We start from the raw sequence: 89,415 nt of genomic DNA, 5'->3' as shown, positions 1-89,415 counted from the left end.
AAGGGCGGCGACGTCCTCAGCCGAGCCGCACTAATCGCCCGAGCTCTTCCGGAACCGCACCTCGCGGCCCGCGGGACTGAGCGCTCATGCGCGGTCCGGGCACGAGGATGCCCCCGAGTCACCTCCCCTATGCGCCATGCGGCCCCCAGGGCACGTGAGAGAGACACCGGACACCGTAACGGTGGGCGCCGCCCACCGGTCAGCGGCCAGAGCATGGGGGGCACGCCCGGTCCCGTTCCGAACCCGGAAGCTAAGCCCCATCGCGCCGAGAGTACTGCGGGGTCAGCCCGTGGGAGGCCAGGGCGCCGCTGACCGGTGGACGGCACCGAGCCGTACGCTTGAACTGAGAAGGGGGAGGCCTCGCGGCCTCCCCTTTTTTGCGTTTACGGGCTTTTGTCTCACATAGTAGCTGTGTTTTATAACCCTCGTTTGTCGCATCTTCTGCGAACGGGCTACAATAACTTAGTCTGTGCGATATGGAGGTGAACATGGCTGAAGCTGGTATCGGCGTTGATATCGTCGAGATTTCCCGCATGAAATCAATTCTTGAAAAGACGCCGTCGTTTGCTCGGCGTGTGTTTACCGAAGAAGAGCGTGCGTATTGCGATGCATCATCGCGTCCCGCTGCTCACTATGCGAGCCGCTTTGCTTCGCGCGAGGCGGTACTTAAAGCTCTCGGCACGGGTTTTAGTCAAGGCGTGGGTCGCAAGGATGTTTCGGTTACGCGTGATAAACTCGGCAAACCGAAGGCGCTGCTTTCGGGCCGTGCTCTCGAGATCGCTCAAGAACTGGGTGTTGTTGAAGTCGCTCTTTCCATTACGCTTACAGGAGATTTGGCCGTTGCGAATGCCATCGCGATTACCGAAGATGCTCGGCCTAAGCCAAAAGAGGAAAAGGTGAGCACCAAGAAACGCGTAGCGCAGACATTTAAAGAGGCTCGCTCTGTTTTAGATGAGCTTGAGCAGCTGCAGAATTCAGCATTGACGGAGCACCTGGGCGATGCTTCGCAAGATACGCTAGGAGCATAGATGAAACCGGTTTTGAGTACCGAAGAAGTCGTTCGTCTCGAGGATATCATCGAACGCGAAGGGACTTCGAAGGCCGAGCTTATGGAGCTAGCGGGTGAGTTTGCCGCCAACGAGGTCTTGAAGCTCAATCCCGATCGGGTTCTCGTTCTGGTCGGTTTTGGTAATAATGGCGGCGACGGTTGGGTTGCCGCCGATATCCTGAGCCATAAGGGTGTGGACGTGGATATCGTTTCTCCGGTTGAGCCGGATGAGATTCCTGCTGCTCTGGCACGTCATGTTGCTCGTCGTACTGCCGGCCGCGATGTGCACGTTTGCGTCGGCCCCTCGCGTGACGAACTCGAGGTTTTGATCGATAAGGCCGATGTTGTTGTCGATGCCATTTTTGGTACCGGTTTCCACGGAAATCTGCGTGCGCCGTTCTCCATCTGGATTCCTACGGTCAATGAATGCGCCGATTGTGTCGTATCCATTGATGTTCCCTCGGGCCTGAATGCCGAGACGGGCGTTGTTGATGACGACTGCATTCGTGCCGAGCATACGGTGACGATGATTGCGCCCAAGATTGGTCTGTATAGCGCTGATGGTCCTGAGTATGCTGGCGATTTGATCTGCGGCAATCTTTACGACCGTCTTGACGAGGTCATCGATGATGTCGACCACGCCGCCGAGATTGTCGAGCCCGGTGACTTAGTTGATTACTTTGCCCCACTACCTACGAATATCGATAAGTATTCCCGTGGCTCTGTGCTTATTGTCGCCGGATCTGCGCAATATCCTGGTGCTGCCATTATGGCGGCCAAGTCTGCAGCTCGCGCGGGTGCTGGTTACGTGGCAGTCGCGGCTCCTGACGCCTGCGCCAATCTTATTCGCATGGCACTTCCTTCGATTCCCGTCTTTGCTATTCCGTCTGATTCCCGCGGCTCCTTTGGCGCCGCTGCGCGCATGACGGTGTGCGAGATTGCAAAGAAGTACAGCTGTGTACTGTGCGGTCCCGGTATGACGACATCTGCCGGCGCTATGCAGGTGGTTTCGGGCTTGCTCGAGCTTGATGTGCCGCTTATCTTGGACGCCGATGCACTCAACTGCCTTGCTAAGATTGCCATTGACGGTATTGATAGTAATCCCGAGATGTATCGTCGCGAGCAGCCGTTGGTTATGACGCCGCACTATCGTGAGCTTTCGCGTCTGGTTGCCGGTGACGAGGTGAACGACCTTGGTACCGCGATTGCGGCCGCGCAGAAGGTTGTCTGGGCTGCAGGCTCCGACAATCTGGTGGTCATTGCCAAGGGGCCGACGACGGCTATCTGTGGCGTTGAGCGTGTGCTGCTGCCGCTCTCGGGTCCGGCTTCTCTGGCAACTGCCGGTTCGGGTGATGTTCTCGCGGGTATTTTGGCCGGCACGCTTGCCACCATGCGCGACGAGATGGATCGTTGGGAGTTGCTGTATTCGTACGCCGTCGCACTTCACAGCTACGCCGGTTTTGCCGCGGCGACGGAGTATGGTGAGAAGAGCGTCATCGCGACCGATCTTATCGACTTGATCGGTCCTGCCATGGAACTGGCGGCAAAGGATGCGCTCGAAGATCTGGGAATCATGGACGAAGGGTCGGATGACTAATCATGAATAAAGCCGATTTGACGCGCTGGTCCTGGGTCGAGATCGACCGCGGGGCGCTCCGTCGCAACACGAGGGCCTATAAGAACTTGCTGAATCCACGTCAGCGCCTGTGCTGCGTGGTCAAGGCCGATGCTTATGGTCATGGAGCTGTTGAGTGCGCCAAGATCATGTATTCGGTCGGTGCCGACATGTTTGCCGTGGCGACGGTTAACGAGGGCGTTGAGCTCCGACAGGGCGGGATTACGAAACCCATCCTCATCCTAAGCGAGCCGCCTATCGAGGCCATTCCGACGTTGCTCGAGTTTGATATCATGCCCTCGGTCTATACGTCTGACTTTGCTCTTGCGTATGGCGAATGTGCCGTCGCGGCGGGCAAAGTGGGCAAGTATCATCTCGCCATCGAGACGGGCATGAATCGTATCGGCGTTCACTACACGCAGGTGCTCGACTTTGTCCGCGGTATAAATTTCCATCGCGGTATTCAGTGCGACGGCGTATTTACGCACTTCGCCACGGCCGATGAACCTTCGGGCTGGGACTACAAGCTGCAGTGTCAGCGCTTTACCGAGGCCGTTCAGGCCATTAAGGATGCGGGTTTTGAGTGCGGTATCGTGCACTGCGCCAACACGCCGTCCTCGATGCTCGACCCCTCGATGCATTTTGATATGATCCGCGCCGGCGTTGGCTTGTATGGCATGCAGCCGTGCGAGCTGAGTGGCCGCGTGATGCAGCTTGATCCCGTTATGAGCGTCCATGCGCGTGTGACGCGCGTGGCACACCCTGCGATGGGTGAGGGCGTGGGCTACGGTTTTACCTACCGCGTACCGCGTACGCGCGTTCAGATCTGCACGCTGCCGATCGGTTATGCCGATGGCCTATCGCGTACGCTTTCCAATCGTATGGATGTGCTGTATCGCGGCGAGCGCGTGCATCAGGTTGGCAATATCTGCATGGACCAGTTTATGGTCGCCATTCAGTCCAACCCGGCACACGAGATTCCCGAGGCCGAGTATGGTGACGAGATGATCATTGTCGGCCGCGATGGCGATGCCGAGATCACTATGGACGAGATGGCCCGACTGCGCGGAACGATTAACTACGAGGTCGCCTGCGGCTTTGGCATGCGTCTCGACAAGGTCTACGTGTAGGAGCCGCTATGGGCGTCATGCACATCCCCGGCCATACCCATCAGGCACCACGTGAGGTCGCACTCGAGGAAATTGAGGCCGTTCTGGGCGATTGCCACCTCTGCCAGCTCTACCAGTCGCGTCACAATATCGTGTTTGGCGTGGGAAACCCCCGCGCTCGCGTGATGTTTATTGGTGAGGCGCCGGGCCGCAATGAGGATTTGCAGGGCGAGCCCTTTGTGGGGGCGGCAGGCGAGGACCTCAACGGCATTTTGTCGCTGGCGGGCCTCAAACGCGAAGACGTCTACATTGCCAACGTGCTTAAGTGCCGCCCGCCGGGAAACCGCAATCCGCGTCCCGAGGAAGTGCTGGCTTGCTCGCCGTTTTTGCGTGAGCAGATTCGAAGCATCTGGCCCGATATTATCGTGACGCTCGGCAACCCCGCGACGCACTTTGTGCTTAAGACCGAGATTGGCATTACTAAGCTGCGCGGCAGGTTCCACCAGATGGGGCATTTTGTAGTAATGCCCACGTTCCATCCGGCAGCAGCGCTGCGCAATCCGGCGTGGCAGGAGCTGCTGGAGGAAGACTTTAAGATGCTGGGCGACTATCTGGAGCGACATCCCGCACCAGAGGACGCCTCGGAATAATAAGGAGCATATATGTCCCTGGAGCGCCTGGGGGTAGGTACTTACAAAACGACTTGCGCTGCCGATACGGAGTACTTTGGCAAGCTAATTGCACCGTGCCTTGAGGACGGCGATGTGCTCATCCTGACCGGTGGCCTGGGAGTGGGCAAAACTCACTTTACCAAGGGCGTCTCGCGCGGGCTGGGCGATGGGCATATGGTTACGAGCCCTACGTTTGCGCTCATGGCCGTTCACGATCAAGGTCGTATTCCGCTGTTTCATTTTGATCTATACCGCCTGGAGCATGCCTACGAGCTCGAGGATACGGGCATTTTCGATGTGCTGGGCTATGAGGGTGCTTGCCTGCTGGAATGGGGCGAACAATTCCAGGACGAGCTGACGGATGAGTATCTTTCGGTGACGCTCAAGCGTGATGAGGGCGACAGCGATGTGCGAACGATAACGCTCGAGGCGCACGGTGACCGCGCAATGGAGCTTTCCCATTTGATTGATAAGGCTGTACAAGATGAGCTTGCATAACGACAATGCGCTGGTGGTGGCGCTCGATACTTCGACCGACATGCTTGCCTGCGCGGCAAGCTGGATTGATGGGCAGACGGGCGAGACGAAGCTCGTGAGCGGCGACCACATGTGTCGCCGTCACGCCAACGTTGAGCTCGTGAATACCGTTGATGGCGTGCTGGCTCAAGCCGGTCTGGATCGCAGCGATGTTGGTTACTACGTGGTCGGCCGCGGCCCGGGGTCGTTTACGGGTGTGCGTATCGGCATCTCCACTGCCAAGGGCCTCGCGCGCGGTGCCAATGTTCCACTGCTGGGCGTGTCGACGCTCGACGCTTGCGCTTGGACGGCGTGGAAGGCTGGCGTGCGCGGCAAGCTTGGTATCTTGGCCGATGCCATGCGCGGTGAGGTATATCCGGCACTATATATGCTGGGCGATGAGGGTCCCGAGCGTCAATTTGAGCGCGAACACGTGGTCAAGGCCGCCGTGGCGCTCGATGAGTGGCGCCGAGCAGCGGACTGGGACCAGGTTCAGCTGACCGGTGACGGTCTCGTACGCTATGGCAAGCTGCTGGGTGAGGACGAGACCGCCCGCTGCGTGGAGCGCGACCTGTGGTGGCCTTCGGGCGAGGGCTTGCTGCTCGCGCACGCTGCGGGTGACGGCGATCCGGCTCGCGTCCTGCCGATTTACACGCGCCTTTCGGATGCCGAGGAAAACGAGCGCAAGCGTCTTGGTCTTGCCGAGAGTGCGCAGAGCGAAATTACGGGCGTTGCCGATGAGCTCGCCGGTCGTCATCTGCAGTTCCGTCCCATGGGCGCGGCGGATGCCGAGGGCGCGAGCGCGCTAGAGGCTGCCTGCTTTGAAGGTGCCGGACACGAGGCGTGGACGCCGGGCATGTTCCTGTCCGAACTGGGCGAGGACGTCGCTGCGCCGCGCAGTTGGTGGGTGGCACACGACGACGGCAAGCTGCTGGGCCTTGCCGGCGGTATGGTCGTGGACGGTGATGTGCAGATTCTGGATGTCGCCGTCGACCCGGCACATCGCCGTGAGGGCATTGCCCGCAAGCTGCTGTCGCACGTGAGCTATGATGCCCAGATGCTCGGCTGCACCACGGCTTCGCTCGAGGTCGAGGACGGCAACGAGGGAGCGATTGCGCTCTATAACGCTCTGGGCTTTACCGAGGCTGGCCGTCGCCGCGGCTACTATGGTGCCGGCAAGGACGCCATCGTCATGACGGCCCCGCTGCCCCTGGTACTTCCGGTCGACAATGCTTCGCCCGAGCCGACGGCAGCCGAGCAACGCGTATGGCCGCTGCCTGCGCCTGGGCGCTCCGAGGGGGAGCGCGCCGAAATTGAGCGCCGCCGCCTGGTGCTCGCTATCGAGAGTTCCTGCGACGAGACGGCCGTGGCGATTATCGATGCGGATGGCAATATGCTGGCCAACCAGGTGTCGACGCAGATTGATTTTCACGCCCGCTTTGGCGGCGTGGTGCCCGAGATCGCCTCGCGCAAACACGTCGAGGTGATTGTGAGTGTCGTGGATGCGGCGCTCGAGGATGCCGCAGCATCGCTTGGTCTTGAGGATGGAGCCATTGCCCCCAGCGAGCTTGCCGCCGTGGGCGTGACACAGGGCCCGGGCCTGGTGGGCGCGCTCGTGGTTGGCGTCGCCTTCGCCAAGGGCTTTGCCTACGCTGCTGGCAAGCCGCTCGTATGCGTCAACCATCTGGAGGGGCACCTGTTTGCCAACTTGCTGGCGCAGCCCGACCTCAAGCCGCCGTTCATCTTCACGCTTGTCTCGGGCGGGCACACCATGCTCGTGCACGTAAAGGCATGGGGCGACTACGAGGTGCTCGGTGAGACGCTCGACGACGCTGTGGGCGAGGCCTTCGACAAGGTAGCCAAGGCATTGGGTCTGGGCTATCCCGGTGGCCCCATCATTTCCAGGCTGGCCGAGACGGGCAACCCCAAGGCGATCGATTTCCCCCGTGCGCTTAACAGCAGAGGAGACTATCGCTTCTCGCTTTCGGGCCTTAAAACCGCTGTGACGCTCTACATTGAACAGGAGACCAAGGCCGGGCGCACGATTCACCTGCCCGATCTGGCAGCTTCGTTTGAGGCAGCTGTCTTTGACGTGCAGTACAAGAAGGCCAAAAACGCATTGCACGCTACCGGATGCAAGGAATACTGCATCGGTGGCGGCGTCTCGGCCAACCCGCATCTGCGCGAGATGATGATCAAGAAGCTTGGGCGTCAGGGGATTCGCGTAACGGTGCCGCCCTTGTCTGCCTGTACCGATAACGCAGCCATGATTGCGGAGGTCGCTCGCCGTAAATTCGACCGAGGTGAAATCTCGCCGTTCGACGTCGACGCCGATCCAAACATGACGCTGTAGCTGGTACGGCGCGGTCCCCGGACGGAGGGGCCGGATATAAGGTTTCCTGCTCTACAGTCCTGCGCAAGACGAAGGCCACATTAAGTGGCCTTCTTTGCGTGCGGAACTCGCGATAAAGTTCATATGCGCCGCCCGGCTCCCGCGGCTCTCAGGGGCATCTCTCATGCAAAAACTGTCGTGGGGTAAAGTCCGAGGTCAGTGGCGTTTTATACCGAGAAATTCAAAAAAAGTTGAAAATTCATTACATGTTTGCGTTGACTTTAGGTAACTAAAGTTTCATACTCCTTTTCAACCACTGGGGGATGTGAACACGCACGGATCGTTCACATCATGATTGAAGAGGATTTCTTAGACATGTTCACGCATCAGCTAAACATTATCAGCGTAGTAATTATCTGATGCGGGTTAGCACATACAGCTAGCCCGTACGATAACGGGCGGCTGATGAAGATGAGGGCCGTCGAGCGCAACCGACGGCCCTCATTTTTTATGTCTGGGAAGTTCTTTTTAGAGGAGGAAATGTAATGAACGGAGTTTTGCTCATGGTTGTGGCCGCGGCGGTGCTCGCTTGCGGCTATCTGGGCTATGGCCGATGGCTGGCCAACAAGTGGGGCGTTGACAAAGAGGCCCTCACGCCGGCCAAGCGCATGAAGGACGGCAACAGCTTCTCGCCCGTCTCCGCCTTTACCGCGTTCTCGCACCAGTTCAGCTCGATCTGCGGTGCCGGCCCTGTCACGGGTACGATCGTCGCCATGGCCTTCGGCTGGCTTCCCGTCGTGCTCTGGGTCCTCGTCGGCGGCATCTTCTTTGGCGCCGTCCACGACTTTGGCGCCCTGTACGCCTCGATGAAGAACAACGGCAAGTCCCTGGCCCAGCTCATCGAGAAGTACATCGGCAAGACCGGCCGTCGCCTGTTCCTGCTGTTCTGCTGGCTGTTCTGCATCATCGTCATCGCCGCTTTCACCGACATGGTCTGCAAGACGTTCATGTTCACCCCGGCCGTTGACGCTTCTGGTGCTGCTACCGGTGCCATCGACTTCACCAAGTCCTATGCCGCCGGCTGCGCTGGTACCATCTCCATCCTGTTCACCTTCGTCGCTATCGCCTTTGGTTGGGCCCAGAAGAAGTTCAACCTCACCGGCGCTGCCGAGTTCGTCACCGGCGTGGTCCTCATGGTTCTCATGTTCGCCGTCGGTATGCAGTTCCCGGTCTACCTGGACAAGTTCCAGTGGTTCGCCGTCGTCATGGTCTACCTGGTCTTCGCTGGCGCTATGCCCATCCAGATGCTCAAGACCCCGCGTGACTACCTCACTTCCATCATGATGATCGTCATGATCGTCTGCGCTGTCCTCGGCATCGTCGTCCTGGGCGTCAACGGTCAGGCCACTATCACCGCTCCGGTCTTCACCGGCTTCTCCACTGCTTCCGGCATGATGTTCCCGGTCCTGTTCGTCTCCGTCGCTTGCGGTGCTCTCTCCGGTTTCCACAGCCTCGTTTCTTCCGGCACCTCCTCCAAGCAGGTCGAGAAGGAGCAGGACGCCGTCAAGGTCGGTTACGGCGCCATGATCGTCGAGTCCTTCGTCGGCATCCTTGCCATCATCGTCGCCGGCATCATGTTCTCCGACATGAACACCGCCGGTACCGGCGCCCTTAACGCCGGCGTCGCTTCCACCCCGTTCCAGATCTTCGCCGCCGGCATCTCCCGCGGTATGCAGGCTTTCGGCGTTGACGGCACGCTCGCAACCGTCTTCATGACTATGAACGTTTCTGCTCTGGCCCTGACCTCGCTCGATGCCGTCGCCCGCATCGCTCGTACCTCGTTCTCCGAGTTCTTTGCCCAGACCAACGACGCCCTAGCCATCGAGTCCAAGGCCGGCTACATGAAGGTCCTCGGCAATCCCTGGTTCGCCACGGTCGTTACCCTGCTTCCTGGTCTCGCCCTCGCCTTTGGCGGCTATGCCAACATCTGGCCGCTCTTTGGTGCTTCTAACCAGCTGCTCGGCGGTATGACCATGATCACCCTCGCCGTGTTCTGCAAGTGCACCGGCCGCAAGGGTTGGATGCTCTACGTGCCCGTCGTCTTCCTGCTCTGCTGCACCTTCACCTCGCTGGTCCAGAGCGCCATGGGCTGCATGGCCGCTGTCCAGGCTTACGGCTTCTTCGGCACCATCCCGGCTACCGCCACCACGGCCGCCGTCTCCGTCGCCGCCACCAAGGGCCTGCAGCTTGTCTTCGCCGTTCTGCTGATGGTCCTGGGCCTCATCGTCGCCGTCAACTGCCTCAAGGAGCTCTTCGGCAAGGAGGCCGGTTCCATGCCCGACGAGGAGCCCGAGTGGTCCGAGATGGGCAAGGCCGAGTACGGCCGCGCCGCTGCCGCTGAGGCTCCTGCCGACGCCGAGGCCGCCAGGGCTTAGTCGACCTGACGAGTTGAACGTCACATCTATATGACTCGGAAAGACCGGGTCCGCGACTTCGCGGGCTCGGTCCTTTTTTCATGCAAAAGCGGGTGACGCTCGAGTGTTCTCGCAGATGTTTTGCGTGGATAAGGGCGCGCGTTGTACCATATAGACGTATATGTGTACATATGAAAGGGGCCCCGTGGCCAAGACGGTATATTCCGATAACCAAAATAATGTCGATGCCCTGGCTGAACGTCTGAGCAGCCAGACGTCGCTTTCTGCCGAGCGTGCCAAGCTGGTTGCCTACGACCTGCTCTGCCGCAAGGCGCTCAAGATTAAGTCGAGTGCGCTGGCGCAGATTTTCCGCTCCGTCGATAAGGAATGTGACACCAAGGCGATGCGCGATGAGCTTATCGCGGCAAATATCGTGACAAAGATCGAGGGTAGCGGCATTAACGGGCGCCCGGCGTTCTATACCATCAATGCCGAGATCCGCGATGTCCAGGAGCAGCCTGCCGAGTCCGTCGAAGATTTTGTCGTCGAGGATTCCGCTGACGTGCCTGCTGTGGAAGAAGTTGCTCCGCGTGAGCATGTCGATACCGATGAGTTGCTCGATGAGAACGTCGTGCGTGCCTTTACGGCCAAGGCAGGACGCGGCGGTTTTGGCGGGGGTGGCAAGCACGATGCGCAGCGCCGCGCCCAGCAGGAGCGCTTCCGTCGCGCCGTTGCTCAAAAGGGTGAGACGGATGCTGAGGCCGTCGAGGAAAAGTCCGTCGGGATGCAGGAGCCGACTCGCACTCAAGAGCATGCTGAGATCCAGGAGCCCAAGCGTCGCCGCGGTGCCCACTTTAAGGCCGAGCAGCGAGGTATTGCATGCGAGGTCCAGGATTCCGTCGAGGCTGCTGACGCGTCCGATGAACCGGTCAAGAAGGCTCCGGGTTCATGCCGTCCCGGACGTGGTTTTGCGGGGCGCGCGTATCCCGTAAGGCGTCAGGAGAAGAGCGAACCGGCTTCGACCACTCAGGGCGAGAAGGACGAGAAGGCCGTTGAGCCGGTGGCTCGCGAGCAAAAGCCTGTTGAGCCGCAGCTTGAGGTTGATGCCGAGGCCAAGGGCCAGCAGCCTACTGATGAGCAGACGGAGCAGGGCGCGTCGAGCAAGCCTCGCCGCCGTCGCCATCGTGGGGGCCGCAGTTCCCATGCCGAGACTGCGGCCGAGAAGACCACGCCGCAGAACGAGGATGCGAAGGCCGAGGTTTCTTCGGGGCAGCCTAAGCGCCAGCCGGCGAAGGAGAGCAAGTCCGTTCGTCCGCAGAAGCAGGCGTCTATGCCGAAGCGCGAGCGCAATTCCCAAGGCGATTCTAAGCGCAAGTCTCAGAGGAAGCCGGAGTCTGCCGCAGCAGATACTGCTGCCCAGCAGCCCAAGTCGGCCGTTCACGGCGAGGCCTCGGCGTTTGCCCTTGCCCGCGTTTTAGGCAGGCAGCTGCTCAAAGTTGTCCCTACGCCCACGGCGCTCTCTAAGATCAAGGAGCAGCAGACACAGATCGTAAAGGTCGAGGGCAAGGACGGCAAAAAGGCTCCGCAGCGCACTCAGCACAACGAGATGTCCAACCGCAAGATTGCCGAGGAAATCGCAATCATCCAGGCTTGGATCGAGCAGAACCGAGGTGCCGATACGCCGGTTGCCTCGCGCCGCCAGCGTGCCTACCAGATCTTTAACGACGAGAAGGCTTTTGACGGCAAGCACGGTGAGCGCTTGATCAGGCGTATGACCGAAAAGGGCATCAGCATGCAGGCGATCAAGGTCGCCCCCAATCGCCCCGTGCACTTTACGGGCTTCTTTACGCTGGGCGCCGACAAGCCGTTCATTATGGTCGAGAACCTGGACACCTACGACGAGATCGTCAAGCTGCTGCGTGGCCGCAAGCACGCCAAGCTCTTTGGCATCAAGGTGGGCGGCGTGATTTTTGGCGGCGGATGCAAGGCGAGCGTCTCGCATGCCCTGGACGATTATCTGGCTGAGATTGGCTATCGCTTTAACTACGTCTACTACGTAGGCGATATCGATCGCGAGGGCGCGCGCATCGTCGAACAGGCTCGCAATGCCAATGTGGTTGAGATTCGCCTGCATGCCGGCATGTACCGCGCCATGCTCGCCGAGCATAAGCGTCGCGTGAAGGCCGGCGGCGAGTGCGAGCCCGCGGCTGCCAACCAGGGCGTGCCGCAGAACCTGGCAGCGACGATCAAGGATCTGCCCATGGTTACGCGCGTGCAGTTCCGCAACGTGCTACGTGAAGGCGGGCGCATTCCGCAGGAGATCCTGATGACCGCCGACTATCGGGATGGCGACTCGGGAAGCTTCGACCGCATGCTCAACAACTAGGGCGTTCGGCCCCGGGAGAGTGGGGACACCGGCTTAGGTTTCCTGCTCTACAGTCCTGCTCACGACGGAGGCCACATTAAGTGGCCTCCTGTTCGTGCGGAACTCGCGATAAACCTAAGCCGGTGTCCCCGCTCTCCCGGGGCCTGTGGCTACTTGGTTGTCGCAAGCGGCTCGCTTTTCGGAACTGGGCTGATAGGCGTGCCTCAAAAAATCTACCCCAGTCGCTGTGTAGGGTGTCTATAAAGAGCCGTGGCCAAAAAACATCAAATATGAGTACTGATATTCTTTTAGTAGCAGTAATTTTGACCACATTTAAGGTGATTTGACGTGTCGATCGAGCAGATAAGCTGCCGTATCTCCTCAAGTGTTCATTAAAGGAAGACCTTGATGCGAATAAATCTCATTAAGATCTTCTTTTATTAACGAAAATAATGTAGCTACAACGGTAACAGTACTCATATTTGCCGTTTTTTGGCCACAGTCCTTCGGAGGGTCCTCGAAAATAGTCCCGAGCCGGCACTTTAGGAACGTCCCTAAGTGCCGACACCGCGTCTGCCTGCGGTGGCCGCGCGCCGCTGCGTCGCTCCGCATCCTTGCGGGTTCGGATCCCTCCGCTTGGCGGCGTTGGCTCGATTTGCTTGACGTGAGGGGCTCTTGGCTGGTGTGGGACGGAGGGATTCCGCGTCCGCCTGGTCGGCGGCCGCGCCCCGCTGCGTCGCTTCGCTCCTTGCGTGCTGCGCTGGAAAACGCTTCGCGTTTCCTCAGCTCCGCACCCTTGCGGGTTCGAATCCCTCCGCTTGTCCACAAGAAAGCGCCCAGGGCCGTTATGGGCTCAGGGCGCTCAATTTTAATGGCTGGGACGGAGGGATTCGAACCCCCAACAGCCGGCACCAAAAACCGGAGTTCTACCGTTGAACTACGTCCCAATGTGTGGCGTTGCCCAAAAGCAACTCGTTTAGTTTACCTAATCTGCGAGGGCATCGCAAACGCCATCGAGCAGGCGTACGGCGAGTGTCTGCGCGTCGCTGGCCGTGAAGGTGCCGTTGTAGCGCGTCATGCCCGTGAGCTCAATGCGAATGCGAGCCGGCTTCTGCTGCGCGGCGACATTGGCAGTGCGGATGCGCTGGGCCAGGTTGTGGCACTCGGCGAGGGCAATCGTGGCGCGCGGTGCGGCGTCGGCGGGCAGCTCATCGCTTGCGATCTCGAGCACCAGGTCAACGTCGGTTGGGACCTCGGAGTCGCAGAGCATCATGCCGCTGTTGTCGGTCGTTGCCGTGGCGATATTCCACATGCGCGACGCAACGCTGCGTGCGATGGGGTCCTCGCCGATAACGGCAATCTGGAAGCGCTCGAGCACGTTGGCGGCGCGGGCAAAACCGATGCGCGACTCGGCCTCGGTAACCGAGGGCTTGCCCTCCCACACGTGATGCAAGCGGTTGATATAGGCGTAGGTATCCTGGAACGCCATGCCATCGGCAAACAGGCCAACATTTTCCTGGAACTGCTGCAGAGCGGCCTCGGTGTGCGGGCCAAAATAGCCGTCGTCCTCACCGCAGGCAAAGCCCAAAACGTTGAGCGCTCGCTGCAGGGCCTGAACGTCGGCGCCATGGAAATTGGGCATGCGCAGATAGAGCGTGCGGTCGCCCAGCTTATACGAGGCGTCTACCAGGGCGCTCCAACAGGGGATATCGACGGCACAGCCAGCGGCAAGGCCGCTATCGAGCCTAAAGGTGCCAACAGCCTGCTCGGTGGTGGTGCCAAAGCGCTTGTCGGAGACCTCTGCGTCATCGATTGTATAGCCGAGCTGCAGAAGGCGGGACTGGACGTCCTCGACGGCTGCTCCCTGCATGCCCGTTGTAATAGGTTCCATGAACGAACCCCTTTCGGCGTACCATTCGTACTATTTGAGCGTGTGTCGGATAGACAACGCAAAGGGATGCATAAACATGCACTCAACAGTGTAGCAAGTTGTACCCAAATACGCTGCTGACAGGTTTTATTACCCCCGCTAGTTAAGGCGCTCCACAAAGAAATCTGCCATGGAGAGGAACAGCTCGCGTGCGTGCGGATCAAGCTCAACGTTCTCGATGGCCGCTTTGGCCTTAGCGGTCAGGTCGAGCGCGTAAGTGTGGGCGTAATCGATGGAGCCGGTCTCCTGGAAGATCTCCACGGCGCGTGCGAGCTGCGCGGGATCATCGGTGCCCGAGGAAAGAATCGCCTCGACCTCGTCGTGGTGGCGCTCATCAGAGAGGGCGTGTACGGCGACAAGCGTGCGCTTGCCCTCGGTGATGTCGGTGCGGAAGTCCTTGTTGGCGGCTTCCTTAGTGCCGACAAGGTTGAGCAGGTCGTCCTGAATCTGAAAGGCGAGGCCTGTGTGTAGGCCAAAGGCGCGCAGCGCTTCGATTTGCTCATCGCTGCCGCCGCCGATAATGGCTCCGGCGGCAAGCGGCGTGGCTCCGCTGTAAAACGCGGTCTTGTGCGTCGCCATGTCCAGGTAGTCATCAACCGAGATATCAAAGCGCCCGTCACGGACCCAACCCAGGTCGAGCGCTTGACCCTCGATGGTGCGGACGATCATCTCGGTAAGCTCGTGGAGCACGCGCAGCTTCACGTCGGACTCCAGCGTGGGGTCGTCGAGAACCGTCTTGGTGACCATGGTGAGCGCCAGGTCGCCGCAATTGATGGCAAGGCCCGTGCCCTCGGTAAGGTGCATGCAGGGCTTGCCTCGACGAAGCTGTCCGTTGTCGGCGATGTCGTCGTGGATCAGCGCGCCCGACTGGAAATGCTCGATGGCTGCCGCGGCGCTGCGGGCGCTCTCAAAGCTACCGCCCACTGCGGTTGCGGCGAGCATACAGATAAGCGGGCGGTGGCGCTTGCCGGCGTTGGCCGTAAAAGCCGAGAGCGGCGCATACAGGTAGCGCTCGATATCGGCAGAGGTCGCCTGTCCGTCAAAGAACGTGGCCAGATAGTCGTTAATCTGGTCAAAGTGCTGGGCTAAAAAGCTGGTAAACGGACTGGACACGGGTTCTCGCATTCTTTCTGAGGTTGCGTTGATGCAATATGCAGACAACATATTGCCACATTAGGGCGTTTGGCGCGGCAGTTTTGGCGATTTGGGACCACGGGCGTGCGTTTGATGGAGCGCGCCTAAATCAGCCCAAAATGCTCGAGCGCCGCAACGACACCGTCGTGATCGACGGTGTCGGTCACGTAATCGACCTTATCCTTTAGATAGTCCGGCGCATTGCCCATGGCGATACCGACATCGACGGCGTTCATCAGCGAGACGTCATTGCTGGCGTCGCCGATGCCGTATACGGTTCCGTGGTGGGGATCGAGGGCGTCGAGTACAGACTGGATGCCCCCGCGCTTCGTGCATTCGCGGGGCGAGATTTCGGTTACCTCGAGTTCGAGCTCGTTAAAGCACAGCAGCGGCTCAAGTGCCTTATCTTGAGCGATGTGGTTGGCGAGTGATGTAGACATCAAGATCTTGTAGACACTGTAATGTTGCAGCTGCGTGACTGCGTCGCCCAGGGTGCGCGCGTATCCGGGAGCATCGGGCGCATCGGCACTCATGCGCACGACGCCGTTGAGGCCCTCAAAGCGGATGACCTCGCCCGATTGCTCAAGGTAGGGGGCAAGACGCTGCAGCATACTGGGCGTCATCGACAGATCGCGAATTGCGTGTCCGTTGATCTCGGCGTAACCGCCCGCAAGACAGACGATGCCGGTCCAAGGCAGCTCAAGAAGTTTGGGGTGGATGCAGCTCAGGGTGCGTCCCGTGCAGATAAAGGCCATGTTGCCGTTGGCGACAAACTCGCGGATTGCCTGCGAAACCGCCTCGTTGGGATAGGGGGAGAGGTCCCGCTCGTCTTCGGGAAGGTCTTGGGCGAGCCTGGGGTCTTGCCAGGCGAGCGTTCCGTCGATATCGAAGAAGCAAATATCGCCGCGCTTATGGGCTGCGCTGGCGGCAGGGGAGGCCGAGGTGGCGGGCACAAATTCCGGCTCGAGGCCCATGATCTGGTCAAAATGCTCTTTAACGCGGGGAACGGAGATGCCGATGATCACCTGGGCGGTCTTGCCCGTAATGATGAGGCCCTTGGCGCCCACCGCGACAAACGACGCGTTATCTGCAACGATGGAAGGGTCTGCGACCTCGACGCGCAGGCGCGTGGCGCAGTTGGTTGCGCCCACGATATTGCCAACGCCACCTAAAAGCTGAATTACCCGCTCAGCGAGGACGTGATCTTGATCGGATCGACTATTGACCTCGTCATTGGGAGATTGCTCTTTGGCAAAGTCGCTTCCCGTTAAACAATCGATTGCCGCGCGATTGGCGACATGATCCTCGCGGCCCGGAGTCTTAAGGTCATAGACCAAGATGAGTGCTCGAAAACTAACAAAAAAGATGAGGCTAAAGGCAAGGCCGATACCGAGCGCCAAAAGATAGGCACCGGCATGCGTGCGCATGAGCGGAATAAAGTTGAAGGCTGCCATCTCCATCAGGCCGCCCGAGAAGATGCCGACGATGCCAAAGAGATTCATGGTTGTGGCAAGGCAAGACGATAAGACGGCGTAGAGCAAAAAGAGCCCGGGGTGGGTGAACATAAAGAGAAATTCGAGTGGCTCGGTAACGCCGCAAACCACCGAGGCGACGATGGCGGGCAAAAGGATGACCTTAAGGCCGGCGCGGCGCTCGGGTTTTGCGGTGGAGTAGAACGCAGCTGCGATGGCAGGAAGGCCAAAGAGCTTGACCCAGCCGGTGGCGGTAAAACCGGCCCACGGCGCAAGCTCATTAAGGGGGCGCGTGCTATGGGAGAGGATGGGGAGCAAGCTGCTCCACGTGGCGTAGATGCCGTCGTTAATGACCAGGTTGTCGTAGTAGATCGGCATGTAGAGCAGGTGGTGCAGGCCAAAGGGCTCGAGTGCTCGTTCTAAAAAGACAAAGATGCCCACGCCAAAGGGACCGACGCCTGCAAGCGCGTGACGCAGCGTATCGGTTACATCGTATACGTAGGGCACGATGGCGGCCGAGATAGCGGCAAGGGCAAACACGGCAAAAAAGCTGATGAGGTAGACCAGTGAGGAGCCCGAGAAGGTACCGAGCCAATCGGGAACCTTGGCATCGTAGAAGCGGTCATGGATGGCGACGACGGTTGCCGATACCGCCAGCGGGCCGATAATGCCGGTGTCGAGCGTCTTGATGCCGTCGATGATGGTGATGCCGCTAGCGGAGGTCAAAGACGACGGGTACTTAAGTCCAAGATTGTCTCCGCTCAGCTTAATGATTTCGCTCAAAAAGAAGCAATAGGCAAAATAGGCCACGAGTGCCTCGAGGCAGCAACGTGCCGGTTGCTTTTGGGCAAGGCCGATGGGCAGCGCTACAGCAAAAAGGAGCGGAAGGCGCTTAAAGACCGTCCACGAGCCGCGCTGGATGATGGTCCAAAAAACATACCAAGGGGTTCCGTATACGGCGAGATCGCCGACGATGTCCGCAGTCGTTGCGAGAGCGGAGACGCCGACCATGAGGCCTGATATAGAAAACAGCATGGCGGGCGCGAACATTGCCCCGCCAAAGCGTTGGATTTTTTGCAGCATGTTCTGCCTCCCGAATATCGAGGTGCGTTGCGGGTGGTGAAACGTTTAAACAATGGATTCATTGTAGAGGACCGGACGATTGTCGTGCCGGCAGTTTTGAGTGAAACCGATTTGGGCATGACAGAAGCCGTTAACGGTTAAATACTGTCGCTTTGCCGATAATCGGTTTAAACAACTTTAAGAAATGCTATCGTTCCTAGCCATACATATTCATTAGAGGTGAAGTCATGCCAAAAGCGATTTACGAAGGAATCTACCGCGAGATCCGTTCGCGCATCATTAACGGGACCTATGCGTTTCAGGAGATGCTGCCAACCGAAGCCGAGCTGACCGCGGAATTTGGCTGCACGCGCAATACCGTCCGCCGCGCTTTGAGCATGCTGGCCGACGGGATGTTTGTGCAGCCCATACACGGCAAGGGCGTGCGCGTTATTTGGCTTAAGGGCGAAACCGACATGTTGGGCGCACTCGAAGAGGTTGAGTCGTTTGGCGAGTTTGCAAAGCGCAACAATGCCGTTGCATCGACGGACGTTAAGTCTTTTGAACATCTGGTCTGCACCGAGCAACTCTCTCGTCGCCTGGGCTTTAAGGTGGGCGAGAAGTTGATTCGCGTGGTGCGCGTCCGTAGCCTTAACGGTAACGCTCGCCAGGTGGACCACGGCTATTTTCTGGAGTCGATCGCCAAAGGCCTGACACCCGAGATCGCCGCAAGGTCAATTTACGACTATCTGGAGCACAAGCGCGGCGTCAAAGTGATGGCGAGTCGTCGTACGGTGAGTGTCGAGCTCGCCAACGATGAGGACTGCAGCTACTTGGACCTTGGTAAGTACAACTGCGTCGCCGTTATGGAGAGCCAATCGTACACCTCGGACGGCATCTTGTTCGAGGTCACGCACGCCCGTACGCACCCCGAGATCTTCCACTACCGCGTCAACTCCAAGCGATAGCCGGCTAGCTCGCAGCCTGACGAGACTCATGCCCTCAAAGCGAAAACGCCCGGTCAAACCGACGATGCATCGGCTTGACCGGGCGTTTTCTCTATATTCGATAACAAATAATTGTTTATACAAAACTTGTCAAGTATCAAGTTGAAATTACCGTTCACCGGTGTTTTTCTACCGCTCTAGTAATACTTGTTCAAACAACTAGCCAAATAGCGTATTGTACAAATCAGCAAAAGGGGCAAAGTCCCCGAGCCAATCTCCGAAGGCGGCGGCAAAGGGTGCCGCCACGGTGTGAAAGGGTGGATTGTAATGAAGAACGAAATGAGCAGAAGGCAGCTCCTGGGCTTTGCTGGTTCCGCGGCTGCGGTGCTTGGTCTGGGTCTCGTGGGCTGCGGTGGTTCTGCCGGCTCCGGCTCCTCTGCTTCTGGTGACGCTGCCGAGGTCTACTTCCTCCAATTCAAGCCCGAGGTCGACAAGGAGTGGAAGGAGATCGCCAAGGCCTATAAGAAGGAGAAGGGCGTCGAGGTCAAGATCGTGACCGCCGCCTCCAACACTTACGAGGAGAAGCTCAAGTCCGAGATGTCCAAGAGCTCCGCTCCGACCCTGTTCCAGGTCAACGGCCCCACCGGTCTTAAGAACTGGAAGGATTACTGCGCCGACCTGTCCGATACCAAGCTCCGCGGTGAGCTCATTGACGACTCCCTGGCTCTGCAGTCCGATGGCAAGGATCTGGGTATCGACTGGGTCCAGGAGAGCTACGGCATCATCTACAACAAGCAGCTGCTCGAGAAGGCTGGCTACAAGGCCGAGGACATCAACTCCTTCGACAAGCTGAAGGCTTGTGCCGACGACATCCAGGCCCGCAAGGACGAGCTCGGCATTGAGGGCGCCTTCACTTCTGCTGGCATGGATGACTCCTCCAGCTGGCGCTACACCACCCACCTCGCCAACCTCCCGCTCTACTACGAGTTCGAGAAGGAGCACAACCAGGAGGACGACGAGATCAAGGGCGAGTATCTCGACAACTTCAAGCAGATTTTCGACCTGTATATCACCGACTCCACCTGCGATCCTTCGCAGCTTGCTTCCAAGACTGGCGACGACGCCACCAACGAGTTCGCAACCGGCAAGGCCGTCTTCTATCAGAACGGCTCCTGGGCTTACGCTGACCTCACCAAGGCCGGCATGACCGACGATCAGATTGGCATGATGCCCATCTACATCGGTGTCGACGGCGAGGAGAACCAGGGCCTGTGCTCCGGCGGCGAGAACTACTGGTGCGTCAGCTCCCAGGCTTCCGAGGATGCCCAGAAGGCCACCGAGGACTTCATGTATTGGTGCGTCACTTCTGACACCGCCACCAGCATCATCGCTGACAAGATGGGTCTGACCGCCCCGTTCAAGAGCGCCAAGGAAACCACCAACGTCTTCTCGCAGCAGGCCGTTGCCATGGCCAAGGACGGCAAGAAGACCGTCGCTTGGGACTTCGTCTACATCCCCTCTGAGGAGTGGAAGAAGAACCTCAAGCAGGCTCTGATTGCCTATGCTGCCGACAACAGCAAGTGGGACGGCGTCAAGAACGCCTTCGTCGATGGCTGGAAGACCGAGAAGGCTGCTTCCGAGTAAGTAGTTGCTGCCCAAGCTATCTGATTAGCGACAGGGGGCGGGCAGACGTTGGTTTGCCCGCCCCCTGCATATTGAAAGGACCCTTCTATGGGCAAAGCACTCAAGCGCTGGTGGCCGCTCTTTATGCTGCCCACGTGCCTGGCGTTTATGATCGGGTTCGTGATTCCCTTTATCCAGGGCTTCTATCTCTCGTTCTGCCAGTTTATTACCATCAACAATACGCACTTTGTCGGTATCGAGAACTACGTGCGCGCACTGTCCGATCCGCAGTTTGCCACGTCGTTCTTCTTTACGGTGGCGTTTGCCTTCCTGTCGACGGTGCTCATCAACGTGATTGCCCTCGCCATCGCGCAGGCGCTCACCCGCAAAGCGCTCAAGGGCACCAACATCTTCCGTACGATCTTCTTTATGCCTAACCTGATCGGCGGCATCGTGCTGGGCTACATTTGGCAGATTCTGATCAACTGCCTGCTCTCCAACGTGGGCGCCCAGCTCATCGCCCTTAACTCTGCTGCTGGCTTCTGGGGCCTTATCATCCTGACCCTGTGGCAGCAGGTCGGCTACATGATGATCATCTACATCGCTGGTCTGCAGTCTATTCCGTCCGACTACATCGAGGCCGCCAAGGTCGACGGTGCCACGGCATGGCAGACGTTTTGGAAGGTTAAGATCCCTAACCTGATGCCGACGATCACCATCTGCCTGTTCCTGTCCATCACCAACGGCTTTAAGCTGTTCGACCAGAACCTCGCCCTTACCGGCGGCGCCCCCGCGCACTCCACCGAGATGCTCGCCCTGAACATCTACAACACGTTCTATTCGCGTGCCGGTATCGCATGGCAGGGCATTGGTCAGGCCAAGGCGGTTATCTTCTGCATCCTGGTCGTGGCCATCTCCATGATCCAGCTTAAGGCCACGAGGTCCAAGGAGGTGCAGCAGTAATGAAACGCGATAAGGTTATCAACCGCGCGCTCTCGATTTTCTTTACGATCCTGTCGCTCGCGTGGATCTACCCCGTGTTCATGATTGCGCTTAATTCTTTTAAGAAAGCGACCGCAATCAGCACCACCACGGCATTCGATCTGCTCACGCCCGAGACGTTCAACGGCCTCGCAAACTACATGCACGCCCTTAACGAGCAGGGCTTTGCCTCGGCATTTATGTACTCGCTCATCATCACGGTCACGTCGGTCGTGCTGATCTTGGTGTGCTGCTCCATGTGCGCTTGGTACGTGGTTCGTGTCAACAACAAGATCTCGAACTTCTTCTATTACCTGTTCGTGTTCTCGATGGTCGTGCCGTTCCAGATGCTCATGTTCACGCTGTCCAATTTGGCGGACCGCATCGGCTTTAACACGCCGTTCAACATCTGCTTTATCTATCTGGGCTTTGGCGCGGGCCTGGCGGTCTTTATGTTCGCCGGTTTTGTAAAGAACATCCCGCTCGAGATCGAGGAGGCGGCCATGATTGATGGCTGCAACCCGGTCCAGGTGTTCTTTAAGATCGTCCTTCCCATCATGAAGCCCACCTATCTTTCGGTCGGCATCCTCGAGACCATGTGGGTCTGGAACGACTATCTGCTGCCCTACCTTACGCTCGACTCCACCAAGTACAAGACCATTCCTATCTTGATCCAGTACTTCCGCGGCGGCTACGGCCACGTCGAGCTCGGCCCCATGATGGCCTGCATCATGATGGTCGTTATCCCCATCGTCATCATGTACATCCTCTGCCAGAAGTACATCATCGACGGTGTGGTGGCAGGTGCCGTCAAGGGCTGATGCCGTAACTGTTTTGCAAGTTTCTGCGGCGCCCTCAACATGGCGCCGCATATCGAAAGGTAAAGACATGGCCGAGATCGTTCTCAAGCATGTTCAGAAGGTGTATCCCAACACCGAGTCCAAAAAGAAGGGCTTCTTTGGCAAAAAGAAGAAGACCGAGGAGAAGAAGCACAACCTCAAGGTTACCGAGGACGGTGTGCTCGCTGTAGAGGACTTCAACCTCACCGTTCACGACCAGGAGTTCGTCGTTCTCGTTGGCCCCTCTGGCTGCGGCAAGTCCACGACGATGCGCATGGTCGCCGGCCTGGAGGACATCACCTCGGGCGATGTGCTCATCGATGGCAAGCGCGTCAACGACGTGGCACCCAAGGACCGCGACATCGCCATGGTGTTCCAGAGCTATGCTCTGTACCCCAATATGACGGTGTACGAGAACATGGCGTTTACGCTCGAGCTCAAGAAGGTTCCCAAGGACGAGATCGACCGCAAGGTTCGCTCTGCTGCCGAGATTCTGGGCATTACCGAGTACCTCGACCGTAAGCCCAAGGCGCTCTCCGGCGGCCAGCGCCAGCGTGTCGCTATCGGCCGCGCCATCGTGCGTGACCCCAAGGTCTTCCTGATGGACGAGCCGCTGTCCAACCTGGACGCCAAGCTTCGTAACCAGATGCGTGCCGAGCTCATTAAGCTGCGCCACGAGATCAAGGGTACGTTCATTTATGTTACTCACGACCAGACCGAGGCTATGACCCTCGGTGACCGTATCGTGGTCATGAAGGACGGCGTCGTCCAGCAGATCGCCACCCCGCAGGAGGTCTTCAATCATCCCGCGAACATCTTCGTTGCCGGCTTTATCGGCGTGCCGCAGATGAACTTCTTCGATGCCCAGCTGGTGCGCTCGGGCAACGGCTTTACCGTCAAGACCGAGGATATGAACGTGGCGCTCGCTCCCGAGACCTGCGCTCAGCTTGCTCTCAACTGGGACGGCGGCGACGTGAAGGAGATCACGGCCGGCGTGCGCCCCGAGCAGATTCTGCTTGCCGACAAGGACGAGGAGGGCGCGCTCCAGGGTACCGTCGAGGTGACCGAGCTCATGGGTTCGACCGAGCATGTCCACGTGACCGCTCCCGATGGCCAGTTCGTCCTGATCATTCCCGTTGTCGACCTCGAGGCCAAGGGCGCGCTCAAGGCGGGCGACCCCATCTGGTTCAAGTTCGAGAAGAACGCGACCCACCTCTTCGATAAGGTCTCTGGCAAGAACCTTATCTAGGCCTGGTGCATCCGGGCCCTCCCTTTGGGCGACTGCGGTATTGCCATCCTTTTGCCGCGGTCACATATAAGGCTCCCCTCCCGTCCACTGGGCGAGAGGGGAGCCTTTCTTTGTGCTGGGATTGTCTGACCGGTCGTTTGTCTCGATCTGTAACGGGTAGGGCCGATTTCGGACGTTAGATGTTACAGATTGAGATAAACCCAAGGGGAGGGGCCGGTATGTCTCAATCTGTAACAGCTGGGGCCGTTTTTACCGAGTAGCTGTTACAGATCGAGATTCTTCGGTCGAGTCGGGTCACAGGATAACGTGCGGGCACAAAAAACGGAGCCGTGTTGCCACGACTCCGTTTCTCAAGAGGATGGGTAAGGGAAGCGAAATTAGTTCAGGTGCCAGATCTCGTCGTTGTACTGGGAGATGGTGCGGTCGGACGAGAAGGTGCCGGCGTTGGCGATATTGATGAGCGCCTTGCGCATCCAAGCGTCCTGGTCCTCGTAGTCGGCCAGCACGTGCTCCTTGGTCTGGATGTACTCCTCGATGTCGAGCAGGGCCATAAACCAGTCCTTGCCCTTAATGTCATCGTGCAGGCGCTGCAGGCGCTCGGCGTTGCCGGTCGCCATAAAGGCCGGGTTGGTGATGAGGTCCACCAGCAGTTTAATACCGGGCTTGCGGTAGAGCACACCGGCGTTGTAGGTGCCGTCGGCGTAGAGCTGCTCGACCTGTTCGGAAGAGGCACCAAAGGTATAGATGTTCTCGTCGCCCACGAGCTCGGCAATCTCCACGTTGGCACCGTCGAGCGTGCACAGGGTTAGGGCGCCGTTGAGCATGAACTTCATGTTGGAGGTGCCGCTCGCCTCCTTGGAGGCCAGACTGATCTGCTCGGAGATGTCGGCGGCGGGGATCACGCGCTCGGCGGCGGTGACGTTGTAGTTCTCGATCATGACAACCTGCAGGTAGGGAGCTACGTCGGGGTCGTTTGCAATCCACTGCGACAGCGTCAAGATCAGATGGATGATGTCCTGCGCGATAGTGTAGGCAGGCGCCGCCTTGCCGCCAAAGATGATGGTGACGGGGTGCTTAGGTCTGTTGCCGTTCTTGATATCGAGGTACTTCCAGATGATGTAGAGCGCGAGCATCTGCTGGCGCTTGTACTCGTGGATGCGCTTGACCTGGACGTCGATGATGGCGTTGGAGGGAATGGTCACGCCCTGCTCGAGCGCCATGAACTGGCGCATGATGGCCTTGGCCTCGACCTTGGTGGCGGCCAGGCGCTCAAGAACGTCCTTGTCGTCGGCGAACTTGGCGAGTTTGCTCAGATCGCCGGTGCTGCGCCAGTCGGTGCCGATCACATCGTCGAGCAGGCTGGCGAGCGCGGGGTTGGCCCCATGGATCCAGCGGCGGAAGGTGATGCCGTTGGTCTTGTTGGAGAACTTCTCGGGATAGATCTCGTAGAACGGATGAAGCTCGGTGTCCTCCAGGATCTTGGTGTGGAGGGCGGCTACGCCGTTGATGGAGAAGCCAAAGTGGATGTCCATGTGGGCCATGTGGACGGTATCGTGTTCGTCGATGATGGCGACGCGCGGGTCATCGTGCTCGGCCTTCGCGATCTCATCGAGCTTGACGATAATGTCGGCGATGGCAGGGGAGACCTTCTGTAGGCTGGCGAGCGGCCACTTCTCGAGCGCCTCGGCAAGAATCGTGTGGTTAGTGTAGGCGACCATGGAGCGTACGATGGTCACGGCCTCGTCAAACTCGATGCCATGCTCGGTGGTGAGCAAGCGAATGAGCTCGGGAATGACCATGGTGGGGTGCGTGTCGTTGATCTGGACAACGGCGTAATCGGCCAGATCGTGCAGGTTGCTGCCGCGCTCGACGGCCTCGTCGATCAGGAGCTGGGCGGCGTTGCTCACCATGAAGTACTCCTGATAGATGCGAAGTAGGCGGCCCTGCTCGTCGGAATCGTCGGGGTAGAGGAACAAGGTGAGGTTCTTGGCGATCTCGGTCTTGTCGAAGTCGATGGAGCTGCCGGGGACCAGGCCGTCGTCGACGCTCGCCAGGTCGAACAAACGCAGGCGGTTCTTGGTGGGCTGGCCGTAACCGGGCACATCGATGTTGACGAGCTTGGAGGTAACGGCAAAATCGCCGAACTCGACGGTGTAGGTGCGGTCATCGTCGACTAGGATGTCCTGCTCACCGAGCCACTCGTCGGGGACGGCCTTCTGCTGGTTGTCGACAAAGCGCTGACGGAACAGACCGTAGTGATAGTTGAGGCCCACGCCATCGCCGGTCAAGCCCAGCGTGGCGATGGAATCCAGGAAGCATGCGGCCAAGCGGCCCAGGCCGCCGTTGCCGAGTGACGGCTCGACCTCGAACTCCTCGATCTTGTTGAGGTCGTGGCCTGCGGCGGTGAGCTGGTCCTTAACCTCGTCGTAGATGCCGAGGTCGATCATGTTGTTGATGAGCAGCTTGCCGATCAAAAATTCGGCGGAAATGTAATAGAGCTTTTTCTTGCCGTTGTTGAGCGGGCGGGCGGCGGAGCGCTCCTGCACGAGTTTGACCAGCAGCTTGTAAATGCGACGGTCGTCGAGCTGCTCGAGCGAGGCGCCAAAAGACTGCTCGGCGAGTTCCATGAGGTTAATTTGGGGCATGTTTTCTCCTGTGATGGGTTGTTTCATGTCTGCAATTCATAAGAAGCCCGCGCGAGGGGATTGGGGTGGCCTCGCGCGGGAAAAGCAAGCGCGTCCGCACGGTGGGGAGGGGTCGGGCGCGGTAGCTCCTATTGAGGAAGCTCGATTTCGGCTTCCGACGGGATACGGAAGTAGGTCTCGGTCCAGTCGGTGAGCTTGTGCTCGAGCTCGCGGGTGATGGCGCCGTCGAGCATGCGCCAGGTCCAGTTGCCGCCCAGCGTGGCAGGGGTGTTGATGCGCGCCTCGTTGCCCAAGTTGAGCAAATCCTGCATGGTGTAGATGCACGTGTCGCTCACGCTGGCGGCGATGGTGCGATTGAGTGCATCTGTCATGGGTTCGCCGGCCTGCTGATGGGTGTACAGGGCTGCCTGCTCGCGCTGACGCGGGGTAGCCGTTCCCTCAAACCAACCGCGCGCCGTCTCGTTGTCGTGGGTGCCCACATAGGCGACGGTGTTGGCGATGTAGTTATGCGGCAGGTAGTACGAGTTGGTGCCCTCAAAGGCAAACTGCAGGATCTTCATGCCGGGGAAGCCCGAGTTGTCGCGCATGTCGATGACGCCGGGGGTGAGGAAGCCCAGGTCCTCGGCGATGATGGGCAGCGTGCCGAGCTTTTCCTCGAGCGTCTTGAAGAACTTGAGGCCGGGACCCTGCGTCCACGAACCGTAGGACGAATCGGGCGAGGAGAACGGCACCTCCCAATAGGCCTCGAAGCCGCGGAAGTGATCCAGGCGGATGACGTCGTACATGTCGAGGGCGGCGCGAATGCGGCCCTCCCACCAGGAGAAGCCGTCGGACTCCATGGCGTCCCAGTCGTAGATGGGGTTGCCCCAGTACTGGCCGGTGGCCGAGAACTGGTCGGGCGGCGTGCCGGCGACGCTCACCGGATTTCCGGCGGCGTCGATCTTAAAGAGCTCAGGCGTCGCCCACATCTCGACGGAGTCACGCGAGACATAGATGGGCAGGTCGCCGATGATGAGAATGTCGCGCTCGTTGGCATAGGCCTTGAGGCGGCTCCACTGGCGATCGAAGAAGTACTGCGTCATCTGGTGGTAGAGCATACGCGCCGGATGGTCGGCGCAGACCTTGGCGGAAGCCTCGCCGCGGGTACGGAGCTCCGCGGGCCACTCCCAAAACGCCTTGAGACCGCACTCCTCTTTGACGGTCATAAACTCACAGTAGGGGATGAGCCAGTCCTCGTTGGCCTGGATAAAGTCATCGAAATCGGCCGGCTTGTCGGCAGCAAAGCGCTCAGCGGCTCGGTCGAGAATCTGACGGCGGCCGCCAAAGATAGCACCGTAGTCGACATTGCTGGGGTCGGATCCCAGATACACGCCATCGATATCGCGCTGCTCCAGATACCCTGCCTCGATAAGCTCGGCAAAGTCGATAAAGTTGGGGTTGCCTGCGCGGGCCGAGAACGACTGATAGGGCGAATCGCCATAGCTGGTCGTCGTAAGGGGCAGAATCTGCCAGTAATGTTGTTTGCACGAGGCGAGAAAATCGACGAAGTCGTAGGCATTCCAACCAAAGCCGCCGATTCCGTATGGTCCGGGCAGAGATGAGACGGGCATGAGGACGCCGCTTGCACGCTCCATGAATGCGCTCACCAACCTTCTTGTTGTGGGGTCGGCCTGCCGATGGGTGTGCAGTCCGCCTCCGATGTTCTGATTCGATACGCCTATTGTAAAACATGTTGTTTAAACATGTACAGGCAAGATAAAAAAGTTGGTCGATTTTCGGCGAATGGTTACATGCCATGAAAAAGCCCCGACCTCACAACGTGAGATCGGGGCAAGAGCGGTATGTAGGTTTTTGCTACTCGGCGTCGGCGAAGCCGTTGGGGTTGTGGCTCTGCCAGTTCCAGCTATCGCGGCACATGTCCGCGATGTCGTATTGGGCCTTCCAGCCCATCATGCGCTCGGCCTTGGAGGCATCGCACCAGTTGGCAGCGATGTCGCCGGCGCGGCGCTCGCGGATCACGTAGGGCAGCTCCTTGCCACAAGCCTTGGAGAAGGCGGCGACGACCTCGAGTACCGAGGTGCCGGTGCCGGTGCCCAAGTTAAAGATCTCGACGCCGGTCTTGCCGTTCATCCAGTTAAGGGCGGCAACGTGACCAGAGGCCAGATCGCACACGTGGATGTAGTCGCGCACGCCGGTGCCGTCGGGGGTGGGGTAGTCGTTGCCAAAGACCTGAACGGCCTCGAGCTTGCCCACGGCGACCTGGGCGACATAGGGCACCAAGTTGTTGGGGATGCCCTTGGGGTCCTCGCCGATCAGGCCCGACGGATGAGCGCCAATGGGGTTGAAGTAACGGAGCAGCACGACGTCCCACTCGGGGTCGGCGGTGTGGACGTCCATAAGGATCTGCTCGATCATCCACTTGGTCCAACCATAGGGGTTGGTCGCGGGCTTCTTAGGATCCTCCTCGGTGACGGGCGGGTTGTCCGGGTCGCCGTAGACGGTCGAGGAGCTCGAGAAGATGATGGACTTGCAGCCATGGTTGCGCATGACGTCGATGAGCACCAGGGTGTTCTCGATGTTGTTGTGGTAGTACTCGACGGGCTTGCTCACTGACTCGCCGACGGCCTTAAAGCCGGCAAAGTGGATGACGCGGTCGATCTGATGGGTATCGAAGATCTTGTTCATCGCATCGCGGTCGAGCACGTTGGCCTCGTAGAAGGTGAGGTTCTTGGCGGCCTCGTCGCCCACGATGGTCTTGACGCGGTCGACGGCGACGGCGCTGGAGTTGGAGAGATCATCGACGATGACGACCTGGTAGCCACCCTCGAGCAGCTGAACGACGGTGTGCGAGCCGATAAAGCCGGCGCCACCGGTAACGAGGACGCAGGTGTCTTTGGGGTCGAGTGCTTTGGACATGTAGTCTCCTATCGAATCAGGAACACTTCTAGAGGGGAGTATAGCGCAGGCGGGGACGCCCAAATGGTGCACTGTAGGAAAAGCAGAGGATTATGTTAACGTACTCATATAAGAGCTTGCTCAATTGTTACCTCAAATTTGACAATTGCTTACGAGCCGCCGACCTTGTAGTTTCCTGCCGTTCGTGGAAATCGTTGGGACGCGCCATATGTACGCTAATATGTATGAGTTGAGCGACATATAAATAAGCATGTAACGGAGTACATATGTCACCAAACAGCGATTCCATCCTTTCCCAGGAGCTCTCGCGCCGCACTGCCCTTAAGGCCCTGTTCGGCGCCGCTTCTGCGGCAGTTCTTTTTGGCCTGCCCACTCGCGCCCATGCGGCGGAGGCTTCCAAAGAAACCACCGATAAATTGAATGCCGCCCAGGCCCAGCTCGACGAGGTTCAGGCCCAGCTCGACAGCATCGCAAATGAGTATGCGGCGCTGGCCAACAAGAATGCCCAGACCCTCAACGACATCGAGAATGTCCAGGGCAAGATTGACGACACGCAGGCCCAGATCGATGAAAAGAAGGCCGAGCTCAAGAAGAAGCGCAACGACCTTTCCGATCGCGTGGCCGCCAGCTACAAGTCCGGCGGCACGAACATTCTGTCGCTGCTGCTGGCCTCTGGCTCGTTTGAGGAACTCGTCGCCAATGCGCACTATGTTGAGAAGATCAACAAGAGCGACCGCGACGCCATCGAGGACATTCAGACTATCCAGGAAGAGCTCGATGCGCAAAAGACCGAGCTCGAGTCGCAGAAGGCCGACTTAGAGAAGCTCAAGGACCAGCAGACTGCTCAGATGCAGGATATGCAGGCCAAGCAGCAAGAAGTCCAGACTGTGCTGAACGGTCTTTCCGACGACGTCAAGGAGCTCATGGCTCAGCGCGATTCCGAGATCCTCGCTGCCGCCCAGGCCGAGGAGGCTGCTAGGAAGGCTGCCGCTGCCGCGGCTGCCGCGAACAAGAACAATTCCTACTCGGGTGGTTCAAGCTCGGGTGGCGGATCGTATGCGCCCGGAACCCCGCAACAGAATGCCGGCTCGGGCAAACAGCAGGCCGTCGTCAACGCGTGCTACTCCACGCCTTCGCCGGGTCAGAACTGGTGCGCGGCGTGGGTTACCAATGTCTTCCGTAACGCCGGCGTTGGCTACTTTGGCGGTAACGCGTGCGATATGTTTAACGCATGGTGCTATAGCTCCGACCGCTCGGCGCTGCAGGTGGGCATGATCGTGGCCGACTCATCGCATAGCGGCACGGGTGCTCCGGGCCTTATCTACGGTCATGTGGGTATCTACGTTGGCGGCGGCATCGTTATGAGCAACGAGGGTGCCATTACGTCTAAGTCGCTTGATTCGTTTATTAGCTTCTATGGCACTGGCTCTGGCGTGCGTTGGGGCTGGCTTGGCGGTATTGCGCTGTCGTAACTGCGGCTTGGTCCGGGACAGCCCGAGAGGCATAAGGTTGCCTGCTCGGGCAGTCCTGCTCGCACGGAGAGCACATTAAGTGCTCTCCGGCTCGTGCGGAACTCGCGATCAACCTTATGCCTCTCGGGCTGTCCCGGCCCTCTCGGGTCCTGAGCGCGACACACCGGACTGGGTTATCTGAATAAATATGGTGAAGGCCCCTTTCGGGGCCTTCTTTTTTTAGAGGAATTCGCCGACTCGGTGGACTTCGGGTTCTAGGTCTACGTTGAATTGGTCTTTGACGGTTGTCTGGATGTGGCGGATGAGTTCGTCGACGTCGGCGGCGGTGGCGTGGTCGGCGTTGACGATGAAGCCGCAGTGCTTCTCGCTCACCTGCGCGCCGCCAACGGCGTGTCCTCGCAGGCCGGCGTCCATGATGAGCTTGCCGGCAAAGTAGCCCTCGGGGCGCTTGAAAGTGGAGCCGGCACTCGGCATGTCGAGCGGCTGCTTGTCCTCGCGGCGCTGGCGGTAGTCGTCCATGTCGGCCTTGATCATCGCGGCGTTGCCCGGAGCGAGATTGAAGGTGGCCGAAAGCACGATGAAGCCGTCGTCGGCAATGCGGCTCTTGCGATAGCCCAGGTTGAGCTCATCGACATCGAACTCAATGATATTGCCGCTGCCGCGGGTGCCGTCGTCGAGCTGGCGAGCGGGTTTGTAGACGCGCACGGACTCCAGCACATCGGCCATGCAGGCACCGTAGGCACCGGCGTTCATGTAGCAGGCGCCGCCGACCGATCCGGGGATGCCCGAGATGGGCTCCATGCCGGTGAGGCCGGCCTCGGCTGCCGCCGCGGCGACATCGGAAAGCAAGGCGCCGGCTGCCGCCGTGACGTGCGTGCCGTCGACCGTAATGTCGGAGAGGCCTTCGCCCAGCGCCACGACGACGCCGCGGATGCCCTTGTCGCCGACAAGCAGGTCGGAGCCGTTGCCCACGATGGTAAGCGGCAGGTCGCAGCGATAGCAGGTATCGAGCGTGGCGACGAGGCCCTGCTCGGTATCGGGCGTGACAAAGACGTCGGCCGGGCCGCCGATCTTAAACGTGGTGTGCTCGCGCATGGGCTCGCTCATCAACACGTTGTCCTCGCCGGCAACGCCAGCGAGCGCGCACAGCAGGTCCTCGTTAAAAAAGTCGTTCTCGTGCATATGAATATCCGCCTTTTGGTGGTCGTCGTCATCAATCGATTGCAATATACCCCACCCGGACGGATTTGGTGCGCTGACGGCGATAAAACAGCCGTCTACCGGATTGGTAAAGTGTTTATCACCGAGGTAGAGGGGTAGTCGCTATACTTTCAAGAGATTGCGCGTAAACCCGGAAGGAGCGAGATGGCCAACAAAGTCACCCTCAAGCAGATCGCCCAGGAGGTGGGGCTTTCCCCCTCGTCGGTCTCGCTTGTGCTCAATAATCGGCCCTGTCGCATCTCGGAAGAAAACCGCAAACTCATCAAGGAGGTCGCGGCGCGCAACCACTATGTTCCTAACCAGATTGCGCGTAGTTTGGTCATGCGCGAGTCGCGCACGCTGGGCCTTATCGTCCCTAACATCGAGAGCCGCTTTTTTGCCTCGCTCGCCGGTAGCCTGGAAAAGCGCTGCCGCGAGGATGGCTATGCGCTCTTCATTACCAGCTCGGGTGGAAGCGCCGATGACGATCTGGAGCTGCTGCGCCAGCTGGTGACGCGCGGCGTCGATGGCGTCTTCCTGGTCGTGGGCGACGAGTTCTCCGACGACCGCGCCCTGCGCGAAGAAGTCAGCCACCTGCCCATCCCGGCCGTAATGGTCGACCGTGCCATTGAGGGGCTCGAGTGCGACAAGGTGATGTTCGACCACGAGATGGGTGGCTACATGGCCACTCGCTATCTGATCGAGCAGGGCCACCGTCGCATTGCCTGCTTGGTTAACGCGCGCCGTTCCAATACGGGGCGTAAGCGACTTGCCGGCTATGAGCGCGCACTGCGCGAGGTTGGCTTGCCTATCGACGCGCGTTTGGAGTTTGAGAGCGAGTACTACATTCCGAGTGCCTACGAGGCCTCGGAGGCGGTGCTCGCGACCGACGCCACCGCCGTATTTGCAAGCTCGGACAACATTGCCCTTGGTCTGCTCAAGCGCTTACACGAGATGGGGAAGAGCATTCCGGGCGACATTTCGGTGGTGAGTTACGACAACTCGGCCGCCGACGTTCTCTTTGAGCCGGCGCTGACCGCGATTGAGCAGGATCCTGGTATCCTCGCGGAGCATGCTTTTGGCTGCATGTCCAAGCGTCTTGCCGGTAGGGGCGGTAGGCGTGCCGAAGAGGTCGTTCTGGAGCCGGAGCTTATCGTTAAGGGCAGCGTGCTCAATCTTACTAAACATAACTAAACACGTTTACCAATTCGTATAGATCGAATGTGGAGCACCTGTGACAGATAATGCCGCAGGTGAGTGTCCAGTTTTGCCGAGCTGCAGGATAGATAGCGATGATAAAACGTTTTTTCACAGTGATAAAACGTTTTAGCAAATATACTAGTCCCAACGAAAGGTTGCCGTATCGGAGGGTGACCACACAGCGAAGGGACATAAACAATGGCTAAAACACTGGGGACGCCGTGGCAAAAGCTGGGCCACGAGGTGCCGGCTTCCGAGCTCGAGGGCGTCGACCTGTATTGGCGCGCATCGAACTATCTGTCCGTCGGTCAGATCTACCTTCGCTCTAACCCGCTAATGCGCCCCGACTTTGTTGATGAGAAAACCGGTGAGGTGCGCGACTTTGGTCGTCCGGACGTTAAGCACCGCCTGGTTGGCCACTGGGGTACCACGCCCGGCATCAACTTCCTGTTCGGTCACGTCAATCGTCTGATCACCGACCACAACCAGAATGCTATCTTCTTGATGGGCCCTGGTCACGGCGGCCCCGCCGGTACTGCTCAGTCGCTGCTCGACGGCACCTACCGCGAGATTCGCCCCGACATCACCAATGACGAGGCCGGCCTGCAGAAGTTCTTCCGCCAGTTCTCTTATCCCGGCGGCATCCCGAGCCACTTTGCGCCCGAGACGCCCGGTTCCATCCACGAGGGCGGCGAGCTCGGCTACACGCTCAGCCACGCTTACGGTGCCGTCATGGACAACCCGAGCCTGTTGGCCGTGGCCGTGGTGGGCGACGGCGAGTCCGAGACCGGCCCGCTCGCGACCTCTTGGCAATCCAACAAGCTCGTGAACCCGGCAACCGACGGCATCGTCCTGCCGATCCTGCACCTCAACGGCTACAAGATCGCCAACCCCACCATCCTCGCCCGCGTGTCCGACGAAGAGCTCACCAAGTTCTTTGAGGGCATGGGCTATAAGCCGCACTTCTTTGTCGCCGGCTTTGACGACGAGAGCCACGCAAGCATTCATGCGCGTTTCGCTGCCCTGTTTGAGCAGGTCTTTGACGAGATCTGTGACATCAAGGCCACCGCGCAGGCCCAGGCCGCCTCAGGCGAGACCGTGGTTCGCCCGGCCTACCCCATGATCGTGTTCCGTACGCCCAAGGGCTGGACCTGCCCCAAGCACATCGATGGCAAGAAGACCGAGGACTCCTGGCGCGCACATCAGGTGCCGCTGGCGAGTGCCAAGGACACCCACGAGCACTTCCGCGTGCTGCGCGAGTGGCTGCGCTCCTACAAGCCCGAGGAACTCTTTACACCCGAGGGCCAGGTGCGCCCCGAGGTAACGGCCTTTATGCCGACCGGCGAGCTACGCATCGGCGCCAACCCCAACGCAAACGGCGGCAAGGTGCGCCGCGAGCTCGAGCTCCCCGATATTCACGCCCACGAGGTTCCCGTCGCAAGTAAGGGTCACGGCTGGGGCTCCACCGAGGCCGCCCGCGTCTTTGGCGAGTACACCGCCGATGTTCTGGCCAAGAACATGGACGACTTCCGCATCTTCGGTCCCGACGAGACCGCGTCCAACCGCCTGCAGGCTGCCTACAAGGTGACCAAAAAGCAGTGGGATGCCGGCTTCTACGAGGACGAGGCCAACGACGAGCTGCTGGCCGGCTCCGGCAAGGTCGTTGAGCAGCTGTCCGAGCACCAGTGCGAGGGCTTCCTCGAGGCCTACGTGCTCACTGGTCGCTCCGGCGTGTGGAGCTCCTACGAGAGCTTTGTCCACGTGGTCGACTCCATGGTCAACCAGCACTGCAAGTGGCTCGAGGCTACCAAGCGCGAGATTCCGTGGCGTGCCCCCATCAGCGGCCTCAACATTTTGCTGTCGAGCCACGTCTGGCGTCAGGACCACAACGGCTTCTCGCACCAGGACCCGGGCTTTATCGACCTGCTGCTCAACAAGGCCAACGATACGCATATCGTGAATGCCTACTATCCGGCTGACGCCAACATGGCCCTTGCCGTGGCCGAGCGCGTTTACCAGTCCACCGACTGCGTCAACGCCATCTTCTGCGGCAAGCAGCCCGCCCCGACTTTCCAGACGGTCGATGAGGCCAAGGCGGAGCTCGCCGAGGGCGTCGCGACCTGGGAGTGGGCATCGACCGCCGACTCGCTCGCCGAGGCCGATGTCGTGGTCGCCACCTGCGGCGACGTGCCGACGCTCGAGGCCTTGGCCGCGACAGACATGCTGCGCGAGCTGGGCATCAAGGTGTGGTTCGTCAACGTGGTCGACCTACTCAAGATCCAGAACGTCTGCGAGAACGACCAGGCCATCAGCGACGAGCGCTGGGCCGAGCTGTTCGGCTGCGGCGAGAAGCCCGTTCTCTTTGCCTTCCACGCCTATGCCGGCACGATTCGCCGCCTGATCTGGAACCGCCCCGGCCACGACGCCTTCCGCGTCCACGGCTATGAGGAGAAGGGCTCCACGACCACGCCGTTCGACATGCTGCGCCTGAACAACATGGACCGCTGGGCCCTGGCTGCCGACGTGCTGCGCATGGTCGATGCCGACAAGTTTGCCGAGCAAATCAACGAGTGGGAGGCTTTCCGCACCGAGGCCTTCGAGTTCGCCTGCGACGAGGGCTACGATCACCCGGCCTTCACCGACTGGGTCTGGCCCGACGCCGCTGCCGCAACCGCAGCCGACGGCGCACTCTCCGCAACGCAGTTAACTGCTGGCGACAACGAGTAGCATCCGGGACGGCCTCGCGCTGGGGCCTTGCCCGGGAGGGTGACTTTGTCCGGGGAAGTGGGCTTCGCGAACTTCCCCGGACAAAGTCACCCTCCCGGGCAAGGCCCTCTCGACCGTTTCGATCTGCGGGGCTGAAAATTTTTAATGCAACGGTGACTTTGCTGATGCTGCCCTGGAGGCTGCGCATCTTTCTTTGGTCAGCTAGGATTGCATTGCCGGGGCCGGGGTGCCTGCTTTGTTTTGAGAAGTTCGCGGAGCCCACTTCTCAAAACAAAGCAGGCACCCCGGCCCTCGTGGAATAGCTAAGAGGGGGAGTAGATGAGCTTTACGAGCGTGGCGTTGCAGATGGTGACGGTTTCTTTGCCGATCCTGTTGGGGTGGTGTATCTCCAAGCTGGGGTTTATGAAGGCAGAGTTTGAGCGCGAGCTTTCGCGTTTGCTGCTTCAGGTGGCGTTGCCGTGCTTGGTGCTTTCTTCGGCATTGGGCGATGATGTGAAGCTACCGAGCGTTGCCGATACGTTTTCGCTCATGGGTCTGTCTATTGCCATGTATGTGGTGGCGATCGTAATCGCGTTTGTCGTTACCGCTGCCCTTCGTGTGCCTAAGGGAACCGAGTGCTCGTATCGTTTTGCCGTACTCTTTGGTAATGCCGGCTTTATCGGATTTCCGGTCATTCAGGCGGTGCTTGGCAAACAGGCGCTGCTCTACGCTTCGATTGCGCTCATTCCCCTTAACATATTTATGTTCACCGTCGGCGTCATGCTCTTTAGTGGCGTACAAGGTGGCCTTAAGAAGCAGCTGCGAAATCTTGCCGCTTGTTGCAAAAACCCTGGCCTTATTGCGAGTGTTGTCGTGCTCATTGTCGTTTTGACCGGATGGACCGATTGGGGCGTCGTGGGCGATTCGATTTCCATCGTGGGTACCATGACCACGCCGGCGGCGCTGCTGCTCATGGGGTCGTCCATCGCCAAGTATCGTCCGCTCGACATGCTCACCAACTGGCGTGCCTATGTCGCCGTGGCGTTTCGCCTGGTTATCGTCCCGGTGGCGTGCCTTGCCGTGGCCCGCGTGTGGCCGGGCATGACGCCCATGTTTATCACGACGCTCGTACTCGAGATGGCAATGCCGGTTGGCAGCAACGGCACACTGTACTGCCTTCAATACGGAAAGGACGCACGCCCCATGATGCAGTGCACCTTCCTGTCGATCATCTGCTCCATTTTGACAATCCCATTAGTAACGATGCTGTGTGTGTAGCATCCGGGACGGTCTCGCGCTGGGGCCCTGTCAGGCGGGGTGACTTTGTCCGGGGAAGTGGGCTTCGCGAACTTCCCCGGACAAAGTCACCCCGCCTGACAGGGCCCTCTCGACCGTTTCGATCTGCGGGTCTGATAATTATTTAATGTAATGGGGACTTTGCTGTTGCTGCCTTAGAGACAGCGCATCTACCTTTGGTCAGCCAAGGTTAAATCGCCGGGGCCGGGGTGGTTGGTATAGGTTTTGGAAGTTCGCGAAGCCCACTTCCAAAACCTATACCAACCACCCCGGCCCTCGCCCGTATCACCCCGCTGAGCGAGCTATAGACGCCACGCACCGATACGGTAAAGCGCCGGCTTGAAATTGGTGCTATATTCGGCTTGAGTTATTTAATGCTAGTACGGGAGGCTGATATGGGGCTGTTCAAGAAGAAAAACCCGCAGGACGCCTTTGATCCCGATGTGTTTACCATCACGGATACTATTTTGGACCCGCCGCGGTTTACGTTTTTGCCGGCCATCTACCAGGATGCTACGCGTCGCAAGTGGGCCGTGCATCAGCGCGGTGCGCAGCCGAAGATCTTTGACTATGCGGATGTTCTGCAGTGCGAGGTGGCCGAGGCTGGCGATCCGGAGGCTGACGAGACGCCTTCAAAACAGGAATTTGCCCAGCGTATTCTGGCAAATCCCGCGAAGGCGGCAAAAATAAACGCTGCCAAGCGTAATATGTGTCTTGGTATGGGCGTTGTCGTGGCGGTTCAGACGGGAAAAGACGAGGTTTCCAAATTAGAGATTCCCGTTATGACCGACGAAGTCAAACGCGATTCAAACCTATATAAGTCGTATCGGAATGTCGCCGAGAAAATCAAGGCCGAGTTTGATGCCATGGGAGGGCTGGCCTAATTCTGGTGACATTCATTTTTGAATGAGGAGTCTGTGCAATGGCAGGCGAATCTTATGCAATTCCCCCCAAAGATCATGCTGTTGAGGGAATTCTTTGGTATATCCAGCACCATCAGCTTGCCGGCGGCGATCGCCTGCCGGCCGAGCGCGTGCTGTGCGAAGAGATTGGCGTTTCGCGTACGGCGTTGCGTGCCGGTATCACGCGGCTTATCTCGTGTGGAACGCTCGAGAGCCGTCGCGGATCGGGCACGTATGTGTGTCCTCCCAAGCCGCTGAACATCTTCCAGGAAACGTATAACTTTTCCGATGCTGTGCGGACTGCCGGCCTGCACCCCTCTTCTCGTCTGGTTTCCACCGGGACCATCGAGGCGGATGAGGCGCTTGCCGACAAGCTTGGGGTGGCTGTAGGCGCTCCCTTGCTCCGCATGCAGCGCGTTCGACTTATTGAGGGCGAGCCGGCGTCAATCGAGACCGCTCACGTTAACCTGTCCCTGTGCCCATCGCTTCCCGAGCACGATTTTGAGTGTGAGAGCCTTTACGATGTCTTGCTCAAAGAAGGTGGCGTGCGCGTTGAGCATGGACGTGAGCATATCTCCATCTCGCGTTTGAACGTCGAAGAGGCCGAGCTGCTCCAGCAAGAAGAGGGAACGCCGGTGTTCTATGAGAGCTCGATCGAATTTGATAAGGACATGCGTTTTGTGGAGCATTGCAAATCGGTGATTTTGCCCACAAAGTTCCGCTTTGCCGATAACGGCGAAGAGAACGGCATGAGGAGCGTGGCAGGTGAACAATGGCTGAAACAGTAGATGCCACCCCGGTTTATATGCGCATTCGACGCTGCATCGAGGAACGTATCGAGCGCGGTGCATATCCCACGGGTTCCATGATTCCGTCCGAAAAAGACCTCGCCGAGGAATTTGGTACGACACGCTTGACCATCCGAAGCGCTGTCGATGAGCTGGTTCGACGCGGGCAGATTCGCCGTGTTCGGGGAAAAGGTGCCTTTGTGGCGCAGAAAGTACCTGCTTTTTTTGAACGCACGGTCGGTTTCCGTGAATCGGTCCGTGCTTCGGGCGGCGAGCCGTCCGTCCGTATTCTCGCGCGTTCCAAGCGTTATGCGGGGCCATATTACGCCGACCTGTTTGGCATCGCCGAGGACGACCTGCTCTATTCCGTTCGACGCCTGAACTGCATAAACGGTAGCCCCGTATCGATTGAGACGGCGCTGATTCCCTGCCTGCTGTTCCCAACCATCGAAGATATTGACGTGTCGGTCTTCAGTTTGTACGAGACCTATGAGATGCTGGGCCGAAAGCCAGTCATGGCACAGGAAAAGCTCGATATCGAGGCACTGGGCGCACGAGATGCCGGCCTCCTTGGACTGGAACAGGGCGATCTTGTTTTGCTTTTGGAATGCGTGAGCTATGACGCGAGCGGTCAGGCTATCGAGTATGTAAAGTCCTTCAATCGTGGCGATACGGGCGGCTACACCTATACGTACTAGCTGGTATTTTGTGAATAACGGCTGGGAAACTAACCAGTTTTGATCGTTGGGTCAGCTGTATATACAACCTTACATGGCTCAAAATCGACCGTTCGCCGAAGGGGATAAATTAATCGACAAAGAGGTATCAAAAAGCTGTAACCTGTAACTGTGATTGATATCAAATACTAATGATTTGTTACGAGGTGAGACGATGAAGATGCTCGATTACGTTCAGCTTGCCCATGTGCGTATGGGAGAGAACCTCGAGCGTTCGTCTGAGCTGGTAGCGCAGCTCGTTGATATTTTCCAGTCCGGTTCTTTTGACGCGCTGCGCATCGTTGCTTCGGGTTCGTCGCGCCATGCTGCGGATTGCGCCCGCGATTACCTGCAAGATGCGCTGCAGATGCAGGTGTCCGTTGTGACGCCCGAGGCCTTCGTCGATTTTGAACACACCTATCCACAGCATGCGCTTAACATTGCCGTCTCGCAGAGCGGCTATTCAACCAATACGATTGCGGCGCTCGATTACATGCGCGCACACGATATGGCTGCAGTTGCGCTCACGGCAAACGTCGAGGCACCCATCAAGGAACACGCTGACATCGTTCTTGACTACGGTGTGGGCGTCGAGTCGGTGGACTTTGTGACTCTGGGCGTCGAGGTTCTCGTTGAGTACCTGGTGCTCTTTGGTATTTACGGCGGTCAGGCGCGCGGAACGATTGACGCCAAGGGCGTTGCTCAGCGTCTTGATGACCTGCGCGAGGCTATCCAGGCTAATGCCGTGATGTGCAAGACCGCCGAGGCATATGTCCAAGATCACATGCTCGAGCTTTCTGAGCACATGCCCGCCATGGTCGTCGGCAACGGCCCCAACTATGGTGTTGCCGAGGAGGCAGCGCTCAAGCTGAGCGAGACCATCAAGATTCCTGCCATGCATCACGAAGGCGAGGAGTTCGTCCACGGTCCCGAAATGCAGATCGTTCCGGGCTATCTGGTGTTTATCGTCGACGATCCGCAGGGGTCGGAGCGTCTTGCGAATATCGCCGATGCGCTATCGAACGTTACGGCAAAAACGGTGCTGCTCACGGCCCATCCCAAGGGTAGGGCTCACGAGGTTGCGGTGCCTCAGGTGGCTCCGCTGCTCAGCGCAATTCCCAATCTTGTGTTCTTCCAGACGATTGCGGCCATGATCGCCGAGCGTCTGAAGTCATGGAACGTGCACCCGTATCTCGATGCCGTCTCCAAGCAAATGGAGGTCAAGGCAGAGGGCTACGAAGAGTCAGTCAATGCGCTTAAGGCCAAAGCGGCTGAGTGTTACGGAATGTAAGCGGGTTTTGATGCCCGTTGGCATGGGGGATGTGGAAACAACCCCAGAAAGGAGAGACAAATGAAGGAAACCGAGAAGATCGAGATCATGCATTTCGACCAGGAGGGCTATCTCGAGGACGGCAAGGCGCTCTACGAGACCGGCAAGAAGATGACCGCGCTCGCCGACAAGGTCGCCGACGAGGGCTACGACGCCGTGTTCCTGATGGGCGTCGGCGGCACCTGGGACGAGCTCATGCAGCTCGAGTACCTCATGAACAAGTTCGGCGACCGCGACCTCGAGGTCTACCTGATCCACGCCGCCGAGTGGAACGTCATGGGCCACAAGCGCATGACCGAGAAGTCCGTCGTGCTCACCGCCTCCGAGTCCGGCACCACCCCCGAGGTCCTCGAGGCCGTCAAGAAGATGAAGGAAAAGGGCATTCGCGTCTACGCCATGACCAAGCCCGAGGGCCCCATCGGCCAGGCTGTCGGCGCCGAGAACTGCGTCGCCATGGCTTCTGACCATGGTTCGGGCGGCTGCGAGAAGGGCTACTACCTCGCCGACTGCTTCGGCCTGCGCCTGCTCAACCGCCGCGGCTGCTTCCCCAAGTTCGATCTGTTTATCGAGCAGACCAAGGACATCTGGAAGGACATGCTCGATATCCGCAAGCGCTTCGAGCCGCGCGCCGAGGAGCTCGCCAAGAAGTACGCCCTGGCCCCCTACACCATGTTCATCGGCTCCGGCGCCCTGTGGGGCGAGACCATCCTGTTCTCGATGTGCATCCTGGAGGAGATGCAGTGGAAGCGCACCCGCTACATCACCTCGGCCGACTTCTTCCACGGCACCCTCGAGCTCGTGGAGCCCGGCGTCCCGGTCTTCCTGTTCATGGGCGAGGACGAGAACCGCAAGCTCGACGAGCGCGTCCGCGCCTTCCTGACCCGCGGCGTGACCGGCGACACCGACATCAACATCATCGACACCGCCGAGTTCGCGATCCCCGGCCTTGACGACGAGTTCCGCGTCATCGTGTCTCCGTGGATTCTGACGGTGCTCGTTACCGACCGCCTGGCTCGCTACTACGAGACGGTCACCAAGCACAACCTCAAGTATCGTCGCTACTATCACCAGTTCGACTACTAAAGAAAACGGGTGCGGGAACGTGCCGGGCTATTGAGAGGAACACAGAATGAGACAGTACATCATCGCCAGCCATGCGCACTTCGCTACCGGCATCAAGGAGAGCGTCGAGCTGCTCTCGGGCGCTCGCGACAACGTCCACGATCTTTCGATGTTCGTCGATGGCCGCATGGACGTGGCCGAGGAGGCCCAAAAACTGCTGGCAGGCATGTCTGCTGACGATGATGTCGTTGTCTGCACCGACCTCTTTGGCGGCAGCGTCAACAACGAGTTTACCAAGATCGTCCAGACGCGTCCCCGCACGTACCTCGTTACCAACATGAACCTTCCTCTCCTCATCCAGTTGCTGTTCTCTGACGAGTCGGCGCCGGTTGAGGAGACGATTCGCGCCATCGTCGCTGCGGACGATACGCGCGTGAAGTTTGTCAACGATCTTTTGGTCGATGACGACGAGGAAGAAGAGTTCTAATCCGCAGCACCTACTGACACGCCGTAAGACGGCACAAGACCTTTGGGGGGTCACATTATGATTCAGCTACTTCGCGTTGACCATCGCCTGCTTCATGGCCAGGTCGCAGTTTCCTGGGTTCAGGGCCTTGGCTCCAACTGCATCTTCTGCGTGGGCGATAAGGTCGCTAACGACCCGGTGTGGAAGACGACGCTCAAGATGGGCAGGCCTGCCGGCTGCAAGCTCGTCATCAAAGATATGGAGCATGCAATCGAAGCTATCAACTCGGGCGTGACCGACAAGTACAAGATGATCATCTGTGTCGCCACTATTGCTGAGGCAAAGCAGCTTGTTGAGGGCTGCCCGCAGATCAAGTCGGTCAACCTGGGCAACACCAAGCCCAAGGACGAGAAGCGTCCCGATGCTCGTCAGGTCTCTCGTCAGATCTTCCTGACCGCGGCCGAGGAAGTCGATGTGCGCGAGATGCTGGATCGTGGCGTTGAGGTCGAGATTCGACCCCTGGCCGGTGACCCCAAGGTTGACTGCGCCAGCGTGCTCTAGGCGTTCAATTTCGAAGAGTCTGAGCTCTTCGTAGTGTCCTATTAGGAAAGGGGGATATATGCTTACCCAAGCAATCCTCATCGGACTTATCGCCGCATTTGGTAAGTTCGACTGCCAGCTCGGTACGCTCTATGCGTTCCGCCCCATCGTCCTGTGCCCGCTCGTGGGCCTGGTGCTGGGGGACCTGCAGTCCGGCCTCGCGATCGGCGCCAGCCTGGAGCTGCTGTTCATGGGCTCGATCTCCATCGGCGCCTACGTGCCGCCTGATGAGACGATCGGCGGCGTGCTCGCCTGCGCCTTCGCTATCCAGCTGGGCCAGAGCACCGAGGCAGCCATCGCGCTTGCCATGCCCATCGCCACGCTGTGCCTTGCCATCAAGAACATCCTCAACGCCGCCCTGCCGATCCTGGTTGACCGCGCTGATGTCTTCTCCGGCCAGGGCAACCTTAAGGGTGTCTATGCGATGCACTTCCTGATCGGTTTGACCGGTATCATCATGGCGTTCCTGCTGTGCTCGCTGTCGTTCTATCTGGGTGCTGACGCCATCCAGGGCATGCTCGACTTCATCCCGCCCTTTGTCCTTGCTGGCTTTGGCGTTGCCGCCAACATCCTGCCTGCCATGGGCTTCGCCATGCTCGGCCGCCTGGTGCTCACCAAGCAGCTCGTGCCCTTCTACTTCCTGGGCTTCCTGCTGTGCTCCTACGCCAACGTGCCCGTCCTGGGCGTCGCCCTGATCGCCATCATCATCGGCATCGACAAGTTCGACCTGCTCGGCCTGGGCGGAGCCCAGCCCCAGCTCTCCGCGGAAGGGGATGAGGACGATGACTTCTAGTCCCGAGAACAAGATCACGCGCTCCGACCTCGTCAAGAGCGCCGTCAACGTCGGCGCCCTGGGCATGGAGTTCTCCTGGACCTACTACAAGCAGATGAACATCGCCTTCTGCCTGATGGTCGCCAACATGCTCAAGAAGATCTACGCCGGTCGCCCCGACGACTACGCCGAGGCCCTGCACCGCCACTGCGCGTTCTTCAACATCACCGTCCAGTTCGCCCCGTTCGTCGGCGGCATCGCGATGGCCATGGAGGAGAAGGTCGCCCGCGGCGAGATCGAGCCCGAGAGCGTCAACGACGTCAAGGCCGCCCTCATGGGCCCGCTGTCCGGCATCGGCGACTCCATCTTCCTGTCGACGCTGCGCGTGGTCGCCGCCGCGGTGGGCATCAGCCTGTGCCAGGCCGGCAACCCCTTCGGCCCCATCGCCTTCCTGCTCATCTACAACGTCCCCGGCTTCGCGCTGCGCGTCTGGGGCGCCGTCAAGGGCTACGAGCTGGGCGTGGGCTTCCTGGACGAGGCCCAGAGGACCGGCCTCATGCAGAAGATCATGACCTGCGTGGGCATCGTGGGCGTCATGGTCGTGGGCGCCATGTGCAAGGACATGTTCTGGGCCAGCATCCCGGTGGCCATCGGCTCGGGCGAGGACGCCCAGACCCTCCAGGACATCCTGGACGGCATCATGCCCGGCATGCTCGGCATGATCGCCTTCTGGCTGTACTACTGGCTGCTGTCCAAGAAGATCAACCCCATGGTGCTGATCGTGGCCACCATGGTCGTGGGCATCATCGGCGCGTTCTTCGGCGTGCTGGCGTAAGGGCCCGGCCTATTATCTGCCCCCAAGGGAAACGGCGAACCATTGCGGTCGCCGTTTTTTATTACCGAAAGCTAGTTGGAGGTGCTTCGTGATTCGATCTGACAATCCACCCGATAATGGCGTGAGCGGGGCGATGTATCTATTTGGCACGGCGCTCTTGTGGAGTTTTATCGGCATCCTCGTTCGCGCCAATTCGCAGTCAGCTCTTTTGATCGGTGCCGTCACGGCAATATTTATGGCGCTCTTTATCCTGCTCGTCGGCAGGCCCGTCCTTCGCGTCAGCCGTCTTATTGTCCTTGTGGCCGTCTGCAACTTCGTGACGGGCACCACGTTTAACTTTGCCAACCAGCTCACGACGGTCGGCAACGCGATCGTCCTGCAGTACACCTCGATGATTTTCGTTATCGTGTATCAATCGCTCGCAGCTCGCACATTGCCCTCGCCTGCGAAGATTGCCTCCGTGGTGGTTGCTTTTACGGGTATGGGACTTTTCTTTTTAGGCGATTTGAGTGCCGAGGGCATGCTCGGCAACCTGCTTGCCGTCATTTCGGGCGCCACCTTTGGGCTGTGTTTCTTTTTGAACTCTCGCCCCGATGCGTCGCCCATGGTGTCCTCGCTCATCTCCTGCGGTATCTCGATGCTGCCGATCGTCTATTTTGCTGGCGCCCTAGACTCCGTGAGACCATTTGAGTGGGGGCTCATGCTGGTGCATGGCCTTTTTTGCAGTGGCCTTGCGAGCGTGCTATATGCCAAGGGGATTGCGCGCACTAACGCGTTTGCGGCCAACTTGGTTTGCATGAGCGAGGTCGTGCTCGCTCCCTGCTGGTCGGCGCTCCTCTTTGGCGAGGTCTTTCGCTGGAACGAGTTTTTGGGCGCGGCGATTATCGTTTTGGTGATTGTAGGCAACTTGGCATACGATGCCTTTGGCGATGGCTTTCTGGTGGCGCTTGTCCGCCATCGAAACAAAGAGCGCGCCTGATGGGATACGTCTGCCGTTTACGGTAAAAAACACCCCGCTGAGCGAGTGGTATTAAATAGTGAGGACCTGCATACCTATAATTGGTATCAAATCATTTGTGCCTGGCATGGGTGTTAGCAGCACACCAGGTACGCTTCGAGCCGTGGAATCGAACTCCCGGAATTGATATCAACAACGCGCGCGACGGGAGTGACGACGGTTCGAGATTCCTTATTGGGAGGAATTATGCTTGTCCAAGCAATCCTCGTCGGCTTAGTCGGAGCGTTTGGATGTCTCGACTACCAGCTCGGCACCCTCTACGCGTTCCGCCCCATCGTCCTGTGCCCGCTCGTGGGCCTGGTGCTGGGGGACCTGCAGACCGGCCTTGCCGTTGGCGCCAGCCTGGAGTTGCTGTTCATGGGCTCGATCTCCATCGGCGCCTACGTACCGCCTAACGAAACCGTCGGCGGCGTGCTCGCCTGCGCGTTTGCCATTCAGCTCGGTCAGGGTACCGAGACGGCCATCGCGCTCGCCATGCCTATCGCCGTCCTTTCGCTGACGATCGGCAACATTACGGATGCTGGATTCTCGATCATTGTTGACATTGCTGACAAGTGCGCTGCCAAGGGCAACCTCAAGGGTATCTACGCGGCACATTGGAGCATGGGCCTCTTTGGCTGCCTTGAGTACTTCCTGCTGTGCGGCGGCGCATTCTACCTGGGCTCCGATGCCATCCAGGGCCTGCTCGACTTCATCCCGACCTTTGTGATCGACGGTTGCGGCGTTGCCGCCAACATCCTGCCTGCCATGGGCTTCGCCATGCTCGGCCGCCTGGTGCTCACCAAGCAGCTCGTGCCCTTCTACTTCCTGGGCTTCCTGCTGTGCTCCTACGCCAACGTGCCCGTCCTGGGCGTCGCCCTGATCGCCATCATCATCGGCATCGACAAGTTCGACCTGCTCGGCCTGGGCGGAGCCCAGCCCCAGCTCTCCGCGGAAGGGGATGAGGACGATGACTTCTAGTCCCGAGAACAAGATCACGCGCTCCGACCTCGTCAAGAGCGCCGTCAACGTCGGCGCCCTGGGCATGGAGTTCTCCTGGACCTACTACAAGCAGATGAACATCGCCTTCTGCCTGATGGTCGCCAACATGCTCAAGAAGATCTACGCCGGTCGCCCCGACGACTACGCCGAGGCCCTGCACCGCCACTGCGCGTTCTTCAACATCACCGTCCAGTTCGCCCCGTTCGTCGGCGGCATCGCGATGGCCATGGAGGAGAAGGTCGCCCGCGGCGAGATCGAGCCCGAGAGCGTCAACGACGTCAAGGCCGCCCTCATGGGCCCGCTGTCCGGCATCGGCGACTCCATCTTCCTGTCGACGCTGCGCGTGGTCGCCGCCGCGGTGGGCATCAGCCTGTGCCAGGCCGGCAACCCCTTCGGCCCCATCGCCTTCCTGCTCATCTACAACGTCCCCGGCTTCGCGCTGCGCGTCTGGGGCGCCGTCAAGGGCTACGAGCTGGGCGTGGGCTTCCTGGACGAGGCCCAGAGGACCGGCCTCATGCAGAAGATCATGACCTGCGTGGGCATCGTGGGCGTCATGGTCGTGGGCGCCATGTGCAAGGACATGTTCTGGGCCAGCATCCCGGTGGCCATCGGCTCGGGCGAGGACGCCCAGACCCTCCAGGACATCCTGGACGGCATCATGCCCGGCATGCTCGGCATGATCGCCTTCTGGCTGTACTACTGGCTGCTGTCCAAGAAGATCAACCCCATGGTGCTGATCGTGGCCACCATGGTCGTGGGCATCATCGGCGCGTTCTTCGGTGTGCTGGCGTAAGGGCCCGGCTGCATAGATTTTCGTTGCAACCTGGAAAGGGGATGGAGCAGGCCTATGCCCTCCATCCCCTTTTTGTATAGAAGGAGTTCGTATGTTCGCGAAGGATCGCGAAGCAATGCGCCTGACGCCGGCAGAGGTCAGGCTGATTCTTATTGAGTCCCTGCAGTGGTGTGCCAACAACGCGGTCTACTTTTTGGGGCTTATCGGTGCGGCCACGTATGATCTGGCCGGCACGGCCTTTTTGGTTGCCGCCATTACGCTCGTGCGCAATCTTATGACGTCGGTGGGCAATATGGTGTCGGGCTCGGTCATCGACCGCTTTGGACCGCGCCGGACGTCATTTGTGACGTGCGTGATTACGGCTGTGCTATCGCTTGGCGTGGGGTTGGCGCCGTTGTCTGTCCCCGGGCTTGTGTTTGCCGCGTGCGTCTTGGGACTTGCGGGCGGCTTTATCAACACCTGCACGCATGCGTTTCCGGGATACCTGGAGTCGACCACCGAGGGCCGTACCCGCGTGAACGGCCTCATGGTGTTCTACAGCAATATTGCCTATACCGCTGGCCCGCTGCTCGGCGGTGCCATCGTGAGCTGTTTTGCCACGCAATCGGTCTATCTGCTCATGGCGGGCATGATGGGTGTGGCGGCCGTGCTCTCCTTGGGCTGTCACGAGTGTGTTGCTCCCGCAAAAGGGGAGAAGCCGAAGGGCGGTATTCTGGGCGGCATGGCCGAGGGCGCGCGACTTACGTTTCGCGACCACGACCTGCGCCTCATCTTTATCTCGGGCTTTTTGGGTTTCTTTGCGTTTGGCGCGTTCGATTCGCTGGAGTCGTTGTTCTACCGTGATGTACTCAACGTGGATATCGTCTGGCTGGGCTGGCTGTCCTCGGTCGTGGGCCTCACTTCCTCGGTGGGCGCGTTCATCCTGACCAAGCTTTCTGCTCGCCATGTCAACCTGCGATTGCTGCTCGGCGCGCTCATGGCCGTGGGCATTGGGTCCATGGTGTACGTGGGCACCGATATGCTGGGGGTCGCGATTATCGGTCAGGCGATTAACGGTCTGGCCTGGGGGTTCCTGGAGCCGCTGCAGATGATCTTGATTCAGGAGCGCGCCGACATCAAATACCTGGGGCGCATTACCGGCTTTGTGCGTTTTGGCCTGATGAGCGCCGGCGTGGTGCCGCTGCTGGCGGCTCCATTTTTGGCGGAGGTTTTGGGCGTCCAGGCGGTGTTGTTTGGGGCATCGACCATTATTGCGCTGGTAGGAACGCTGTTCTTTGTCACACAAGGGAGGCGCCAGAGGTGTTAGCTATACATTCAATTCTAATTTAATACCACTCACCAGAGAAATTCGACCGTTCACCGAGGATTGGAACAGATTGAAAAGTGGTATTAAAAACACGTTGGGTGTATGTCTATAATTGGTATCGAAAAGAAACGCGATGTATAGATTCGCGTGCTGGACAGAAAGGAAAAGCCATGAAGGAAACCGAGAAGATCGAGATCATGCACTTTAGCCAGGAGGGCTACATCGAGGACGGCAAGAACGTCTATGAGACCGGCAAGAAGATGACCGCGCTCGCCGACAAGGTCGCCGACGAGGGCTACGACGCCGTGTTCCTGATGGGCGTCGGCGGCACCTGGGACGAGCTCATGCAGCTCGAGTACCTCATGAACAAGTTCGGCGACCGCGACCTCGAGGTCTACCTGATCCACGCCGCCGAGTGGAACGTCATGGGCCACAAGCGCATGACCGAGAAGTCCGTCGTGCTCACCGCCTCCGAGTCCGGCACCACCCCCGAGGTCCTCGAGGCCGTCAAGAAGATGAAGGAAAAGGGCATTCGCGTCTACGCCATGACCAAGCCCGAGGGCCCCATCGGCCAGGCTGTCGGCGCCGAGAATTGCGTCAAGATGGCTTCCGATCATGGTAACGGCGGCTGCGAGATGGGCTACTACCTCGCCGACTGCTTCGGCCTGCGCCTGCTCAACCGCCGCGGCTGCTTCCCGCAGTTCGATAAGTTCATCGAGCAGACCAAGGATGTTTGGACCCACCTGGTCGACATCCGCAAGAGCTTCGAGCCGCGCGCCGAGGAGCTCGCCAAGAAGTACGCCCTGGCCCCCTACACCATGTTCATCGGCTCCGGCGCCCTGTGGGGCGAGACCATCCTGTTCTCGATGTGCATCCTCGAGGAGATGCAGTGGAAGCGCACCCGCTACATCACCTCGGCCGACTTCTTCCACGGCACCCTCGAGCTCGTGGAGCCCGGCGTCCCGGTCTTCCTGTTCATGGGCGAGGACGAGAACCGCAAGCTCGACGAGCGCGTCCGCGCCTTCCTCAACCGCGGCGTGACCGGCGACACCGACATCAACATCATCGACACCGCCGAGTTCGCGATCCCCGGCCTTGACGACGAGTTCCGCGTCATCGTGTCTCCGTGGATCCTCTCCTCGCTGATCACCGATCGCCTTGCCGCTTACTACGAGACGGTCACCAAGCACAACCTCAACTACCGTCGTTACTATCACCAGTTCGACTACTAAGAGCAAATAACGTTTGTGTAATCGGGCCTCGCTCCTATATGGAACGGGGCCTCGCTTGGGTTGGAGAGTAATTATGAGCTATCCCCAGCTTGCCGTCATGAATATCAGCCATCGTTATTTTGACCTTGAGGAATTCTTTTCTTCGGCAGCGGCCTCGGGCTACACGTGTTGCGAGCTTTGGACCGGGGCGATGCATCTGTATGTCGATTGCCATGGATACGATTCGCTCGAGCAGGTGCAGGAGCTGTCACAGCGGTATGGGATTCGGATTGTGGGGCTTTGTCCCGAACAGAACAACCCCAAGCCGTGGAATATCGCGGCGCGCGGGAATGAGGCGCGCGCTCGCACGCTCGCGTACTTTAAGAACGTTGTGGATATCGCGGCGGAACTTGGAGCCGAGCAGGTCATGGTCTCGAGCGGCTGGGCATTTTTGAACGAGCCGATCGAGGACGCGTGGGGTCGCAGCGCCTCGATGCTGCGTGCGATTGCCGAGCATGCGGGAGAGCGCGGCGTGCGACTGGTGCTCGAGGCCCTACAGCCGGTTGAGTCGATGATCGTGAACTCGGCGGCCGACACGAAGCGCATGATCGAGGCAGTTGATCATCCGGCACTTAAGGCGTGTCTGGATTTGGGCGCTATGGCGGTGGCAGGGGATACCATCGACGATTATTTCGATCTGCTTGGCGATGATGTCGCCCACGTGCATTTTGTCGATGTTGCGGCAGATGGCACGACGCATCTTGCTTGGGGTGACGGCGACCGCGATATGCGCGCCGACCTGGATAGGCTGGTGGCGCGCGGCTATCGCGGAGTTGTTTCGGCCGAGACCTATGACTGGCGCTATTTTGCCGACCCCGCAGCTGCCGACGCTCAGGTTATGGCGGAGTACCGACGCGCGATTGGCGCCTAAGTGGGACAGGGCGCCGAGTTGGCGTTTGACGTTTTTTGAGAAACGGGACGTGCTTTCCGCTTGAGGCTTCTGGCGGAAAGCACGTCCCAGAACAGGCGCTCAGAATGGGACACACTTTCCGCTGAGGACCTCAACCGGAAACCGCATCCCAGTTTTTGGCTGGCGGGCGGGACACGCTTTCCCCTATGTTTCCAAATGAATACGCTATGAGCTGCAAGCGACGATTCTCCCCGCAAACACTCTAGTATGCTAAAGTACCCAGAAGACCGGCGGAGCTATGCCGGTCTTCTGTTCTATATGAGACGCAGCATGAGGAGGCTCACCAGATGACGGCCACACCGTGGGGATTCCGGGACATATTGCCCGAAGAGGCTCAGGCGCGCGAGGAGATTGCGCTGACGGTGAAGGGCTGCTTCAGGGAGCATCATTACCTGCCGGTCGAGACGCCGCTGCTCGAGGACAAGAGTTCGCTCGAGGAGGGCGGCCGCATCGCGGACACGCCGTTTAAGCTCTTTGACGATGATGGCCGCCTGCTGGTGGTCCGTCCCGACAACACGTTGCCGATCGTGCGTCTGGTTTCGACCCGCATGCGCGCGGCCGACCTGCCCCTACGCCTTCGCTACGAGGCGCCGGTAGTTCGCGAGTGCCAGCGCAATGCCGGTGGCTCGCGTCAGTTTACACAGCTGGGCTTTGAGCTTATCGGTGCGGGCGATACCGCGGGCGATGTCGAGATCGTCTCGCTCGTGGCCGAGGCCGTGCGTAAGCTGGCACTGCCCGATGCGCGCATTATCGCAGGTAGCGTGCGTCCGTTTAAGGAACTGCTCGCGGCGTGCGAGGATCGCGAGCTGGCCGCTGAGGCCCTGCGCTGCGTGCACGCCAACGACTTTGTGGGCCTCGATGCCCGCGTGGCGGCAAGCACCGAGCCCGAGGCCGTCAAGGCCGCCATTAGCGAGCTGCCGCGCCTGCACGGTGGTGCCGAGGTGCTCGACCGCGTCGACGCGCTCCTGGCGGCGGCGGGCATTGTCGCGCCGCTCACGCGCGAGCTGCGTGCCCTGGTCGAGGGCCTGGCTCCCGAGGACGCTCAGGTGCTGTCCTTCGACTTCTCCATCATGAACTCGTTTGATTACTACACGGGCCTGGTCTTTAAGGCCTATGCCGGCGGACTGCCCGATCCGGTCGGTTCGGGCGGACGCTACGACTCCATCTTTACCGGTGCATTTGGCGACGGCATCGAGGTGCCGGCGGCGGGCTTCGCCTTTTCGCTCGAGCGTCTGGAGGCCGCGCACACCTCGGCCGAGGACGCTGCTTCCGATGGCGATCACGCCGTGGGGCGCGGTGCCGAGGGTCCGCTGCGCATTGCCGTGCCCAAGGGCTCGCTTAAGGCCGACACGCTCGACGTGCTCGAGGCCGCGGGCTTGGATGTCTCTGAGCTGCGTGACCCCGGTCGTCACCTCATCGTGCGCGGCCGCGACACACAGGCCGGTGAGGGTGCGGTCGGCGATATCGAGTTTGTCATCGTGCGTCCCAGCGACGCGCCCGCCTTTGTGGGCTGCGGCGGTGCCGACTGCGGCATCTGCGGCTGGGACTCGCTTATCGAGGCAGACCTCAACCTGCTGCAGCTGGTCGACCTGGGCTACGGTCTGTGCACGTTTATCGAGGCGGAGCCCGCGTGGCGCGCCGGCCAGGCCGAGCGCAACTATGCCCGACGTGGGTCGCTTCGCGTGGCAACCAAGTACCCGCGCATCGCGAGTGCCTGGTATGCCGAGCGCGGCGTGAACGCCGACATCGTCTCGCTGCACGGCAACATCGAGCTGGGCCCCATTGTCGGCATGACCGATCGCATCGTGGACATTACCGCCACGGGCGCCACGCTGCGTGACAATGACCTGGTCATCACCGGCCGCATCATGGACTGCACGGCCCGCTTCTTTGTCAATCCAGGCGCCGCACGTCTGGATCCGCGCGTACGCAATCTGGCAGATCGCTTGGCGGCAGCCGTGAAGGACAAGCATTTTGAGCCCGTTGCGGGCTCGGCACAATAGCGCGAGCACGCAACGGGCGCCCCAACGTCCGGGCTGCGGGCTGATTGGCGCCGCCGCCCGGTCTCTCGTTTTTCGAACAAAACCTCGACCGATAGGGGATACCGATATGAAGACTATCAAGCTTGCTCCCGGTGAGCGCCTCGTTACCAACCAGCTCAACCGTAAGGGCGTGCTGCCGCAAAACATCGTCGACGCCGCCCGCGATATTGTGGCCAACGTGCGTGCCAACGGCGATGCCGCAGTGCGCGACTATTGCCAGCGCTTTGACGGCGTTGAACTGCAGAGCTTCCGTCTACCGCAAGAGCAGATCGATGCCGCGCTCGAAGGCCTCGATCCCGCTTTTGTCGCGGCGCTCGAAAAGGCTGCACGCCAGATTCGCGAGTTCCACCAGCGCGAGGTCGAGCAGAGCTGGTTTACCACGCGCCCGGACGGCACGATGCTCGGCGTTAAGGTGACCCCGCTTGCTGCGGCCGGTATCTACGTGCCGGGCGGTCGTGCACAGTACCCTTCCACCGTGCTTATGAACGCCATTCCCGCCAAGGTGGCCGGCGTCAAACGCGTGGTCATGGTAACCCCGCCGCAAAAGGATGGACTGATTAGCCCGTATACGCTCGCGGCGGCAAAGCTCGGCGGCGTGGACGAGATCTATATGGTGGGCGGCGCCCAGGCCGTGGCCGCGCTGGCGTACGGTACCGAGACCATTCCGCGTGTCGACAAGATTACCGGCCCGGGTAACGCCTTTGTCGCCGCTGCCAAGCAGATTGTCTCGGGTGATGTGGGTATCGATATGGTCGCCGGTCCCTCCGAGGTCTGCGTGCTGGCCGATGCCACGGCCAAGCCTATGGTGGTCGCTGCCGACCTGATGGCCCAGGCCGAGCACGATCCGCTGGCAGCCTGCTATCTGGTGACCTGCGACGAGCAGTTTGCGCGTGAGGTCGAGGTGGGTATCGACATCCTGGTGGCGCAGTCGCCGCGTGCCGAGATCACGCGCGCCTCGCTCGATAACGAGGGCACCATCGTAGTGGCCGCCGACATGGCCGCTGCCGTCGAGGCGGTGAACACCGTGGCGCCCGAGCACCTGGAGCTGCACTGCAAGGATGCGATGGGCCTGCTTGGTGGTATCCGCAACGCCGGTGCCATCTTTGTGGGCGCTTGGAGCTCCGAGCCGCTCGGCGATTATGTTGCCGGACCCAACCACACGCTGCCGACCGGCGGCACGGCTATGTTCTCCAACCCGCTTTCGGTCGAAGAGTTCGTCAAGCGCTCGAGTGTCATTTGCTATACACCCGAGGGCCTGCTCTCCGACGCTCCCGCTACGCAGCGCCTGGCCGAGGCCGAGGGCCTGTGGGCGCACGCGCTTTCCGCCGCTCTGCGTCGCCGCGTGCTGGAGCAGGGCGAGGATGCCGTGAGCGCCGCGTCGCTGGCCGCGGCCGACCTGACTAAGGTTGCCTGGCCGGGTGACGCCGTGGCGACGGTTGCCGAGGGCGTTGACCTGGCGGCTGCGGGCGCGGATGGCGTTGGCGCGACCGGCGAGGAGGCCTAATATGGCCGAGCTGACGCCCCGCATGAAGGAGCTCGTCCAGCCCTACTTGGCCGGTATTGAGCCCTACGATCCTAACTTTACGCCCACGCGCATCAACCTTTCGGCCAACGAGAACACCTATCCCGTGCCCGCCGGCGTGCGCGAGGCGGTTGATGCGGCCTTGGCTGCCACACCGCTCAACCGCTATCCCGACCCCATGTCGAACGACCTGCGCGACGAGCTTGCTGCCCGGCATGGCGTGACGCGCGAGAACATCTGCGTGGGCAACGGCGGCGACGAGCTGCTCTATAACTACCTGCTGGCGTTTGGCGGCGCGGGACGGACCCTGCTCAACTGCCCGCCGTGCTTTAGCGAGTATGCGTTCTTTGCGTCTCTGTGCCAGACCGAGGTGCGCGACGTGTGGCGTGATCCGACGAGCTTTGAGCTCGACCAGGCAGCCATGCTCGCCGCGGCGCCGGAGTGCAACTTGGCCATCGTGACCTCGCCCAATAACCCCACGGGCGACGTGGCGCCGCTCGACTTTGTCGCGGCCCTGTGCGATGCATGCCCCGGCATGGTCATGGTCGACGAGGCCTACGTTGAGTTTGCGGACGATTCGTTTGGCGCGGCTACCACGGCGCAGGGGCTTATCGCCGAGCATCCCAACCTGGTGATTCTGCATACGCTGTCCAAGGCGTTTGGCGCCGCCGGCACGCGTCTGGGCTATGTGATCGCGGCGCCCGAGGTCATCGATGTGTTTGCGGCGATTCGCCAAATCTACTCGGTTAACGTGCTAAGCCAGGCCGCCGCGCTTGCCTGCGTGCGTGCCCGCGATGCGTATGCGCCTGTGGTGGCACAGGTCGCATCCGAGCGCGAGCGCGAGTTGTGCGCCCTGCGTGCAATGGCTGCCGAGGGCATGCCCGTGGAGGCATGGCCGAGCGCGGCGAACTTTGTGCTCGTGCGCACGTCGCATGCCACGCGCGTGCGCGAGCGTCTGCGCGACGAGTATTCGATTTTGGTGCGCGACTTTAGCTACGCGCCGGGGCTCGCGGACTGCCTGCGCATTACCGTGGGCACCCCGCAGGAAAACGACGAGGTGCTGGCTGCGTTTGCCGCGCTGGTGAAGGAGGAGATGTAGATGGACCGCTATGCCGAGGTGACCCGCAAGACGGGCGAGACCGACATTGTCGTAAAGCTCGACCTGGATGGAAGCGGCGTGTGCGATATCTCGACCGGTGTGCCGTTTTTCGACCACATGCTCAACGCTTTTGGCCGCCATGGCCTGTTCGATCTGACGGTGCACGCGGTGGGCGACGTGGAGGTCGATGCGCATCATACCGTCGAGGACACGGGCATTGTGCTGGGCGAGGCGTTTTGCCAGGCGCTGGGCGACAAGGCGGGCATTACGCGCTTTGCCGACGCGGCGATTGCCATGGACGAGACGCTTGTGATGGCTGCCGTTGATATTTCGGGCCGTGGACAGGCCTACTGCGAGCTGCCCGTACCGACTGAGCGCGTGGGTAGCTTCGATACCGAGCTGGCCGTCGAGTTCTTCTATGCCTTTGCGCGCGACGCCAAGCTCACGCTGCACGTGCGCGAGCTGGCGGGCGGCAACTCGCATCACATTATCGAGGCCGCCTTTAAGGCTGTGGGCCGCACGATGCGCCACGCCTGTGAGCTGGATCCCCGCGTGCAGGGCATCCCCAGCACCAAGGGCTCGCTGTAACCTGCCAAAAAAGGGACAGGTTTTGGACGATGGGAAAAGGGAGGGTCGCGTGGGCGAACCGAAGATCGTGGTGGTCGACTACCACAAGGGCAACTTGTCGAGCGTCGTGCGCGGGCTTGCACGCGCCGGTGCCGCCGCCTGCACGTCGGACAATCCGGAGCGGATCCGCAACGCCGACGGCCTGGTCATTCCGGGCGTGGGTGCGTTCTATGACGCGATTGCCTTTATGCGCCAGAGCGGCGAGGAGACGGCCGTGCTCGATGCCGTCGCCGCTGGAACTCCGCTGCTCGGCATCTGCCTGGGCCTTCAGCTATTTTTTGAGCGCGGCAACGAGGGCGTGCCGGCAGACGAGGGCGCGGTCGCGGACGGAAATGCTCCCGAGCAGGCTGGCGGTCCCTGGGTCGATGGCCTGGGTATTATGCGCGGCTCGTGCACGCGCCTGGAGTCGAGCCGCCTGAAGGTGCCGCACGTGGGCTGGGACCAGGTGCACATGACGTCCGCCGGTGCGGCTGATCCGCTGCTTGCCGGTTTTGCCGAGGGCGCCAACATGTACTTCACCCACAGCTACGCGGTGGCCGACGACGTCGATGCCGCCGATGTGTTGGCGCGCACGCACTATACACGGAGTTTCCCGTGCATCGTGCGCCATGGCAACGTGTGGGGCTGCCAGTTCCATCCCGAGAAATCCTCCGCGCTGGGTCAGCGCATCCTTAAGAACTTCGTCAACATCGTCGAGGAGGTCGGCCGATGATCCTGTTTCCCGCAATCGATCTGATCGGCGGCAAGGTTGTACGCCTGGAGCGCGGCGACCGCAGCCGCTGCAAGGTATATTCCGACGACCCCGTGGCCGTTGCCCGCTCCTTTGCCGAGCAGGGCGCGAGCTGGGTGCACGTCGTCGACCTGTCCGCTGCCTTCGGCGAGGACGAGGACACCTGCGCTGCCAACTCGGCGGCAATTAAGGCCATCTGCGGCGTTGACGGTCTGTCCGTGGACGTGGGCGGCGGCGTTCGCTCGCTCGCACGCATCGACGAGCTGGCCGGCTATGGTGCTCGCCGTATCGCACTGGGCACCGTGCTGGTGACCGAGCCGGGTTTTGCCGAGGTGGCAGCTCGCGGCTTTGGCGAGCTGCTGGTGGCAGATATCGCCGCGCGCGACGGCCAGGTCAAGGTGAACGGCTGGCGCGACGGCGCGGGCGTGGCGCTCGACGACGCCGTGGCGCAGCTTTCCGAGCTGGGTTTTAAGCATCTGGTGTATACCGACATCGCGCGTGATGGCATGCAGACGGGCATCGATGTGGCGGCGTATCGCCATGTGGCCGAGGTCGCGGGCTTTCCCGTCGTGGCTTCGGGCGGCATCTCGGCGCTCGACGATATCCGCGCGCTGGCCGCGGTGGGTGAGGGCGCGATTGAAGGCGCCATTACCGGCCGCGCGCTCTATGAGGGCAACTTTACGCTGGCCCAGGCGCTGGCCGCCGCCCGAGGGGAGGAGTAGCCCATGCTTACCAAGCGCGTGATTCCCTGCCTGGATGTTAAGGACGGCCGCGTGGTCAAGGGCGTCAACTTTGTGAGCCTGCGCGATGCGGGCGACCCGGTGGAATTGGCCCGTGCCTACGATCGCGAGGGTGCGGACGAGGTCGTCTTCCTGGACATTACCGCCACGAGCGACAACCGTGCGACGACTATCGAGATGGCGGCGCATGCTGCCGAGGAGCTGGCCATTCCCTATACCGTGGGCGGCGGCTTTCGCGACCTGGCGGGCATGCGCACCATGGTTGCCGCCGGTGCCGACAAGGTGTCGCTCAACTCTGCCGCCGTGCGTGACCCGTCGTTGATCAGCCAGGCCGCCGCGGCGTTTGGCAGCCAGGCCGTGGTCGTGGCGATCGATGCCAAGCGCGTGGGGCTGCCCGGAGAGCCGGGCGCCGATAAGTGGGAGGTCTTTACGGCGGGCGGCCGCAACGCTACGGGTATCGACGCGGTGGCGTGGGCCGAGGAGGCGGCTCGTCGCGGCGCCGGCGAAATCCTACTGACCAGCATGGACCGCGACGGCACCAAGGCCGGCTTTGACCTGGCGCTCACTCGCGCCGTGGCGCGCGCGGTGCCGATTCCCGTCATCGCGAGCGGAGGCGTGGGCACACTCGAACATTTTGCCGAGGGCGTGATCGAGGGCGAAGCCGATGCCGTGCTGGCGGCGAGCGTCTTTCACTTTGGAACCTTCAGCATTCGCCAGGTGAAGGAGTATATGGCCAGCCAAGGCATCCCCGTGAGATTGGATTTTTAAATGGAGCAAGTGACAACTGCGTCCGAGCTCAAATATGACGCCAAGGGGCTGATTCCTTGTGTGGTTCAGCAATATGACACCGGCGAGGTGCTTATGGTTGCTTGGATGAACGAGGAGTCGGTGGGGCTGACGCTCAAGACCGGCACCACGTGGTTTTGGAGCCGCAGCCGCCAGGAGCTCTGGAACAAGGGCGCGACGAGCGGCAACATGCAGGAGGTCAAGGAGCTCTGGGCCGACTGCGATAGCGATACGCTACTGGCCAAGGTCGATTCTCCGGGTCCGGCTTGCCATACCGGCAACCGTACTTGCTTCTTTAAGAAACTCGCGTAGGGCGGGCGCTCGACCAGGCGCTTGGCCAACCAGAAAGGATTGAACCATGGGTGTGCGCACCGCAAATGTTCAGGATGGAAATATCGGAGAGACGCTGACGGGGCTGGCCGAGGTGATTCATGGCCGTCGTGACGCGTCGCCACAGGAGAGCTATACTGCGCGTCTGCTGACCGACGTTGAGGATGAGCTGCTCAAGAAGCTTGCCGAGGAGGCGAGCGAGGTGATCATGGCCTGCAAGGATAACGATCACGATCACATCCGTTACGAGGCCGGCGACCTGATCTACCACCTACTCGTGACGCTCGAGCGCTACGGCATCACCCTCGACGAACTGGCCGGCGAACTCAATGCCCGCCGCCACTAGTCGTTTAAGAACGTCCCCAACGACTAATCTTAGACGAGGGGCGTGGACTCCCATTCTCCGGTGAGGTGGGGGATGTCGAAGGTTCGATAGCCGCAGTCGTAGGCGTGGGCTTGCGCTTCGCGGATATTCCAACAGATGTCACAGGCGCGGTGTGCGTCCGAGCCAAAGGTGATTGGCACCTCGGCGTGGGCGAAGCGGCGCAACAGCCCCGTCGAGGGGTAATAGTCGTCGAGGCCCTTACGCGGCGCGGCGGTCGAGACTTCGACACGGCGACCCGTGTCGTGAGCGCATTCGGCCATCTGCTCCCAAAACGGTGCCGGATCAAAATCGGGCGTGAAGCCTTCCTTCGAAAAGCGCATGACCAGGTCGGGATGGGCCATTACATCAAAGTTGAGTGAGCTTTCGCAAGCACGGCACCAGTCGTCGACGTAGCGCTCCCACACGCCGCGCACGCCCAGGTTTTCCCAAACATGCAGGTTGGTATCGTCGTCGATCCAGCCGCAAAGGGAATCGGGTGTATCGGGGCGCGCGACGTCCTCTGTCCCTGCCGTGCCCGCGGCGCCTGCCGCAATATCGCCCGGGTTGCCAATCCAGTGCACGCTGCCCAGACGTACGACGGCGCCCTGGGACCAGTGCTCTACCAAGGGCTCGCAGCCCTCGTACCAATCGCATTCAAAACCGTAGATAAAGGTGAGCTCCGGCGCAATCTGCGCGGCGAGTTTGCGGGCGTCCTCAAAGGCCAGACGATGCGTCGGCAGGTCGCCCTCGACGACCTGCACCTCGCAGTTAGCATCCATACTGGCAGGCAGGGCGAGGTGGTCGGTCGAGACCATGACGCGGCAGCCTGCCGCAGCAGCGGCACGGACGTTGTCCTCAAACGAGGCATGGCCGTCCGAAAACGAGGTGTGGGTGTGACAATCGACCAGCGGGCAAGCGGACATGGCGGCTCCTTTGCATTTGGCGAATCCGTTCCATTGTAATGGCGCAGCCTCGGCGCGGCGGGAACGCTGCAAGTCGAAACCGACTGGAAAGGGCAGGCGGCGCACGCCGACGTCCGTGACGGGCAAAAGTCGCGCCCATCCCATGACGACACCCCCACGCCGCCCGCGATGTGTTAGCGTTTGGGTGAACAAAACGAGCCCGTGCGGAAAGGAGCCGGACCGTATGCCATGCGATAGCAAATCCCCGCTGTCCCGCGAGACCGATGCGCCAGAGACCATCGTCAAGCTGGAATGCGATATCGACGACGCGTCGCCCGAGGTGCTCGCCTACGCCGCCGACCGCCTGCGCGAGGCCGGTGCGCGCGAGGCGCACTGGCTGCCCCTCTATTGCAAGAAGGGCCGTCCCGGCTGGCAGTTGCAGGTAATCTGTACCCACGAGGATATCGAGCGCCTGCAGACGATTATCTTTTTGGAAACCACGACCAATGCCATCCGCCGCCAGGTCATGGAGCGCGTTTGCCTGCCACGCCGCTTTGAGCGCGTAACGACGCCATGGGGCGAGGTGTCCGTCAAGGTGGCCACCCTGCCCGACGGCAGCGAGCGCGCAGCGCCCGAGTACGAAGACTGCGCCCGTCTTGCCCGTGAGCACGACGTACCGCTCCAGCGCGTGATGCAGGCGGCTCAGAGCGCGGCGCTGCGATTTGAATAACAAGATCGTGCGGCGCGCCGCGACCGGCTCCGTCAACTCCATCCCGAAAGGATCCCTCATGAAATACCTCATCGCTTCCGACATCCACGGTTCGGCATATTGGACTGAGCGCCTGGTCGCCGCCATCGAGTCCGAGCAGCCCGACCGCATCGTCCTGCTGGGCGACCTGCTCTACCATGGCCCGCGTAACGACCTGCCGCGCGATTACGCTCCCAAGCGTGTGATTCCGCTGCTCAATGCCCTGGCCGACCGCATCATCGCGGTGCGCGGCAACTGTGACGCCGAGGTCGACCAGATGGTGCTCGATTTCCCGGTCATGGCCGACTACGCCACGCTGTTTGACGAGACCGGCCGTGAGCTGTTCCTGACGCACGGCCACGTCTTTGGCGCCGGCATGCACAACAGCGTCGACCACGCGCCCGCGCTGCCCGAGGGCTCCGCGCTCGTCTACGGTCATACGCACATCAAGGTTAACGAGGCAAGCGCCGCGCACCCGGGCCTGTGGCTCTTCAATCCCGGCAGCGTGAGCATTCCCAAGGACGGTACGCACAGCTACGGCATCTACGAGGGCGGCGCGTTCCGTCACGTGGTCCTGGAGGAGGAATAACCATGGCGCAGCACATGGCTCAGCAAAATGCCGAGGGTTCGCGCGACCTGTCCACGCTGGTCGACGCGTCGGCCGAGCTGCAGCATCTGGTACAGACTATCTGGCGTCTGCGTCAGCCCGATGGCTGCCCGTGGGATCGCGAGCAGACGCATCAGAGCATCGGCAAGAACATGATCGAGGAGGCCTACGAGGCGCTCGATTGCATCGAGGCCGATGATGCCACGCATCTGCGCGAGGAGCTCGGCGACGTGCTCATGCAGGTAGTACTGCATGCGCAGATTGCGGCGGACGCCGGCGAGTTTACGCTGGCCGACGTGGCGCGCGATATCGACGCCAAGCTCATCCGCCGCCACCCACACGTGTTTGGCGATGCGGACGCCGAGAGCTCCGACGAGGTGCTCAAGATCTGGGATGAGGTCAAGCTTGCCGAGAAGGCTGCCAAGGACAAGGCCGTGGCAGCAGGCGAGGCTGCGCCCGAGGGCCTGCTCGACGGCGTGCCCACGCATCTGCCGGCGCTGATGCAGGCGCAGAAGGTGTCGCGCAAGGCAGCGGCCGTGGGCTTTGAATGGGAGACGGTCCAGGATGTGTGGGACGAGGTAGCTGAGGAGCGTGCCGAGTTTGAGGCCGAGGAGCCCGGCTCGCCCGAGCGCGAGATGGAGTTTGGCGACCTGCTCTTTGCCCTAGTCAACGTTGCGCGCAAAGAAGGAATCGACGCCGAGAGCGCCCTTCGCGCCAGCACGGCAAAGTTCCGCCGCCGCTGGGCCGCGATGGAGCAGATGGCGGCCGACGCCCACGTTGATCTGGCCGAGCTTTCGACCCACGGCCTCAATGACCTCTGGGATGCCGCAAAGGCAGAGGAGTAAGACTGCGGGGGCGACGGGACGGACTTGTCCCATCGCCCCTATTATTTTTTAAAAAGATTGTATCCCTTGGCTAACTTAGGGCATAATGCAAAAAGTGCGATAAGGCTAACTTATGAACCTGCGCGCCGCTGTAGCGTGCAAGCCGTGTCGCCAAGCATTCAACCCGTTTCCAAGTGAGAGGGAGACAACATGAGCGATATTTTGGACGTCTACGGTCGCGAGGTGCTCGACAGCCGCGGCAATCCCACTGTCGAGGTCGAGGTCGTGCTCGAGGACGGTAGCTTTGGCCGCGCAATGGTGCCTTCGGGCGCTTCGACCGGTGCCTTTGAGGCCTGCGAGCTGCGCGATGGCGACAAGGGCCGCTACCTGGGCAAGGGCGTTTCGCAGGCCGTCGAGCACGTCAATAACGAGTGCGCTAACGCCGTCGTGGGCCTCGACGCCTTCGACCAGCGCGCCGTCGATGCCGCGCTGATTGCCGCGGACGGTACCCCCAACAAGACCAAGCTCGGTGCCAACGCCATCCTGGGCGTGTCGCTGGCCGTCGCCCGCGCCGCTGCCGAGTCGGCGGGTCTTTCGCTGTACCAGTACCTGGGCGGCGTCAACGCCCATCTGCTGCCCACGCCCATGATGAACATCCTCAACGGCGGCGTGCATGCCGACAATAACGTCGACTTCCAGGAGTTCATGATCATGCCGGTGGGCGCCCCGAGCTTTGCCGAGGGCCTGCGTTGGTGCGCCGAGGTCTACCACACCCTCAAGGGCGTGCTGCATGAGGCCGGCCTGGGCGGCGGCGTGGGCGACGAGGGCGGCTTTGCCCCCAACCTTAAGACCAATGCCGAGCCGTTCGAGTACATCACCAAGGCCGTCGAGAAGGCTGGCTTTAAGCCCGGCGTCGACTTTATGTACGCCATGGATCCGGCGTCCACCGAGTTCTACAACGCCGAGACCGGCATGTACGAGCTCAAGGGTGAGGGCGTGGAGTATACGAGTGCTCAGATGGTTGATTACTGGGAGAAGCTCGTCGACACCTATCCCATCATCTCCATCGAGGATGGTATGGCCGAGGAGGACTGGGACGGCTGGGTCGAGCTTACCCGTCGAATTGGCAACAAGGTGCAGCTGGTGGGCGACGACCTGTTCGTCACCAACACGGAGCGCCTCAAGAAGGGCATCGAGTTGGGTGCCGCCAACGCGATCCTGGTCAAGGTCAACCAGATCGGCACGCTCACCGAGTCGCTCGAGGCCATCGAGACCGCCAAGGAGGCCGGTTACGCCTGCATCGTGAGCCACCGCTCCGGCGAGACCGAGGATTCCACGATCGCCGACCTGGTCGTGGGCGTCAACGCCGGCCAGATCAAGTCGGGCGCCCCGTGCCGCAGCGACCGTATCGCCAAGTACAACCAGCTCATCCGCATCGAGGACGAGCTCGAGGGCAGCGCGCGCTACGCCGGCAAGGCCGCGTTCTACAACATTCGCTAAACGGGCGAATTTGGCGAGGGGGAGGCTGACTCGGTTCCGCCCCGTCTTGGCTGGACGCCGCAAAGCGCTGTGGGCGCTGGGCCATATGGCTCAGCGCCTTTTTTATGTCGAGCAAAGGCTGGCGAAGGCGGTGCGGGCGCTCGTGCTATAACTAAAGGACTTAGCGCAAACAAACCTCAACCGCACAAGGCGCACATGGATCAGATTTACGACAACAGGTACTATTCCGCCGGTTCGCGCGAGCCGTCGCCTCGCCGTGCGCGCACGGTGCAGCTCGGTGGGTCCGCCTACGCCGGCGTCGATCGCTCCACGCAGCGCCCGACAGGTACCTCGCGCCCCAATGCTCAAGTGAATACTTCGACAGACGGACCGGTGCGCCCGGCACGTTCGTCGCATGCGTCGCGTCCCTCGACTCAGGTACACGACAAATCGAGCAGGCCCTCGAACCGTTTTTCGGGCTCGGACTTTATGCGCTACGCCAACGACAACGCGGTGGTCAAGGCGATTTACGACTTTACCCACGGACCACAGCGTGTTCTGTTCATCGGTATCGTCGTGGCGTTGGCGCTCGTGAGCCTGTGTTTTCCCGTGCGCGACCTGTACGTGGCCAAGCGTTCGAGCGACATCTTGGCCAAGCAGGTCGAGATTCGCGAGCAATACAATGACGAGCTGCAAAAAAGCGTCGACAAACTGCTCTCGGAGGAGGGCATTAAGGATGCGGCGACCGAGGACCTGGGCCTGGTGATGCCCGGCGAGACCAAGATCGACGTGCTGGGCCTGGACGACGATTCGGACTCGTCGTCGAGTAAGAAGTCGTCGAACGCCAAGAAGGCCAGCGAAGTGGCCAAGGAGATCGAGGAAGTCGGCAAGGACGCGCCGTGGTACATTCAGGCGCTCGATATGCTGTTTGGTTTTAACGGCGTCGAGGGTCAGACGGTCGCGTCCAGCGGCGAATAGGCGAGTAGCGCCCGGAGGGGAGCCCGCAATGGCAGATTGCAAACGATATAAGGTGGCGGCGATCGACCTGGGAACGGTGTCGTCGCGACTGGTGTTGGCGCAGGTTGAGGCCGGGGCGATTGTGGAATCGTCCAAGCATACCGAGATTACAGACTTGGGTGAGGGCGTCGACGCGACGGGTCGCTTTTGCGAGGCGGCTGTGGAACGCGTGCTCGCCGCGTGCCGCATGTTCGTGGCCGAGGCGCGCGACTTTGGGGCCGCGTGCATCTGCACCACGTGCACGAGCGCTGCGCGTGATGCGTCCAACGCCGCGCTGCTGTTGGACGGTCTGCGCGAGCTGGGGCTCGAGCCACAGGTGATTCCGGGCGAGGTCGAGGCGCGCCTGACGTTTTTTGGCGTGGCGCACGACTTTGCCGGCGAGCGCATTATCGTTGCCGATTCGGGCGGCGGGTCCACGGAGCTCGCGACGGGCGTGTACGCACCGGAGCGAGGGATCTTTGCGCTGGAGGGCACGCGCTCGCTGGACATTGGATGCCGTCGCGTAACGGAGCGCTTCTTCTCGGCCCTGCCGCCTGCGACGGGCGAGCTTACGGCCGCTGCCGACTGGGCGGGCGAGCAGTTTGCTGCCTATTTTGAGAGCCTGCCCAGCAACTTTGAGCGCGCCGAGCGCCTGGTTGCCGTGGGTGGCACCGTTACTACGCTCGTGGCGCTGGTCCACGAGCTGGAACCGTACGACTCGAGCTTTGTGCACCTGCGCGAGCTTTCGCTGGATCAGGTTTCGGCCGCTATCGAGCGCATGTCTGCGTTGGATGTTGCAGGCATTGCCGCGTTGCCGGGCGTGCAGCCCAAGCGCGCGGGCGTGATTCTGGCCGGCGCCGTGGTGATCCGCGAGCTCATGCGTGCCGGCGGCTACGATGCGCTCACCGTAAGCGAGAACAGCCTCCTCGCCGGCATGGCCGCCACTATCAACGAAACCCTCGACGGCGCGACTCCCACCATCGGCTGGACCCCGAGCCTGAGTGCTCTTTAACCGTCTTCCTCTGAGTTGCGGTGAAATAGTTCCTAAATAAGCTGGTAAACGGTATAAACAGGATCTATTCCACCGCAACTTAGAGCCCCGCCGGCGTGTAAAAGAAACGAGCCCGCATCCCTGGGGGACGCGGGCTCGTAAAAACCAAATGGTAGGGGCGGTGGGACGTCCGCGCATTTGCTGCGCAAATCCGCACCGGCTTCGGACGCCTGCTGGCGCCCTCGCCGGCTCGCTGCGGACGCTGCGCGTCCGCTTGACGCTCGCCCCCCCCTCGCGGGTTCGAGTCCCACCGGCATCTAAAAGAAGTGAGCCCGCATCCCTTGGGGACACGGGCTCGAAAGCTCCATATGGTAGGGGCGGTGGGACTCGAACCCACAATCCTTGCGGCGAGAGATTTTAAGTCTCCTGCGTATGCCAATTCCGCCACGCCCCCGTGAGACTAGAAGTCTAGCACAAGCCGTCCGTTACGCGTTGACGGCCATCGAGTGTTGCCCCGACTTCTCCAGGAACTCCTGGAACTTGGCTTCGTCGCCCTTGTTCTTGTACTGCAGAGCCAACAGATACTCCAAGCGGCAGCTCTTGACCTTGTCGTCACCGGCCTCCTTGAGCATGCGCTCCAGCTCGGGAATGTCGTTGTGGCGCTTGAGAATCATCGTGTCGTACATCAGTTGGCATTCGTGTGCGACTGCCTCGGCCTGGCCGCCCTCAAAGCCTTTGATCTCGTGCAGCAGCTCCTTGGACTTTTTGCGGTCCTCCTGGCCAACGTAGTAGTTAAAGGCCTTAATTACCAGGTCGACACGCTGCATCTTGGGCAGGTTAAGCCCCAACAGCAAATCGAACATCTCGTCGGCGCGCTTGTGGTCCTCGCGCAGCAGATATGAGTTCAGGCGCAGGTAGTCGCGGTTATAGCGCGGGTACAGCATGCTGGTGAGTTTGCCGTCGAGCAAGCGATCGAACTCGTCCCACTGCTTGGCAGCCATAAGCTGTTGCAGGCGCTTAAACGTGGTGCGTTTTTTTACGCTAAAGAATACCGACACGGCGATACAGATGATGACGACGGCGGTCCAGAGGGTGCGGGAATCGGGCATATTAGGGTCCTTAGTCGCTCATAAAGCGAGCGGTATGACAACACGTACTAGATGTATTATACGCAGCGCGCAAGCAAACTGGCATAAAAGCTCATCGAGGCTGAGTGCCATCGCTCGCTGCGGTACACTTACCTAAAGTAAACCACGAAGGGAGACATTACCTATGAAGAAGATTGTTTTGGCTTGCGGTGCTGGCGCTGCTACTTCCACGCTCGTTGCCCAGAAGGTCGCCACCATGCTCGACGCCAACGGTTACGCCGACAAGTACGAGATCGTGCAGTGCGCCATCTCCGAGGCCAAGGACGTTTGCGACGAGGGCGCCGATCTGCTGATCGCCACCACCGTTGCCCCCGAGGGCCTTACCTGCCCGTACGTGAGCGGCGTGCCCTTCATGACCGGCATGAACCGCGTCGCCGCCGAGAAGGCCGTCCTCGACGTCATGGCTCAGTAGGCGCTGACTGCATGAGTGAGCAGAACGCCAATCCGGTCGAGCTCTTTGGCATGCGCGTTGCCCATGTGGGCATTAACGCCACCGACCCGGCAGACGCCCTGGAGATCGCGGAGCTGTTCTCGACGATGATGGGTCTGCCCGTTATCGAGACCCCGGTTTCGTACTTTAACGATTCGCTGGTCGAGGTCATGAAGCAGAATGGTCGTGGCACCAAGGGCCACATCGGCTTTGCCGTCAACGACATTGATGCGGCCGAGAAGTGGTTTGCCGAGCGCGGGCTCGAGGTCAACGAGGAGTCGCGCGCGCTGCTGCCCGACGGTAGCACCAAGCTCGTGTACTTTAAGCGCGAGTTCGCCGGCTTTGCCGTGCACCTGTGCCGCGAGTAGCGCACAAGCTGCTATAGCTAGCAAAAAGGGATAGGGCTGCGTGGCCCTATCCCTTTATTTATGTCGAGGGGCTTCCTACCGCGGCAGGCGAATCGTAAAGCGGCTGCCGACGCCCTCGACCGAGGTCACGCCGATGACGCCGCCGTGGCTGTCGACAATCCACTTGGCAATGGCGAGCCCCAGGCCCGAACCCTGTGCGCCGACATCGCGCGCGTTGTCGGCACGGTAGAACCGCTCGAACGCGTGAGCTGCGGATTCCTGGTTCATGCCGATGCCCTCGTCCTCAATGCTTATGTCAATCGCGCCCGTGCCCGCATCGGGCGTTATGGCAAACGTGACGGTCGTGCCCGCGTCCGAATACTTGGCGGCATTCTGCACGATTACGCGCAGAGCCTGCTTCACAAGCGCGACATCGACGGACGCGTCGCAGCGCGGGTCGCTGGCGAGCGCAGCGTCAAAGGCCAGCCGATACGCGTGCGTGGCATCAATCATCTGCGATTCTTCGCAAACCTCGCCGACCAGTGCGGCCAGGTTGGTATTCGCGCGCCGCAGCACGGTGCGGCCGGCATCGCCGCGCGCCAAAAACAGCAGCTGCTCCACGAGCTCCTGCATATGCTCGCTTTCGGTCTTGAGCGAGGCGATGGACTCTGCCAGCACGTCCGGGTCGTCCTTACCCCAACGATCGAGCATGTTTACGTAGCCCTGAATCACCGCGATGGGCGTGCGCAGTTCGTGACTCGCATCATTGACAAAGCGCATCTGCTGCAGCTTTGCTTCTTGCATCTGACGCAGTAGGCGGTTGAGCGCGACCTCGATGCTCGCCAAGTCGGCGTCGCCGGTGGTGACGCTTGGCGAGTCGACGCTTGCGCGCTCGATGGCCTGCTCCAGCGTTTCCATCTTGCCGCCGGCGAATTGCATACGGCCGAGCTCGTCCACGCGCAAGGCCAGGTCGTTGAGCGGCGCCATGGTACGGCGCACGCGCCTCGCGCCGCCGAGCATGTTGAGCACGCTGATGACCTGCCAGCCCGCAACGACAAGATAAAGGGGCCACAGCATGACCAGATCCTGCGCGAGGGGGAAGGTCTTGGTGGTACGCGCAAGCTCGACGGTATAGGTAAGCGTTGTCAGATCCCAGCCGCGTGCTGGCGTCAGCGACATGCCGTGAACGGTGGCGCCTGGAATCCATTCTGCGGTAAACGCGCCGTCGGGTAGCGTCTGGTTGTATCCATAGACGAGGATCGCCGCCGCAACAAGCAGCAGTAACAGATCCAGCCAGACGTAGCTTACCAAGCGGCGCCACATGTAGCTCCAGTTGATGGCGCGGGCGATGGAGGTGACGCGCTTGGTCTCGGCGTTACGCGCGGCAGACATAGCCCACCCCGCGCACGGTCTGGAGGATGCGGACACCGCCAGCGTCCTCGATCTTGGCGCGCAGGTGCGCGATGTGCACGTCGACGTTGTTGGTGTCGCCCACGTATTCGTAGCCCAGCGCCTCGTGCGCGATGCGCTCGCGTGTGAGCACGGTTTCGGCATGCGTCATAAGCAGGGCGAGGACATCGAACTCGCGGGCCGTGAGCGCGATGGGCGAGCCGCCGACCGTGACTTCGCGGCGGTTGGGATCGAGCGCGACCGAACCCACGACGAGCGCGGCGGGGGAGGGCGAGGCGGATGCCTGGGCCGAGCCGCTGACCGGGGGTATCGCACCGGCGCCGACGCCCGCACCGGCCGCCATGCCCGTCCCGGCGCCGGCGCCGCCAACGCCCGAAGCCGCCCGCACGGCCTCCGAGCGCTTCAACGCCACGCGGATCCGTGCGAACAGCTCCTCAATCGCAAATGGCTTGGTCAGGTAATCGTCGGCGCCGGCATCGAGCCCGGCCACCTTGTCCATCACGGCGTCGCGCGCGGTGACCATGATCACCGGTACATCCTTGTGCTTGCGGACGCGTCGCAGCACCTCCATGCCGTTGAGCTGCGGCAACAGCACATCGAGCAGAATCAGATCGTAGTTGCGCTCCAGCGCCAGGTCCACGGCGGTGCGGCCGTCGGCGGCGTGCTCCACCTGGTAGCCCTCGTGCTCCAGCTCGAGCGTCACAAAGCGGGCGATTTTCTCCTCGTCCTCTACGATCAGGATCCGTGCCATGCGTGCCCCCGTCTGAGATTACTTGTCGTCGTTGAGATTTTGCTTGATGTCGTCCGCGGCATCGGCAGCGTGATTCATAAGGTTGTTGATGCTGCCGGGTACGTCGCCGTCGCTATCGATGCGGTAACGCATGCCAAAGAACAGGCCAATCAGCATCAGCCATATCGTGGCGCCCCAGGCAAACAGCGCGACGATGGGGATCAGGATGGGAATGTTGAGGATGATCGCGTCGCGGCGCGTGGCGATAAACTTGGTGTCCAGGCTCAGGCGGAAGAGCTTTTTGAGGTACTCCCACACGCTGTCCATCTTCTTGGAGAAGTCGGTCTTTTCGCTCGACTTCTCGTAGGCGGCCTGCGCGGCGACCATCTCGGCTGAGGGCTCATCGACTGGCGCGGACTCGGTGGCGGCGTGCGCCGACGTGGTCTGGGTCTTGCCCTGCGACTCGAGCCAAATGATGGCATCCACGACGTTGCCGTCGGCGGCGTCGAGCGCGGCCTTGGCATCGGTGTAGCTCACGTTGCACTTGGTGCGGATGGTTTCAACTTTTTCGAGGTCGTCCATGACCTGTTCCTTTCGTTCGATGGGCGCGACGCCGGGCGATCTGCCCGGGCGCGAGCGTTGCGTTCGGCGGCCTGCGTGACGCCGCCCCGCCCTTGGTCGAACTCTATAGTGCAGGTTATAGATTAAGCGATTCTTGAGCCAAGATTAATGTTGGATGAGTTTTTGGGTGGCGAAGCGCGTGACGCGGGGCGCGCAGGCAAGGGGAAGGCCGGTTTTGCGTGGCGTGGGGAAGGGAAGGACAGGTCTTTGGGGCGGCCGACAGCGAGGTCTAATACTTTTCCGAGAAGTGAACGAGTGAAAGCGGACACCCGAAGCATCGACACTTGAGAGGTGCCGTTTCCTGCGGTTTTGCTGCCGGAATCCTGCGATTTTGCCGTTGAAAAATGCGGATGCTCCAGGGGTCCAAAAACAGCCGTTCACTTCGCGGAAAAGTATTAGACCTCGATAACGGGGATGGGGCGCCGGTGCAAAACGGCGTCAAGGGTTGGTCGAGCAGGCGGTTTCTCCATTGATGTCCGCACGACATGTGACACTTTCCCTGCCGCCCTGCTCTGCCGCGGCGGCATGCATCTGAACGACGACCCTCTAAGGAGTTCGATATTGATGAGTGACAACACCAAGCATCTCGCAAAGAAGTGCGTCAGGGACGCAGGGCCGTGCCTCGCGCTGTGCCTTGTCGGCGCAGCGGTTGCGCTGCTGGCTGTTCTGGGGCCATTCGACGTGCTCCGAAGTGCCAGCTCTCTGCACGTTTGCATGGCCCTTGCCGGCGCCATGATGACCGGCGGCGTGCTCGATCTGGTTTTTTGGGTGCTTGACCCGTTTGGATGGAAGAACGAAGGGTAAGCCCTAAGGGGTGGAAGGGCTGGAACGGTTGGCTTAGTGATCGTGCAGAATGCGGTCTAGCGACTTACAGGGAAGTGGTAATCCGATGACGGTCTATGTGACGGGCGACGTCCATGGCGGCCTCGACATGCAAAAGCTGCGCGATTGGGACCTTGGGGCTAGCCTGACGAGCGACGACTATCTCATCGTCGCGGGCGACTTTGGCTTTCCGTGGGATTTCTCTGCCGAGGAATGTGCCGATATTGCCTGGCTGGAATCGCGTCCCTATACCGTGCTGTTCGTCGACGGCAATCACGAGCGTTTCGATCACTGGGCGGAGCGTCCCATGGAGCTGTGGCACGGCGGGCTGACGCAGCGCCTGTCGGACACCTCTCCCATACGGCGCCTGACGCGCGGCGAGGTTTTTGAACTCGACGGCTCAATGATCTTTACCATGGGTGGCGCCACGAGCGTGGACAAGGAATACCGCATTCCGTATTCCAGCTGGTGGCCGCAGGAGCTGCCGGACGAGCGCAACTTTGAGGAGACGCGGGCAAAGCTCGACAGCGCGGGCTGGAAGGTCGACTACGTGGTCACCCACACCTGCTCAACGCGTATGCTTTCGCCCACGCTTTATCCGGCACCCGGCTGGAATTACCCCGCCGTTGATCGGCTTACGGCATTTTTCGATGAGCTGGAAGACCGCTTGGATTACAAGCGCTGGTACTACGGACATTTTCATCGGGATGCCAATCCGGCCGAGCGCCACACCGTGCTCTACGACTGCATCGTTCGCCTAGGCGACGAACTCCAGCCCTGGGATGTTGCGTAGAGGCGCGGTGGCTGGCTACTCGACCGTTACAGTGATGTTTTCCCGATGCTCCCGGATGACGTTCCAGCTAAAGTGCTCGACCAGCTGCTCGGCAGAGCGCGGCGTGGTGTCTGGCGCGATGCCTGTTTGCCCGGCGAGCCAGCCCAGTAGTGCCTCGGGCGTGCCAAAGCGGGCGCGTAGTTCGCCCAGGTCCAGATCGCGGTCGCGCTTGGAAAGGCGGCGGCCGTCCGGTGACATGAGCAGCGGAATGTGCGCGTAGTGCGGCGTGGGAAGGCCCAGCAGATGCTGCAGGTAGATCTGGCGTGGTGTGGAGCCAAGCAGGTCGCATCCGCGTATGATCTCGGTAACACCCATGGCGGCGTCATCGACCACCACGGCCAGCTGATAGGCAAACACGCCGTCGCTGCGGCGCACCAAAAAGTCGCCGCATTCGGTGGCGAGCGCTTCGCATTGGGCCCCGTACGTGCGGTCCACGAATTCGATCACATCGTCTGCGAGGTCGTCGACGGCGGGCACGCGCAGGCGCGTGGCCGGGGCGCGCAGGGCACTGCGGCGGGCGACCTCTTCGGCCGAAAGCCCTCGGCAGGAGCCGCGATAGATGGGCGTGCCGTCGCTGGCGTGCGGCGCGCTCGCGGCGTGGAGTTCGGCGCGCGTGCAAAAGCAGGGGTAGGTGAGGCCGGCGTCTTGCAGCTGGTGCAGGGCGTCCTCGTACAAGTCCAGGCGATCGTGCTGGTAGTAGGGACCTTCGTCCCACTCAAGCCCCAGCCAGGCCAGGTCGTCAATCAGTTGAGCGGCAAGTTCCGGGCGCTTGCAGCGATCGTCCAGGTCCTCGATGCGCAGTACGATGCGGCCGCCCTGGCTGCGGGCCGAAAGCCACGCGCACAGGCAACTGAACACGTTGCCCAGGTGCATGCGGCCCGAGGGCGACGGGGCAAAACGGCCCACGACGGGCGCGGGGGCAGAGGCGGCCGGCGTCGTTGGCGCGTCCGCGGCGGGCGTTGCTATGTTGCGTGCTTTGATATCCATGCGGACGAGTATAGCGCGGGGCGCAATGGGGAGACGTCACTGTGGTCCGCAAGTTGTCGAAGCCCCGCATTGCGTATGGCGGGCCGCAGACTCGGCGCTTTGATTCCTGTCCATCAATTCGGCGCCTTAGACGACAGAAACCCCGGCAGCTCTTCGCAACTGCCGGGGTTTCCGCGGAAAAGGGGGACATGATCCTCGAGCGAACGGCAAAGGGGCAAACCGTTTTCGCTCAACTGCTTTATGCCCCTCGGCTGGCGGCTCAATCAGCGCATGCCGCGCCCACACAAAGCCACTACACCTGTGACGGAGCTGTGAAATGGTATCTATCGTTGGTGCATGCCATGCCAAAGAGTGTCCCTAACGGCTAGTCATTTAAGAACGTCCCCAATGACTAGCTGCTGGCGGCGGGCGTGACTTTTGTCCCATTTGGCGCTCCGGTCGCCTAGATATTCGTCATGTGCGCCCGTAAACGTGGGACAATGACGCTGTTGGTATCACAGACAAAGGATGTGCCTATGAACGCCCCCGTTGCCAAGACCTGTCGGCAGCGCCGCCTATTCGCGCGATTCGCTTCCGTCTGCGCACTCGTCGCGCTTGCGTTGTTGCTGCTGCCTGCCGCCGCACACGCCGACGGCTACTCCATGAGCCAAACCTACATCGGCGCCACGGTTGAGGCCGATGGATCGCTGACCGTTGTCGAGGGACGCCAGTTCGATTTCGACGACGACATCAACGGCGTGTTTTGGGAGATCAATACGGGCACCAACCAGCAGGGCGGCACGGCGGGCGTCGACGTGCTGAGTGTCGAGGAAGAGGACACCGCGTTTAACAAAGTCGATAGCGCGAACAAGGGCGACTCTGGCGTCTACACGGTCGAGCAGACCGGTGACGGCGTAAGGATTAAGGTGTTCAGCCCCCACGAGAGCGGCGATAGCGCGATCTATTACGTGAGCTACACCATGACCGGTGCGGTCATGAACTGGGCCGATACCGCCGAGCTCTACTGGAAGTTCGTGGGTGACGGCTGGTCCGCGGATTCCGACGATGTCGAGATGGAAGTGTACTTCGCAAATGCCGCTGCCGGGACGGCGGCCGTCAAGGGCGATAACTTCCGCGCATGGGGTCACGGTCCGCTGACGGGCGACGTGTCACTCGATGCGGATGAACCCATGGTCACCTATACCATTCCCTGCGTGCATCAGGGCGAATTCGCCGAGGCGCGCATCGCCTTCCCCAGCGACTGGGTGCCGCAGCTTGCCGCCTCGGGCGAAGAACGCATGTCAACGATCCTGGGCGAAGAGAAGGAATGGGCCGACGAAGCTAACGCCCGCCGCGCTCACGCTCGCATGATTGCCAATGTACTTGCCGTGCTAAGTGTTGTCGCGGCGGTGGCCTTTACCGGCACAATCGTTGTGCTCAAGCTGCGCCGCCGCAAGCCAAAGCCGCTTTTCCAGGACGAATATTTCCGCGATGTGCCTTCGGCCGACCATCCCGCTGTGCTTTCGGCCCTCATGAGCTGGAACGAGGTGCCCGATCAGGCATATATCGCCACGCTCATGAAGCTCACCGACGACCGTGTGATCAAGCTGGAGCAGGCGACCGTGACCAAGGCCAAGAAAGGCCTGTTGGGGCGTGAAAAAGAAGAGCAAACGTATCGCGTGACGGTGAGTGATGCGGGTTGGAAGTCGGCCAAGGGCATTGACCGCATGGTGCTCAAGGTCTTCTTTGCCGGTGCTAAGCCCGACGAGAACGGCGATCGCTCGCGCACGTTCGACGAGCTGCAGCACTACGTCAAGCAGCACGCTACGCCCGTGGGCGACAAGCTCGAGGACTATCAGAACACCGTTAAGGGCAAGCTGGCCGATAGCGAGTACGTTGCCTCTGACGGCATTGTCGCAATGGTGTTTTGCCTGGTTCTTGGTATTCTGATCGCCTGTGTTCCCGCGGGATCCATCTTCTTTACCGACGGCGCACACGCGAACATTGTCGCCGCGGTTATCTCGGTGCCGATTGTGCTGGTGGGTATTGGCGTGGGCCTTACGTTCCGCCGCTTTACGCCGGAGGGCGCCGAGGTTGCGGCTCGCTGCAAGGCGCTTAAGCATTGGCTCGAGGATTTCACGCGCCTAAAGGAAGCCGTCCCCGGCGATCTGGTACTGTGGAACAAGCTGCTGGTGATGGGTGCGGCGCTGGGCGTTTCGAAGGAAGTCCTGCGTCAGCTTGCCGAGGCTGTTCCTCCCGAGGTGCGCGAGGCCGACGGTTTCTACGACAATTACCCTTGCTACTGGTGGTACTACCATCATTACGGTATCGATTCGCCGCTCGATTCATTTAACGATGTGTATCACGAGAGCATCCGTGAGCTGGCTTCGAGCTCCGACAGCTCGGGCGGCGGCGGTGGCGGCGGCTTCTCGGGCGGCGGCGGAGGCGGCGTCGGCGGTGGCGGCGGCGGAACGTTCTAACGGTCGTAAGCTATGGGATGGGCTTTTCTCGACAGCTGTCGGGGAAAGCCCATCCCCTTTTTATGCGCTACCTACGAAGACTGTCCCCAGCGACTAGTCATTTAAGAACGTCCCCAACGACTAGGTATGGCTGCTGGGCCTAGACGGTTAGGTCCAGCTCGTAGAGGAAGCTTTCGCGCGGCATGGCGTGGCGGCGTTCCTCGCGGTTGGCGCGGTGCGTGGCGGTGCGCTTAAAGCCGTGCAACTCGTAGAACTTCCACGAGCAGTTGGAGTCGGTGTACAGGTGTGCGCTGGTCGCCCCGCGCGAGGAAAGATACGAGACCGCGGCATCGAGCAAAACCGAGCCAACGCCCAGGCCATGGACGTCGCGATCCACGGCAAGCAGCGTTACCTCGTTGTCGTGCGGTAACGGGCTGCTCTCGAGCAGGCGGTTGTTGGTTCGGATGGTTGCGCGCACAAACGAGAGATACTCGGCGCACGCATCGGGCTCCAGCTCGCGCATCTGCGACAGCAGTGCACGCTCAGTATCCATCCAATGTTCGTTGATAGTGACGCCGGAGCTCTGTCCTGCGCGTGCAAGCGCAATGCCGCGCGCCTGACCGTCGATTACGGCAACCTGTGAAAACGTCGATGAAGAAAGGCAGTAGGCAAGATCGCACGCGGCCTCAAGGCGGTTGTACTCATCGTTATCCGAGTTGTTGTGCCAAAGCTGCTGCAGGATCAGCGCGATGGCGTCGAAATCTTCGGTATCAAACGGTCGGTAGAGAACCCGCGAGACCATGGTGCCTCTTTCTATTGCGGATGCATATCGAGCACAGTTCTACCACGCCATTGGCATCTAATTATGGTGCCCCTGTGTTCCATGAACTCACCGTGCCCAGTGGCGCTCCTGCAACCCCCGCTCGAAGCTTTTTCTGCACAGCCGTGCGTTGCGGGGTGCATCGTCGCGCTCGATGCGCTACATTGAATCAGTATTTTCAATGCCGCTGCGCGAGCGCTGCAGATCGACGTATCACCGACTCACAGAGCACGGCGGCGTACCAGACAGGAGGACTGCATGGGATCTGATGTGAAGATCGCACGCGCGTTGATCTCGGTTACCGATAAGACGGGCGTCGTCGATTTCGCACGGACGCTGGTTGACGACTTTGGCGTCGAGATCATCTCTACGGGCGGCACGGCTCGTGCCATCGAGGACGCGGGCGTTCCCGTAACCCCCATCGAGGAGTTCACGGGCTATCCCGAGATGATGGACGGCCGCGTCAAGACGCTGCATCCCAAGGTTCACGGCGCGCTGCTTGCCCGTCGCGATTCCGAGCAGCACATGCAGGAGGCCGCTCAGCACGGCATTAAGCTGATCGACCTGGTGGTCGTCAACCTGTACGAGTTCGAGAAGACCGTCGCCAACCCCGAGGTCACCTTCGCGGATGCCATCGAGCACATCGACATCGGTGGCCCCTCCATGCTGCGCTCTGCCGCTAAGAACGCCGCGAGCGTTACCGTCATTTCCGACCCGGCCGACTATGATGCCGTCCTGGCCGAGATGCACGAGACCGGTGGCTGCACCACGCTTTCCACCCGTCGTCGCCTGCAGGTGAAGGTCTACCAGACCACCGCCGCCTACGACACGGCTATCTCCCGTTGGCTCGCCGCCCAGGCAAGCGACGTGGCGGATACCTCTGCCAAGCTCGAGATCTCGCTGGAGAAGGTCGACGACCTGCGCTATGGCGAGAACCCGCAGCAGAAGGCCACGGTCTATCGCTTTGCCGAGGGCTGCGAGAATACCGCGAGCTCGCAGTTCCCGCTCGTGGGCTCCGAGCAGATCCAGGGCAAGCCGCTCAGCTACAACAACTATCTGGATGCCGACGCCGCTTGGAACCTGGTCCGCGAGTTCGACGAGCCTGCCTGCGTGATCCTCAAGCACCAGAACCCCTGCGGCTCCGCCGTGGCCGAGGACATCACGGCCGCCTACGACCGCGCTTTCGCCTGCGATCCCAAGAGCGCCTTCGGCGGCATCATCGCCTGCAACCGCGAGGTTCCCTATGAGCTGGTTGAGCACTTTGCCGATCAGAACAAGCAGTTCGTCGAGGTCATCATCGCCCCGAGCTACACTGCCGAGGCGCTCGAGCGCATGGCCAAGCGCCCCAACCTGCGCGTGTTGGCGACCGGCGGCGTGGACCACGGCGCCCAGGTGGAGCTGCGCTCTATCGACGGCGGCATGCTGGTGCAGGAAGTCGACCACGTGACCGAGGATCCCGCGACCTTTACGTTCCCCACCGACCGCAAGCCCACCGACGCCGAGATGGCCGAGCTCGAGTTTGCCTGGAAGGTCTGCAAGGGCGTTAAGTCCAACGCCATCCTGGTCTCCAAGGGCAAGGCCGGCATTGGCATGGGCCCGGGTCAGCCCAACCGCGTGGATTCTGCACTGTTGGCCTGCGAGCGTGCCGAGGACTTCTGCGAGCGCGAGGGCGTGGAGAAGGGCGGCTTTGCCTGCGCAAGCGACGCATTCTTCCCGTTCCGCGACAACGTCGACGTGCTTGCTGCACATGGCGTGACCTGCATCATCCAGCCCGGCGGCTCCAAGCGCGACGACGAGAGCGTCCAGGCCTGCAACGAGCATGGTATTGCTATGGTCTTTACGGGCGCCAGGCATTTTAGGCACTAGAGGCTTTCCCAAGTACCCGACCTTGCCCCTCAAACCGTCGCTTGCGTACATTTAGTACGCGGCGCTCCTCTTTCGGGGCAATCTCGGGCACTTGGAAAACCCTTAATGGGATGTTGTTCTATCCCATTAAGCTGATCGGTCGCCTGACCATATCGTCAAAATAATCTCCGCAAAAGACGGTCGCTCCGTTTGGAGGGCCGTCTTTTTGGTATAAGAGGACGGAATGACTAACACGAAAGGTACAACCATGCCCCAGATTGATGATGCCGAGCTGTTTGGCAATGCCGAGGATCAGCGTGCGTACGAGGACTTTTGCGCCAATCAGGAAGCGGTCGAGAAGTTTACGCTCGACAAGCCCGCGCTTGTCTGCCGTTGGCGCATGTCCAACAAAAAGGTGCCCATGCTCAACCGCCATATTCGCGCGCTGTCCGAGCGCCTGGTGCAGGGCGAGCCGCTTACCCATAACATGCTCAGCTGGGCCAAGCAGCACGTTGAGTGGTCGCTTGCCGAGGGCGATTACACCGCACGCGACGGCGTGCTCATGCTGGTGATCGACGTCAACGGCAACGCCGCCATGACGGTGGGGGAGTACGAGCCGCTAGCCGATACGTCGGCCAAGGCGCTACGTGCCCGCTCCGCCGAGGCCCGCTCCGAGGCCGACGAAACCGGCGTGGCGCCCGAGCTGCTCGCCGCCGTCGATAACGGCGAGCTTGCCTTTGTGGCGCCAGCGGACGAGTGCCTGTGCGGCACGGCGACGCTCATCGAGCAGCTGGCCCAGACCAAGGGCATCCCGGTCACGCGCGTAGATATTCCTGCGCAGCTTAAGGGCGCGCTGTTTCTGGTGAGCGACGAGCACGGCGTGGTCCCTGCCGACGATACCGATGCCGCTGAGGCGGACGCTGCTATGGTCACCTTCTTCGCCGACGGCTACGAAAAGCTCCGCGCCCGTCGCTAAATGATTATTCTGGGACGGGGATTTAATAATCATTTTGGTCCCCGTTCCCGTCGCGAGCGTAAGGCGGACAAAACGCCCCCGCTCGCGAACAGTTCTGTCACCTTGGCGACGTGCGTGGCGCGCACCTGCAGTTTCGCAGCCATAATGGTGGCAAGACAACCAAGAGGGGAGCGGAATCCATGGCGCTGATCTATATCGTTGAGGACGACGAGCCCATTCGTCGCGAACTTGCCGACATCCTTGCCCGTGCCGGTTTTGAGGTCGAGGCCTGCGAATCGTTCGAGCATGTTTCGCGCGATATTCTCGCCGCCGCGCCCGACTTGGTGCTGCTCGACCTGACGCTTCCCGTCAAGGACGGCCAGCATATCTGCCATGAGGTTCGCCGCGAATCCGAGGTTCCCATCATCGTCCTCACTTCGCGCACGACCGAGATTGACGAGGTCATGGCCATGACGCTCGGCGCGGACGACTTTGTTCCCAAGCCCTACAGCGCCCGTGTGCTCGTGGCGCGCATCAACGCACTACTGCGTCGCACCGCGACGGCGGGCGAGCGCAGCACGCTCGTCCACAAGGGACTGGAGCTCGACCTCGCACGCTCCATGGTCACCAACACACAAACGGGCACCAGCACCGAGCTCACCAAAAACGAGCTGCGTATCCTCTCGCTGTTTCTGAGCCGCGCGGGCAAGATCGTTTCGCGCTCGGCCATCATGCAGGACCTGTGGGACTCCGACGCCTTCGTGGACGACAATACGCTCACCGTCAACATCAACCGCCTGCGCACCACGCTCGAAAAAATCGGCATCAAGGGGTATTTGACAACGCACCGCGGCCAGGGCTATTCGGTCTAGGGGCCGGCTATGTCGTTTGGCAAGTTCTTTAAAGATGCGCTGCTTCTCGTCGCCGTGTGGACGTGCGGCGTGCTGCTGAGCTGCTTTGTGCTGACGGTCGCCGGCGCACCCGTTTCTATCGTGGTCGTGGCGGTCGGTGTGTCCTTTATCTTTGGTATGCTCGGCATCGTGATCGAGTACGCGCGCCGTCGTCGTTTTCTGCGCCAGCTGGAGCGTGCGGCCGAGGAGCTCGAGAGTCCCGCATGGGTGCAGGAGATGGTGCAATGCCCGACCTATGCTGAGGGCGAGCTCGAGTACGAGGTCTTGCGCCGGGTGGGCAAGGCGGCATGCGATGAGGTGGCGGAAGGCCGGCGCCAGACCGATGACTACCGCGACTATATCGAGAGCTGGGTCCACGAGGCCAAGCTGCCCCTGGCAGCAGCCCATCTGTTTTTGGAAAACCAGGACGGCAGCGAAGACGATCTGTCGCGTGTGGATGACCTGGGTCGCGAGCTTGCCCGCGTGGAGCGCTATATCGACCAGGCGCTGTACTATGCGCGCTCGGAAGTCGTGGAGCGCGACTACCTGATTCGTCGCTGGGACCTTAAGACCTTGGTGACGGGTGCGATTAAAGCCAACGCCCGCGAGCTCATCGCGGCGCATGTGGCCCCGGTGTGCGAGAACCTCGACTTCGAGGTCTTTACCGACGAGAAGTGGCTCGAGTTTATTCTGGGCCAGCTCATTCAGAACAGCATTAAATACGCACGTGAGGATGGTGCGAAGATCACGTTTTCGGGCGCGTTGCTGGACGAGGGCCTGGCAAGCGAGCGCATCGAGCTGACCGTTGCCGACAACGGCTGTGGCGTGAGCGCGGCCGACCTGCCGCGCGTGTTCGAGAAGGGTTTTACCGGCGACAACGGCCGCATCACCAAGCGCACAACGGGCATCGGCCTCTACCTGGTGGCGCGCCTGTGCTCCAAGATGGGCATCGACGTCACCGCAGCGTCGGAGCCCGGCGAAGGCTTCACCGTAACCTTCGCCTTCTCAACGAACAAGTTCCAATACTTCGAGTAGCCGGTCCGCGTGGCGCAATCGACGGAATCTTCCCGTTTAGGAGGATGACGATTGCTTTGGCTACTATGTTCACGAACGTGAATATAGGTATTACTTGTAAAGCTATAATCACGTTCGGGAACATAGCTTTACAGTTCTATACTATGTTCACGAATGGGAACATAGCTAAGGAGCGACATGAGAACGGTGACAACGACTAAAGTGCTCGATGGGCGCATCAAACTTAAGCCGTCTGAAACTGCTTTCTCGGAACGCATGGTTTTCGATCCGGGCGAGATGGGGAAGGCCCTTAGGCTTAGAAGGCGTGAACTTGGTCTAACTCAACGCGACGTCGCGACTATGACGGGTCGCAGCCTTCGTGTGATAGGCGATATCGAGCGGGGGCGGACAACGGTCGAAATCGGCGTCATTTTCGACTACGCCTCCATCGTGGATATCGATTTTATTCTGAAGGTGAGGGGAAAATAATGGGCGGCACGCTGTTCGTTCATCGTGAGTTTAAGGGATCCTACCAGCTGCTTGGCATATTGGAAGAGAATGCTGGGCTTCCGCTATTCACCTATGTCCCCGAGTACCTCGAGAATGCTGACGCGGTTCCGATTTCGTCCTCGTTGCCCTTGTCGGCCGAGACATTCAGCCCGGACGTAACGAGCTCCTTTTTCTCCGGCATTATTCCAGAGGGACAGCTCAATAGAGACCTTGAGAAAAAGGCTCGGGCGGAACGCGGCGATTACTTTAAGGTCCTCGATTTGGTTCGCAACGAACCCGTCGGCGCTTTGATTTTGACGCGAGAACCTTCGGCCGACGGTCTCGAAATGGGCTATGAGGAGATAGGGGAGAAGCAGCTGAACAAGCTGGCGTACGCGCCAGCGGAGGTGGCCTTTGGTCTTGCGCTCGAGAGTCGAATTTCCCTTGCGGGCGCTCAGGCGAAAATCGGCCTCTACCATGCGGGTGATGACTCATGCGGCGGATGGTATCTGCCCCACGGGGCAGCCCCATCGACGCATATCCTCAAAGCGGGGTCGAAGGCGTTTCCGGGCGAGACGGTTTGTGAAGCGATGTGCGTGAGAGCTGCTTCGCTGATGGATCTATCAGCCGAAGAGTGCTTTCTAATTCGAGTTGAAGATGCCGAACCGATTATCGCCGTGAAGCGGTTTGACCGAGCGATGTCTAATGGTGGTCGTTCGCTCGATGGGCTGCTGGTTCCAAATCGTCTGCACCAGGAGGACATTTGTCAGGCAAAAGGCATTTCGCGCGAGCTTAAATATGAGCCAACGGGCGTCAATTACCTGGGGCTTATCGTCGACGCGGTACGAAGGGTGTCGACGAATCAGATGGAGGATAGGTTTCTTGTTGGCTATAACCAACTGTTCGATTATGCCGTAGGAAACTGCGACAACCATCTTAAGAATTGGTCACTCGTGTGGGACGAGGACTGGAAGCAAGTGAGGTTGGCGCCGCTCTACGACGTGTTGTGTACAACGATCTATCCCAATCTCGTTCGCGAGATGGGGGTTTCGTTTGGCGGAAGCCGAAAAATCGATGATGTGACTCGCGAGTCGGTGTTGAGGCAAATGGCCGAGGCGGGTTTGCCCCAGGGGATCGTCACCGGAATGATTAACGACACCTGCAGTGAGGTGCCAGACGCACTGAGAGATGCAGCGCGCAGCCTCAAAGAAGAAGGTTTCCCTGAGGCAGAAGCAATGTTCGATAAGATCATTCCAGAAGTACAAACCCGCCTAAACAGAATCGCCCCATAACAAAAACGTGCCGCCCCAAACGGGGCGGCACGCCATCTTTTAATCAGATAACTCGTTGAAGTACGGTGACGAAGGCGCAAGGCCGGGAGGGGCTATCTAAGCCGACATCCCGCAGCCGCGAAGCGGCGAGGACGTCGGCGTGATAACCCCGCAGGCCTTGCGCCGACGGGAAGGAACCTACTTCACGACCAAAATGTCGCAGTCCGTGTTACGCAGCAGGAACGTCGAAATCGAGCCCAGCAGCGCATACTTAATCGAGGATAGGCCGCGGGCACCGCAGAGCACCAGGTCGGGCTTGACCACGTCGAGCATCTCGTCCTTGAGGGTTTCGCGAATGCGGCCGGCGCGAATCATAACTTCGACCTCGGGAATGTCGGGATTGGCCTTGGCCTCCTCGAGCTGCTTGGCGATGGAGTTGTTAAAGGCCTCCTCCAAGCCGTTGACCAGGTCGACCGGATAGGAACCGGCGCTCTCGAGCGCGGTGGAGTCGATGACGTGGCCGATGATCAGCTTAGCGCCGTTGTTCGCGGCGACCTTGATGGCGCGTGCGAGCACAAAATCCTGCTGCTCAGTACCGTCGAGTGAAACAAATACCTTGGTGTAGCCCTCATTCATGGTTTCCTCCTTGGTCTATCGCACGGGCGCGGGGCTCGTGCGTCGGGCGGGCGCGGGCGCGTTGGCCGCCGGACACTTTATCTTGTTGCAGTTATACCCAAGGATTTCGGTTTGACTGCTCGCAATTCTGTGAACGGGCGAGTTTTTTGGTAAGGGTAGGCGCGGTCGCACCGCCAACGGTTGATAATGGGACATCGCCCGCATCGTCCGCAGAACATCTACCGGCGGGTGTCTAACGAGGGGGTCCCTTTGGATATTATCGAGCTTCTAAAATCTGCCTTCATGGGCCTGGTCGAGGGCATCACCGAATGGCTGCCTGTTTCGTCGACCGGTCACATGATCTTGGTGGACGAGTTCGTCAAGATGAACGTGAGCGAGACGTTCTGGAATATGTTCCTGGTCGTGATTCAGCTCGGCGCCATTCTGGCCGTCTGTGTGCTGTTCTTCCATGAGCTCAATCCGTTCTCGCCCAGCAAGGGCAAGGAGGGCCGTCGCGACACCTGGGTGCTGTGGGGCAAGATTGTGCTCGGCTGCATTCCCGCCGCGGCGATCGGCCTGCCGCTCAACGACTGGATGGAGGAGCATTTCTATAACGCTCCCGTCGTGGCGCTGGCGCTCATTGTGTACGGCGTGCTGTTTATCGTGATCGAGAACTGGCGCGCGAGCAAGCGCGAGGAAATGGCCGTTGCCGGTTCGTTTGGTTCGCGTGCTGTGGTGTCGGGTGGACGTCCCGCCGGTGCGCACTTTGCGGCGCCCGCGGCGGCTGTTGCCGAGGATGAGGACGATGACGAGGACCTGGACTTTGGCTCCATCACTACGCTCGAGGACCTGAGCTGGAAGACGGCGCTGGGCATCGGTTGCTTCCAGGTACTTTCGCTGGTGCCGGGTACGTCGCGCTCTGGCTCCACCATCATCGGTGGCCTGCTTTTGGGCTGCACGCGCTCGGTGGCATCCAAGTTCACGTTCTTCCTGGCCATCCCCGTTATGTTCGGTGCGAGCGCGCTCAAGCTGGTCAAGTACTTCATTAAGGGCGGCACGTTTGGCGCCAACGAGGTCGCCATCTTGGGCGTGGGCTGCGTCGTGGCCTTTGTGGTTTCGCTCATCGCCATCAAGTGGCTCATGGGCTTTGTCCGTCGTCACGACTTTAAGTGCTTCGGCGTCTACCGCATCGTCCTGGGCATCGTGGTGCTCGCATACTTCTTCGTCCTGGAGCCTATGCTCGGCCTGTAACTTGGTTGACGCTGCGCGGCGTCCAGAGCGACAACTTGTCATTCAAAGAGGGCGGCATGACCAAAAGGTCTATGCCGCCCTCTTTTCATGCCAATTTGTTCGCTCTGGCCGCCGCTCGCTGCCGTTGCCATGGCATCGGCGGTTCCGTGATTGGTGCATTGGGGTCAGGTTGCTTTGCACCAATTATTCGGTAACGGTGTGTTCGGGCTTGCGGTTAAAGACGAGCTTGTCTACTACGGCCTGCAGCGACATGCGACGGACGGTGTCGTAGGCTTCCTGCGTGCTGTACGCACAATGGGGCGTGACAATGCAGCGCGGGTGCGCGATCAGAGCCTGGTTGGGCGCGGTCTCATCGGCGAGCACGTCGAGCGCGGCGCCGCAGATGCCACGCGTGCCACCGCTGGCGATGCCCTCGTCCAACGCGGCGACTAGGGCATTCTCATCCACGATGGGCCCGCGGGCCGTGTTAATCAAAAATGCCGTGGGTTTCATAAGCGCAAGTTCGCGCTTGCCAATCAGCTTCTCGGTCTCGGGAATCAGCGGACAATGCAGGCTGACGATATCTGATGCGCCGAGCAGTTCATCGAGCGTTTGAGCCTTGGCGCAACCGGCGGCGGCAAGCTCTTCTGCCGTCTTGGTCGGCGCCCACACCAGTACCTTCATGCCGAGCGCCTGCGCGATGGGCGCGACGGCGCGCGCGATGCTGCCAAAAAAGACCAATCCCAACGTGCGGCCTTGCGTACGGTGCATGGTATACCCGCCCAGCGGATTCCAGGCGCCGTCGCGCACGTCGCGGTTGAGCAACGTGACCTGTCGCATCAGGTCGAGCATCAGGGCAACGGTGTGCTGGGCGACATCGTCCGAGCAGTATCCGGGACAGTTGGTGACGGTGATGCCATTTGAGGCCAGCCGGTCGACGGCAACGTGGTTCAGGCCGATAGACATGTTCGAGACAATGCGCATTCCCGCGGCTGCCATAGCGTCGGCACATGCATCGTCAACGGGACCGAACTCGCCGACAAAGCCCTCGCAGCCTGCCAGCTGCTCGGCAGTGGGGCAGACATTGGGCTCATGCGCGCAGCCCACCAGCTCAATCTGGTTGCCGCCTTCGATTGCGTCGAGCGCCGCCTGGCCCGCCTCGGTCGAACCGTCGACCATGTAATAGAGCACCTTATGCTTCACAGAGGTCCTCCTGCCATGTGGGGATGAGGTAGAAGTGGTAGATATTCTAGCCCTCCAAGCCAATCGAAGTTGCGGTGGAATAGTTCCTGTTTGGGGGCCAGAAGGCTGGTTTCAGGAACTATTTCACCGCAACTTATTTGGGGCGCTTGGGTGGTGGCGGTGCGCGGAGTCGTGGTGTGATTTGCGTCGGTGTCCGCGCGGCTCGGTATACTGGTACGGCTCAAACTATGGCGCTGCCCGCAGGCGCGCCGTCCGTCAGATGAGGAGTCGCCCATGACCCAGCCCTTGCCCTGGGAAAAGAACGCCGCGGTACCCGTGCCGCCCGCGCCGGAACCCGTGCCACTCGATGCATACACCGCCCCCGCCGCGCCGGAGCCCGAGCTCGTTCCGCTCGACATCTACGACGCTCCCGCGCCGGCGCCCAAGCCCGCCAAGCCGCTCGTCGACATCGACAGCCTTAATCCCGCCCAGCGCGAGGCGGTCCTGTCCACCGAGGGCCCGTTGCTGGTGCTCGCCGGCGCCGGCTCGGGCAAGACCCGCGTCTTGACCTTCCGTATCGCACATATGCTCGGCGACCTGGGTGTTAAGCCTTGGCAGGTTCTTGCCATTACGTTTACCAACAAGGCTGCGGCAGAGATGCGCGAGCGTCTGACGGCACTCATCCCCAGCGGCACCCGTGGCATGTGGGTGTGCACCTTCCATGCCATGTGCGTGCGCATGCTGCGCGAGGACGCCGATCTGCTGGGCTACACCGGCCAGTTCACCATCTACGATGACGATGACTCAAAGCGCATGGTGCGTGACATTATGCAGGCGCTCGGCATCGAGCAAAAGCAGTTCCCCATCAACATGATCCGCAGCAAGATCAGCTCGGCCAAAAACGCCATGATCGGCCCCGAGGACATGCTCAAGAGCGCCGATAGCCCCAATGACAAAAAGGCCGCGCAGGTCTACCTGGAGCTGGAGCGCCGCCTGCGCGCCGCCAACGCGATGGACTTCGACGACCTGCTCGTGCGCACGCTCGAGCTGCTGCGCACCCGCCCCGAGGTGCTCGACAAGTATCAAGAGCGCTTCCGCTACATTAGCGTCGACGAGTATCAGGACACCAACCACGTCCAGTACGAGATCGCCAACCTGCTGGCCGCCAAGTACCAAAACCTCATGGTCGTGGGCGACGACGACCAGTCCATTTATAGCTGGCGTGGCGCCGACATCACCAATATCCTGGACTTTGAGAAGGACTTTAAAAACTGCAAGACCGTCAAGCTGGAGCAGAACTATCGCTCCACGGGTCACATCCTGAGCGCCGCCAATGCCGTTGTTCGCCACAACTCGCAGCGCAAGGACAAGCGCCTGTTTACGGCCGAGGGCGATGGCGAGAAGATCCAGGCCTTCCAGGCAAGCGATGAGCGCGACGAGGGCCGCTGGATTGCCGGCGAGATCGAGAAGCTACACGCCAAGGGCACGAGTTACGACGACATCGCCGTGTTCTATCGCACCAACGCCCAGTCGCGTATTCTCGAAGATATGTTCCTGCGCGCGGGCGTGCCCTACAAGATCGTGGGCGGCACGCGATTCTTCGACCGTGCCGAGATCCGCGACGTCATGGCCTACCTCAAGATGATCGTGAACCCGGCCGACGAGATGAGCGTCAAGCGTGTCATCAACACGCCGCGCCGCGGCATCGGCTCCACCTCGATCCAAAAGATTGAGCAGCTGGCGCGCGACAATCGTTGCTCGTTCTTCCAGGCTTGCGAGATCGCGTGCGCCGAGACCGGTATGTTTAGCGCCAAGGTGCGCAATGGCCTGTCGAGCTTTGTGTCGCTGGTGCGCGAGGGTCGCCGCATGAGCGGCGAGCTCAAGGACGTCGTCGAGATGATTGTCGATAAGACGGGTCTGCTGCAGGCGTTTCGCGCCGAGGGCACCATGGAGTCCGAGAGCCGCGCCGAGAACATCCAGGAATTCCTGGGCGTCGCCGCCGAATTTGAGGAGACGCACGAGGATATCGAGGGTACGCTCGAGAGCTTGGAAGAGCTGCGCGCGGCCGGTGTTGCCGACGTGCCTGCCGGCGCCGAGTCCGAGCCCGTCGTGGTGAGTGCGCCCGCGCCCGAGCCGGGACCGTCCGCTCCGGCATCCTCGTTTGAGGCACTCGTCGGCGCGCGCGATGCCGCAGGTTCCAATCCGCTCGATAACCTAGCCGCTCCGGCGCTCTCGCCGCAGGATGCCTTGGCCGCCGCCATCGCGGGCAACGCGTATGCCGCGCCGACGGAGATGCCGGCGGGTGCCGTGCATGCCGACGAGATCGAGCGCACCTACGGCCCGCTCACCTGCAAGGCGCTGCCGGCACTCATGGAGTGGCTGGCCCTGCGCTCCGACTTGGATTCCCTGGCCGGCGAGACACATGCCATCACCATGATGACCATCCACTCCGCCAAGGGCCTGGAGTTCCCCGCGGTGTTCGTGGCCGGCATGGAGGAGGGTATCTTCCCGCACGTGCACGACTTTGGCGGTAGTGACGATCCGGGCAAGCTCGAGGAAGAGCGTCGCCTGGCCTACGTCGCCATCACGCGTGCTCGCAAGCGCCTGTTCCTGACCTATGCGGCCACGCGTCGCACTTACGGCTTGACCTCTGCCAACCCGCGCTCGCGCTTCCTCAACGAGATTCCGTTCGAGGACATCGAGTTTAGCGGCATCGGTTCTGCCGGTTTTGAGGGCACGGGCTGGGAGAAGCGCGGCGACCGTCACGGCACCTTTGGATCGGGCATGGGCTCGGATATGTACGGCGGCAAGGTGTTTGGCTCGCGTACGCGCTCGACGGGCGGCTCTGGCTCGCGCGGCGGGTCGAGCTTCGACGATTTCTTTGGCGGCAGCAGTTACGGGACCGAGCGCCATCGTGGGGTTTCGCCCGACGCCGGCCGCGTTGCCTCGACCTTTGGCTCGGGCGCGCCGCGAGCCAAAAAGCCGTCGTCCAAGGTGTCGCCGACGGTGGAGCGCAAGGTCGATCGCGCCAGCGCGTCGCAGGACTTTGCCGCGGGCGATACCGTGAGTCATAAGACCTTTGGCACGGGCACCGTGATCTCGGTCGCCGGAGACATGATCGAGGTCCAATTCGAAAAGACCGGCCAGACCAAAAAGTTGATGAAGGGCTTTGCTCCAATCGTCAAGCTGTCGTAATCCCGGCGGACCCGGGCGGGCGTATGGGGCAACATCGCCTGCTCGGGCAGTCCTGCTCGCACGGAGAGCACATTAAGTGCTCTCCGGCTCGTGCGGAACTCGCGATCGATGTTGCCCTATACGCCCGCCCAGGTCCTTGGGTAACGTTGCTGGACGAACGTCGCTTTGCTCGTTCGCTTTTTGATCTGGAGAGCCGGGTGGGCTGAATACTTAGACATGGCAAGGGGCTCCCTCGTTGAAGAACGGGGGAGCCCCTTGTTTCGTTTTGGTTGTTGTTGCGACCTACAGGTGGCTGATGATCAGTTCCATCTTGCCTTCGAGGTCGATGGAACTGACGGTGCTCGGGGCCAGCAGGTGGCTTCCCTTGTGGACGGGGTCGCCGCAGACGGTGCCTTCGCCGTCGATGACCGACAGGCACATGAAGGGCCAGCGCTGCTCGAGGGTCTTGCTGCCGTCGACGCGCACGCGATCGACGGTGTAGCAGGGGTTGGACTCGAGCTCGGTCACGCCGTCGACCTCGGGTGCGGTCACAGTGCCGTCGGTCGGCGCCTGAACATCAAAATCGATGCAGTCGAGGCTCTGCTCAATATGCAGCGGGCGCAGCTTGCCGTCGGTGCCGGGGCGGTCGTAGTCGTACAGGCGATAGGTCACATCGCTCGACTGCTGCGTCTCCAAAATGAGCGTGCCGGTCTTGATGGCGTGCACGGTGCCGGAGTCAATCTGGAAAAAGTCGCCCTTGTGAATCGGCAGCACGTTGAGCATGTCGTCCCAGCGGCCACCCTCGATCATCTGCGCGGCCTCGGCGCGGTCCTTGGCGCGCTGCCCGACGATGATCGTGGCGCCGGGCTCGCAGTCCAGCACGTAC

77 protein-coding genes, 2 tRNA genes and 1 rRNA gene (1 of these 80 only partly in view) are annotated in these 89,415 nt (G+C 60.7%); 61 read left to right on the top strand and 19 right to left on the bottom strand.

Going from position 1 to position 89,415, the window contains the following annotated elements; all coding sequences use genetic code 11:
* Positions 1-198 precede the first annotated feature (198 nt).
* The 9 genes from rrf (at position 199) to AB5750_RS04020 (ending at position 12,091) form a co-directional block, all read left to right on the top strand.
* Positions 199-314, top strand: a 5S ribosomal RNA gene (gene rrf, locus AB5750_RS04060).
* 174 nt (positions 315-488) lie between these two features.
* On the top strand, positions 489-1,028 hold the full coding sequence (acpS, locus tag AB5750_RS04055) for a holo-ACP synthase (protein WP_006235843.1): 540 nt from the start codon (positions 489-491) through the stop codon (positions 1,026-1,028).
* Positions 1,029-2,645 (top strand): NAD(P)H-hydrate dehydratase, encoded by a 1,617-nt coding sequence (locus AB5750_RS04050; protein WP_082222952.1) that lies wholly within the window; start codon positions 1,029-1,031, stop codon positions 2,643-2,645.
* Between the two features lie 2 nt (positions 2,646-2,647).
* Entirely contained in the window at positions 2,648-3,793 is a 1,146-nt protein-coding gene (gene alr, locus AB5750_RS04045) for an alanine racemase (protein WP_055310748.1), read from the top strand.
* Positions 3,794-3,801: 8 nt separating this feature from the next.
* Positions 3,802-4,422 carry a uracil-DNA glycosylase gene (locus tag AB5750_RS04040; protein ID WP_006235848.1) on the top strand — a complete coding sequence of 207 codons (621 nt, stop codon included), beginning with the start codon at positions 3,802-3,804 and terminating at the stop codon, positions 4,420-4,422.
* Positions 4,423-4,434: 12 nt separating this feature from the next.
* Positions 4,435-4,941 (top strand): tRNA (adenosine(37)-N6)-threonylcarbamoyltransferase complex ATPase subunit type 1 TsaE, encoded by a 507-nt coding sequence (gene tsaE, locus AB5750_RS04035; protein ID WP_368145917.1) that lies wholly within the window; start codon positions 4,435-4,437, stop codon positions 4,939-4,941.
* The gene (gene tsaD, locus AB5750_RS04030) at positions 4,928-7,312 is read left to right on the top strand and encodes a tRNA (adenosine(37)-N6)-threonylcarbamoyltransferase complex transferase subunit TsaD (protein ID WP_368145918.1); all 2,385 of its coding nucleotides are present in this window, start codon (positions 4,928-4,930) and stop codon (positions 7,310-7,312) included. The genes tsaE and tsaD overlap by 14 nt, the downstream gene beginning before the upstream one ends.
* A 524-nt stretch (positions 7,313-7,836) precedes the next feature.
* A complete protein-coding gene (locus AB5750_RS04025) occupies positions 7,837-9,726 on the top strand; it encodes a carbon starvation CstA family protein (protein ID WP_368145919.1) in 1,890 nt (629 codons plus the stop codon).
* A gap of 184 nt (positions 9,727-9,910) precedes the next feature.
* Entirely contained in the window at positions 9,911-12,091 is a 2,181-nt protein-coding gene (locus AB5750_RS04020) for a hypothetical protein (RefSeq protein ID WP_368145920.1), read from the top strand.
* 851 nt (positions 12,092-12,942) lie between these two features.
* Here AB5750_RS04020 and AB5750_RS04015 read toward each other — a convergent pair.
* The 4 genes from AB5750_RS04015 to AB5750_RS04000 all read right to left on the bottom strand — a co-directional run bounded on the left by AB5750_RS04015 (position 12,943) and on the right by AB5750_RS04000 (position 17,689).
* Positions 12,943-13,017 (bottom strand) — tRNA-Gln (locus tag AB5750_RS04015).
* 38 nt (positions 13,018-13,055) lie between these two features.
* Positions 13,056-13,961 (bottom strand): peptidoglycan-binding domain-containing protein, encoded by a 906-nt coding sequence (locus AB5750_RS04010; protein ID WP_368145921.1) that lies wholly within the window; start codon positions 13,959-13,961, stop codon positions 13,056-13,058.
* A gap of 138 nt (positions 13,962-14,099) precedes the next feature.
* Entirely contained in the window at positions 14,100-15,113 is a 1,014-nt protein-coding gene (locus tag AB5750_RS04005) for a polyprenyl synthetase family protein (protein ID WP_260699342.1), read from the bottom strand.
* A 125-nt stretch (positions 15,114-15,238) separates the two neighbouring features.
* Entirely contained in the window at positions 15,239-17,689 is a 2,451-nt protein-coding gene (locus tag AB5750_RS04000; protein ID WP_368145922.1) for a PTS transporter subunit EIIC, read from the bottom strand.
* 227 nt (positions 17,690-17,916) lie between these two features.
* Between AB5750_RS04000 and AB5750_RS03995 the strand changes: the two genes are divergently transcribed.
* The 5 genes from AB5750_RS03995 (at position 17,917) to AB5750_RS03975 (ending at position 23,307) form a co-directional block, all read left to right on the top strand.
* Positions 17,917-18,636: a GntR family transcriptional regulator gene (locus tag AB5750_RS03995; RefSeq protein ID WP_217750741.1), complete on the top strand. Its 720-nt coding sequence runs from the start codon at positions 17,917-17,919 to the stop codon at positions 18,634-18,636.
* Positions 18,637-18,942: 306 nt separating this feature from the next.
* Entirely contained in the window at positions 18,943-20,259 is a 1,317-nt protein-coding gene (locus tag AB5750_RS03990) for an ABC transporter substrate-binding protein (protein ID WP_368145923.1), read from the top strand.
* Positions 20,260-20,346: 87 nt separating this feature from the next.
* The gene (locus AB5750_RS03985; RefSeq protein ID WP_055285610.1) at positions 20,347-21,201 is read left to right on the top strand and encodes a carbohydrate ABC transporter permease; all 855 of its coding nucleotides are present in this window, start codon (positions 20,347-20,349) and stop codon (positions 21,199-21,201) included.
* Entirely contained in the window at positions 21,201-22,040 is an 840-nt protein-coding gene (locus AB5750_RS03980; protein WP_022095055.1) for a carbohydrate ABC transporter permease, read from the top strand. The genes AB5750_RS03985 and AB5750_RS03980 overlap by 1 nt, the downstream gene beginning before the upstream one ends.
* Before the next feature lie 67 nt (positions 22,041-22,107).
* Entirely contained in the window at positions 22,108-23,307 is a 1,200-nt protein-coding gene (locus tag AB5750_RS03975) for an ABC transporter ATP-binding protein (protein ID WP_368145924.1), read from the top strand.
* A 377-nt stretch (positions 23,308-23,684) separates the two neighbouring features.
* On the opposite strand, the gene glgP is transcribed toward AB5750_RS03975, so the two are convergent.
* From glgP to galE, 3 genes are all read right to left on the bottom strand, one after another.
* A complete protein-coding gene (glgP, locus tag AB5750_RS03970; RefSeq protein ID WP_368145925.1) occupies positions 23,685-25,952 on the bottom strand; it encodes a glycogen/starch/alpha-glucan family phosphorylase in 2,268 nt (755 codons plus the stop codon).
* 128 nt (positions 25,953-26,080) lie between these two features.
* Positions 26,081-27,586 (bottom strand): 4-alpha-glucanotransferase, encoded by a 1,506-nt coding sequence (gene malQ / locus AB5750_RS03965; protein WP_195246835.1) that lies wholly within the window; start codon positions 27,584-27,586, stop codon positions 26,081-26,083.
* Between the two features lie 220 nt (positions 27,587-27,806).
* Complete coding sequence (gene galE / locus AB5750_RS03960) at positions 27,807-28,868, bottom strand: UDP-glucose 4-epimerase GalE (protein ID WP_006235870.1); 1,062 nt, start codon at positions 28,866-28,868, stop codon at positions 27,807-27,809.
* 266 nt (positions 28,869-29,134) lie between these two features.
* Here galE and AB5750_RS03955 point away from each other — a divergent pair, with 266 nt between their 5' ends.
* Positions 29,135-30,340 (top strand): coiled-coil domain-containing protein, encoded by a 1,206-nt coding sequence (locus tag AB5750_RS03955; RefSeq protein ID WP_349129805.1) that lies wholly within the window; start codon positions 29,135-29,137, stop codon positions 30,338-30,340.
* Positions 30,341-30,559: 219 nt separating this feature from the next.
* On the opposite strand, the gene murB is transcribed toward AB5750_RS03955, so the two are convergent.
* A complete protein-coding gene (gene murB, locus AB5750_RS03950; protein WP_368145932.1) occupies positions 30,560-31,522 on the bottom strand; it encodes a UDP-N-acetylmuramate dehydrogenase in 963 nt (320 codons plus the stop codon).
* A 183-nt stretch (positions 31,523-31,705) separates the two neighbouring features.
* Between murB and AB5750_RS03945 the strand changes: the two genes are divergently transcribed.
* The 27 genes from AB5750_RS03945 (at position 31,706) to hisE (ending at position 58,714) form a co-directional block, all read left to right on the top strand.
* Positions 31,706-32,734, top strand: a complete 1,029-nt coding sequence (locus AB5750_RS03945) for a LacI family DNA-binding transcriptional regulator (protein ID WP_368145926.1) — start codon at positions 31,706-31,708, stop codon at positions 32,732-32,734.
* A gap of 204 nt (positions 32,735-32,938) precedes the next feature.
* Positions 32,939-35,467, top strand: a complete 2,529-nt coding sequence (locus AB5750_RS03940) for a phosphoketolase family protein (protein WP_368145927.1) — start codon at positions 32,939-32,941, stop codon at positions 35,465-35,467.
* Positions 35,468-35,785: 318 nt separating this feature from the next.
* A complete protein-coding gene (locus tag AB5750_RS03935; protein WP_368145928.1) occupies positions 35,786-36,724 on the top strand; it encodes an AEC family transporter in 939 nt (312 codons plus the stop codon).
* Positions 36,725-37,137: 413 nt separating this feature from the next.
* Entirely contained in the window at positions 37,138-37,626 is a 489-nt protein-coding gene (locus tag AB5750_RS03930; protein WP_161160766.1) for a hypothetical protein, read from the top strand.
* Between the two features lie 38 nt (positions 37,627-37,664).
* The gene (locus AB5750_RS03925; protein ID WP_035137744.1) at positions 37,665-38,432 is read left to right on the top strand and encodes a GntR family transcriptional regulator; all 768 of its coding nucleotides are present in this window, start codon (positions 37,665-37,667) and stop codon (positions 38,430-38,432) included.
* A complete protein-coding gene (locus AB5750_RS03920; protein ID WP_035137743.1) occupies positions 38,417-39,130 on the top strand; it encodes a GntR family transcriptional regulator in 714 nt (237 codons plus the stop codon). Before AB5750_RS03925 ends, AB5750_RS03920 begins: the two co-directional genes overlap by 16 nt.
* A 193-nt stretch (positions 39,131-39,323) precedes the next feature.
* Positions 39,324-40,439, top strand: a complete 1,116-nt coding sequence (locus AB5750_RS03915) for an SIS domain-containing protein (RefSeq protein ID WP_117655976.1) — start codon at positions 39,324-39,326, stop codon at positions 40,437-40,439.
* A gap of 60 nt (positions 40,440-40,499) precedes the next feature.
* Positions 40,500-41,561: an SIS domain-containing protein gene (locus AB5750_RS03910; protein WP_138113433.1), complete on the top strand. Its 1,062-nt coding sequence runs from the start codon at positions 40,500-40,502 to the stop codon at positions 41,559-41,561.
* Positions 41,562-41,607: 46 nt separating this feature from the next.
* Complete coding sequence (locus AB5750_RS03905) at positions 41,608-42,027, top strand: PTS sugar transporter subunit IIA (RefSeq protein ID WP_035137739.1); 420 nt, start codon at positions 41,608-41,610, stop codon at positions 42,025-42,027.
* A gap of 57 nt (positions 42,028-42,084) precedes the next feature.
* Positions 42,085-42,567: a PTS sugar transporter subunit IIB gene (locus AB5750_RS03900; protein ID WP_368145929.1), complete on the top strand. Its 483-nt coding sequence runs from the start codon at positions 42,085-42,087 to the stop codon at positions 42,565-42,567.
* Between the two features lie 58 nt (positions 42,568-42,625).
* Complete coding sequence (locus tag AB5750_RS03895; RefSeq protein ID WP_195445972.1) at positions 42,626-43,399, top strand: PTS mannose/fructose/sorbose/N-acetylgalactosamine transporter subunit IIC; 774 nt, start codon at positions 42,626-42,628, stop codon at positions 43,397-43,399.
* Positions 43,380-44,213 (top strand): PTS system mannose/fructose/sorbose family transporter subunit IID, encoded by an 834-nt coding sequence (locus AB5750_RS03890; RefSeq protein WP_195622533.1) that lies wholly within the window; start codon positions 43,380-43,382, stop codon positions 44,211-44,213. Before AB5750_RS03895 ends, AB5750_RS03890 begins: the two co-directional genes overlap by 20 nt.
* An 88-nt stretch (positions 44,214-44,301) precedes the next feature.
* Positions 44,302-45,192, top strand: coding sequence for a DMT family transporter (locus AB5750_RS03885; RefSeq protein WP_232219764.1), 891 nt, complete (start codon positions 44,302-44,304; stop codon positions 45,190-45,192).
* Positions 45,193-45,417: 225 nt separating this feature from the next.
* Positions 45,418-46,191, top strand: a complete 774-nt coding sequence (locus AB5750_RS03880) for a PTS mannose/fructose/sorbose/N-acetylgalactosamine transporter subunit IIC (RefSeq protein WP_195622532.1) — start codon at positions 45,418-45,420, stop codon at positions 46,189-46,191.
* Positions 46,172-47,005, top strand: a complete 834-nt coding sequence (locus AB5750_RS03875) for a PTS system mannose/fructose/sorbose family transporter subunit IID (RefSeq protein WP_195622533.1) — start codon at positions 46,172-46,174, stop codon at positions 47,003-47,005. Before AB5750_RS03880 ends, AB5750_RS03875 begins: the two co-directional genes overlap by 20 nt.
* A 91-nt stretch (positions 47,006-47,096) precedes the next feature.
* Positions 47,097-48,311 (top strand): MFS transporter, encoded by a 1,215-nt coding sequence (locus AB5750_RS03870; protein ID WP_368145930.1) that lies wholly within the window; start codon positions 47,097-47,099, stop codon positions 48,309-48,311.
* Positions 48,312-48,481: 170 nt separating this feature from the next.
* Positions 48,482-49,543 (top strand): SIS domain-containing protein, encoded by a 1,062-nt coding sequence (locus AB5750_RS03865; protein ID WP_368154913.1) that lies wholly within the window; start codon positions 48,482-48,484, stop codon positions 49,541-49,543.
* A gap of 73 nt (positions 49,544-49,616) precedes the next feature.
* Complete coding sequence (locus tag AB5750_RS03860) at positions 49,617-50,453, top strand: sugar phosphate isomerase/epimerase family protein (protein WP_217750758.1); 837 nt, start codon at positions 49,617-49,619, stop codon at positions 50,451-50,453.
* A 326-nt stretch (positions 50,454-50,779) separates the two neighbouring features.
* Positions 50,780-52,495, top strand: a complete 1,716-nt coding sequence (hisG, locus tag AB5750_RS03855; RefSeq protein ID WP_368145659.1) for an ATP phosphoribosyltransferase — start codon at positions 50,780-50,782, stop codon at positions 52,493-52,495.
* Positions 52,496-52,601: 106 nt separating this feature from the next.
* Positions 52,602-54,038 (top strand): histidinol dehydrogenase, encoded by a 1,437-nt coding sequence (hisD, locus tag AB5750_RS03850; RefSeq protein ID WP_368145660.1) that lies wholly within the window; start codon positions 52,602-52,604, stop codon positions 54,036-54,038.
* Position 54,039: 1 nt separating this feature from the next.
* A complete protein-coding gene (hisC, locus tag AB5750_RS03845; RefSeq protein WP_368145661.1) occupies positions 54,040-55,155 on the top strand; it encodes a histidinol-phosphate transaminase in 1,116 nt (371 codons plus the stop codon).
* The gene (gene hisB / locus AB5750_RS03840) at positions 55,156-55,743 is read left to right on the top strand and encodes an imidazoleglycerol-phosphate dehydratase HisB (RefSeq protein ID WP_117779030.1); all 588 of its coding nucleotides are present in this window, start codon (positions 55,156-55,158) and stop codon (positions 55,741-55,743) included.
* Positions 55,744-55,792: 49 nt separating this feature from the next.
* Positions 55,793-56,494 carry an imidazole glycerol phosphate synthase subunit HisH gene (locus tag AB5750_RS03835; protein WP_368145662.1) on the top strand — a complete coding sequence of 234 codons (702 nt, stop codon included), beginning with the start codon at positions 55,793-55,795 and terminating at the stop codon, positions 56,492-56,494.
* Complete coding sequence (locus tag AB5750_RS03830; protein ID WP_368145663.1) at positions 56,491-57,234, top strand: 1-(5-phosphoribosyl)-5-[(5-phosphoribosylamino)methylideneamino]imidazole-4-carboxamide isomerase; 744 nt, start codon at positions 56,491-56,493, stop codon at positions 57,232-57,234. Before AB5750_RS03835 ends, AB5750_RS03830 begins: the two co-directional genes overlap by 4 nt.
* Positions 57,235-57,237: 3 nt before the next feature.
* Positions 57,238-58,020: an imidazole glycerol phosphate synthase subunit HisF gene (hisF, locus tag AB5750_RS03825; RefSeq protein ID WP_117654877.1), complete on the top strand. Its 783-nt coding sequence runs from the start codon at positions 57,238-57,240 to the stop codon at positions 58,018-58,020.
* Positions 58,021-58,350, top strand: coding sequence for a phosphoribosyl-AMP cyclohydrolase (hisI, locus tag AB5750_RS03820; protein ID WP_368145664.1), 330 nt, complete (start codon positions 58,021-58,023; stop codon positions 58,348-58,350).
* A 46-nt stretch (positions 58,351-58,396) separates the two neighbouring features.
* A complete protein-coding gene (hisE, locus tag AB5750_RS03815; protein ID WP_195536089.1) occupies positions 58,397-58,714 on the top strand; it encodes a phosphoribosyl-ATP diphosphatase in 318 nt (105 codons plus the stop codon).
* Positions 58,715-58,743: 29 nt separating this feature from the next.
* On the opposite strand, the gene AB5750_RS03810 is transcribed toward hisE, so the two are convergent.
* A complete protein-coding gene (locus tag AB5750_RS03810) occupies positions 58,744-59,655 on the bottom strand; it encodes a PHP domain-containing protein (RefSeq protein ID WP_368145665.1) in 912 nt (303 codons plus the stop codon).
* Between the two features lie 223 nt (positions 59,656-59,878).
* Between AB5750_RS03810 and larC2 the strand changes: the two genes are divergently transcribed.
* The 6 genes from larC2 to AB5750_RS03780 all read left to right on the top strand — a co-directional run bounded on the left by larC2 (position 59,879) and on the right by AB5750_RS03780 (position 65,300).
* Positions 59,879-60,364, top strand: coding sequence for a nickel pincer cofactor biosynthesis protein LarC2 (larC2, locus tag AB5750_RS03805; RefSeq protein WP_368145666.1), 486 nt, complete (start codon positions 59,879-59,881; stop codon positions 60,362-60,364).
* A gap of 58 nt (positions 60,365-60,422) precedes the next feature.
* Positions 60,423-60,971, top strand: a complete 549-nt coding sequence (gene yfcE, locus AB5750_RS03800; protein WP_368145667.1) for a phosphodiesterase — start codon at positions 60,423-60,425, stop codon at positions 60,969-60,971.
* Between the two features lie 2 nt (positions 60,972-60,973).
* Complete coding sequence (mazG, locus tag AB5750_RS03795; protein ID WP_368145668.1) at positions 60,974-61,834, top strand: nucleoside triphosphate pyrophosphohydrolase; 861 nt, start codon at positions 60,974-60,976, stop codon at positions 61,832-61,834.
* A 189-nt stretch (positions 61,835-62,023) separates the two neighbouring features.
* Entirely contained in the window at positions 62,024-63,313 is a 1,290-nt protein-coding gene (eno, locus tag AB5750_RS03790) for a phosphopyruvate hydratase (protein ID WP_117564903.1), read from the top strand.
* A gap of 195 nt (positions 63,314-63,508) precedes the next feature.
* The gene (locus AB5750_RS03785) at positions 63,509-64,270 is read left to right on the top strand and encodes a hypothetical protein (protein ID WP_368145669.1); all 762 of its coding nucleotides are present in this window, start codon (positions 63,509-63,511) and stop codon (positions 64,268-64,270) included.
* A gap of 28 nt (positions 64,271-64,298) precedes the next feature.
* Positions 64,299-65,300: a Ppx/GppA phosphatase family protein gene (locus AB5750_RS03780; protein ID WP_368145670.1), complete on the top strand. Its 1,002-nt coding sequence runs from the start codon at positions 64,299-64,301 to the stop codon at positions 65,298-65,300.
* A 348-nt stretch (positions 65,301-65,648) separates the two neighbouring features.
* Here the strand turns inward: AB5750_RS03780 and AB5750_RS03775 are convergent.
* Positions 65,649-65,733, bottom strand: a tRNA-Leu gene (locus tag AB5750_RS03775).
* Between the two features lie 31 nt (positions 65,734-65,764).
* On the bottom strand, positions 65,765-66,388 hold the full coding sequence (locus AB5750_RS03770) for a hypothetical protein (protein ID WP_138341467.1): 624 nt from the start codon (positions 66,386-66,388) through the stop codon (positions 65,765-65,767).
* A 163-nt stretch (positions 66,389-66,551) separates the two neighbouring features.
* Here AB5750_RS03770 and AB5750_RS03765 point away from each other — a divergent pair, with 163 nt between their 5' ends.
* Entirely contained in the window at positions 66,552-66,839 is a 288-nt protein-coding gene (locus tag AB5750_RS03765; protein WP_148332642.1) for a PTS sugar transporter subunit IIB, read from the top strand.
* A gap of 11 nt (positions 66,840-66,850) precedes the next feature.
* Entirely contained in the window at positions 66,851-67,225 is a 375-nt protein-coding gene (locus AB5750_RS03760; RefSeq protein ID WP_117802785.1) for a VOC family protein, read from the top strand.
* A 75-nt stretch (positions 67,226-67,300) separates the two neighbouring features.
* On the opposite strand, the gene AB5750_RS03755 is transcribed toward AB5750_RS03760, so the two are convergent.
* The 3 genes from AB5750_RS03755 to AB5750_RS03745 are packed head-to-tail and all read right to left on the bottom strand — an operon-like array spanning position 67,301 to position 69,926.
* A complete protein-coding gene (locus AB5750_RS03755) occupies positions 67,301-68,596 on the bottom strand; it encodes a sensor histidine kinase (protein ID WP_368145671.1) in 1,296 nt (431 codons plus the stop codon).
* Positions 68,580-69,365 carry a response regulator transcription factor gene (locus tag AB5750_RS03750; RefSeq protein WP_368145672.1) on the bottom strand — a complete coding sequence of 262 codons (786 nt, stop codon included), beginning with the start codon at positions 69,363-69,365 and terminating at the stop codon, positions 68,580-68,582. Before AB5750_RS03750 ends, AB5750_RS03755 begins: the two co-directional genes overlap by 17 nt.
* A gap of 18 nt (positions 69,366-69,383) precedes the next feature.
* Complete coding sequence (locus AB5750_RS03745; protein WP_368145673.1) at positions 69,384-69,926, bottom strand: UBA domain-containing protein; 543 nt, start codon at positions 69,924-69,926, stop codon at positions 69,384-69,386.
* 603 nt (positions 69,927-70,529) lie between these two features.
* On the opposite strand from AB5750_RS03745, the gene AB5750_RS03740 reads away from it, so the two are divergent.
* Positions 70,530-70,769: a hypothetical protein gene (locus AB5750_RS03740; protein WP_349074370.1), complete on the top strand. Its 240-nt coding sequence runs from the start codon at positions 70,530-70,532 to the stop codon at positions 70,767-70,769.
* 85 nt (positions 70,770-70,854) lie between these two features.
* A complete protein-coding gene (locus AB5750_RS03735) occupies positions 70,855-71,580 on the top strand; it encodes a metallophosphoesterase (RefSeq protein ID WP_368145674.1) in 726 nt (241 codons plus the stop codon).
* Between the two features lie 15 nt (positions 71,581-71,595).
* Here the strand turns inward: AB5750_RS03735 and gluQRS are convergent, their stop codons facing one another.
* Entirely contained in the window at positions 71,596-72,606 is a 1,011-nt protein-coding gene (gluQRS, locus tag AB5750_RS03730) for a tRNA glutamyl-Q(34) synthetase GluQRS (RefSeq protein ID WP_349090359.1), read from the bottom strand.
* A 515-nt stretch (positions 72,607-73,121) separates the two neighbouring features.
* Between gluQRS and AB5750_RS03725 the strand changes: the two genes are divergently transcribed.
* Complete coding sequence (locus AB5750_RS03725; RefSeq protein ID WP_368145675.1) at positions 73,122-75,065, top strand: DUF2207 family protein; 1,944 nt, start codon at positions 73,122-73,124, stop codon at positions 75,063-75,065.
* Between the two features lie 139 nt (positions 75,066-75,204).
* Here the strand turns inward: AB5750_RS03725 and AB5750_RS03720 are convergent, their stop codons facing one another.
* Positions 75,205-75,846 carry a GNAT family N-acetyltransferase gene (locus AB5750_RS03720; protein ID WP_368145676.1) on the bottom strand — a complete coding sequence of 214 codons (642 nt, stop codon included), beginning with the start codon at positions 75,844-75,846 and terminating at the stop codon, positions 75,205-75,207.
* 276 nt (positions 75,847-76,122) lie between these two features.
* Between AB5750_RS03720 and purH the strand changes: the two genes are divergently transcribed.
* The 6 genes from purH (at position 76,123) to AB5750_RS03690 (ending at position 82,349) form a co-directional block, all read left to right on the top strand.
* Positions 76,123-77,730, top strand: coding sequence for a bifunctional phosphoribosylaminoimidazolecarboxamide formyltransferase/IMP cyclohydrolase (purH, locus tag AB5750_RS03715; RefSeq protein ID WP_368145677.1), 1,608 nt, complete (start codon positions 76,123-76,125; stop codon positions 77,728-77,730).
* A 247-nt stretch (positions 77,731-77,977) separates the two neighbouring features.
* Positions 77,978-78,685, top strand: a complete 708-nt coding sequence (locus AB5750_RS03710; protein ID WP_368145678.1) for a hypothetical protein — start codon at positions 77,978-77,980, stop codon at positions 78,683-78,685.
* 179 nt (positions 78,686-78,864) lie between these two features.
* A complete protein-coding gene (locus tag AB5750_RS03705; RefSeq protein ID WP_368145679.1) occupies positions 78,865-79,536 on the top strand; it encodes a response regulator transcription factor in 672 nt (223 codons plus the stop codon).
* A gap of 9 nt (positions 79,537-79,545) precedes the next feature.
* Positions 79,546-80,589 (top strand): sensor histidine kinase, encoded by a 1,044-nt coding sequence (locus AB5750_RS03700; RefSeq protein WP_368145680.1) that lies wholly within the window; start codon positions 79,546-79,548, stop codon positions 80,587-80,589.
* Between the two features lie 177 nt (positions 80,590-80,766).
* Positions 80,767-81,057, top strand: a complete 291-nt coding sequence (locus tag AB5750_RS03695; RefSeq protein WP_195363296.1) for a helix-turn-helix domain-containing protein — start codon at positions 80,767-80,769, stop codon at positions 81,055-81,057.
* Complete coding sequence (locus AB5750_RS03690) at positions 81,057-82,349, top strand: HipA domain-containing protein (protein WP_195363295.1); 1,293 nt, start codon at positions 81,057-81,059, stop codon at positions 82,347-82,349. Before AB5750_RS03695 ends, AB5750_RS03690 begins: the two co-directional genes overlap by 1 nt.
* 177 nt (positions 82,350-82,526) lie before the next feature.
* Here AB5750_RS03690 and AB5750_RS03685 read toward each other — a convergent pair whose 3' ends face one another.
* A complete protein-coding gene (locus tag AB5750_RS03685; RefSeq protein ID WP_055251269.1) occupies positions 82,527-82,964 on the bottom strand; it encodes a universal stress protein in 438 nt (145 codons plus the stop codon).
* Between the two features lie 249 nt (positions 82,965-83,213).
* Here AB5750_RS03685 and AB5750_RS03680 point away from each other — a divergent pair, with 249 nt between their 5' ends.
* Entirely contained in the window at positions 83,214-84,194 is a 981-nt protein-coding gene (locus tag AB5750_RS03680) for an undecaprenyl-diphosphate phosphatase (RefSeq protein ID WP_368145681.1), read from the top strand.
* A 183-nt stretch (positions 84,195-84,377) separates the two neighbouring features.
* Here AB5750_RS03680 and AB5750_RS03675 read toward each other — a convergent pair whose 3' ends face one another.
* Positions 84,378-85,376: an NAD(P)-dependent oxidoreductase gene (locus AB5750_RS03675; protein ID WP_368145682.1), complete on the bottom strand. Its 999-nt coding sequence runs from the start codon at positions 85,374-85,376 to the stop codon at positions 84,378-84,380.
* Positions 85,377-85,649: 273 nt separating this feature from the next.
* Between AB5750_RS03675 and AB5750_RS03670 the strand changes: the two genes are divergently transcribed.
* Entirely contained in the window at positions 85,650-88,550 is a 2,901-nt protein-coding gene (locus tag AB5750_RS03670; protein ID WP_368145683.1) for an ATP-dependent helicase, read from the top strand.
* A gap of 282 nt (positions 88,551-88,832) precedes the next feature.
* Here the strand turns inward: AB5750_RS03670 and manA are convergent, their stop codons facing one another.
* Positions 88,833-89,415 carry the 3' portion of a mannose-6-phosphate isomerase, class I gene (gene manA, locus AB5750_RS03665; RefSeq protein ID WP_438266016.1) on the bottom strand. Its footprint extends 350 nt past the window's final position, so the window shows 583 of its 933 coding nt (coding positions 351-933); its start codon lies off the right edge, out of view; it ends in the stop codon at positions 88,833-88,835.

Source organism: Collinsella aerofaciens (genome assembly GCF_040926185.1).
In the GTDB taxonomy this organism is placed as follows: domain Bacteria; phylum Actinomycetota; class Coriobacteriia; order Coriobacteriales; family Coriobacteriaceae; genus Collinsella; species Collinsella aerofaciens_BC.
This window is presented reverse-complemented; position numbering and strand designations above follow the sequence as displayed.

Excerpts from the sequence above, each read along its gene's own strand:
- acpS (WP_006235843.1), top strand. The coding sequence starts at position 489 with ATGGCTGAAGCTGGTATCGGCGTTGATATCGTCGAGATTTCCCGCATG.
- AB5750_RS04050 (WP_082222952.1), top strand. The coding sequence starts at position 1,029 with ATGAAACCGGTTTTGAGTACCGAAGAAGTCGTTCGTCTCGAGGATATC.
- alr (WP_055310748.1), top strand. The coding sequence starts at position 2,648 with ATGAATAAAGCCGATTTGACGCGCTGGTCCTGGGTCGAGATCGACCGC.
- AB5750_RS04040 (WP_006235848.1), top strand. The coding sequence starts at position 3,802 with ATGGGCGTCATGCACATCCCCGGCCATACCCATCAGGCACCACGTGAG.
- tsaE (WP_368145917.1), top strand. The coding sequence starts at position 4,435 with ATGTCCCTGGAGCGCCTGGGGGTAGGTACTTACAAAACGACTTGCGCT.
- tsaD (WP_368145918.1), top strand. The coding sequence starts at position 4,928 with ATGAGCTTGCATAACGACAATGCGCTGGTGGTGGCGCTCGATACTTCG.
- AB5750_RS04025 (WP_368145919.1), top strand. The coding sequence starts at position 7,837 with ATGAACGGAGTTTTGCTCATGGTTGTGGCCGCGGCGGTGCTCGCTTGC.
- AB5750_RS04010 (WP_368145921.1), bottom strand. The coding sequence starts at position 13,961 with ATGGAACCTATTACAACGGGCATGCAGGGAGCAGCCGTCGAGGACGTC.
- AB5750_RS04000 (WP_368145922.1), bottom strand. The coding sequence starts at position 17,689 with ATGCTGCAAAAAATCCAACGCTTTGGCGGGGCAATGTTCGCGCCCGCC.
- AB5750_RS03995 (WP_217750741.1), top strand. The coding sequence starts at position 17,917 with ATGCCAAAAGCGATTTACGAAGGAATCTACCGCGAGATCCGTTCGCGC.
- AB5750_RS03990 (WP_368145923.1), top strand. The coding sequence starts at position 18,943 with ATGAAGAACGAAATGAGCAGAAGGCAGCTCCTGGGCTTTGCTGGTTCC.
- AB5750_RS03985 (WP_055285610.1), top strand. The coding sequence starts at position 20,347 with ATGGGCAAAGCACTCAAGCGCTGGTGGCCGCTCTTTATGCTGCCCACG.
- AB5750_RS03980 (WP_022095055.1), top strand. The coding sequence starts at position 21,201 with ATGAAACGCGATAAGGTTATCAACCGCGCGCTCTCGATTTTCTTTACG.
- AB5750_RS03975 (WP_368145924.1), top strand. The coding sequence starts at position 22,108 with ATGGCCGAGATCGTTCTCAAGCATGTTCAGAAGGTGTATCCCAACACC.
- glgP (WP_368145925.1), bottom strand. The coding sequence starts at position 25,952 with ATGCCCCAAATTAACCTCATGGAACTCGCCGAGCAGTCTTTTGGCGCC.
- malQ (WP_195246835.1), bottom strand. The coding sequence starts at position 27,586 with ATGGAGCGTGCAAGCGGCGTCCTCATGCCCGTCTCATCTCTGCCCGGA.
- galE (WP_006235870.1), bottom strand. The coding sequence starts at position 28,868 with ATGTCCAAAGCACTCGACCCCAAAGACACCTGCGTCCTCGTTACCGGT.
- AB5750_RS03955 (WP_349129805.1), top strand. The coding sequence starts at position 29,135 with ATGTCACCAAACAGCGATTCCATCCTTTCCCAGGAGCTCTCGCGCCGC.
- murB (WP_368145932.1), bottom strand. The coding sequence starts at position 31,522 with ATGCACGAGAACGACTTTTTTAACGAGGACCTGCTGTGCGCGCTCGCT.
- AB5750_RS03945 (WP_368145926.1), top strand. The coding sequence starts at position 31,706 with ATGGCCAACAAAGTCACCCTCAAGCAGATCGCCCAGGAGGTGGGGCTT.
- AB5750_RS03940 (WP_368145927.1), top strand. The coding sequence starts at position 32,939 with ATGGCTAAAACACTGGGGACGCCGTGGCAAAAGCTGGGCCACGAGGTG.
- AB5750_RS03935 (WP_368145928.1), top strand. The coding sequence starts at position 35,786 with ATGAGCTTTACGAGCGTGGCGTTGCAGATGGTGACGGTTTCTTTGCCG.
- AB5750_RS03930 (WP_161160766.1), top strand. The coding sequence starts at position 37,138 with ATGGGGCTGTTCAAGAAGAAAAACCCGCAGGACGCCTTTGATCCCGAT.
- AB5750_RS03925 (WP_035137744.1), top strand. The coding sequence starts at position 37,665 with ATGGCAGGCGAATCTTATGCAATTCCCCCCAAAGATCATGCTGTTGAG.
- AB5750_RS03920 (WP_035137743.1), top strand. The coding sequence starts at position 38,417 with ATGGCTGAAACAGTAGATGCCACCCCGGTTTATATGCGCATTCGACGC.
- AB5750_RS03915 (WP_117655976.1), top strand. The coding sequence starts at position 39,324 with ATGAAGATGCTCGATTACGTTCAGCTTGCCCATGTGCGTATGGGAGAG.
- AB5750_RS03910 (WP_138113433.1), top strand. The coding sequence starts at position 40,500 with ATGAAGGAAACCGAGAAGATCGAGATCATGCATTTCGACCAGGAGGGC.
- AB5750_RS03905 (WP_035137739.1), top strand. The coding sequence starts at position 41,608 with ATGAGACAGTACATCATCGCCAGCCATGCGCACTTCGCTACCGGCATC.
- AB5750_RS03900 (WP_368145929.1), top strand. The coding sequence starts at position 42,085 with ATGATTCAGCTACTTCGCGTTGACCATCGCCTGCTTCATGGCCAGGTC.
- AB5750_RS03895 (WP_195445972.1), top strand. The coding sequence starts at position 42,626 with ATGCTTACCCAAGCAATCCTCATCGGACTTATCGCCGCATTTGGTAAG.
- AB5750_RS03890 (WP_195622533.1), top strand. The coding sequence starts at position 43,380 with ATGAGGACGATGACTTCTAGTCCCGAGAACAAGATCACGCGCTCCGAC.
- AB5750_RS03880 (WP_195622532.1), top strand. The coding sequence starts at position 45,418 with ATGCTTGTCCAAGCAATCCTCGTCGGCTTAGTCGGAGCGTTTGGATGT.
- AB5750_RS03875 (WP_195622533.1), top strand. The coding sequence starts at position 46,172 with ATGAGGACGATGACTTCTAGTCCCGAGAACAAGATCACGCGCTCCGAC.
- AB5750_RS03870 (WP_368145930.1), top strand. The coding sequence starts at position 47,097 with ATGTTCGCGAAGGATCGCGAAGCAATGCGCCTGACGCCGGCAGAGGTC.
- AB5750_RS03865 (WP_368154913.1), top strand. The coding sequence starts at position 48,482 with ATGAAGGAAACCGAGAAGATCGAGATCATGCACTTTAGCCAGGAGGGC.
- AB5750_RS03860 (WP_217750758.1), top strand. The coding sequence starts at position 49,617 with ATGAGCTATCCCCAGCTTGCCGTCATGAATATCAGCCATCGTTATTTT.
- hisG (WP_368145659.1), top strand. The coding sequence starts at position 50,780 with ATGACGGCCACACCGTGGGGATTCCGGGACATATTGCCCGAAGAGGCT.
- hisD (WP_368145660.1), top strand. The coding sequence starts at position 52,602 with ATGAAGACTATCAAGCTTGCTCCCGGTGAGCGCCTCGTTACCAACCAG.
- hisC (WP_368145661.1), top strand. The coding sequence starts at position 54,040 with ATGGCCGAGCTGACGCCCCGCATGAAGGAGCTCGTCCAGCCCTACTTG.
- hisB (WP_117779030.1), top strand. The coding sequence starts at position 55,156 with ATGGACCGCTATGCCGAGGTGACCCGCAAGACGGGCGAGACCGACATT.
- AB5750_RS03830 (WP_368145663.1), top strand. The coding sequence starts at position 56,491 with ATGATCCTGTTTCCCGCAATCGATCTGATCGGCGGCAAGGTTGTACGC.
- hisF (WP_117654877.1), top strand. The coding sequence starts at position 57,238 with ATGCTTACCAAGCGCGTGATTCCCTGCCTGGATGTTAAGGACGGCCGC.
- hisI (WP_368145664.1), top strand. The coding sequence starts at position 58,021 with ATGGAGCAAGTGACAACTGCGTCCGAGCTCAAATATGACGCCAAGGGG.
- hisE (WP_195536089.1), top strand. The coding sequence starts at position 58,397 with ATGGGTGTGCGCACCGCAAATGTTCAGGATGGAAATATCGGAGAGACG.
- AB5750_RS03810 (WP_368145665.1), bottom strand. The coding sequence starts at position 59,655 with ATGTCCGCTTGCCCGCTGGTCGATTGTCACACCCACACCTCGTTTTCG.
- larC2 (WP_368145666.1), top strand. The coding sequence starts at position 59,879 with ATGCCATGCGATAGCAAATCCCCGCTGTCCCGCGAGACCGATGCGCCA.
- yfcE (WP_368145667.1), top strand. The coding sequence starts at position 60,423 with ATGAAATACCTCATCGCTTCCGACATCCACGGTTCGGCATATTGGACT.
- mazG (WP_368145668.1), top strand. The coding sequence starts at position 60,974 with ATGGCGCAGCACATGGCTCAGCAAAATGCCGAGGGTTCGCGCGACCTG.
- eno (WP_117564903.1), top strand. The coding sequence starts at position 62,024 with ATGAGCGATATTTTGGACGTCTACGGTCGCGAGGTGCTCGACAGCCGC.
- AB5750_RS03785 (WP_368145669.1), top strand. The coding sequence starts at position 63,509 with ATGGATCAGATTTACGACAACAGGTACTATTCCGCCGGTTCGCGCGAG.
- AB5750_RS03780 (WP_368145670.1), top strand. The coding sequence starts at position 64,299 with ATGGCAGATTGCAAACGATATAAGGTGGCGGCGATCGACCTGGGAACG.
- AB5750_RS03770 (WP_138341467.1), bottom strand. The coding sequence starts at position 66,388 with ATGCCCGATTCCCGCACCCTCTGGACCGCCGTCGTCATCATCTGTATC.
- AB5750_RS03765 (WP_148332642.1), top strand. The coding sequence starts at position 66,552 with ATGAAGAAGATTGTTTTGGCTTGCGGTGCTGGCGCTGCTACTTCCACG.
- AB5750_RS03760 (WP_117802785.1), top strand. The coding sequence starts at position 66,851 with ATGAGTGAGCAGAACGCCAATCCGGTCGAGCTCTTTGGCATGCGCGTT.
- AB5750_RS03755 (WP_368145671.1), bottom strand. The coding sequence starts at position 68,596 with ATGTCTGCCGCGCGTAACGCCGAGACCAAGCGCGTCACCTCCATCGCC.
- AB5750_RS03750 (WP_368145672.1), bottom strand. The coding sequence starts at position 69,365 with ATGGCACGGATCCTGATCGTAGAGGACGAGGAGAAAATCGCCCGCTTT.
- AB5750_RS03745 (WP_368145673.1), bottom strand. The coding sequence starts at position 69,926 with ATGGACGACCTCGAAAAAGTTGAAACCATCCGCACCAAGTGCAACGTG.
- AB5750_RS03740 (WP_349074370.1), top strand. The coding sequence starts at position 70,530 with ATGAGTGACAACACCAAGCATCTCGCAAAGAAGTGCGTCAGGGACGCA.
- AB5750_RS03735 (WP_368145674.1), top strand. The coding sequence starts at position 70,855 with ATGACGGTCTATGTGACGGGCGACGTCCATGGCGGCCTCGACATGCAA.
- gluQRS (WP_349090359.1), bottom strand. The coding sequence starts at position 72,606 with ATGGATATCAAAGCACGCAACATAGCAACGCCCGCCGCGGACGCGCCA.
- AB5750_RS03725 (WP_368145675.1), top strand. The coding sequence starts at position 73,122 with ATGAACGCCCCCGTTGCCAAGACCTGTCGGCAGCGCCGCCTATTCGCG.
- AB5750_RS03720 (WP_368145676.1), bottom strand. The coding sequence starts at position 75,846 with ATGGTCTCGCGGGTTCTCTACCGACCGTTTGATACCGAAGATTTCGAC.
- purH (WP_368145677.1), top strand. The coding sequence starts at position 76,123 with ATGGGATCTGATGTGAAGATCGCACGCGCGTTGATCTCGGTTACCGAT.
- AB5750_RS03710 (WP_368145678.1), top strand. The coding sequence starts at position 77,978 with ATGCCCCAGATTGATGATGCCGAGCTGTTTGGCAATGCCGAGGATCAG.
- AB5750_RS03705 (WP_368145679.1), top strand. The coding sequence starts at position 78,865 with ATGGCGCTGATCTATATCGTTGAGGACGACGAGCCCATTCGTCGCGAA.
- AB5750_RS03700 (WP_368145680.1), top strand. The coding sequence starts at position 79,546 with ATGTCGTTTGGCAAGTTCTTTAAAGATGCGCTGCTTCTCGTCGCCGTG.
- AB5750_RS03695 (WP_195363296.1), top strand. The coding sequence starts at position 80,767 with ATGAGAACGGTGACAACGACTAAAGTGCTCGATGGGCGCATCAAACTT.
- AB5750_RS03690 (WP_195363295.1), top strand. The coding sequence starts at position 81,057 with ATGGGCGGCACGCTGTTCGTTCATCGTGAGTTTAAGGGATCCTACCAG.
- AB5750_RS03685 (WP_055251269.1), bottom strand. The coding sequence starts at position 82,964 with ATGAATGAGGGCTACACCAAGGTATTTGTTTCACTCGACGGTACTGAG.
- AB5750_RS03670 (WP_368145683.1), top strand. The coding sequence starts at position 85,650 with ATGACCCAGCCCTTGCCCTGGGAAAAGAACGCCGCGGTACCCGTGCCG.